Consider the following 115,343-nt stretch of genomic DNA (forward strand, 5'->3'; position numbering starts at 1 on the left):
ATGGGCATTCCTCGGTCGGTGTGCACAGCCTAAACGCGCAAATATCTGCGTAAGGTCAAGAGAGACGAAATTCCTGCCAAGGATCCGCCAAGGACCAGCAGCGCCGGTGCGAGGATCAGGGTCTGGCCGGAGGAGATGAAGGCCGTGTCAGGGTACTGGCGGGACATGTAGTCGCCCAGGAAGAACTGCGCCACTGCCCACAGGGTGCCCGAGGCCAGGGCTGCACCGATGACCGCCGCTATGACGCCCTCGAGGATGAACGGCAACTGGATGACGGTCTTGGATGCACCGACAAGCCTCATGATTCCGGTTTCCCTGCGCCTGCTGAATGCAGAGAGCCTGATGGTGGTGGCGATCAGCAGGATCGCGCAGACGATCATCACACCTGCGATGCCCACTGCCACCAGGGAAGCCCCGTTCATCACCGAGAAGAGACGCTCGAGCAGCTGGCGCTGGTCAATCACCGTTTCCACGCCAGGCTGGGAGGAGAAGGTCTCGCTGATGATCTGGTACTTCTCCGGGTCCTTCATATTGATCCGGAACGATGCCGGCAACTGGTCCGGCGTCACGGAATCAACGATGGGCGAGTTGGAGAACTGGTCCTTGAAGTGCTTGTAGGCCTCATCCTTGGACTCGAACTGGAAGTCATTGATGTACTGCGCCACGGCCGGTGACTCCAGGAGCGCGTTCAAGCCCTGTTGCTGCTCAGGGGTGACGGGCCCCGAGGCGCAACCCGGCGCCGTCGAACCTTCGCTGCAAAGGAAGATGGCCACCTGGACCTTGTCGTACCAATAGCCCTTCATCTGGTTGATCTGCATCTGCAGCATGCCGGCCGCGCCCACGAATGTGAGGGACACGAACGTGACCAGGATGACTGAGACCACCATGGAAAGGTTGCGGCGCAGGCCGCTGCCAATCTCGGAAAGAATGAATGCGAGCCTCACCGCTGGGCCTCGCCTTCGGCACCGTTGCCCGGAAGGCCGGCGTCGGGCGCTTCCCGGCCGCTGGCGTCCTTCAGGCGCCGGGACTGCCCGACGACGGGGATCATCGACGTGTACAAGGCCCTGGCTTCGTCGCGGATCACCACGCCGTTCTTGAGTTCCACCACCCGCTTGCGCATCTCGTTGACGATGTCGTCATCGTGGGTGGCCATCACCACCGTGGTTCCGTTCTGGTTGATCTTGTCCAGCACGCCCATGATTCCCATGGAGGTGGTGGGGTCAAGGTTTCCCGTCGGTTCGTCCGCGAGGAGGATTCCGGGCCGGTTGACCACGGCGCGCGCGATGGCAACGCGCTGCTGCTCGCCGCCGGACAGCTCGTGCGGCATGCGGTGTTCCTTGCCTTCGAGCCCTACTGTTTTGAGGACCTCGGGGACGGTGTCGCGGATCACGCTGCGGCTCTTGCCGATGACTTGCATGGCGAACGCCACATTGGCGAACACGTTCTTCTGCGGCAGGAGCCGGAAGTCCTGGAAGACGACGCCGATGCCGCGCCGGAGGCGGGGAACACGCCAGCTGGAAATCTTGGCGACATTCTGGCCGGCGACGTACACGGCACCGGAGGTGGCGCGGTCTTCCTTCAACACCAGCCGGAGGAAGGTGGACTTCCCGGAACCGGAAGCACCCACGAGGAAGGCGAATTCGCCGCGGTCGATCTCAAGATTGACGGAATCCAGCGCCGGTCGGGCTTTCTGGTCGTAAACCTTGGTGACATTTTCGAATCGGATCATGGCCCTAAGTACCCTGCAGGGCATGGCTGATCCGTCTGATGCAGCCCAGTTCTGCAGCCGGTGCACGGGTTTTCGTTTGGGGAAAGTAGGGCCCCGGCCCCTCGACTATACGCAGGATGGCCGGCGGTTGGGCGGGCTTTCGGTGGCGTGTCGCCGGATCAGCCGGCGGGCAGCCGGGAGGACCGCCTACTTTTCAGCGTTGCGGTTGTCAGTACGCCAGCGGATGCCCGCGTCGATGAAATCGTCAATCTCGCCGTCGAACACCGCGGACGTATTGCCCACCTCGTGTTCGGTGCGCAGGTCCTTCACCATTTGGTACGGGTTCAGGACATAGGAGCGCATCTGGTCGCCCCAGGAGGCCTTGACGTCGCCGGCCAGCGCCTTCTTTTCCGCGTCCTCCTGTTCCTTCTTCAGCAGCAGGAGCCGGGACTGCAGAACGCGCATGGCAGCTGCGCGGTTCTGCAGCTGCGATTTCTCGTTCTGCATGGAGACCACGGTGCCGGTGGGGATGTGGGTGAGGCGGACGGCGGAGTCGGTGGTGTTGACCGATTGGCCGCCCGGGCCGGAGGAACGGAATACGTCCACCCTGATTTCGTTGTCCGGGATTTCGATCGAGTCTGTCTGCTCGATCAGCGGAATGACTTCAACGGCTGCGAACGACGTCTGGCGGCGTCCCTGGTTGTCGAACGGGCTGATCCTGACAAGGCGGTGGGTGCCGGCTTCCACGCTGAGCGTGCCGTACGCATACGGCGCCTTCACCTCAAAAGTGGCTGACTTCAGTCCGGCTTCCTCCGCGTAGGAGGTATCCATGACCGTGGTGGGGTACCCGTGCCGCTCAGCCCAGCGGAGGTACATGCGCATGAGCATTTCGGCGAAGTCCGCCGCGTCCACGCCGCCCGCACCGGCCCTGATGGAGACCACAGCTTCGCGTTCGTCGTATTCGCCGGACAGCAGGGTGACCACTTCCAGGTCCTTGAGGGCCTTCTTGATGGACTCGAGTTCGGCAGCGGCCTCCCCCATCGAGTCGGCGTCGTCCTCGTCCTGCCCGAGTTCCACCAGGACCTCGAGGTCGTCGATCCGGGACTCCAGGTTAGTGAGGCGCTCCAGTTCAGACTGGCGGTGGGACAGCCTGGAAGTGACTTTCTGCGCGGCCGCGGGATCGTCCCAAAGGTTCGGCTCCCCCGCCCGCTCGCTGAGTTCGGCGATGTCTTCCTTGAGCGCCTCCACGTCGGTGACGCGTTCGATGGACTCGTAGGTGGCGCGGAGCGCGCGGATTTCAGCGGAAAAATCAATATTGGCCATGGTGGTTTAAGCCTACGCTATCGGGGAATACCGGCCGGCTCGGCGGCCTGCGTCCTACCGGGTCAACCGCGAGCGCGCGGTTGACGTCGCTTCAATGGGGATGCCGTCGGGTATCAGGAAATTCACCACAGGCGGGTGGACGGCCGCTGTGAGGACCACGACGGCGGTGGAACCGTCCGGCGTACCCGTTGCCCCCGCGACGGTAAGGCTGGAGAAACGTTGCGAGGCAGGGCTCCTGGCAACGAAGTCGGCTGCCACGTTCCGGACGCGGGAAGGGTTGAGGACTGCCGAGGGGCTGCCGCCCTGTGTTGAGACTTCCCCCAGCGTGTAGCTGTCCGCAGCAGCAAGCGAGGCCCCGTCCGCCAGGGACAGCAGGCGCTTGTGCTCCAGATAGACGGCGGATATTCCGATGACCACCGTCGCCACCAGGAGCGCCAGGACCACATAGCCGAGGATCATGACCATCAACTGGCCGTTCTCGTCCGGTTCCCTGCGCTTCATCGGTACCGCCCTACCAGCTGGGAGGATGACGCTTGAACCTCTGTGGCGGACAGCCCCTCGGCAAAGGGGATGAACGGCAGCGGCACACTCAGGCTCACCGTCACTGTTACCGTACTGCCCGCCGCCTGGCAGTCTGCGGGGCTGCAGGCGGTGGTCATGCTGGCCCGGTCCGCCTGGTGACCGAAATCGGAGAGGGCAAGTGCCACCGCCTGCTCGGCTGCAGCCTGGGCGGTTACAGCATCGGGCTGGGCCACGTAGACCTTCGCTGCCTGGTCCGCGGCGCCCACCACGGCGAAGGAGCCTCCCTGGATCTGCCCGACCGTGATGACGAAGTACACAAGCGGGACCATCAACAGGAGTGCAAGGAACGTAAACTCGACCACTGCGCTTCCCTGTTCATGTGTCAGGCGCGGCTGGTTCCCGCTTTTCCGGCAGGCAGGCGCGGACTCCTGGGATGTGTCCCCCGGGCCGGCGTCCCCGGACCGCTCCCGGCAGAGTGCTTCTGCCAGGCGGGTCCGGAAGCGCAGGTGCGCCTTGGAGCCCAGCACCGGATGGCAGCCGGGCATTCCTTGGGAGCAGGGCTTTGCTTTCCAGCCGGGCATTGTTTTCCAGGTGGCTGGGTCAGGGCTGAACGGCTGCATGTCCCTTCACCTCCAGCAGGTCCCGGGGTCCAATGAGGCCAATGACAGGCATGGGAGAGCGGACCGTGACTTCCAGAGAGCGCATGCCGTGGACGTCCACTTCCTGGGTACTGATGTGTTCCGCGAAGCCCGGGGTGAGGGCCACGCTTATGAGGCTGCGGGTCCGTTCTTCGGCGTCGGAGGCATTGCGGTCAGCGAGGGTTCCGTACCGCGCCCCGGAGGCGGCAGCATCGATGAGGGTGTTCCTGACGTGGAGGACCAGCGTTAACTGGACTATCGCCAGGAAGAACATCGTCAGCAGCCCGCCAATCAGGACGAAGTCCACCACGGCCGATCCCTGCTCGCCTGCCCGGGACAGCGCCGGCTGCTCAGCCGTGCGGGGAGCAGCCCTCCTCATGGTTCAGTTCCCCACCTTGTCCATTGCCTGGTTGAACATGGCCTCAAGTGCAGGGCCTGCGAGCGCCAGCAGGGCCGCCACCAGGACCGCTGACATCAACGTAATCATCACCCAGCCCGGTACGTCGCCGCGCTCGGGATGATCGCTTTCGGCTGCCGGCGCATCCAGGCGGTAATCGGAACCGGCGTCGTACTGTGCGGCCTGACGCGGGTGCAGGCGAACAGCCCGGATCATCTGGAGCTGCAGCAAGGCCGCCAGGGAAAGAAGCAGCGTCGCCCAGCGGATTCCCATGGTTTTCATCTTTGCGTCCTATTCCTGTTTCGTTGAGGGGACTTGAAGGGTGTTGCTGAAGTGCGGGCTTCGGGTTGTACTCATCGTCAGAAGCCCAGGTTGATGGCCGCGAGACCGGGGAACACCGCGAAGACCACGGTCAGGGGAAGCACTCCGAAAACCAGCGGGACCATCATCGCGATCTCCTTCTTCCCTGCGGCTTCCATGAGGTCGCGCTTCGCTGAATCGCGTACGTCCTGCGCCTGGGCGCGGAGCACGTCTGCGAGGGGTGTGCCCCGTTCCACCGCGACGATGATGCCGTCGACGAACCTGACCAGCGGTGCAAGGTCGGTTCGCGCGGAGAACTCCTGCAAGGCCAGAACCAGGGGCTTGCCTGCCCTTGTCTCCGCGAGGATCTTCGAGAATTCCTTGGACAGTTCGCCTTTCGCACTTCTGCAGACGCGGTCCAGGGCGCCTGTCGCGCTCTCCCCTGCGCCGACCGCCAGGGCCATTAGTTCGGCAAGGCTGGGGAACTCTGCCATCATCCGGGTTTCCCGTCGCCGGACCTGGACGCCGAGCCAGTAATCGCGCAGCACAAAGCCCGCTGCAGCACTGCCAATGATCACCCCGGCCGCGAGGAAAGGGCTGAACCTGCCCGCTGCGGCACCAATGAGGATGACGGTGAGCGAAAAAACGAAACCGGCCGCGGCCCACAGCAACTGCTCGGCTCGGAAGTCGATGGGTGACTTGTTGATTCCAGCCTGGGCAAGCCGCCGCGAGGTGGCCCCTGGCGAGGGGTTGAGTCTTCCCAGTGCGGACAGCCAGTCGCGGAAGACGGGACGGAGGATCCGTTCAAGGGGGCCGAATGGCGTGAGGTTCTGCTCGCCGGCGCGAAGGAGTCGCGACTCCAGGTTCTGCGACTTCAGTTGGGGCTCAATCCGCTCCGACAGTGTCAGGGGGCGCATCGGAGGGGACCGGAAAATCACGAGCCACAACCCCAGGCCGAGGCCGATTCCACAAGCCACCGCTGCAGGAGAAGAGAGAATCATCGGAGCACCCTTTCGTCCTGCGGCAGCGCCCCGATCTTCAACATGATCGTGTAGCAGACCAAAGAGACCACCAAGCCCCCGAGCAGTACTGCGGCACCCATGGGCGTGTTGTATGCCTGGATTGCCTCGGGCCTTGTCGCGAGGAGGATCATCACGATCCACGGCGCAGCGACGGCGAGCCGTGCGGCGTTGATGGTCCAGGACTGCCTCGCCTCGAGCTCGCTGCGGGTCCGTGCGTTTTCCCGCAGGAATTCAGCCAGTGTGCCCAAGAGCTTCCCGAGGTCGGAGCCGCCCACTTCGCGCGTCAACCGGAGTGCTTCGATGATGCGGTCGGCAACGGGGTCGGCCAGCCGCTGTTTCAGCTTGTTCAGAGAGCCATCGAACTGGCCACCGGCGCGGTAGTCGGCACCGAACTCGCGAAAGAGGGGCCGCAGTTCCTCGGGCCCCTTGTCCCCGAGCTGGATAAGGGCTTCAGGCAGGGGCAGGCCTGCCCGGATTGCAGACCGCAGGTGATCGACGACGTCGGGCCAGAGCTGGCGCAGCATTGCCGTCCGTTTCCTGGCCCGCCAGCGGAGGATGGTGATCGGCAGCCACGCGCCGAAGAGCCCGAAGCAGCCGGCGATAGGCCAGGAGCGGCTAAGCGCGTAAAAGAGCAGTGCCACAAAGATCCCCAGCCCAAGGCACGTCCCCACCAGGCCGCGCGCCGAGACTTTGTCGACCCCGGCGGCCGCGAGCAGGTCGCCCAGGCGGCCTGGCTTACGCTCGCGCTGACCGCGGCTTGGCGTTTCCCAGCAGGACCACCAAATGAGGAAGAAGCCAACCCCGGCGACCGTTCCCACCAGCGTGGCCGTCATCGCGGATCCAGCAGAGCGGCGACGTCGTACCCGGCCCTCGAGAATTTCTCCGCCGAAGGCATGGCGTTGGCGCGGGGGTGCAGGGCGCCGTTCTCCAGGCCAAAGACCAGGGATGATTCGATAATGCCGTTCTCCACGCGGCGGCCCAGCGACAGGATCTGCGTGACTTGCCGCCGTCCATCAGGATGCCTGCTGCAGTGCACGACGAGATCGATGCAGGATGCGACAGTGGGAACGACGAAGGCACTGGAAATGTTTTCGCCCGCCAATAGCGGGAGCGTGCATATCTTGGTGACTGCATCATGTGCCGAGTTCGCGTGGACAGTACACATTCCCGGCAGGCCCGAGTTCAGGGCAATGAGCATGTCCAGGCTCTCGGCTTCGCGCACCTCCCCCACCACCAGCCTGTCCGGACGCATCCTCAGCGCTTCCTTCACCAGGCGCCGGAGTGGAATTTCACCCTCGCCTTCGAGATTCGGTTGACGGCACTGCAGGCCCACCACGTCCCGGAGGGGAAATTGCAGTTCGAAAATTTCCTCGACGGTGATGACACGTTCCCGGCTGCCGATGCTCGCGGCCAGGCAGTTCAGCATGGTGGTTTTACCTGCCTGGGTTGCTCCGGACACGAGGATGTTGAGGCCGCTGGACACCGCCGCGCCGAGAAAGCGTGCTGCTTGCGGCGTCAGCGTGCCCAACTCCACCAGATGTTCCAGGCGGCTGGCCTTCACCACAAACTTGCGAATGTTCACTGCCCAGTGACGGCGGGTGACATCTGGAATCACGACGTGCAGCCTTGAGCCGTCCGGCAGTGCGGCATCGACGAAGGGTGATGACATATCCAGTCTTCGGCCGGAGCTTTTGAGCATGCGCTCTACGAGATCGCGCACCTGCTGTTCCGTGAGGCTCAGCGACGTCAGTTCAGACTCGCCATTGCGTGCCACGTAGATTTCGTTGGGTGCATTGAGCCAGATTTCCTCGATGGACGGGTCATCGAGGAGCGGTTGGAGTACACCGAAACCGGCGACGGCGTCGAAGAGGAACCGGCGGGCCGCATCAAGCGGGCCGAGGGGCGGCAGTGGCCCCATCAAAGCCCGTTCGTCATAGTCCGTGACGGCTGCTTCGACCAGCCGCCGGACCTCGCCTGCCTGCCTGAGCGGGTCCAGTCCGCGGCGGCGGATGAGCTCGCGGACTTCGTCCTCGACAATTCCCAGCGCGTCCATATGTTCCCCCATACAACTGCCGCCCCCGGCGGAGGCAGTGCGACTGGGCTACAGCCTAGGGAGCTTGCCCGGCGGCAACAAGTCATCCTCCGGCTGTGTGGATAACCGAGGAACCTCAAGATTGTCTCCAGTAGGCCTCAGGATTGGATCTGGATGACCACAGGATTCACATAAGTAACACCAGAATCACTGGTTTCGCTGGTAACACCGGTGCTATGGTGAGCGCGTTATTTATCGAAATAGCACTATCAGGTGCCTTCCTGGGGGAAATCACCTGAGCAGTATCCAAAGAGGCGCTTGGGGGAGCGCCTCATTGTCTCCGGAGCACACATGAAGCGGAACCTGTCTCAGTCCCGTCGCCCAGTCCTGAAGTCTTTTGGGCTCGTACTACTTGCCTGCTCCCTTTTAACAGGACCGGGCCTGAGCGGAGTCGCCTTCGCCGTTGATTCCAGCCCGACGCCCGCTCCGTCACCGACGTCCACCGCGGCGCAATCCCAGACCGCGCCTTCGCCGGCACCGGCTTTGCAGGGTGCACCCTCTACAACCCCTCCGGCCGTCCCGACCGCTTCACCTGCAGCTCCCGCCCCTGCGCCGTCTCCCACCGGCACTAACCCGGCAGCGCCCTCCACCACGAAGAAGTTGTCCAGGCAGGAGCTGCTCGCTGCCGGTGGGGCCCAAATGGGACAGCGTTCCTCGCGGGTGGCACGTGATACGGCAATCGCGGCAGGCTCAGGCTTGTCGACGCAGTCTTTGTCCACGGAAGGCACTTGGAACCCAACATTTGGCGTCCTTGGACTGGACGTCAGCAAGTGGCAGCCAAGCGTGGACTGGCAAGGCGAGTGGAACAAGGGCGCGCGGTTTGCCTACGTAAAGGCGTCCGAAGGCACCTACTACACGAACGAATTATTCAACTCCCAATACCAGGGTGCACGGAACGTGGGCATGATTCGCGGTGCCTACCACTTCGCCCACCCGTCATCGACATCTGGCGCTGACCAGGCGCGCTTCTTCGTCAACAACGGAGGGGGCTGGAGCGCGGACGGCTACACACTGCCCCCGGTCCTTGACATTGAATACAACCCTTACGACGGCAACATCTGCTATGACATGACGCCCGCCCAAATGACGGCATGGATTGCGGACTTCGGCTCCACCATGCGGGCGTTGACGGGCCGGCTGCCGGTGATCTACTCAACCACCGATTGGTGGGCAACCTGCACCAACAACTCCGCCGCATTCGGGGACTACCCGTTATGGGTCGCTGCCTATCCGATGACACCGGCGTCATCGCCCGGAATGCTGCCGGCAAGCTGGAGCACCTACAGCATCTGGCAGTACAGCAGCACCGGTCCCTTTGCCGGCGACTCAAATGTATGGAACGGCGACTTCGCAGCACTCCAGCGGTTCGCGGGAAGCAGCGCTCCCACTATCCAGGTCCCGTCGCAGGCCACTCAGCAAATTGCAGCGTATGCAGGGAGCCACCCCTCCCTCGGCAGCCAAACCACCGCTATCACCTGCGGTTTAACCAGTGGCGGTTGCTACCAAGGGTTCCAGGGCGGGACCGTCATGTGGTCCTCAGCCTCCGGGGCTTTCGCTGTTTCGGCCGGACCGGTCACCGGCGCGTGGCAGGCCCTAGGCGCTGAGCGCAGTCCGGCCGGCTATCCGACCAGTGACTTGATCTGCGGACTGAAGAACAACGGCTGTTTCCAGAACTTCCAGGGCGGCAGCATCATGTCTTCCCCTGCCACAGGTGCCGCTTTCGTTCCATTTGGCGCGATCCGGGATGCCTGGGCGGCGCAGGGCTACGAAAACGGGCCATGGGGCTACCCGACGAGCAATGCGACATGCGGGCTGCGGTCGGGCGGATGCTTCCAACTGTTCCAGGCAGGATCGGGGCTGTGGAGTCCTTCCAGCGGCGCCCACCTGGTCAAATCAGGACCGATTCTTGATGCCTGGGCAAAAGACGGGTTTGAGAACGGCCTCCTTGGCTTCCCCAGCACGGATGCGACCTGCACAGCTTCCGACTGCACCCAGCTGTTCACCGGCGGAGTTATTGGATGGACCTCCACAGCTGGAGCCTGGCCCATCTACATGGGCATCGGTGACACCTGGAAGGCAGCGCGCGCAAAGGGCGAACCGATCGGATTCCCCTTGGCCAAGGAAGTGTGCGGACTGCGTGGCGGCGGCTGCTACCAGCTGTTCCAGGGTGGAAGCATCCTGTTCTCCCCCACGTCCGGGGCGTACTCGATGACGGGCCGCATCCTTAACTACTGGGCGCAATCGGGCTTCGAAAACGGCCAGCTGGGCTACCCGACGGGTCCGGCCAGTTGCGGCGCCGTTCAGAGCGAATGCTGGCAGTCCTTTGAAAAGGGCACGGTCGCCTACTCCGCGGCCACACCGATCCAGACCGTCCCGGCCGGACCCATGGCCCAGGCGTGGAAGAACCTCGGCGCCTCAGGAGGGGCCCTCGGTTACCCCTCCTCAGCACAGATCTGCGGCCTCAAGGACGGCGGATGCTTCCAGATGTTCGCCAAGGGTGCCCTCATGTACTCCCCCGCAGCAGGCGCGCAGCCCAGCCTGCTCGGACCCATCCGTGACTTCTGGCAGAAGCAGGGGTTCGAAAACGGCGCCCTTGGCTACCCCGCCTCGAATGTTATTTGCGGGCTGGTCGGTGCCGGGTGCTTCCAGAACTACCTGGGCGGGACAGTGATGTGGTCCAATGCCAGCGCGGCGCACGCCATGTCGTTCGGCCCGGTCCGGGACGCCTGGATAGCTTCCGGTTTTGAGAACGGAATCCTTGGCTACCCAACGAGCGAACAGGTGTGCGGTCTGCGGAACGGCGGCTGCTTCCAGAACTTCGTCAACGGAACCGTGATGTACTCACCTGCCACCGGAGCCCAGACCATGTCATCGGCACCTATCCGCGACAAGTGGGCCACCACAGGCTTTGAGGGCGGATCGCTGGGGTACCCCACCAGCGGCGCTATCTGTGGCCTGCGGAACGGCGGCTGCTTCCAGAACTTCGAGAAGGGAACCATCATGTGGTCCGCCGCGAGCGGCGCCCAGGTGATGATACCGGGGCCCATCCAGCAGAGCTGGGCGGCGCAGGGCTTCGAAAACGGTGCGCTGGCATTCCCTACTAACGGCCAGACCTGTACCGCCGACAAGCTTTCCTGCAGCCAGACCTTCCAGGGAGGCACTGTCAGCTGGACCTCCACGGGCGGGGCGAAAACCCGCCTCAACTGACCCGGCCCGCAAACAGCAGGGGCGGGACCGCTTTCGCGGTCCCGCCCCTGCTGTTTCGTTTGTGGATCAACGGCCGTGTTCCAGCAGCTCGATGAGGTAGGAGCCGTAACCGCTCTTGACGAGAGGCTCCGCCCGCTCACGCAGTTCGTCATCCGTGAGGAATCCCAGACGCCAGGCAATTTCCTCGGGTGCCCCGATCTTGAGCCCCTGCCGGTTCTCAGTGGTCCGGACAAAGTTCGAGGCGTCGTTCAGGTCATTGAAAGTTCCCGTGTCCAGCCATGCGGTCCCCCGCGGAAGAATCTCGACCTGCAGCTTGCCGCGCTCCAGGTAAGTGCGGTTGACGTCAGTGATTTCAAGCTCTCCCCGGGCGGACGGCTTAAGGTTCTTTGCAATATCCACGACGTCGTTATCGTAGAAATAGAGCCCGGGCACCGCATAGTGGCTCTTGGGTTCCGCAGGCTTCTCTTCCAGCGAGACCGCCTTGCCGTTCTCGTCGAACTCCACAACGCCGTAGGCCTTCGGATCGGCCACCCAGTAACCGAACACTGCACCACCGTCAATGTTTTCGAAGCGCCGCAGCTGCGTGCCCATGCCGTGCCCGTAGAAGATGTTGTCGCCCAGGACAAGGGCCACGCTGTCATCACCAATGTGCTCGGCACCGAGCACAAACGCCTGAGCTAGGCCGTCGGGAGACGGCTGCTGCTTGTAGGTGATGGAGACACCAAACCGGGACCCGTCCCCCAGGAGCCGCTCGAACTGCTCGGCGTCGTGGGGGGTGGTGATAATGAGGATGTCCCGGATGCCCGCGAGGATCAAGGTGGAGAGCGGGTAGTAGATCATGGGCTTGTCGTAGACCGGGACCAACTGCTTACTGACGCCCAAGGTGATGGGGTGGAGCCTCGAGCCGGTACCGCCGGCGAGTATTATTCCGCGCATGCACCCATCTTTCCTTTAGCTAAGTGCAGCGGCAAATCCGGTAGTCTTGGGAATTATGCAGCGACTTCTTGTTACCGGCGGTGCCGGCTTCATTGGCTCGAACTTTGTCCACTACGTTATTGAGAACACCGAAGACCATGTCACTGTTCTGGACAAGTTGACCTACGCCGGCAACCTGGCGTCGCTGCAGGGCCTCCCAGCCGACCGCTTCTCATTCGTTCAAGGTGACATTGCCGACCCCGCACTCGTGGACGGGCTCGTTGCCGAAGCAGATGTAGTGGTCCACTACGCAGCAGAATCGCACAACGACAACTCCCTGCACGATCCCCGGCCCTTCCTTGACACCAACATCATCGGGACCTACACCCTCATCGAAGCAGCGCGGAAGCACAACAAGCGCTTCCACCACATTTCCACTGACGAGGTCTACGGCGATCTCGAGCTCGATGATCCCGAACGCTTCACGGAACAGACCCCCTATAACCCGTCCAGCCCGTACTCCTCCACGAAGGCCGGATCCGACCTTCTGGTCCGCGCCTGGGTCCGCTCATTTGGCCTCCAGGCAACCATCAGCAACTGCTCCAACAACTACGGTCCGTACCAGCACGTGGAAAAGTTCATCCCGCGGCAGATCACCAACGTGATTGACGGCATCCGGCCCAAGCTCTACGGCAAGGGGGAAAATGTCCGCGACTGGATCCACGCGAACGACCACTCCTCCGCCGTCCTGGCCATCATTGCCAAGGGGCGCATCGGCGAGACCTACCTGATTGGTGCCGACGGTGAGAAGAACAACAAGGACGTTGTTGAGCTGATCCTGAAGCACATGGGCCAGGCGCCGGACGCCTATGACCACGTCATCGACCGGGCCGGCCACGACCTGCGCTACGCGATCGATTCCACAAAGCTGCGGACCGAGCTCGGCTGGGAACCCCGGTTCTCCAACTTTGATACCGGCATCGAGGACACTATCGCCTGGTACCGGGACAACGAGGACTGGTGGCGCCCACAGAAGGCCGCCACCGAGGCCAAGTACAAGGAACAGGGCCAGTAGGGCATGTCCATCGAGTTCTCCAAAAAGCTCGCCGTCCACGAAACGCCCATTCCCGGCGTCGTTCTCTACGACCTTCCTGTCCACGGCGACAACCGCGGCTGGTTCAAGGAAAACTGGCAACGGGAAAAAATGGTTGCTCTCGGCCTGCCGGACTTCCGGCCCGTCCAGAACAACATCTCCTTCAACGAGAAGGCGGGTACTACCAGGGGGATCCACGCAGAGCCCTGGGACAAGTTCATCTCGGTCGCCACGGGACGGATCTTTGGAGCATGGGTGGATCTGCGCCAAGGGCCTACCTTTGGTGCCGTCTTCACCGCCGAACTCGACCCCAGCCAGGCGATTTTCATTCCGCGGGGCGTCGGCAATGCTTTCCAGACCCTTGAAGACACGACGGCTTACACCTACCTCGTGAATGACCACTGGTCCGCCGACGCCCAGGGCCAGTACACCTTCCTGAACCTGGCGGACGAAACCGTGGCCATCGAATGGCCCATCCCGCTCTCCGAAGCCGAACTGTCCGACAAGGACAAGGCGCACCCCCGCCTCGCGGACGTCGTGCCCATGCCACCGAAGAAGACCCTGGTCATCGGCGCCAACGGCCAGCTGGGTAAGGCACTGCGGAAAAAGTACGACGGCGACACTTCCGTTGAGTTCGCATCGCGCAGTGAGTTCGACCTCGGCAGTCCGGACGCGTTCAAAGACCGCAACTGGAAGAACTACTCCACCGTTATAAATGCGGCGGCCTACACGGCCGTTGACGCGGCGGAGACTTCGGAGGGGCGCGCAGCCGCCTGGGCCACCAACGTGACCGCGTTGACGCAGCTTGCGCGAATTGCCGTTGAGCATGACCTCACCCTGGTGCACGTCTCCTCCGACTACGTGTTCGACGGGGCCAAGGAAGTCCATGCGGAAACTGAAGCGCTCACACCGCTTGGTGTCTACGGTCAGACCAAAGCAGCAGGCGACGCTGTCGTCAGCGTGGTCCCCCGGCACTACATCGTCCGCACGAGTTGGGTCATTGGTGAAGGCAACAACTTTGTCCGTACCATGGCCTCGCTCGCTTCGCGCGGAGTGGAACCTTCCGTGGTGAACGACCAGTACGGCCGCCTCAGTTTCACTGATGACATCGCGGCAGGTATCCGGCATTTGCTGGACACCGGCGCTCCCTACGGCACCTACAACCTGAGCAACGACGGCGACCCGCAGTCGTGGGCGGACATCGCCGCGGACGTGTACGAATTGTCCGGCAAAAGCAGGGCCGCCGTGACGGGCGTGAGCACCAAGGAATACTTCGAGGGGAAGGATGCCGCCCCCCGGCCGCTCAACAGTGTCCTGGACCTCTCCAAGATCAAGGCAGCAGGCTTCGAGGCACCGCCGGCAGGGCTGCGCCTGACCGAGTACGTTAATTCGACCACGAGCGGATTCCCAGCATGACCGAAGCACGCCACGACACCCTCGTCATCATGCCGGCCTGGAACGAGTCGGAAGCAATCGGCAACACCATTGCGGAAGTCCTTGAGTTTGGACCCCCATGCGATGTGCTGGTGGTGGACGACGGCTCCCGTGACAACACCGCCCGGGTGGCACGCGCGGCCGGCGCCACCGTCGTGCAATTGCCGTTCAACATGGGCGTCGGCGGCGCGATGCGGACCGGCTTCAAATATGCCCAGATGCACGGCTACCGGCAAGTCATCCAGGTGGACGCCGATGGCCAGCATGACCCCCGGGACATCAAGGCAGTCCTTGACGGATTGCGCGACGCCGATATCGCCATTGGTGCCCGCTTCGCCGAGGCGGGGAACTACACCGTCCGCGGCCCCCGAAAGTGGGCAATGAACGTCCTGGCGTGGACAATTTCCCGGCTTGCACGGACAAAGCTCACCGACGTGACCTCCGGTTTCCGCGCAGCGAACACCAAAGCCATCCGCCAATACCTGGACCATTACCCCGCCGAGTACCTGGGCGACACGATTGATTCATTGGTCGTGGCGATCCGTTCAGGCTGCACTGTCCGCCAGGTTGGCGTTTCTATGAGGGAGCGTCAGGGAGGCACCCCCAGCCATGACCCGATAAAGGCCGCGATCTACCTCGGCCGCTCAGGGATGGCGCTCTTGTTCGCGCTGACGCGCAAGAAATCCACACCTTCCACCAACTAGGAATCCACATGTCCCTCCTTATGGGCTCCATCGTCGTCGTGGCGATTCTCTTCTTCGTCTTCGAAATGCTGCGACGGCAGAAGTTGCGCGAGAAATACGCTGTTCTCTGGATCGTCATCGGCATCGGCACTCTTCTGCTGGCGGCCTTTCCCGCCCTGCTTGAGCAAGCCAGTGGCCTGCTCGGAATCCAGGTCCCCGCGAACCTTCTCTTCATCACCACCCTCGTCCTCCTTGTCGGGGTATGCCTTCACCTGTCACGCGAGCAGTCGCAGGCCGAGGACGAGGTGCGCATTCTTTGCGAAGAGGTGGCCCTGTTGAAGGTAGAGCTTTCGGCACTGCAGCAGAGCGTCGGGTCACACCCGCGACAGGAAGGAACCACCGGCCCCGCTGCGTAGCAGGAGCATTTCCGCGGGCCTGGCCAGGCGGACCAAACAAAAAAGGGAGCGACCCCGCGGGGCGCTCCCTTTCCTATGCGGCCGGTCAGCCGAAGATGTGCTTTGCCAGCCGTGGGAGGGAGTCCACCTTGCCCATGGCCACAGACTTGACCACCAAGGATGCAGCATTCAGCCGCGAGGTCGTGTGGAAGGACGCAGCGCGGGCAGCGCGGTTCCAGCCAAGTTCCTTGAACCGGGCTGCCTGCCCCTCAAAGAAGCGCCGCTCTTCATCAAAGCGGCGTCCGTCCAGGGCACGCACGGAAGAATCTGACGCCGAGTGCCTCCGGTACAGAAAGGACAACGTGGGGTCCACCACAAGGGAGCCGCCTTCGGCCGCTATGTCCAGCAGCAGCGCGAGGTCCTGAACGACGTCCAGGCCGTCGGTGAAGCCGATCCGCACAATGGTCTCCGACCGCCAGGCCAACGACGGAAAGTATGCCCAGTCAGCACGTACCAGGCTCGTGGCCATCTGCTCGCCCTTGAGCTCGATCCGCTCACGGGTCTTCGGGGCGTAGGCCTTTTTGACGGCATCAGCCAGGGGGATGCAGGCAATGCCCTTTTCATCAATGACCTGGACACCCGGCTGGACAACGCTGGCATGCGGGTAGGTCTCGAACGCATCCACTACGACGTCCAGGTAGTTGGGCAGCATGACATCGTCTGCGCCCATGATGACCACATACGGTGCCTCGACCATGGTCAGCGCCTTGCGATAGTTGCCGTTGGCGCCCAGGTTTTTCTCGTTCTTGAGGTACGTAACGCGTGGGTCAGTAATCGTCGAGAACCAGCGTTCCGGCTCGGGGTCCGGGTAGCCGTCATCGATGACGATGAGCCGCCAGTCTTCGTTTTCCTGGTTCATCACGCTTCGGGCTGCGAGCTTCATCTGATCGACATCGCCGTAGTAGGGCAGCATTACGTCAACGGTCATGGACCTGGGATTCCTTCCGTGGGCTCCGCTCGAAGAACTCGGCGGCTTCCCCACGATTATAGTTGACCGGCCCCTGTCGGGCCTGTCAGGCACGGCTTGCTAGACTGCTTGGGGTCCTGCCCGCCCCGCTGGCACCGCCCGGAGTGAGGAGAATTACTTTTGGAGCCCACAACCACACGGCCGCGCATCAGTGTGTGCATGGCTGCCTACAACGGCGCCCGCCACATCAGCGAGCAAATCGATTCGATCCTTCCCGAACTTGGCCCCCACGACGAAGTCGTGGTCGTCAACGACTGTTCCACGGACAACACTGCTGCCATCGTCGCCGCCGTTCCGGATGGCCGGATCCGGCTGATCAATGCCGAACAAAACCGCGGCTACGTTTCAACATTTGAAAGAGCCCTTGGGGAGGCGCGGGGAGAGTTCGTTTTCCTTTCGGACCAGGACGACGTGTGGCTCCCGGGCCGGGTGGAACGCATGATCTCGGCCTTGGACGGCAAGGACATGGTGGTGAGCAACTGCCGGCACTTCGACGGAGCGCCCGGCTCATTCCATGAAATCCGTCTCAGGGCCAAGGATTCCACCCACCACCTGCGGAACCTCCTGGGCATCGTGGTCGGTTACCGGCTCCACTGGGGTTGCGCGATGGCCGTCCGGCGGAACCTTTTGGCGCAGGCACTGCCATTCCCCCACTACATGAACGAATCCCACGACCAGTGGCTTGCCACTGTGGGCAACGTCAACCGTTCCATCGTCTACATGGAAGAAGACACCATCCTGCACAGACTTCACGGCGAGAACCTGACGCCCCACGGTATCCGCTCAGCCTCAAAAATAATCCGTGCACGGATCGCCTTCCTGCGCAACGTCTACATTGCAGTACGGCGCTCCCGGCAGGCGAGGCAGGCGTGATGGTCCAGCCCGGCCCGAACCCGACCAGTCCCCACCCCGACGTGTGCGGAGTCGTATCGGCCTATAACCCCGGTGATGAAAATGTTGCCAACGTAAAGTGGCTGTTGCGCTTCGTCGCCCACGTCGTGGTTGTCGACGACGGCTCCCGCGACGATGTATCGCAGGCACTGGCAGAGATGGAGCAGGCAGGTGCCGTCGTTCTGCGCCTCGGCACCAACTCCGGCATCGCCAGGGCCCTGAACACGGGAATCAAGGAAGCACTCGAGCGCTGGAACCCGGAGTGGATTGTCACCATGGACCAGGACTCCAGGTTCACTGGAGACTACATCGGTGCCGCTCTCGCCACTGTTGCAGCATCCAGTGACCCGCACAGCGTAGGCATGGTGTGCGCGGAGTCGCACAACCACATCCCCCTGCCGGTATGGGGCAGTCGGGATGAGCCCCAGATCTTCGACCCCATGACCAGCGGTACCTTGGTGCGTGCGCGCACGTTCGATGCAGTTGGCCTCTTCGATGAAGGGTTCTTCATCGATTGCGTGGATTCCGAGTTCAATGCCCGGCTCCGGGAGCACGGACTTCGTGCACTGGCAGGACGGGGCTGCAATCTCGAGCACAGCCTGGGCAGTGCACGGCCAATGAAGATTCTCGGCTGGCATGCGCACATCGGTGCCAAAAAGCTCTACATCTACTACCACGCGCCGTTCCGGGTCTACTACATCACCCGGAACTCGCTGACACTCGCGCGCCGGTATGCGCTGAAACAACCGGCCTGGGTGCTGCGCAGAATCTACATGGAAATCCAAAGCAACATTGTGCGCTTCGGATTTGGTCCCAACCGGCGCAAACACGCGGTTGCCGCTGCAGCCGGCATCCGGGACGCCGTTCGGCAGCGGATGGGCAAAATAGACGACGACCTCGCAGCCCGCCTGCGCTAGGCGCCGGCTCCCCAGTCCCCTGCACTGCCCGGTCAACATCGAAAGAAAACTCATGACCACCACCTCAGGATCAATCTTCGTCCTCTATCACCGCGGCTTGCGCACCGGAGGGCCCGAAGCCCTCCACCAGCTCGTCGATATGCTGCGTGAGCTTGGGCAGGACGCCTATCTGGTCCCGCACCCGCACACCGCAGGCAACGACCGCGTGGAGCAGTACGGGATTTACGACGCCCCGGAAGCACCTGAAATCATCGATTCCGCCGAAAACGTGGTGGTCTATCCGGAGACCTACGTCCACGAGATGTCCCATATCAAGCAGGCCCGCCGCATGTGCTGGTGGCTCAGCATCGACAACTCGCTGACTTTCATGGCCGAGCGCATGTGGTACCGGAATACGGCCGGCCTGTTTGAAAAGGCAAAGGAAGCGGCCGTCCCCTTCGCCCGGATGTGGAAGAACGGCGTGACGCCGGCAAAACTGCGCACGGACAAGGACGTCATCCACCTCGTGCAGTCGTCTTATGCATGGGCCTTCGTTGCCACCAGGTTGGACGTCGTGCCATCCCTGGTCTCCGACTACACCCCCACCGGGGAGTTCCAGGCCACCGCCACCGCCAAGCGCAACCGCCAGCTGGTCACCTACAACCCCGCCAAAGGCGGACACATTATCGATGCGGTGAAGGCGGCGAGCCCATCCACCATTGAGTGGCAGCCAATCGTCGGGATGACCCGTGCCGAGGTTGTTGCGACCCTGCAGCAGTGCGGCGTTTATTTGGATCTGGGGCACCACCCCGGTAAAGACCGCATGCCTCGGGAGGCAACACTTTCCGGCGCCCTGACCATCGTGGCCCGGCGCGGATCCGGCGCCTTCTACGCTGACGTTCCCATTCCCTGGGAACACAAGATCACGCCGGGAGATACCGAGGTTGCCACTGCTGCAGCCATGCTTCCGCAGCTCATCGCCAACTTCGAGCAGGAAGTGGCGAAACAAGGCAGCTACCGCGAAACCATCCTCAACGAACGTTCCCGGTTCAAGCGGGAGGTTGAGGACGTCTTCGTCAACGGCCGCCTGGGCAAGGACGCCTATGACTATGTGTAGTCGACGCACCGCGGCCGGGACCACGGCATGATCAAAAGGATCGCGGCTTTCGCCGGATTGCCCCTGCTCGCCTCTCTTGCGTCATTCATCCTTTTGCCCATCATCGCCAGAGTGGGTGGGGCGCCGGCCTGGAATTCTCTCGCCGTAGGCCAGGCTGTAGGGGCAATCGCCGCGATCGTCATAGGTCTGGGGTGGCCGCTGACAGGTCCTGCCGCCGTCGCCTCAGAAAGCGATGCCGTAACCCGGCGCCGGCTTTACGCCACCAGTTTCGTCACCCGCGCATTTGTCTTCGTCTGCGCCCTCCCCCTTATGGCAGCCGCCCTCTCGATCACGGGAGCCAAAGAACAGTTCTGGGTTGCTTTCCTGATGGCCTGCGCCCAGGCGGCGGCAGGACTAACCCCGGCCTGGTACTGCATTGCCACCGGGCACGCTGGCAGGATCGCAAAATACGACGTCGTTCCCCGTATGGTGGCGACTCTGGGCGTCATCCCACTTCTGTTCGCGACAGGTCAGATCTTCCTCTACCCACTGGCGCTTCTGCTGCTGGGCCTCGCGGGAACCATGTGGTTCAACAAGGATCATTCCCAACGGACCGACTTCGAGGGGCTGACGCCCCGCGCAGTGGTCCGCGAGATCTGGGCACTGAGGGGCGGTGCCGGCGTGACGGTCGCCGCAGGAGCGTACGCGTCCACCCCCGTCCTTGTGGTGCAGTTCGCCGCTTCTGCCTCCGGCCTGGCTGCGTTTGTGTCAGCGGAGAAGCTGTACCGCATCGGACAGCTCGCGACGGCCGCGCTGGGAAACAGCCTCCAGGGGTGGGTCAACGAGTTCGGCTCAAACCATGCCGAGCGGAGAAAGTTCTCCCTTCTGGCATTGTCAGTCCTGGGAGCAGCCGGCTGGCTGATCCTTGCTGTTCTCGGCCCATGGGTCAGCACCCTCCTTTTCGGTTCAGAGTTGGCCGCCGACTTCTGGACCTGTTTCTGGTTCGGTCTGTCGTTCCTCCTCGTCTGTGTCACAACGTCCACCGGTGCCCACTGGCTGGTGCCCGCAAAACAGATGCGCACCGTCTTCTCCAGCACCATCGCAGGAGCCATCGTTGGGCTCCCGGCCATGGTCATCCTGGCGCACCTGATGGGCGGCCCGGGCGGCGCGCTGGGTCTGGTAGTAGGCGAAGTTGCGGTAACCGTCATACAGCTGCGCGCCATCATCCGTCTGCTGCGGGAACCGTCGCCGCAGGACAGGACTGAGGAAATTCCGTCGTGAACTGGTTGACCATTCTTCCGGCCTCGGCGGTCGCAATCCTGCTCCTGTACGTCCCCGGGGCCGCCATCGCGTCATGCCTCAAGTTCCGGTTGGGCGGGGTCCTCGGCATCGCGCCCCTGCTCTCAACTGCAGCCGCCGGACTTGCCGGAGTCATCGGCGGGTTCCTCCATGTGCCCTGGAGCGTCCTGCCGTATCTCCTCGTCAGCGCCCTCCTGGCTGCCGGAGCGTTGCTTCTCACGCGCCGTATTCCGTGGCGCCTGGCTGCCCCCGCCTGGAGGCAATCCCTGCCCCTCGCGGCCTTGGCACTCGCAACGCTGCCCATGACCTGGCGGTTCATCCAATTGGTGGGGTCACCGGACCACCCGTCGCAGGTCTTCGATAACGTCTTCCACCTCAATGCAATCCGCTTCATCATCGACAGCGGAAACGCCTCATCGCTGACGCTGGCGTCGATACAGGGAGTGCAGGGCCTGGACGCGGTCTATCCCGCGGCGTGGCATTCTTTTGCTGCCCTCCTGGTGCAGCTGGCTTCAGTGGATATCCCTACCGCCGAGAACGTCCTGAACCTGGTCATCGTCGTGCTCCTCTGGCCCGCGTCCTGCCTGTTCCTCGTCACGAAGACCATCTCGCGCAGGCCGGCGGCCCTCATCATCACCGCGGTGGTCGCCGGCACACAGGTCGCCTTCCCCTTCCTCATGATTGTCTGGGGCCCTTTGTTCCCGTACGCCATGGCCCTCAGCATGATGCCGGTAGTGATAGTCGAACTCGCAGCACTGGTCCGCATCGGGCGGACGCGGACGGAACCACTTCCCAGCTGGGCAGCGGCACTGGTGTTGTCGCTGGCAGGCCTCGCATTTGCCCACACGAGCTCCATCAACATCACGGTGGCGCTTGGCCTTCCGATCCTCGCCATGTTGTGGTGGCGGATCATGCCGCGCCGGGAGATGTGGCGGGTGAACCCCGCCGGCGCGTGGCTGTTCCTTGGCGGGACCGTGGGGATCCTCGCCGTCGCCGCGGTCCTGTGGTCGAAGCTGCGCCCTGCCCCGTATGACAACTGGGGACCAACCGTGAAGCCGGGCGCCGCCGTCGGGGAAATACTCACAGCCAGCACGATGCAATCAGCCATACCGGCAGTAGTGGTCTCCATCCTGTCGGTCTACGGTCTCCTCACCACCTTCAAAGTGGGGAAGTGGCGCTGGATGGCTGCGTGCTACGCCGTACTCGGCGGGCTCTATGTCGTTGCGGCGTCGTTTCCGAAAGGCAGCATCCGGGACCTCCTGATCGGCACCTGGTACCAGGACACTTACCGCCTCGCTGCACTCCTGCCCCTGCTGGTGACCCCGCTTGCCGTCATCGGAGGTCTGCGCCTGTGGGACTTAGCCCGCTGCTCCCGCCACGGTGCGCGGACGTGGCAGGTGTGGGAAGCTTCCATCGACCGGACAGGCGCGAATGGGAAAACTGTGCTGTCCACGGCCGCTGTGGTGGTCTTCGCCCTCCTCGCTTCGTTCGCAGGCCCGCTGAGCCACTACATCAATGGCGCCTCCTCCGTATACCGCTTCGACGCACAATCGGAGCTCCTCACACCCGATGAGCTGGCGTTGATACAGCGGCTCCCTGGTCACGTCCCTTCCGATGCAGTCATAGCTGACAATCCGTGGAACGGGAGTTCACTCGCTTATGCGTACACAGGCCGCCGCGTCCTGACCACTCACCTGTTTTCAACAGACGACCCTGATACGGAACTGATTAATCAAAAGCTCGGAGACGCCGCGGACAACCCCGCCGTCTGCGCCGCCCTGCGCAATAAAAACGTGCAGTACGTCCTGGACTTCGGGCCCCGTTACCTGATCGACCTGCCAGGGTCCGAAAAGTACCCGGCGTTGACCAACCTTGCGCCGGGAAACGGAGTGACCCTGGTGGATTCGCAAGGCCCGGACGCACGGCTATACCGGATTTCCAGTTGTGGATGAGCGTGGCCTGCACCGGTGCGGCGCCGCCCGTGTCCCATACTTGCAGTGCTGGACCACTAGGCTGGATAGGTGATTCCCGTTTCTCGACGAACTAAAATCGGCGCCGCTGTTGTGCTGTCCGCACTCCTGCCCCTGTCCGCATGCGCAACCATGCCGCCGGGGACAATCGAAGGTGCCCTGACCGGAATCGGAAGCAATGCCGGCCAGGGAGCTGTCAGCGCGTGGGGCCTCGCATGGGGCAGCTCCGTGAAGGGAACCTACGTCAGCTACTCCCCCGACGGGTCTGCGGCAGGCCTGAAAGCGTTCCAGGACGGGCAGTCACAGTTCGCTGTTGGTTCCGCCCCGCTCCCTGAAACCGAGGCTTCCGCGGTCCGGGGAATGTGCACATCGAAGGGTGCCATGTCCCTGGCTGCCGGTGTCCTGCCCGTGGGCGTAGCCGTCAAGCTCAAGGGCGTCAACGACCTCATCCTGGACGCCAAAACCCTGGCACAGATCCTGCAGGGGGGCATCACTCGCTGGAACGACCCCAAAATAGTGGCACTGAATCCGGAGACCACCCTTCCGGACGTAGCCATCACGGTTCTGGTACAGGAGGGGCCCTCGGATACTGTCCGCCCGGTCAATTCGTACCTCAAGGACGCGGGAATCGACTGGAACGCGCCCGCCGAAGACAGGTGGCCGGGCAGTGTCAAAGGTCAAGTCCAGTCTCCCCCGTTGGATCTCGCGAACAAGCTGGACGACACCAACGGAGGCCTTTCGATCCTTGATGGAAGCATCATCGGGAACAGGTTTGTCGCTGCCCAGCTCGTCTTCGACGGCAAGCCCCGGCGGCTCCAGGCATCCTCAGTGGTCGACGCCGTGTCCACGGGTAACGTAGCCGCGTCATCAAGTGCAGTCACCCAAGCACTCGATGGGCGCTCGGGTTATGGCCTGGGCACCGTTATCTACATGTACATGTGCAGGGAGTACACCGACGACCATATGGGCCGGCTGGCCCGCTCATTCGCTGAAAGCGCACTCAGCGAAGAAGCACAAAAGAACGCGAACGCATTCGCCTTCGTCATGTCGCCAAGCAAGAAGGCGGTGAACGAAGGGCGCGCCCTCGTCAATGCAATTGGAGACGGACAGTGAGTTTATTCCTAAGAAGTGTTCGCGCGCGTTCCCTTCCCCGGCCCCTTCCCACCTTCGCGCTCCTGACTGGGATCTTCTTCCTGCTGTTTGGCCTGTGGTCCCTGGCAACACCCTTGATGGGCGTCCCCGACGAACCGGCCCACACCATCAAAGCGGCAGCCGTGGTCCGGGGCCAGGTCCTGGTTGAGGACGGAACATCATTTGGCCATGGCGTCCACGTCCGCGTTCCCAACTACATCGCCAGTCTCCATGCCCAGAGCTGCTACAAGTTCAACAGGGCGCAGGCAGCCGACTGCGCAGCGCCCATCTACGTGGACGATACGTTCACGAACATCGGTGTCACATCCGCAGGCTCCTACAACCCGATGTACTACTGGATAGTAGGGCTTCCTACCCTGTTCATGTCCGGCGCCCCCGCAATCTACGGCATGCGCCTGGTCAGCGCGCTCCTGTGCGCCGTGTTCTTCGCCGCTGGGTTCACAGCCTTGACTGAGCTGAGGCGGCCAAAGTACGCCGTCCTTGTCGCAGCCCTTGCAATGACGCCCATGGTTCTGTTCCTCGGCGGAGGCATCAACCCCAACTCGTTGGAGATTGCCGCCACAATGGCTGCCTTCTCAGGTTTCGTCGTCGTCCTCGACAACCGACGGGGCACCAAGCGCGTGTTGCCCGCCCTGGCCACCGTCGCGGCCGCAACGGTGGTGCTGGCTAATGCGCGGCAAATATCGCTGGTGTGGCTGCTGTGCGCCCTCGTCGTAGGGGTTTGCTCCTTCCGGCTCCGCAGGGTCGTAACCGTCTTCAGCGACCGGCGGGTCCTTACGGCAGTAGCACTGGCAGTTCCGGGGGCCCTGCTGGGCCTGCTGTGGATGTACATCGCGGCGAACGGCCCCGCCAACGTCGGAGTTGCTCCTGAGGGTATTGCCAGCCCGCACCCAGACGCTCCCCTCTACCGGGGCTTCATGATCATGCTTGACCAGACCTACGACTTCTTCCCGCAATACATCGGAACCATGGGCTGGCTGGACACGCCGGTCCCCGAACTGGTTGCCCTTGTGTGGGGCGGCCTCATGATTTCAGGTCTCGTGGTCCCCTTTTGCGTCCGCCCGCTGCGGAACTGGACGGGTTACTGGGTGGCTCTGGCCATGCTGTACCTGGTCCCGGCGCTCCTGCAAACCGCGTTGTGGCGCGGGATGGGATTCATCTGGCAGGGCCGCTACACGCTTCCCCTGGTGGTAGTTCTGTTTATCAGTGTGGGCCTTGGCCTGCGGAAGCTGCGGTTTCCCTGCGGCCCCCTGGCATTGCGCATTTCGAGGGTCTTCTTTTGGCTCATCGTTGCGTGCCACACGCTCGCCTTTGTCTATGTTCTGCGCCGCTACGTCGTCGGCATCAGCGAAATAGCCAACTGGCAAACACTGTTTTCGTCACCGCACTGGCAGCCGCCCCTGGGCTGGCTGCCTCTGACCGTCCTGTACCTGCTCGTGACAGCGGTCGGAGCCCTGCTCCTCTTCCGGTACCTCCACCCGGGAAGTCCCCTGGTGAAGGGAACCTTGTCCCGGAAGGGCGGAGCCCAACACAACTCAGGCCGGGCGGCAGATTCAACGCAAGAAGTCGTTGGTCTGGAGCCTGCACCTGCTGCGGCTGAAGCGCCGATGAGCGCCGGCGAGAGACTGCGGCAGGGAAAATAGACTGACCCGGGGCCACCCCGCGGGTCCGAGGGACTCTACCTTCGGGGCACCCCTGGGCCGCCCGTTGTCAACGTATTACACTGCAGACTGCCTGCCCGGCATCGAACGGCGGGCAGGCAGTCTTGCGGGTGGACGGACTGGGGCGTGGACAGCCGTCCGGCCAGCCGGTCCTCTACAGAATGGTTACGCCGGGCGGAATAGTCGCGCCGGCGGGCGTGGGTGGAAGCCGGAAGCGCACCACCCGCGTCGCCTTATGAGCGTGTCTCTTCCGGTGTACGCCGGAAGATCCAGTGCCGGTACAGGAAGTAATTCCACGCCGTCGTAAGGATCGTGGCAGCTGTCTTGCCGATGACGTAGGTCCAGCCGACGGCGTCAAACCCAGTGACGATGAGATCGCTGATCACGATGTTGACGATGACCAACAGGATGTACTTCAGGGCGCTGATGCTGCCACTGTTGTTGGCGCGGAACGTGAACAGGCGCTGCAGGAGGAAGTTGAAGACCAGGCTCACGATAAACGCGATGGGAGTCGCTATCCACAGCGGGACATCGAAAATTTCGTGGAGGATGGCCAGCAGCCCGAGGTCCAGGGCAAACGAAACGCCGCCAACGAGCAGGAACCTGACCACCGGGTGCCGGTAGAGCCCCATGACCATCCCCGGAACAGCTGGAGCAGCTTCGACGGGGGTTTCCGGTGATGAAGACGTGCCTGACGGCGGTGTTGGCATGGGTGGGTGATCCTCTCATGGTTGCGGAGTGTTCAGCCTCTGCACAGCCCGCCTCCAAGTATCCTTAAAGCTATCATGCCGTATTCCACTCGCTCCTTGCCCATGCCCAAAATCAGGACTGCCGGCCCGCGCCGCATCCCGCCGTCGCCCCTCCGGGTCCTCATCGTTGCTTGGCTGATTTTCGGCTCCATTGGCAGCGTCTGGAGCTTCGCGTCCCCCCTGATGTCCGTCCCTGACGAACCCGCGCACGCCATCAAGGCCGCTGCGGTGGCCAGAGGGCAACTTATGGGTACGGGATCGGGAGTGCAGGGCGATCCGTTGGTTGTCCAGGTCCCGGGATACATTGCGAACCTGAATGTCCGCAGTTGCTTTGCCCAGCACTCGAACATCACCGCGGACTGCGCCAAGCCGGTTGACGCAACGGACCGCGGCTGGACCGCAGGAAAGACGTCCGCCGGAAACTACAATCCTGTCTATTACGCGATCGTCGGCATGGGAAGCCGGGGCCTCAGTGGTGAGCCGGCAATCTACGCCATGAGAATCATCAGCAGCTGGCTCGTCGGATTCTTCCTGGCAGCAATCTTCACGGCCGCCTTCTCGCTTCGCCACTTCAGGCGGCCCGTCATCGCCGCCGCTGTTGCCCTGACGCCGGCGGTGTTCTTCCTCTCCGGTTCCATTAACCCCAATGCTCTGGAAATAGCAACCACCGGCGCCGTTTTCCTCAGCCTGTGCGCCGTCTTTGAACAGGTGGCTGGCAGGACATCACTGCAACGGCTCCCGCTGGTTCTCCTTACCCTGTCCGCATCGCTCCTGGCGCACACCCGTCCGCTTTCTCTGCTGTGGCTGGCGCTTGCTGCGATCGCAGCCGTGCTGTGCTACGGCTTCGGGACGCTTATGAAGACCCTGGCCCAGCGCGGCTTCCAGATCGCCATGGGCATCATTGCGTTGTCGTGCGTGTTCGCTCTGTGGTGGGTCTTCGCCGCCAGGAGCTTTGACAGCCTTCTTGCGGGCGCACCGATGCGGGCAGAAGATGCGGCCGTCGCCATGCTGGATAAGACGGTGTTCTTCATGGTCGAGTACGTCGGTGTCCTCGGCTGGATCGACACCATGCCCCCGCCGGGCACCCTTTACACCTGGGTACTCGGATTCGGCGCCCTGCTGTTTCTCGCCTACACAGCCCGCCCCGTGCGCGGCCGCTGGGTCATGGCCCTGCTCACGGTCACAGTCATCGCCGTGCCCACCGCGCTCCAGGCAAGTTCGAGTGAGAAGCTCGGCTGGATCTGGCAGGGCCGCTACGCACTCGCCATGGTGGTGACCTTGATTCTGGCAGCCGGGGTAACCACGCGGTTCCGCCAGTTCCGGATCACACCGTGGACCAAGTCCATGATCCGCTGGGGCCTGGTCCTGGGCGTCCTCGCCCACACGTACATCTTCCTGGAGGGACTGCGGCGCTACACCATCGGCATTCAGGATCACGTCAACTGGACTGAAATGTTTGATCCCCGCTGGCAGCCGCCGCTGACCTGGCAGGGCCTCGCCGTCATTTACATCGCACTTCTGGCAGCCGGTGCCGTGTGCCTGTACCGCCTGCTCACGGTGAAACCTGCAGGGGCCAGCCTGCCGAGTGCACATGCAGTATCCGCCGGGGACCGGGCCTAAGCCCCACCTGGAACGTGAAACGGCTGCCGGATGTGAATCCGGCAGCCGTTTCGTTGTCTAAGTGCAGCTACCCGTCCCCGTGGAAGGTTTTCCGCCACGCCTCCATGGATACCAGGTCCGCAAGCGCTGCGCGGTAGTCCGCCGCCAAGGCGTCCCAGTTTTTATAGAGCGCCGCGTGCTGAAGAGCGGACTGGCCCAGCATGGCTTTCAGCTTTTTTGGGTCGCGTTTATACCAGGAGGCGGCTGTTCCCTCGGCGTTGGATACTACGACGGAATCAAACTGCGCCGTACGGAACCACCTGTTGTCGACGTGGGCAAGGTAACCCTGCGGGCGTTCGAGCGAAGCCGGGGATGGCTGCTTAAGCAACTGCCGGGCCACTGTCGTCAGGCCCCACTTGACCATGTCCTTCTTCGCGGGCATCTGGCTGTCGGCCTGCCCCGAAAGTCCTGTCCCGAGGGAAGGTGCAGGAAAATCGTCAATGTCTTCACGCAGCTGTGCATCGGGGAAGGAGTCCCGCATCTTGTTGATGCTGGCCAGCTTGGTGGCGAGGGACGGATGCAGGTGGGAGGGACCGGTCATCAGGTCCGACCTCGCCGTCAGCCGGTTCTGCACCGTGAAGTACTGCAGCGAGACGAGGTGCTTTACGTCTTCCTGGAAAGATTCCCGCAATACGGAGCCGCCCTTCGGTTGGGGGCTGTGGAGGAGGGCGGTTATCAGGCGGTTCCGGTTATGGAAATATGCCTGCCAGCCAACCAGGTCGTCTTTGTCAATCCATGAGATATGCCAGAGCGCTGCGCCGGGCAACGATACGGTCCGGTAGCCGGCGGCCCGGGCGCGCAGCCCGTACTCCGAGTCGTCCCATTTGATGAACAAAGGCAGCGGAAGGCCGATGTCGCGTATGACGGAAGTGGGTATCAGGCACATCCACCAGCCGTTGTAGTCGACGTCGACGCGCCTGTGCAGCCACGGCGTCTGCCGGAGGTTCGACACACTGAAGTCGTGCCGCATCTGCATGTCCTGGTGTGGCTGGCTGGGTGAAAACCGCCGGGAATCAATCGTTTCGCCCATTGAATACAGCGTGCTGCGGCTGTACAGGTCGAACATGTGGCCGCCGACGATGGTGGGCTTACGGCAGCGGCCGGAGAACGCCATCATGCGCAGGATGCTTTCCGGCTCCATCACAACGTCGTCGTCAAGGAGCAGAACGTAATCGCTGCCGTTTTCAACAGCTTCATACATTCCGCGGGCGAACCCTCCGGAACCACCCAGGTTCGCCTGGTCGATCACTCGAAGCTTAGGGCCGATGCTGGCTGCGACTTCAGCGAAGCCGGGTTGGTCAGCCACCTTTACGGTGCCCTGGTCAACGATCAGTACTTCCCGGGCCACCTCGAGCGCTTCCGGGTGTTCTGCCAGTGCACGGACGTTAGCAAGGCAGAAGTCCGGCTTGTTCATTGTGGTGATCTGAATGGTCGCTGTTTCAAGGGGGCGCTCTGCGGGAGCCCCTTCCCAGCGGGCCTCACCGAGGATAAGGTCACCCCGGCTTGAGGCCAGGTCGAACCAATACCACCCGCCGTCGCCAAAGGGTTTGATGGAAAGATTGAACTCTGTTCGTGAGTCGCCCTCGACCCTCGTGCCATCCACGCGTTGAATGGTGCCGCGCGCGTTTGATTTGTAGACGGTGATGGATCCGTGGCCGGACGTCTCGACAACAAGGCGAACCTCGCGCAGGTGTGTCCACCTCCGCCAGTAGCTGGCGGGAAACGCGTTGAAATACGTTCCCAGCGAGATTTGCTCCCCTGAACGCACGCGAAGGGAGAACCGGGACAGCAGGTCGTCGAAGTGCACCTCCCGCTGGCTGGATCCCACAAGTTGCAGCTTGTCCTCTGCCCGTTTGGGATTCCGGGCCGACTCATCGCTTTCCCGGAAACGTATCCCTGTCGCCGGGCCGGGGTCCGCATAGAGCGACATCGTGTCGACTCCGGATTCCGGCGGGAATATCACCCGCTGGAGTGTCGCCCAGCCCGGCGAACCGCTCATGCGTCCACGCCTCCGCTTTCCAGCTTCACGCCGCTTTCGAAGTGCGGCCTGATCTTGTTGTCGAACATGCTCAGCGCGGACCCGATGGCCATGTGCATGTCCAGATACTTGTAGGTGCCGAGGCGGCCGCCAAACAGGACATCCTTCTCCGCGTTGGCGAGGTCGCGGTACTTGAGCAGCCGGTCCCTGTCCGCCGAGGTGTTGACCGGGTAGTAGGGCTCATCGCCCTTCTCCGCAAAGCGTGAGAACTCGCGCATGATGACAGTCTTCTCACTCTGGTAGTTGCGCTCAGGGTGGAAGTGGCGGGGTTCGATGATGCGGGTGTAGGGGACGTCGTCGTCGTTGTAGTTCACAACGGACGTGCCCTGGAAGTCGCCCACCTCAAGGACTTCTTCTTCGAAGTCGATGGTGCGCCAGGACAAGTCGCCCTCGGCGTAGTCGAAGTAGCGGTCAACCGGGCCGGTGTAAACAACGGGGATGTTGCCCACCACTTTGTTCTTGCTGTACTCGTGGGACTCATCGAAGAAGTCGGTGTTGAGCCGCACCTCGATGTTGGGGTGCTCCGCCATCTTCTCGATCCAGGCGGTGTAGCCGTTGGTGGGCAGCCCCTCGTACTTGTCGTTGAAGTACCGGTTGTCGTAGTTGTAGCGCACGGGCAGCCGGGAGATGATGCCGGCCGGCAGGTCCTTGGGATCCGTCTGCCACTGCTTGCCGGTGTAGTGCTTGATGAAAGCCTCGTACAGTGGGCGGCCGATCAGCTGGATGCCCTTGTCGTTCAGGTTCTGGGGGTCGGTTCCCGCCAGCTCGCCGGCCTGCTCCTGGATGAGGTCCCGTGCCTGGCCGGGTGTGAGGTTGGCCCGGAAGAACTGGTTGATCGTGGCCAGGTTGATCGGCAGCGAATAAACCTCGCCTTTATGGACGCCGTAGACCTTGTGCACGTAGTCGGTGAAGGTGGTGAACCTGTTGACGTATTCCCACACGCGTTCGTTGGAGGTGTGGAAAAGGTGGGCACCATACCGGTGGATCTCGATCCCGGTCTGCTCTTCCTTTTCGCTGTATGCGTTGCCTCCGATGTGGTGACGGCGGTCGATGACGACGACCTTCAGGCCGAGCTCGGTGGCGGCCTGTTCTGCGATTGTCAGGCCAAAAAAGCCGGACCCTACGATGACGAGGTCAGCGGTCACAAAATCTCCTGGTTCGAATGCGGGCAGCGCAAAGGCGTGCATTGTCTGCTGCTCCAGCCTACCCGAGGGAGCGCAGGGGTCGTCGAATCAGGCTGACCGCTGTGAGCTGGCACACGGCGGCTACAACGCTGGGCGCAGCACTCCCCCGTCCTCGAAGTAGACCTCCCCCGTTTCCGGGCAGATCCACTGCCCGCCCTCTTGATTGAGCGGCTTGCCCGCCTTCCCGACCCACCCGATTCGTCGCGCGGGGACGCCCGCCATGAGGGCAAAGTCCGGCACGTCCTTGGTAACGACGGCGCCTGCCGCCACCATGGCCCACGCACCGATCGTCACGGGTGCTATGCAGACGGCCCGGGCGCCGATGGCGGCTCCCTGCCGGATGATGACGCCCACTTTGTCCCAGTCATCCTCCGTCTTCAGGCTGCCCTCCGGTGTCACCGCACGGGGAAAGACGTCGTTGGTCAGGACCACCGCCGGGCCGATGAACACTCCCGCCTCCAAAACTGCCGGCTCGTACACCAGTGCGTAGTTCTGGACCTTGCAGTTCTCCCCCAGGACCACGCCAGGGCCAATGTAGGCGCCGCGGCCGACAACGCAGTTCTCCCCCAGGCGCGCTGCCTCCCTTATCTGGGCAAGGTGCCACACCTTGCTGCCTGCGCCTATGCGGGCTCCGGCGTCGACGTCAGCACTGTCAGCGATCGTGTTCAAAGGAGACTCCTTCGCTGCTATCGGACCGCCTGGCCCGGTCCAGGGTGTAGTGATCCTAACCGGGCTGCCGCCTTCCGGGGAGGCCGGAAACCACACGTTTATCCACATAGGCCGTGAAACGCCTGCCGGGCGCGGCGTGCCGTGGCTAGCGTGTGGCTACATGCACGAAGGATCCCAAGCGATGACACTCAACTGCACACTGGTTGGCGGCCCAGGATCATCACAGGACCAGCCGCCCGTGGAACTGTCCATTAGCGCCCCGGCCGGCACGCCAGGCGAGATGATCCACGAGCAGCTGGTCCGGAAGCTCCGTACGGGCACCGTCACCGTAGATGGCGAGGACCTGCGATGTGTGGCCTTCGGAGTACCCCCGCTTATAGAGGCCGCGATCCTTGTCGACGGCGGCCCCGTCCCGTCAACCCGGCGGCCGCGGCGCCGGCCGTCCCCTGAAGCCGCGCCTCCCCTGGCTCTTGCCGTCGACAGCGGCGCCGCCGCGGGGACGGTCGTTCCGTTGCGGCGCGGCAGTTACAGCATTGGCCGAAGCGGAACGCGGATAGTCATCCCGGACCCGGAGTTGTCGCGTGAACACGCGCGGGTTGTGGTCACGGACACCGACATCCTGTTGATTGACCTGGACAGTGCCAACGGCACCTATGTTGACGGTGAAAGGATCCGGACCAAGGTCATCTCCACCAATTCCAGCATCAGATGTGGGCAATCGACCCTGTCGCTGATCTTTGCAGACCCGCCAGGACGGTCACTTGCTGACGCCGGCCAGTCCGTGACGGAGCCCATTGTCGTACCCGCCCGCGTTGACGCCGGAAACCGGGCAGCACTCGTTCTCACCGCGGTTCTCCCACTGGCAGCCGGGGTGCTGCTGGCCGTACTCACGGGGATGTGGATGTTCCTTGCCTTCTCCGCCGCTTCCGCATGTGCCGTCCTCGTTCCTGCTGCCAGCGGACGGCGGCAGAGACGGAACCTGTCCGCTGCCCTGCAGTCCGCGGTGAAGGAAGACAGGGAACGACGACGGCGGAGTGCACCGCCCCTGTCCCTCGTCGCCTTGACAGCACCACGGGGCAAGAAGACGTCCGGTCCCGGCTCCGGCGAAGGCGTCTGGTTGCGGCTGGGCCAGGCAGAGCAGGCGGCCAACGTCCGGATTGAACCGGCAGGCGCCGGTCCCGCGGTTCCACCGGCAGGGGCGGTCCCCCTGGTCCTGGACCCGGACCGCGGACTCACCACCATTGGCGGTCCGCGGTCCGCCACTGACGGCGCCATCCGGTCCATACTCATGCAACTGGGCGGGTATCCGCGCGCAGGCACAACTCACGTGCTGGTTCATGGAAAGCCGGGAAGCCTGCCACTCACCGCCCGGTATCTGCCCAGGGTGACTCTCACTGCCACATCACACGCAGCCCTCAGTGTGGTGACCAGCGGTCATCCGCACGGCTGCGAGCGCGCCGTCCTGCTGATTCGAGGGGAAAGCGCTGAAGGGGCAGCTGATAACTCAATACGGGACACAGCGATTCGACACGGATGGCAGGTGCTCCACTTCCGGCCGGAAGAGGGGGAATGGCCCACACCGGACGTCTTTCTTTCCGAGCGCAGGTCTGTCCTCCTCGAGGATTCTTGCGAGACCTTCTTTGTTCCCGATCTGGTGCCGGAGGATGTCTTCAGCGGTTTCTGCCGGAGCATGGCAGGCGCTCCGCGGCAAGGCACGATGGAAGCGGGATCCGTTCCCGCCACCTGCAGCCTCGGCGAGGTCCTGCCGTTGACGCCTGCAGCCACAGCCGACCGTTGGGGCTCCAGCGGGCAAAAGGACGGGCTGGCCGTACCGTTGGGCCTCGGTGCGGCAGGAACCAAGACCGTGGATCTGCACCACGACGGGCCCCACCTGCTGGTGGCGGGCACCACAGGCTCCGGGAAATCGGAACTGCTCCGCAGCCTTACGCTCGCACTCGCCCTCAGCTATCCGCCCGAGCGGGTCAACTTCTTCCTGATCGATTTCAAGGGCGGTTCGGGGCTTGGTCCGCTGAGTGACCTCGTCCACTGTGTGGGACTGCAGACCGACCTTTCCAGCTCCGAAATGGAACGGACACTGACCTCGCTCCGCGCCGAACTGCAACTCCGGGAGCAATGCCTTGCTGCGGCCCGGGTCCCGGACCTTTCCGCGTACCGCTCCACCAGGGCGGCGGAGGACTTTGTGCTCCCCCATTTGGTCATTGTCATCGACGAGTTCAGGATGCTGGTGGAGGATGCGCCGGAGGTGCTTCGTGAGCTGCTGCGCATAGCGTCCATCGGGCGTTCCTTGGGGATCCACCTGATCATGGCAACGCAGAGGCCGCAGGGAGCGCTGACAGCGGACATCCGCGCGAACGTTACGTCCAGCATCGCCCTTCGTGTGCAATCCGACATGGAGTCGGTTGATGTGGTCAATTGCAGGAGCGCTGCGGCCATCAGTGTGGACGCACCTGGCCGGGCGTTCCTGGCCCGTGGGACGGAGGCCGCCGAAGAGTTCCAGGGTGCGTCACTGGCCGTGGCGGCGGGAGGTGACTCATGTCCCGTGGTTGTCCACCGGACGATCGACTTTCTGGCGGGCCAGGTTACCGGGCCCGGTAAGGCGCCAGCCTCTGTGCCAACTCCGGCGGAGGCTGTGGAACCCTTGGCGGCCATGGTGCGGAAGCTCTGCACCCAGCAGGAGAAGCAGGTCCCGAGGAGGCCCGTCGCCCCTCCGCTGCCGGCGGATCTGGAAGTACCCGCCTCCGGTGGTCAGTCCCCCTGCTCTGCCGTTCCCGGTTCGCGGCCGCTGGAACCCGTCAACTTGTCGGGTGAAGTCCGCCTCGGCCTCATGGACGTGCCCGAACAGCAACGGGTGGAAGCCCTGGCGTGGAGTCCTGCCCGCCACAGCCACGCAGCATTTATCGGCAACCCTGCGTCCGGTGCCGGGGCGGCCTTGGAGCTGGCTGTCCACACATTGATGACCCGTGGCAGTGAATCCCACTTTTACATACTGGACGCCACGGGAGCTCTCCTCCTACTGGCCAGTGCCGGCCGGGTGGGAGCACTGGCCGGACTGGATGATCTGCGGCGTGGAGTTCGGATTCTGGAGCGGCTTGTCCGGGAGCTGGGTCAGCGGCGGAGCCATCCAGCCTCCGGGAAGGTGCCTCTTGTTGTCGTCGTCTCCGGCTGGGGGTCCTGGGTGTCGGCTTTGCGTGCGGGACCGCTCGCATGGGCTGAGGACCTGGTCCACGACCTGGTCCGTGACGGCGCCCAGGCAGGGATAACGCTGCTGCTCTCCGGGGAGCGGGAGCTTGTCACTGCCAGGTTCTTCGGCGCCGTTCCCAACCGATTCTATTTTCCGGCCGGTTCCACCGAGGAGGGCCGTGCCATGTGGCCGCGAATGCCCTCGGTACCCGCCATTGAAGGGAGGGCTGTTGCCTTCGGCCCGGTTTCCAACGGCGGTCCGGCTGTCTGCCAGTTCTACCGGAGCCCGGCGCCGAGTGTCCTGGGCAAAAGCGGCGCGGGATATCCGGGTGCCTCGCTGCGGCCATTCCGGCTGGAACCCCTCCCCGAGCACATCACCGTGATGGAGGTGGCAGCAGTGGCGGCACCGGCACTCCGGCTGGGTCCATCAGCCGACGCCCAGCCAGGCCGGGAACCAGCCACCGTCGGTCATCAGCCGGGGCGGCCCACAACCCCCGTGAGGCAACGGGATGTCCTCCTCGGAGTGGCCGGGGATGAGCTCGCCGCAGCGTCCTTCCGCATTCCGGCCAGCGGGGTAGTTGCGGTGCTTGGCAACCCCGGAAGCGGCAAGAGCAATACCCTCCGCGCGTTGGAGGAACTCAACCCCGGCCAACTGTGGTGCGCACATGAAGGGCCGCCCCAGGACGCGGAGCGTTTTTGGGCAGATATGCTCCTGCAGGCGGGGAGTGGTTCTTTGCCGCGGGAGGCACTGCTGCTGGTTGACGACATCGACCAGCTCGCCCCTTCGGCACTGAGGGACGTGGGCCAACTACATGCCCTGGGCCATTCCCTGGTGGTAACCGCTGGTTACAGTCCTGCGCTTCTCCATCGTGTCCCGCTCCTCATGAATGCAAGGTCATCCGGCGTCGGGATACTGCTAGGCCCGCGTTCGATCGCTGACGGCGACCTTTTCGGGATACGGTTCGACGTCGAGTCCAATCCCCCGCCGGGACGTGCTGCCCTCATCACCGGCGGCCGCGCCGTCCCCCTCCAGGTGGCGTGGGCTGGAGCAGGTGGGTGACCGGCCCGCGGCCCGGGAAGCGCACAGGGTCAGCCACGAATCGGGGACGGTCCAGCCTCAGAGGGCTGGGGGTGCACTCCCTGTGCGCGACGCATGGCTGACAACCTTGTTGGTAAACAGGAGAACAATGGCGGTGACGGCGGGGATCAGCATCGCCAGGCCGGCCAGGACCAGGCCGCTGGTCATCGTGGGCACCCCGATCGTGAGGACGAATAGCTGGGCGACCAGCGCGGCCGCCCTGGTCCACCGGTAGCCCCGGTAGAGGAAGACTGCCACTGCGCACAGCCACGCCGAAAAAGCCAGCAGGAGTCCCAAAGTGAAGACCGCACCCCAGAAGGACAGGACCGGGCTGCCGCTGAACAACTCGTAGGCATACCAGCCTGCCGCCGCCAGGAGGGCAGTGGCCTCGGCAGCCGCAACGACGGCAACGACTTTAGCGGCTGCGGGCACCGGGTCCGGCCGCCCGTTGGTCCGGCGGTCGGGGACGCCGCCGGGTTGGTCGGAAAAGGATGGGGTACCTGCTGGGTCTACCGGGGGTCTTGACACACTGGCACCCTACCGGACATAGTCGGACACTGGTGAGGGCCGGAGCCCCCACTGTGATGCATCGCTCAGGTTTCATGGGATATCAGGCGTTATTACCCCTTGTTTACACAGCGTTAACATGACAGGCTTGATGCAGATGACCAAGGGGGCCCAGAGGGCCCTTTTCCTTTGTAGCCACTAGTGAATAATTTCACAAAGGCACTTCCCAGAAATGGAGCAACTGATCAGCATGGATTGGCGTAACCGCGCAGCGTGCCTCGACAAGGACCCGGAACTGTTCTTCCCCGTCGGGAATACAGGACCGGCCCTCCTGCAGATCGAGGAAGCAAAGAGCGTCTGCCGCCGGTGCCCCGTTGTCGACACCTGCCTGCAGTGGGCCCTTGAGTCCGGCCAGGACGCCGGAGTCTGGGGTGGCATGAGCGAAGACGAGCGCCGCGCCCTGAAGCGGCGCGCCGCCCGCGCACGCCGCGCCTCCTAGGAGCCCGGCGCCGGCAAGCCGGCACAGGACGACGCAACCGGCATACAGAGGCCCCGTGACACATCCATTCCGGATTGTCACGGGGCCTCTGTCAGTTCAACCCCGCGGCCAGGTAAACCACTGGCCGGAGCACACCTCCTACTTCCCGGCCAGGCTGAGCCGGATCTTGACCTCGGTCCCGCCGCCCTCGCGCCGCTCCCACGTGATGGTGCCGCCGAGCTCGCTCGTGACGAGCGTCCGCACAATCTGCAGGCCAAGGCCCTCCACATGCGGGGTCTGCGGAAGGCCCACGCCGTCATCGGCAATGGTTACGGTCAGCTCTTCGCCGTCCTCCGCTTCGGAACGGTCAGCAACCAGCCACACGGTGCCGGCCCTCCCCTCAAGGCCGTGCTCCACAGCATTGGTCACCAGTTCGTTGATCACCAGGGCAAGCGGGGTGGCGAGATCGCTGGGGAGCTCCCCGAAGCTGCCGGAGCGTTCGGTCCTGACCTGCTGTGAAGGGGAAGCCACTTCCGCGGACAGCCGGAACTGGCGGCCGATCAGTTCGTCGAAATCGACGCTCTGCGTCAGCCCCTGCGACAACGTCTCATGGACCAGTGCAATGGTGGCCACGCGGCGCATGGCCTGCTCCAGGCCCTGCTTTGCTTCATCGCTCACCATGCGCCGGGACTGCATCCGCAGCAGGGCAGCCACCGTCTGCAGATTGTTCTTGACCCGGTGGTGGATTTCGCGGATGGTGGCGTCCTTGGTCACCAGCTCCATTTCACGGCGGCGCAGCTCTGAGACATCGCGGCAGAGGACCAGCGCGCCGAACCGCTGCTGCTCATCCCGGAGCGGGATGGCACGCAGCGACAGGCTTACTCCCCTGGACTCAATCTCGCTGCGCCAGGGCATGCGGCCGGTGACTACAAGCGGCAGGGTCTCATCGACCAGCCGGCGGTCCTTGAGCAGGCCGGCGGTGACTTCAGCGAGCGAACGCCCCTCCAGGGACTCCCCGTCGCCCAGCCGGCGGAAGGCTGAAACTCCGTTCGGGCTCGCGTACTGCACCACCCCGTCGGCATCCAGCCTGATCAGCCCGTCGCCCACACGGGGAGCGCCCCGCCGGGAGCCCGTGGGCGAGGCAAAGTCCGGCCACAAGCCCAGGGTGCCCATCCTCAGGAGATCGTAAGCGCACTGCCGGTACGTCAACTCAAGCCGGGACGGCATCCGTGAACTGGAAAGGTCCATGTGGGTGGTAACAACCGCAAGTGTCCGCCCGTTGCGCACCATGGGGACAGCCTCCACCCGCAGGGCCATCTCACTGTTCCAGTTCGTCTCGCTGGAGCGCTCGATGGACCTGCTGTTCCATGCCTTGTCCACGAGCGGCTGCAGGTCGGAGCGGATGCCCTCACCCACGAAGTCACTGTGGAATGCCGTGTGCGTGGTGGAAGGACGCACGTGGGCCAGGGCAATGTAGCCAAGCTCCGGGTGGGGGAACCACAGCGCCAGGTCGGCGAACGCAAGGTCCGCAACCATCTGCCAGTCCCCCACCAGGAGGTGCAGCCATTCGGCATCGCCCGGCCCGAAATCAGCGTGCTCCCTGATGGGGTCCGTAAAGATTGCCACTGCACCTCCAGTTACGGCGCCTGCTTCCTAGCGCCGGACGATTGACCTCAAGAGCCTCAATGCTACCGACAGTGAGGCCATGTCGTCGGCCTCCAGTGCGTTCACCTCATCGAACATGCTCTTTGCCCGGCCCAGCTGCTCGGCATTCTGAGCCTCCCAGTCCTTGAGCCGCGCGTCCGGCGACCCGGTGGCGGACGTTGCGTCCAGCACCGCCGTCGTCATGTCCGACACCGTTGAGTACAGGTCATCGCGCAACGCTGCCCGTGCCAGCGCCTGCCACCGGTCCTGCCGGGGAAGGCTGCTGATCCGTTCAAGCAGCGAGTCCGCGTGGAACCGGTTGAACACGGTGTAGTAAACGGCCGCAATCTCCTCTACCCGGTCCTTCCGGGAGCGGGCGATCTTGGCGATGTCCAGCAGCACGAAGCTCTCGAACAGCTCGGCCCAGCGCAGCGCAAGGCCTTCCGGGAGTTCCCACTCGCGGCCCTTCGCCAGCCATGCCGCCACACGATCGCGGTCGTCGCCGCGGAGGTAGTCCAGCAGCCGGGCCCGCATGGGATCCATCAGCGGCTTGAACTCTGCCACCACCTCGGCAATGGGGCGGGAAACACTTTCCTGGCTGAGCAGCCAGCGGACTGCCCGGTCCAGGAGCCGACGGATGTCCAGGTGCACTGTGCTCCAGTGCTCCGTGGGGAACGAGGCAGGCAGGCTGTTCAGCTCCCCCACCATCGCGTCCAGTTCATACACCTCGCGCAGCGCCACAAACGCCTTGGCCACGGCAACTTCGCTGGCGGACGTTTCCTCCATCACCCGGAAGGCAAACGTGATGCCGCCAAGGTTGATCATGTCGTTGGCCACCACCGTGGCGATGATTTCGCGGCGCAGCGGATGCGTGTCCAGTTCGGCGTCGAAACGTTCACGCAGCTGGTGCGGGAAGTAGGACCGCAGGGTGTCACGGAACCAGAGGTCATCAGCGAGGTCGCTGTCCCGCAGGGCCGAGGCCAGCTCGATCTTCGCATAGGCGGCCAGTACTGAGAGCTCCGGAGACGTCAGTCCCTGACCCTGCTGCAGCCGTTCCCGCAGCGTTTCCGTCGTGGGCAGCGCCTCAAGGTCGCGCTTAAGGTCGGCGCTCTTCTCCAGCCAGTCCATGAGCCGCTCGTAACTTGGGCTCCACTCCGCCACGCGCGTCCGGTCGTTCAGGAGCAGGATGTTCTGGTCGATGTTGTCTTCGAGAACCAGGCGGCCCACTTCATCGGTCATGGAGGCCAGGAAGTCTGCGCGCTCCCCCGCCGGCAGCTTGCCGGCGGCAACCATCCGGTCAACGAAGATCTTGATGTTGACCTCATGGTCGGAGCAGTCCACACCGGCGGAGTTGTCGATGGCGTCCGTGTTGAGGATGACCCCCTGCAGCGCTGCTTCAATACGGCCGCGCTGGGTCATTCCCAGGTTGCCGCCTTCACCCACTACCTTGACCCGCAGGTCCCGGCCGTTGACCCGGATGGCATCGTTTGCTTTATCGCCAACGGAGGCGTTCGACTCGGAAGACGCCTTGACGTAGGTTCCGATTCCGCCGTTGTAGAGCAGGTCAGCCGGCGCCAGCAGGATGGCGCGCAGGAGCTCCGGCGGGCTGAGCTCAGCGGTTTCCGCCGGAAGCCCCAGCGCGGCCCGGACCTGCGGCGACACGGGAATGGACTTGGCCTGGCGGGCAAAGACACCGCCGCCTTCGCTGATCAGCGACTTGTCGTAGTCGTCCCAGGACGACCGGGGCAGGTCGAACAGCCTCTGGCGCTCCGCGAACGAGGCTGCCTCATCCGGGTTGGGGTCCAGGAAGATGTGCCGGTGGTCAAATGCCGCCAGCAGGCGGATGTGCCGGGACAGCAGCATCCCGTTGCCGAATACGTCGCCGGACATGTCCCCCACGCCAACCACGGTGAAAGGTTCGGTCTGGGTATCCAGGTCCAGCTCGCTGAAGTGGCGCTTCACCGATTCCCAGGCGCCCCGCGCCGTGATGCCCATGGCCTTGTGGTCGTAGCCCACGGAACCGCCGGAGGCGAATGCGTCCCCCAGCCAGAAGCCGTACTCCGCGGACAGTCCGTTGGCTATGTCCGAGAAAGTAGCCGTACCCTTGTCCGCCGCGACCACAAGGTAGGAGTCGTCGTCGTCATGCCGGACAACGTTCGACGGCGGCACGAGCCGTTCGCCGTCGCCTTCGGTAAGGAGGTTGTCAGTAAGGTCCAGCAACCCGCGGATGAACGTCTTGTAGCTTTCGACGCCTTCGGCCATCCAGGCCGCGCGGTCGGTTGCAGGATCCGGAAGCTGCTTCGCGAAGAAGCCTCCCTTGGCTCCCGTGGGCACGATGACGGCGTTCTTGACCGTCTGCGCCTTGACCAGGCCCAGGACTTCCGTGCGGAAATCCTCCCGCCTGTCGGACCAGCGGAGGCCGCCGCGGGCAACCTTGCCGAACCGCAGGTGCACACCCTCGACGCGCGGGGAGTAAACCCAGATTTCGAACATGGGCCGCGGGAACGGCAGCCCCTCAATGTGGGCGGGATCCAGCTTGAAGCTCAGGTGCGGCTTGTTCTGGTAAAAGTTGGTGCGGAGGGTGGCCTCGATCAGGTTGACGAAGGTGCGCAGCACGCGGTCAGCATCGAGAGTGGCGACTTTTTCGATGGACGCTGCCAGTTCCTGCCGCACCGAAGCCTGGGCCTCAGCGCGTTCACCATCGCTGATGGAGGGATCGAAGCGGGCCGCGAAGAGGGCGCTCAGCCCCCGGGTCACATCCGCGTTGGCCAGAAGCGTGTCCGCCATAAAGCCGAAGGAACTGCTGTTGCCCATCTGGCGCATGTACCGGGCGTAGGCGCGCAGCACGGTGATTTGCCGCCATTGCAGGCCTTCCCGCAACACCAGGCGGTCAAAGTTGTCCGATTCCGCAGCACCGGTGACGGCCGCGCCAAAGGAGTCGGCAAGGAGCCCGCCCGTGGACAGGGGGTCCACTCCCGCCGGGTACTTCAGCCCCAGGTCGTACAGGAAGAAGTCCCGGTGGTCTGCTGTTTCGATTTCAAAGGGCCGCTCGTCCAGGACCTCGAGGCCGAGATTGTGAAAGTATGGCAGGATCTGGCTCAGGCTCTTGGGCTCCAGCATGTAGAGCTTTACCCGCGCGTCTTCCTCCAGTGTTGCACCGGCGCCTTCGGGAAGATACACGTGGACTCCGGGACGGTCCTGCCGTGCCCCGGCACTCCGCTCGGCGGCGGCCCCGTACTTTTCGAACCGCGCGATGTCTTCGAGGGCGTCCTCTACTTCGTAGTCCACCCGGTAGCTGGCAGGGAACGCCTCGGCCCAGGTGGCAGCCAGTTCCTTGGCTTCGGCTGGGTCCCGGCCCTCGCGCAGGACCTCCGCGATGCCTTCGCTCCAGGACCTTGCCGCCCGGACCAGCCGCTTTTCCAGCTCGTCGCTGTTGACATGGCTGACGTCGGCGTCCTTGGGCAGCCGGATGCGGAAGAACAGGCGCGCGAGTGCCGATTCGGTCATGCGGGCTTCGTAGTCGATCGAGACTGCCTGGAAGGTCTCCCGAAGTTCCTGTTCGATGCGAAGCCGGACGTTGGTGGTGTACCGGTCCCGGGGCAGGTACACGACGGCGGACATGAAACGCCCGTAGATGTCGGGCCTCAGGAACAGCCGGGTACGGCGCCGTTCCTGCAACTTCTGGATACCAAGCGCAGTTGCGGCCAAATCGGGGATTTCGATCTGGAACAGCTCATCGCGTGGGTAGGTTTCCAGGATTCCCAGCAGGTCCTTGCCCGAGTGCGAGTCCGGCGGGAAGCCGGCGTTCTGAAGGACAGCATCCACCTTTTCCCGGACGATGGGGATGTCGCGGACGGAGCCGGCGTAGGCGCTGGTGGCAAAAAGGCCAATGAAGCGGCGCTCGCCGTTGACGTTGCCCGCAGCGTCGAAGCTTTTGATGCCGATGTAGTCCAGGTAGGCCGAGCGGTGCACGGTGGACCGCGAGTTGGCCTTGGTGATGACGAGGGCGCGCTTTTCCCGCGCCTTTTTACGGCCGGTATCGGTGAGGTGCTGGATGTGCGGGGAGTCCGCGGCTGCCCGCAGCAGTCCGAGGCCGCTGTCCTCGCGCAGTTCCAGGACGTCTTCGCCGTCGACGTTGAGCAGATCGTATTCGCGGTAGCCCAGGAACGTGAAGTTTCCGTCGTCCAGCCAGCGCAGCAGGTCCTTGGCCTGCCGCAATTCGGCAATCTGCGCAGAGTTGGCCACCTTGTCCAGGCTTTCGGCGATCTCCAGCGCCTTTTGGCGCATCCTTGGCCAGTCCTCGACGGCGGCCCTGACATCGTTCAGGACGCGGGTCAGGCCCGCGAGCAGGGAAGTCTTCGCTTCGTCGGAAACCCGGTGGACTTCGACGGCAATCCAGGACTCCATGTGCGAGGCATTTTCACCTTGCGCAATGAGGTGGGAAAGGTTGGGCATTGCCGCTGTGTCCCCGCTGGAAATGCCCAGATGTGCCGGAACCCTGTTGACCTTGACCAGTTCGCCCGTTTCCCGGTTCCTGGTGGCTACGAAAAGCGGGTGCACCACGAGCCGGATGGCCGCATGCTGCCGGACAAGTTCGGCGTTGACGGAGTCGACCAGGAACGGCATGTCGTCAGTGACCACAAAGATGACGCTGCTGTCCTCTTCATCAATGATCGATATCTTCGCCTGCCCGGGCTGCCGCACGGACGCTGCCCGGCGGTGTTCCTCGGCACGGGCTTCCAGAACGTCCCGGGGGTAGCTTCGGGCATCCTCCTCAGCCAGGTGCTGGTAGTAGTCCCCCATGAAGCCTTCAAGGCCTTCAATGGAGAGGGGCTGGTCCTCCACACTGGATCCAGACGACATCGACAACGCCTCCATCAGAGATATTCGCCGCACCTTTGCAGCTCTTATGGCGAGCCTAGTCCTTTGCCCTTCGCCGTGGTGTGGAAGAAAATACAGAGGATTTGGCATTTCGCTGGGCTGGTGCACAAACCAAGTCACGGATGGCACGCCGAAGCGCGGAGTCGGGGCAAGCTTCAAGCAGCAGTGACCCCGCAAGGAGTGCTGCGTCGGCGGCGCCGGCGTCGTAGGGCAGGAACGCTTTGATTTCCGACGCGGGACCGTACCGTTCCCAGGCATCCCGCAACTGGCGTTCCGGGGCTCTGCCCACGGAGGAGGAACGCACCTTGTTCATGACGATAGTGGGTGAGGCCTGCGGTACAGCGCCTTCGAGTTCGGAAAGCGCACGGACCATCCGTGGTACGCCCACGGGATCAGCCGCACCAACGGCGTAGACCTCGTCCGCCAGTTCCAGGGGACGCAGCGTCGCGGCGTTCCGCCGCGGCGCCATGGTGTCGAAGCTCAGCTCTTCATCGGCTTCGAGGCAAAAGCCGGTATCCACCACCACAACGTCCGCGATCTGCCGCGCCCGTTCAAGAACAAGTGCCAGGGCAGTGGCGCGCAGCTCGGTCCAGCGGTCCGCGCGGGTTATTCCCGTAAGCACCCGGAACGTCCCGGATGCAGTGGCGACGGTGGCGGCCACCTTCCTGAGGGCGTCCGGGTCCAGCAAACCCTGGTCGGCAAGCCTGCACGCCTGGGCAAGCCCGGCCGACTCATCCAGGAGACCCAGCACCGCCGCGACGCTTGCACCGTAGGTGTCCGCGTCGACCAGCAGGACATCCCGGCCATCGGCAGCCATCTCGCCGGCGATGTTCACCGCCACAGTGGTCCTGCCGGGCGCCCCGGCCGGACCCCAGACAACGATGAGCCTGCCCGCCGGTTCGCCCTCCGGATCAGGTCCAGGCTGCACGGGGTCCATGGCCAGCGCAGCTCCGGTGTCCGCTCCCGCGCTCAGGATGGCGGGACGGGCCGCACCTGTCAGCTGGGCAACGGCATCGGCGATCCTGACCGAAAGCTCCGCTGACTCCACTCCCGTCAGCGCCGAGGCGACACCAATTTTGCGGAGCCTGGCCGCCTCCTCGGCATTGTCCGTCAGCGCGATGACCGCCACCCCAACCGCTCCAAGCCGGTCGACAAGGGAAGCAGTTAATCCGTCGGACCCCTCGGCCACTACGGCCGCCCTTGCCAGACCGCTTTGACAGGCAGCGAGAAGCTCGGGAAGTTCGGTGCATCGTCGAACCACTGTCACCGGACCGTGCAGCCTTTCGAGGCCGCCCACCAAGTCCTCCCGGCTTTGGCCAACGGTGACAACCGGGATGCTCATCGGGCCCCGCCCGGATTCCACACAACGGATATCTTCGCGTCGTTGGCTTGGGCACCCAGCAACGCAGGCATTTGTTTGTCCTCCACCAGGACCATCAGCACGGTGGTCTTTGACGATCCGAGGGCAGTGGACCCGGTGGTGACCTCAGCGATTTCAGCTCCGGGAAGGACGAGTTTCGGCTCGCTGAATCCGTTCTTTGCATCCGGCTGCGCCACCCAGACGTCCACCCTCGCACCAGCAACCGCCTGGGACGGCAAAGTCTGCGCGATGTTGAGCGCCACCGGTTTACGGTCCAACCGGTCCACCTCCCCAAGACTTGACCTGGGAACCAGCTGGTCCTTGGCGATCCGCTGCACGGCGACGACGTCCTGGGGCAGGCCGTCCTCCACGGTGATGTAGTGCTGCTCCGTGTCGCCCAGGCGGACCTTCGCGCGAACCACGTTCTCCGCTGTCAGGCGCTCACCCACGGCAATGCCGTCCCGCGCCGCGAAGACCTCGGTGGTGCGGTCTGCGCTGCCGACCAGGAAAGTAACCCCCGCGACGGACACCAGGACCAGGAGAATGCCCACCAGCAACCGCGGGTCCTTCCACGACGGGCGTTTCAGCCGTGGCGCCGTGGCGCTCGAATCAGGAACCATGCCGTTCTCCCCCTAGGTACACCGGACCTGCCCACTCTGGCCGGACTCCTCATTGTTACCGCCAGGGACCGGGAACAAAAGTCATTTGCCTAAATACCGGCTATCTGTGGAAAACGGGCACAAACAACGTCATGTGATGGCAAAATGGGCATATGCCAAGGTTCCTCACGCTTGCAGACGTCGCCGAGCAACTCCAGATCAACTCCCCCGCCGCGTACGCCTTGGTCCGCAGCGGGGAGCTGAAGGCCATCCAGGTTGGCGGCCGCGGGCAGTGGCGCGTCGAGGAGAAGATGCTGGAGCAGTACATCGAGGAACGCTATGCCGAGGCCAGCCGCATGATCCAGGAGTCCCGCTCCAAGTCAGTGTGACGCCTCTAAGCTCCGCCGGCCTTATGGGACCTGATCATCGCCAGCGCCGTAAAAGGTATCGCTGACACCTGGCCAACGCTTTGGGCCCTCCTTGCCTCGCCCGGAATCACCGCGGCAAGGTCGATGTAGTCCCGGCCAACCCGGTCAATGACGCCCTCCACCCGCGCGGCTCCGATTCCCCCGCCAATCGTCACGGTCACCTCCGTCCGATCCCGGGCAAGGGCACGCAGGGAATGGGCAAGTCCGATTGAACGGCGGACCGGGGAGTCCTCCGTCCGCACATGCCTGCCCAGGCCCACGTACCGGGCAGCGGCCGCATAGGGAATGAGCACCTGGCGCCGTTCTTCATCCAGGACCAGCGCATCAGCTCCAACATGGGTCAGCTCCCCTTGCGCCGATTCGCCGCACAGGAGGTGGACCGTGATCCTGTAACCAACGGCCGCCCGCAGCCTGTCATCGAGCCGCAGGCCAACCATCTCGGCCCGCGTCCGCTCACTGATCTCGCTCTCGAGCGCCAGCCGGTCAGCCTCCGCTAGCTGGCTTTCCATGTCGTTGAAGAGTGCATCCCAGCGCATCCCGCCAGCGTAGGTTCCCCTGCCCCGCTCGTCAACGCGCCCCTCATTACACTCCAACGTCTGGACAAAACGCGCTTAGGCGGTTCAGACTGTGTCAATCGACATCAAACAGCATCAAACGACGTCAAGGCGGTTGAAATGGGTCACTCCGGTAGGACGGGAAGGTCGGATGCCGCAACAGCGCTGGCCCTGCTCGTGCTTGGAATCGTGCTCTGCATCCTGGGAGCGGGCCAGCTGGCGCAGTGGCAGGACGCCGCTACCCATCAGCAGGGGTGGACCGTGGAGGTCCTCCTGGCAGCGGCCGCAACAGCAGCCGGCCTCGGACTTTTGCTGTGGTGGGCATTTTCGATGCTGGCTGCTGGAGCCTCCGTCCTGCTGGAGCGGCTGGGCCGGAACCGGGCTGCTGCGACCGCCCGCCGGCTCTCACCTGCATTCATGCAGCGGGCTGTGATTGCCGCTCTTTCGATGCAGCTGATGGCCGGTGCCGCGGCACATGCGGCCATCACCGCGCCGGGGCCGGAGTGGACACCCACGCACGAACAGTCCTCGGCGGCTTCCGCCAGCCCTGCAGCTGCGCACGTTGTTCCGACACCCCGCCAGGGCACTGGCCCGGCCATGCATTTCTCTGTCCAACCAGGCCCAGCTGAGGTGCCACCACCCGGCCGGGAAGCCGCGTCGCCCGCATGGCAATCCACGGCGGACAAGCCCACCCCCGCCACGCCCAACCCGGGATGGCAACCGGCTTCCCCGGTGGTGGAGCCGGGCCTGCTCGCAGCACCGGAAACCAGGACCGCCGCCGGCACGGAGCCGGATCCGCGGGCAACGGGCGGCGGGGCGGGCCCGGTAACCGTGCTTGCCGGCGACACACTATGGGACATCGTGGCGGCCCAGCTGGGGCCGGAGGCATCGGATGTGGACATAGCCCTTGAATGGCCGCGGTGGTACGCAGCGAACCGCGGACTGATCGGCGGGAGCCCGGATGTCCTGCTTCCGGGACAGATACTCCAGGCGCCGCAGGCGCCATAGCCACTGACGCTTTCGGTGCTGCGCCGGCACCGGGGCAGGCAATAGACCATCAGCTATTCCGCTATTCGAACCAAGGGGAACACCATGACCGCAGTGACACCTGTCCAGACCGCCCAGCGGCTGGCTGCCAACACCGTAAACGGCGGGAGGGTACTCGGGAAAACCGCGTCAGCGTCAACAACGGCGGTGACCGCAGGCCGTTCCCGCGCCGCGGACCCATCGTCCCTGAGGCCCGTCAGTGAAGCTGCGGAAGTAAGGTCCATCACCCGCGGAACGGTTCAGGCCGCCATGGAGGTCCTGGCAGGGATCCGTCCCATACACCAGCTGGCGCGCCGTCTGGATCCGCGGTGCCTGGCATCGCTGCAGCACCGGGCCGCGCTGATCAGGCGCGAGCTAACCAGGACGGGCAACCCCGCCCTGGCCCGGCTCCACCGAAACTCCACAGTCCGCTCGGTGCGGGTGTGCGAGGTGGCCGAGGGAATTTATGAGGCAAGTGCAGTCGTGGTGGATGACGTACGGGCACGTGCCGTTGCCGTCCGGCTTGAGCGCAGCAAGCAGGTCTGGCGCATCGTTGAACTCGTCATCGGCTAAGCCGTTGGGTAATTTGGTGCGCACCCGAGAGCACATGGTGCACCATGCAAACAGGGCAGGGACCCATCGGCCCCTGCCCTGTCCATCAACGCCTGTGCACGTTTACGGCTGTGTTCTAGCGCTTTTTCTTCTTCGCCGGGCGCTTGGCGGCGTCCTGGGCAGCTGCCTTGGCAGGGTTGCCGGAGCGTCCACTTCCTGCCCGGGTTTCCACCCGGGTTTGTGTTCCGCCGGTCTCGCTGGGAGCCGTGTACTGCAACTGCGCGGGCTTTTCGGGGGCCTCAAGTCCGGCAGCATGCACCTGCGGGTCCACGTGCTCAGTGTGTCCGCCGGCGGCGTCCTGGACGACGACGTCCTGGGCCGGCGTCACCTCGACCTCAAGGTTGTACAGGAAGCCGACGCTTTCCTCCCGGATGGCTTCCATCATGCTTTGGAACATCGCGAAACCTTCGCGCTGGTACTCCACCAGCGGATCACGCTGCGCCATGGCGCGCAGGCCGATGCCCTCCTTGAGGTAATCCATCTCGTAGAGGTGTTCCTGCCACTTGCGGCCAATGACGGAGAGGACCACGCGGCGCTCGAGCTCGCGCATGCTTTCGGAGCCGATGACCTCCTCGCGGGCCTGGTACACCAGGCGGGCGTCGGAAAGGATCTCCTCCTTCAACAGCTCCACGGTGACCCTGGACTTGCCACCGGCCTCCTCGATGATGTCTTCGGGAGTAACGCTGACGGGATAGAGCGTCTTCAGGTTCGTCCACAGCTGGTGGAAGTCCCAGTCGTCGCCGTTCCCTTCCGCGGTGGCGGCGTCGATCAAGGCAGTGATGGTGTCCTCAATGAAGTACTGCACCTTCTCGTGCAGGTCATCACCTTCCAGGATCCGACGGCGGTCGCTGTAGATGGCTTCGCGCTGGCGGTTGAGGACGTCGTCGTACTTCAGCACGTTCTTGCGCTGCTCGGCGTTGCGGCCTTCGACCTGTCCCTGGGCAGAGGCGATGGCCCTGGATACCAGCTTTGATTCCAGCGCAACGTCGTCCGGCACGGAGCTGTTCATCAGCCGTTCCGCCGCCCCGGAGTTGAAGAGCCGCATGAGGTCGTCGGTCAGCGACAGGTAGAACCGGGATTCCCCCGGGTCGCCCTGGCGGCCGGAACGGCCGCGGAGCTGGTTGTCGATGCGTCGCGACTCGTGGCGTTCGGTGCCCAGGACGTACAGGCCGCCGAGGTCCAGGACTTCCTCGTGTTCGTCCTTGACGGACTGCTTGGCGGCTTCGAGCGCTGCGGGCCATGCGGCTTCGTATTGTTCGGAGTTCTCCTCCGGATCCAGCCCGCGCTTGGCGAGTTCGGCGACGGCCGTGAATTCGGCGTTTCCGCCCAGCATGATGTCAGTACCGCGGCCTGCCATGTTCGTGGCCACAGTGACGGCACCCTTCCGGCCTGCCTGGGCGACGATGGCAGCTTCGCGGGCGTGGTTCTTGGCGTTCAGGACCTCGTGGCGGATGCCCTCCTTGGCGAGCAGCTTGGACAGGTACTCGCTCTTCTCCACGCTGGTGGTGCCCACCAGGACGGGCTGGCCTTTTTCGTGACGCTCGGCGATATCGCGGACCACGGCGTCGAACTTTACAACCTCATTCTTGAACACGAGGTCCGGCTGGTCGATCCGCTGCATGTCCCTGTTGGTGGGGATGGCCACGACGCCCAGCTTATAAGTGCTCATGAACTCGGCCGCCTCAGTCTCGGCGGTACCGGTCATGCCGGAAAGCTTGCCGTACATACGGAAGTAGTTCTGCAGCGTCACGGTGGCCAGGGTCTGGTTTTCGGCTTTGATCTCGACGCCTTCCTTGGCCTCGATCGCCTGGTGCATGCCTTCGTTGTAGCGGCGGCCGGCCAGGATGCGGCCGGTGTGCTCGTCCACGATCAGCACTTCGCCGTCCAGGATGACGTAGTCCTTGTCACGCTTGAAGAGTTCCTTGGCCTTGATGGCATTGTTCAGGAACCCGATCAGCGGGGTGTTGGCGGACTCGTACAGGTTGGAGATGCCGAGGTAGTCCTCCACCTTTTCGATCCCGCTCTCCAGGACGCCCACCGTGCGCTTCTTTTCGTCGACCTCGTAGTCCTTTTCGGGCTGCAGCCGGAGCACCACTTTGGCGAATTCGCTGTACCAGCGGTTGGTGTCCCCCTGGGCAGGTCCGGAGATGATCAACGGGGTGCGTGCCTCATCGATGAGGATTGAGTCCACTTCATCGACGATGGCGAAGTTGTGGCCGCGCTGGACAAGTTCGGTCCGGTCCCATGCCATGTTGTCGCGCAGGTAGTCGAAACCAAACTCGTTGTTGGTCCCGTAGGTGATATCGGCGGCGTACTGCTGGCGGCGGACGGCGGGGTCCTGGTTGGCGAGGATGACACCGCTGGTCAGGCCCAGGAAGCGGTAGACACGGCCCATGAGCTCGGACTGGTATTCGGCGAGGTAGTCGTTGACCGTGACCACGTGGACGCCCTTGCCGGTAAGGGCATTCAGGTAGGCGGGAGCGGTCGCCACCAGGGTCTTGCCTTCACCGGTCTTCATTTCAGCGATGTTGCCCAGGTGCAGGGCGGCGCCGCCCATCAGCTGGACGTCGAAGTGGCGCATGCCCAGGGTGCGGGAGGACGCTTCACGCACTGCTGCGAAGGCCTCCGGGAGCAGGTCGTCGAGCTTCTCGCCGTCCTGGTGGCGGGCGCGGAGGCGGTCCGTCTCCTCGCGCAGTTCGGCGTCGGTAAAGGTCTTGAATGAGTCTTCGAGGGCGTTGATGGAATCGGCATAGTTCCGCAGCTGCCGGAGTGTTTTCTTGTCACCCGTGCGGAGAATTTTTTCGATAAGTGATGCCACGTGAAGATGCTCCCAGTCTGATGCCGCCGAATTCTGGCGTGTTCAGTCTACGGGAGAGACACGCCGCTGGTGCCCCTTTTCCCTGAGAGCGGATACTCCCTACGGACGTGCCAGCTCCTGCGCCAGCCGGGCGGCGAGGTCCCCTGCCGGCCCCACTTCCACATCCGGCAGGCCAAGCCACTGGCCCATAAGCTTCAGCTCGGCGGCAAGTTCGACGGCGGTATCCGCCGGTGCGTCGGGCTCGGCGAACGCGGCCCTCGCCAGCAACCGGCCGGCGGCCCGGTCCGCTTTCAAATCCACCCGTGCCACGATCCTGTCACGCAGCAGGAACGGCAGCACGTAATAGCCGAAGCGCCGGTTGGGTTCCGGGGTGTAGATCTCGATCCGGTAATGGAAGCCGAACAGCTCGGAAAGGCGCCGCCGCTCAAAGACCAGGGAGTCGAACGGGCTCAAGAGCGCGCGGCCGGTGGCACGCCGCGGCAGCAGCGAATCGACATGCCGGAAAATCTTCCGGTTCCAGCCCGCCACAGTGACGGGTTCCAGCCTGCCTTGCTCCACCAGGTGCTCCACAGCCAGGGCTGTGGCCTTTACCGGAGTCCGGAAGTAGTCGGCGAAGCAGCGGATGGTGCCGATTCCGTGGGCCTGGGCGGCCGCGTCGGTCAGGCGCCGGAGTGCAGCCTCGGGATCCTTCTCCCCTGCCGCGGCGGCCGCATCCGGGAGGACCTTGGAGGTCAGCGTGTACCTGCGTTCGAACTGCCCGGTCCGGGAGGCCGCCGACACCAGACCCGCTTCGAAGAGGTGTTCAAGGACCCGTTTCACCGCGTTCCAGTTCCATCCCCAGTTGTCCGCCTGTTTCTCTTCGACATGCCCAATCCGTGCCGTCAGTTCAGATGCCGTCATGGGCCGGGAGCGGGCGAGGACCGCCAGGATCCTGGCAGCAACATCGTCCCGGAGCACGGGGTCCATCCGGGACGCGCCCACCCAGGGCCGCTTTTGCCAGAGAAGGAGGTCCTGGTAATGCTCCGGCCGGATGTAGCTGGCTTCGTGAGCCCAGTATTCGAACATCCGTCGCGGGTGGCTGGCGGACATGCGCTGCAGGATGTCCCGGTCATAGTTGCCAAGGCGGGAATAGAAGGGCAGGAAGTGGCTGCGGACCAGGACGTTTACGGAGTCGATCTGGACCAGCTGGAGACGGGCAAAGGTACGGCCCACCGTCCGTGCTGTCACGGGGCCGGTGGGCCGTCCTTTGTGGAGTCCCTGCGCTGCCAGCGCGATCCGCCGGGCCTGGTCAAGGCTCAGCGTTGCCGACAATTCAGACCTCTCTGGTGGTTGGTACCACCTTGGACGTTGGCAGGTACGTCAGACAGTGGCGGCTGCGTCGTCGGAGCGGTAGGCAAGGACCTTTTCCTCCACGACAGTGTCGCCTGGCTCGCATTCGTGGTCCAGGGTGATGACGCCGTAGGTCCAGCCGCGGCGGCGGTAGACCACGGACGGCGTGTTGGTGGCCTTGTCCACGAAAAGATAGAAGTCGTGGCCGACGAGCTCCATGTTGTCCACGGCGTCGTCGAGGGTCATGGACGCAGCGGGGAAGACCTTGCGCCGGATCAGTACCGGCGAGCTCCCGGCCGGGATGTCATTCTCGACATCGTAGGGGGACTTTTCCTCCGGCGCCTGCGCTGTTTCGCTCCTGCGGTTGGCCTCGAGGTAGAGCGGTTCGTGCGCGCTGGCTGGTTCCAGGGAGGCGGTAGCTTCACGGACGGCCTTGGGCGTGTGGCGGCCATGGTGGACCTTTTTGCGGTCCTTCGCGCGCCGGAGGCGCTCAAGCAGTTTGTTGTAGGCGAGGTCAAAGGCGGCAAATTTGTCTGCGGCGCTCGCTTCGGCACGGATAACGGGGCCCCTGCCCAGGACTGTCACTTCAACGGTCAACTGGTCGCCGGTTTGCCGGGCGTTGGTCTCCTTGGAGACTTTCGTATCCACCCGCTGGATCTTGTCGCCAAGCGATTCGATCTTTGCGATCTTTTCCCCGGCGTATTCGCGGAACCGGTCTGAAACGGTCAGATTTCGTCCGCTGATCATAAACTCCATGGTGCCCTCCAAATGACTTCGGTGACACGACGGCGGCACTTCCCTGGGCCGGGCTGTTTGACAGTCGAGCCCCTCTCCGAGCCGCCATCGAAAGGTACATTCTGTTCTTGGTACCCACCACCGACGTTAGTTCATAGCCACCTGTTATTCATCCTTTCCCGGTTTATTTTTTTCTAAGTCATGGCTCCTTCCGTGCGGGCCGGCGGCGGGCGTGCCGGGGTCCCCCGCAGCGGGCGGGCGTGTCGCGGCAAGCACGACGGCGCCCCTCACCTGGGCTCCGGCCAGGTGCAGGGCACGGGCTGCTTCTCCGATGGTGGCGCCGGTTGTCAGGACGTCGTCGACAATGATGCAGGGACGGCCCACGACCTTGGTTCGGGCGCGGGATGTGACCTGCATGGAACCCCTGACGCGCTGCGAGCGGGCGCCCCTGCCCAAACCTTTTTGGCCGCCCAGACCTTTCTGGCCGCCCAGAGCCTTTGGCCCTTCCAGACGGACCCGGGGCTTCTTGCCCAGGACATCCGCGACGTCGAGACCTGGCAGTTGCCGTGCGGCCTCCTTCAGGAGCAGATGGACGGGGCTGAACCCCCGGTTGACGTACGCCGCGGTGCCGGTGGGCACCGGAACCAGCAGGAACCCGCTGCTGCCCCGGGCGGCTGCCCTGACTGCTACGGCCAGCGCCCGGCCAAGGTTTCTCCCAAGCTGGTGCTGGCCGTGCCTTTTGAATGACAGCAGGCCTTGGGCCAACTCGTCCCGGTACACCCCCGCGGCCACCACCGGCAGCATGATGGTCCCGTCGACATCCATCAGCGCGGGGGCTCCGCTTTCCGCACGGAAAGGCTCCCTGGTCAGCTGGCGGATGCGGCTGCCGCACGGGGCGCAAAGGGTGCGGTCTTCGGCCCCGCAGCAGACGCAGTCCACCGGCACCGCCAGGGCGAGGAGATCTGCCGCCGCGCCGGACACCCAGTCGGCAAGGCGCAGGAGCGCTGCGGCGTGCTCAGCCCTGTGCAGTGCCGGCCAGGGCGGCGGCGGTTCAAGGTCGGGGTCCATCCGTCGGGTCCCCTGCCGGCCAGGTCCAGCTGTTCCGCTTCCGCCGGATATTCCGTTCACTGCCCCAGCATGCATCAGATGCCCGGGCATCAGGAGGGCCTGGGGCGCCTATGTGGACAAGTCGGAGGACAGGGGTCAGCCCGGAAACGCGGGGTCGATGGGACCCTTGATCTGCGGCGACCAGCCGTTGCCGAGGCGCTGGAAGATACCCTCTCCGGACTGGACATAGATGTCGTCTGCACCGTTTCCGGCGCTGATGGCAACCAGGCCGGGCCAGGGAGCCAGCTGCTGCGGCTGTCCGGAGGTGAGGGACAGCAGCTCCGGCGTGACGTTCGCACCGGCTGCCTCCTTCATGACGGCAACGGTGGTTCCGTTCACCCACACGCCTTGGTCAGGATCGCCGGCGCTGACCAGAGTGATGGGCGCGGTCAGTTCGCGCGGTGTGCCGTCGCCGGCGCGGATCACGCCGGTCACCTGCACCTTGGACTTCCCGTTCTGCTCGGAGATGACCAGGGCGCGCACGCCGTCGCGTGAGATGCGGAACTCCTTCACCGTCCGGCCGGCAAGCCATGATGGCGCCAGCGTCACGGACGGGACAGGTGCCCCTTCCGCAACTCCCGCTGGATGGAACGCCACGACTTCGGTGGTACCCGTTGCACCCGGTCCGGCGGTCCATACCCAGTCGTTGATACTGAAGGACGGCCGGCTGAGGGTGCTCCGGGTGGTCAGGGAACGCGCCGGCTGGCCCGGACTGATGCTGTACAGGGTGGTGCGTCCGTCATTGAGGAAGGCGGCGGTCTGCGACACCGGCGATTCCGCAGGGTAGCGCGGGTTGAGCGCAGAGACGGGCTGCATGTCGGGCAATGGGGAAACGCGGTTATTTTCGTAGCGCACCAGATCGTTGCCACTGATGGCGATCTGGCGCGAAGGCACTGTTTTATCCAGCACCGGGGGAAGGACGGACCCGTTGTCCTCCACCCGGACCAGGTCCTGGTTGGCGCGCAGCTCAACGTTGACCACATCCGGCTGGCTGCGGAACGTCAAGGTCAGCTGCATCTGCATGCGCAGCCGGTCCTCCGCCGAGGTTTCCGTCAGCTCCTTTGCCGTCAGGTCCACCTGGGCGGCCCCGGAGACTACCGGGACTGACTCACGGGCCAGTTTGATTCCCGAGGGGAATGCGCTGGCGACGGCGCCGCGGAGGTAGGGGGCGGGGCCGGCCAGCAGCGCGCTGGTCATGGCCTTGACGGTCTTGTTCTTAAGGAACCAGCGGACATCCGGGATGGCGTAGGTGAACGTGGGGTCGTAAAAGTAGATGGGGTAGGCGCCGTAGATCACCTTGAATGTTTCCTCGGCAATGGCGGTCCCGTCCGGAATCGCGGAGATCCGCCACTCGCCGTCCACCTGGGTCACCGTCACCGGAATGCGTTCCACTGTTCCCGGCGGCGACTGGGTGGCGATGCCGTCCGCGTCCACTGTGTAGGAGACATCCAGCTCGTAGTTGAAGACGTTTTCCGTTGCTGTGGGGACGACGCGCGCCTCCCGGTAAACCAGGGCGCGTTTGTCCGGCTTCCAGGACACCGCCGACGCCTGCGTGAGGTACTGGCGGGCAACGGCGTAGTCGTCCTCGTAGCCGCTGCCGGCCCGGTAGAAGTAGTCGATGATTGTCTCCGGGGACGCACCGGCCTGGGGTGCTGCGGGAAGGAAGACGGGCGCGTTGACGTTGCCGGCGCTGCTTTCGCTGCTCTTCCCCACCGGGCCCGAGGTGGGGATCCGCGCGCAGCCCGACAGGAGGACAATGAGCAGCGCGAGCAGTGCCGCTGAGTACCTGGCGTGGCGCATCGAGGCCCTCATGGTGTCTCCTCGGGAGGCCGGACTGGAGCGGCACCGGCCGCACCAGTCTGCAGCAGCAGCATGTTCTTGTAGTCCTGTTCCGCGGGGATGGTTCCCGGCGCTCCGGGTATGGTGGCGTCCCTGGGTTCCAGCTGAACGGGTGACTCGGTGATTTCCCCATCCTGGCGCAACGGAAGGGTCAGCCGGAAGTTGGCGCCATCGCCCTTCCTGCCCCACGCCTGGAGCCAGCCATGGTGCAGTTTGGTGTCCTCCATGGCGATGGACAGTCCCAGGCCGCTGCCTCCCGTGGTGCGGGCGCGGGCGGGATCCGCACGCCAGAACCTGTCGAAGACCCTGGCCGCCTGCGATGGGTCCATTCCGATCCCGTGGTCCCGGACGGAAACGCCCACTGCCGTCTCGTTTGCCGCGACCGTGACGGTCACCGGCTTGCCCTCACCGTGCTCCACGGCGTTCAGGATCAGGTTCCGCAGGATCCTGTCGATCCGCCGGGCGTCCATTTCCACGATCACGGCATCGTCCGGGGCCGCGTAGAGGATTTCCGAGCCATACTCGGCCGCGACCGGCGCCGCGCCCTCAATGACGTGGGCGATCACCTGGAGCAGGTCCTCGGGTTCAGCATCGAGGACCGCTACGCCTGCATCGAAGCGGCTGATTTCCAGCAGGTCGGAGAGCAGCGACTGGAACCGCTCCACCTGGTTGTACAGCAGTTCGGCGGACCGTTTGTTGATGGGGTCGAAGTCGTCCCGGGCGTCGTAGAGAACCTCCGCGGCCATCCGGACGGTGGTCAGCGGAGTCCTGAGCTCGTGCGAAACGTCGGACACAAAGCGCTGCTGCATCTGCGACAACGTGGCCAGCTGCGTGATCTGCTCCTGCAGGCTGGCTGCCATGTGGTTGAAGGAGGCACCAAGGCGGGCCACTTCGTCCTCGCCTTTGACCACCATGCGCTCCTGCAGCTGGCCGGCCGCGAGCTTCTCGGAAACCATGGCCGCGTGACTCACCGGGCTGACCACGTTGCGCGTGACATACCAGGCGACGGCGCCGATCAGCAGGACCAGGACCGCACCGCCGGCCCAGAGGACGCTTTGGATCTCGTTCAGCGTTTGCTGCGCGGTGTTGAGGTCGTAGATCAGGTACAGCTCGTAGACGGTGCCGTTGAAGGTCACCTTGTTGCCCACGGCGATTCCCGGCCGGTCCTCGGTCCCCACGGGAATGACCGTGGATGCCCAGTACTGGTCCTTCCCGGACTCCTGCACTGCTTTGCGCAGCTCAGGGGGGATGACGCTGACCGTCAGCTGGTCCGACGCGCGGGATTCAACCCAGCGGTTGCGGGGTTTGGTCTGGTTGGGCATCGCCTCGAAGACGTAGCGCCGTTGGATGACCGAACCGCGCCCTTCCACGGCGCTGAGCGTATCCGAGACCAGGGTGATGACGCTCGACTGGTCGGTGACCTGGGCGCCGTCGAACGTCTCCTGAACCTGCTTCACGTTGTAGCGTGTCTCGGATTCGGCCTGCGTCAGCCGCTCCTGGAACAGGTTGTTGGCGATCTGGTTGGACAGGTAGGCACCCACCACGGCGAACGACGTCACGGCCAGCATCAGGGTGGTGAGAACGGTCCGGAACTGCAGGGACCGGCGCCAGCGCTGCTGCAGCGCCCGGCCAAGGTACCTCAGCCCCGGGAGGAAACGGCGGACTCCGGTCCGCACCAGCCGTGCCACGCGCAGCGCCACGATCACGGCGCGGCGCTGCCAGATCCGTGCGCGGAAGGCAACATGCCGAAGAACGGGAGTCACGGAAGGTCCGGGCACGTTGGCCTCGTCGCCACCCTGGGATGGGCTGTCCTGCCCGGCGCCGCTGCTCAAACCTTCATCACCGGCGTGCGGCGTTGCGCGCCGGCCGGGTTGCCCGTCCTGCGCAGCGGGGTCAGACCCCTGCTTTGTAGCCGACACCACGCACCGTCAATACAACTTCCGGAGCTTCCGGGTCCTGCTCGATCTTGGACCGCAGGCGCTGGACATGGACGTTGACCAGGCGGGTATCAGCGGCGTGGCGGTAGCCCCAGACCTGCTCCAGGAGCAGTTCGCGGGTGAAGACCTGCCACGGCTTGCGGGCCAGTGCCACCAGCAGATCGAATTCCAGCGGCGTCAGGGAGATCCGCTCGCTGCCCCTGCTGACGGTGTGCCCGGCGACGTCGATAGTGATGTCCGCGATCTTAAGCGTTTCGGGCGCCTTCTGGTCGCCGGGGCGCAGGCGGGCGCGCACGCGTGCCACCAGTTCGGCCGGTTTGAACGGCTTGGGCACGTAGTCGTCAGCACCGGATTCCAGTCCGCGGACCACGTCTGAGGTATCGGACTTGGCGGTCAGCATGACGATGGGAACATCGGATTCGCCGCGGACTTGGCGGCAGACCTCGATGCCATCCATGCCGGGAAGCATCAGGTCGAGCAGGACAAGGTCCGGCCGCGATGACCGGAAAACGTCGAGGGCCTGGGCGCCGTCGGCGCAGAAGACCGGCTCGAAGCCGTCATTACGGAGGACAATTCCAATCATCTCGGCCAGCGCTTCGTCATCATCTACCACCAGAATGCGTGCCTTCATAGCTATATATTCCCTTATCGGGATGGGTTTGTCCTGTTGAGCGGCTTCCCGGCATGGCGGGACACTAGGCCGGCCGACGGCGGAACTATAGTCTTGGGGTCATGCCCTGCATTGCCGGTGCGCGCCTTCCGGCGGGCGGCCCGCGGGGCGGGCGGACTGATATGGGGGAGGAAATCAGTGTCAGCACAGGAGCCGGAGCGCGGGGAGCCAACGCCGGGGTGGCCCGGCGGCGGGCATGACGGTGGCGGACATGACGACGGCGGGTCCGCCGGCACCGGAGGACACAGCCCGGCAGCACCTGCCTGGGAGCAGCCGTGGGAGCAGCCGTGGGAGCAGCCGTGGGCGCCACCGGCAGGGCAGCAACCCGACGCAGGCCGGCAACCCGGCCCAGGACAACAATCCGCTGTCGGACAGCAGGGGGCGCCAAGGCATCCGGCGCAGCAGGCACCCGGGTGGGAGGAGCGGCGGCCCTGGCAACAGCAGCCGCCGCAACCGCCCCAGTGGCAACAGCGTGGACAGTACCCCTACCCTGAAGCGCCGCACTCCGGCCCGCAGTACCCCGGTCCGCCATACCCCGGTGCGCCATACCCCGGCGCGCCTTACGGAGCCTCCCCCTACGGACAACCCCGCTATGTCGCCCCTCCAAAGCCCGGCATCATCCCCCTGCGTCCACTGATGTTCGGGGAAATCCTGGATGGCTCGTTCCAGGGCATCCGGCGCAACGCCAAAGCGATGCTGGGAGCCGGCATCCTGGTGCAGTCCCTGTCGGCCATCCTCGCCGCAGTCCTTACTGGGGTCGTTGCAACGTCGTCCGGGTCGATTGAATCCTGGGCGCGGACGGCCAGCAGAGCCGACGTCGCGTCCCTCGGGATTGGGCTGATGGTTACCTTTGCCTTTCTGTCCATCCTGTCCGTCTTCATGTCCGTGGTTCTCCAGGGCGCCGTGGTGGTCATCGTGGCAAGGTCCGTCCTGAACCGGCCCACCGGCTTCCGGCGCATGCTGTCACTGGTGCGTCCACGGATCGGGGCGCTGATCAGGCTGGCCGCGGTGCTGGTGGCTGCCGGGGTGGCCACGATGGCGCTTTTCTTCGCTGTCATCGTGCTCCTGTTCTCCAATGTCCGCGGCGCGGGAGCGCTGCTGGTCATCCCGCTGATGATGGGCTTCGCCGTCCTGTTCCTCTGGGTGGCGATCAAGCTCATGGTGGCGCCTGCCGCCGTCGTCATCGAAGAATTGGGCGCCCTGGCCGGACTGCGCCGCTCGTGGACCCTCACGCGGGCAAACTGGTGGCGCATCCTTGGCATCACCCTGGTGGTGGGAATCCTGGTCACCGTGATCACCCAAGTGGTCCTGATCCCCGCAAGCATGCTGCCGACGGTCCTGTCGGGAGTCGTCTCGCCGCACGGCGGCAGCGGGCAGGACGCGGCGCTTACCGTGACCATCAGCATCATCACCGCGGTGGTCGGCGCCCTGGTGGGTGCGGTGGGCTACGCCTTCCAAACGTCTGTCATGGCCTTGCTCTACATGGACCTGCGGATGCGCAAAGACGGCCTGGACATCGTGCTGCTGCGCGATCTGGAGACCGGAGCGGATCCCGACGGGATCCCGGGCCGGAACGCCGGGACCGGGAGCACCCCGTACCCCGGGTACGGCACAGCGCCGGGGGCATGGCCGTATGGCCGCTGAGCCGCCGGTGCTGCCTGGAGCCGACGAGGCCCGGCGATGGGCGGCAGAAGAGTTGGCCAAACCTGAATACCGGGACGCCGCCCCCTCCTGGCTGGACAGTCTGTGGCGGAACTTCCTCGACTGGCTCCAGTCCCTGGACGGCTCGCCCGGGGACGCCGCACCGGTGCCCAGCCCCGTCATCGCCCTCGTCATTGCCGTCATCATCGCCGCCGCCATCCTCCTTGCCCGCCCCCGGCTGAACGCGCGGGCACGGAAGGCCAGCGACGTGTTCAAAAGGGAAACCGCGCTGACCGCCGGGGACTACCGGAACCGCGCGGAAGCCGCAGCCGCGGCCGCACAATGGGGGGACGCCGTCGTCGACCGTTTCCGTGCGGTGGTCCGCAGCGCCGAGGACCGGACCATCCTTGATCCGCAGCCAGGCAGGACGGCGGACGAGGCCGCGCAGGCGCTGTCCGTGCCGTTCGCCGGTGAATCCCGGCGCCTGGCCCGGGCGGCGGCCACATTTGACGGCATCCGCTACGGAAACAGGGCAGCGGGCAGCGGCGATTACCAGGAAATGGTGGCCCTGGACGCGGCATTGGGTGCCATGAAACCCGCCGCCGGCAGCACGGTGACGCCGATATGAGCGGACCCGCCATTGCCGGCACGGACCCGTCCCAAGGAACCCGGCAGTTCCAAGAACCTGGGCCGACAGGCCGGAACGTCCCCGTCCGCACGTTGAAGAAGTGGCTGCGGCAGCACCGTGCCGCCACCGCAGCAGCAGCGGTGGTGGCAGCTGCACTGGCCCTGCTCATCGGTACGCAGCTGGCGCCCAAGGGTGACAGGGTGCCCCTTTCAGTCCACAATGCCGGACCGGAAGGGGCCAGGGCGCTGGGCGAAATCCTGGGGCGGCACGGAGTTTCGGTCCATACGCCCGGCCGGTTCGACGCTGCGCTGGACGACCTGCACTCAAGCTCCTCCCCCACCCTCCTGCTCTATGACAGGAACGGTGTGCTGGACAGGCAGCAGGTGGCCGGCCTGATGGCTGCTGCTGGCCGCGTGGTGGTGGTCACCCCCAGGCTGGACACACTCGCCGCCCTTGACAGCGGCATCCACCAGGCCGGCGTCGTCCCCGACGCCTCTCCGGTCCTTGACCCCGGCTGCACCCAACCTGACGCGGAAGCGGCAGGACAGGTCACGGGCCACAAGGGATTCGTGTACGACGGCGGCACCACCTGCTACCGTGCGGCAGGAACCGCCGGGATGCTTGCCGTCAGCGGTGACGGCCGGCTGGCCGTACTGGGCAGTACGGCGGTCCTGGGCAACGACAAACTGGACGAGCTGGGAAACGCCGCGCTGGCGGTCCGGCTGCTCGGCGCGGCACCGGACCTCGTCTGGTACCTGCCCTCGATCGAAGATGCAGCGGACAACGGGTCCGGGAAAACCCTCGACGACCTTGCACCGGGCTGGGCCCGCTTCCTGGGCCCCTGGCTGCTGCTGGTGGCGGTGGTCGCCATCATATGGCGTGGCCGCCGGCACGGGCCGCTGGTGTTCGAACCGTTGCCCGTGGTGGTCAAGGCCGTTGAAACGGCGGAAGGCCGCGCCCGGCTCTACCAGGATTCACGTGCCGTCGACCAGGCCCGGGACAACCTGCGCGCCGGCTTGCTGGTGCGGCTCTCCGGAAAACTGCGTCCGGGCCCCGGCGCCACCGCGGAGGACACGATTGCCGCGGCAGCCCGGCTCCTCGGCAGGGACGCCGCCGGCGTCCGCGCCCTGGTCAATGAACGCCCCACAACCGAAGCCCGGCTGGTGGCCTGGTCCCAGGCCCTGGAGAAACTGGAGAAAGAGGTCATGACCCGATGAGTGAACAGAGCAGTGGCCCGGGGGTCCTGAACCCCACCGACCCCAACAGCCCAATGAACGACGACGGCCCACGGCAGGCGCTGCTTGCCGTCCGCCGGGAGGTGGCCAAGGCAGTGGTGGGACAGGACGCCACGGTCACGGGCATGCTGATTGCCCTGCTTTCGCAGGGGCATGTGCTGCTGGAAGGCGTACCGGGGGTCGCCAAGACCCTGCTGGTCCGGGCGTTGTCCTCCGCCCTGAGCCTGGACACCAAGCGGGTGCAGTTCACCCCCGACCTCATGCCGGGCGATGTCACGGGATCGCTGGTTTACGACTCCCATACGTCCGAGTTCAGCTTCCGGGAAGGACCGGTCTTCACCAACCTCCTGTTGGCCGATGAGATCAACCGGACCCCACCAAAAACCCAGGCTTCCCTCCTCGAAGCCATGGAAGAGCGGCAGGTGTCCGTGGACGGAGCCGCCAGGCGGCTCCCGACCCCGTTCCTGGTGGCGGCAACCCAGAACCCGGTGGAATACGAGGGGACCTATCCGCTGCCCGAGGCGCAACTGGACCGGTTCCTGCTCAAGCTCACCATGCCCTTGCCCGGACGCGGTGAGGAGATTGAGGTCATCCGCCGGCATGCCGCCGGATTCGATCCCCGGGACCTGGCAGCAGCCGGAGTCCGTGCCGTGGCGGGCGCCGAGGACCTGGAACGTGCGCGGGAAGCTGTGAACCGGGTAGCGGTGGAACCGGAAATCATCGGCTACATCGTTGACCTGGTGCGCGCCACCAGGGCCGCGCCCTCCTTCCAGCTTGGTGTCTCACCGCGCGGTGCCACTGCCCTGCTCAATACATCCAGGTCCTGGGCCTGGCTCTCGGGGCGTCCTTTCGTCACCCCGGACGACGTCAAGGCCCTGGCCCTGCCCTGCCTGCGGCACCGGGTGGCGTTGCAGCCCGAAGCCCAAATGGACGGGGTCCGGGTGGACGACGTCCTGGGCAGCATCCTGGCCTCCGTCCCCGTTCCCCGCTGATGGCCGTCTCGGGGCGCTTCGTGGCGGTGGTGCTGCTGGGCCTGGTGCCGGTGCTGCTGTTCCCGGGATGGTTGACCGTGTTCACCACGGCCGCCGTGCTCGTTGCCCTGCTGGGCGTCGACCTGTTGTTGGCAGGATCCCCCAGGCGGGTGGGTGCGGTACGCGCGGAGCCGGAGAACGTCACGCTCAACAACGCGGTGGAGGCGGTCCTCACGCTCCGCAACGGGGGTACCCGCAGGCTCCGGGGATCGTTCAGGGACGGGTGGCAACCTTCCGCGGGCGCCCAAAATCCTATTCAGGCCATCGACGTCCCGGCGGGCGAAAGCAGGCGCTTCGCGGTCAGGCTCCGGCCGGTCCGGCGGGGGGACCTCGCCGCGCCGCACGTGACCATCCGTTCCTATGGGCCGCTCCGCCTGGCAGCCCGGCAGCGGACCATCGATTGCCCCGGCTCGGTGCGCGTACTGCCGCCATTCCATTCCCGCAGGCACCTGCCCTCGAAGCTGCGGAAGCTGCGCGAACTGGATGGCAAGGCCGCCGTCCAGATCCGCGGTGCCGGCACGGAGTTCGACTCCCTGCGTGACTACGTCCGTGGCGATGATGTGCGGTCCATTGACTGGCGGGCTACGGCCAGGCGCTCCTCGGTGGTGGTCAGGACCTGGCGACCGGAACGGGACCGGCGGGTGGTCATGGTCCTGGATACCTCCCGCACCTCGGCGGCGAGGATTGCCGACGAAACCCGGCTGGACACCGGGATCGAGGCTGCGCTCCTCCTGGGCGTGCTGGCCGAACGGGGCGGTGACCGGGTGGACTTCGTGGCCTTCGACCGCAGGACCCGGGCGCGCGCCGGTTCCGCGGGCCAGGGCAACATCCTGGGCCGGCTGGTCCAGGCGATGGCTCCCCTTGAGGCAGAGCTGATCGAGATGGACTGGCCGGCTGTCCCGGCGCAGGTCCGCGCCGTCTCCGCGCACCGGTCCCTCGTGGTGCTGCTGACATCGCTGGACAGCGGAGCGCCCGAGGAAGGCCTGCTGCCCGTGGCGGAGCGGCTGGCCAGCCAGCACGTGGTGGTGGTGGCGGCGGTCCGCGACCCCCAGCTGGGCACCATGCTCCGGGAACGCACCGACGCCACCGGCGTGTTCCGTGCGGCTGCCGCCGAACGCGCCCTCCTGCAGCGCGCGGCGGTCACCGCTGAACTGCGCCGCTACGGCGCAGAGGTAGTGGACGCGGAACCCCACGACCTGCCACCCCGGCTTGCGGACATGTACATCCGGCTCAAGGCTGCCGGTAGATTGTGAAGCCGGAGGCAGACAGCGCCGCCGCAGGCAACAGGAGGTCCACGTCATGAACGTCCCCATCTACCGGCAGGCCCTGGGCACCGGGTTCTCCCGGCTGCAGCCCGAGCTCCAGGAGTACTTCTCGCTGGCACCGGGTTCCGGACAGTACGGGGTAGGGGAAGGAACGTTCGACGTCGTGGGGTGCCGCCAGCGGTGGCTGCGCCCTTTGCTGCGGCTGGCGGGCGGCGAAGAGGCCTTTTTCCCGGAATATGGTGAGAACATCCCGTTCCGGATCGAGAACCACGCCCACCAGGATCCGTTCGGCCGCTCCAGCCTTACCGCCCGCCGTGAAATCCGCTTCCCGGACCGCACCCGGCTCTTCCAGGACACCACCAGTGCCACCCATACGGGTGGCAACACCCAACTGGTGGACTACGTGGGACGCTATCGGCGGCTGGTGACGGACCTGAACCTGAGTGTCACGGCTGAAGGCAGGCTGCGTGGCGTTTCGGAGGCGTCGAGGCTCTTCATGGGTCCTCTGCGGGTGCCGCTTCCGGCCGCCCTCGACGCCAAGGCCTACGCCGAGCAGTGGTGGGACCCGGCCGAAGGCAGCAACGGACGGCACCGCATCCAGGTGAAGGTCATCCAGCCGCAGATCGGCCTGGTCCTGGTATACGCCGGGGCCTTCGACTACCGCTTGCGCCCGTACACCGGCGGCAGTTCCGCCCAAAGCTACCTGCCCCGCTACGCCCAGCCGGACCGCTGGGAAAACAGGGTGTAGCTAACCCAGCGCCTGCTGGTTCAGGCCGTCGGCTACCTGGGTGAGCCGGTGCAGGACGGCCGTGGCCTGGGCAGGTGTGTGGCCGGCCAGGCCTTCCGAGGGCGTCACCCGGATGGCGCCCAGCAGCGACGGCGGCAGGCCCAGCTGGCGCCAGGGGCGCCAGACGGATTCCACGCACTGGGCCACTTTGGGCAGCGGACCACCGGCACGCACGTCCAGGGCACCAGCCCAGAACTGTTTCCCAGCCTCCACCGCTTCGGCCACCTGCTCCCACTGGCGGTTGGTCAATGCCTTCAGCGGCAACGCGACGCCGTCAGCCCCTGCCGAGAGGGCCAGGTCGATGGGGGCTTCGATTTCGGGGAAGGACACGACAACCTCGGCTGCACCGGCTGCACGCAGGGAGTCCAGGACCAGGCGCCATGACTCGCGTGCTTCCGATCCCGCAATCGCGCGGAGGGTGCGGTACCCGCTGGCGGTGGGTATGGTTCCGGCCAGGACGGCGGCAATGGCGGGCTCGTCCACCTGCACCACGAGCCGGGCGCCGGGCACGGCCGCGGCCACCCTGCTGAGGTAACCGGCCACGCCCGCCGCGAGGGAGGCGGCCAGGTCCCTTCGGGCGCCGTAGTCCAGCAGGGCGCGTTCACCGTTGTGCAGGTACAAGCCGGCGGCAAGGCTCAGCGGTCCCACCAACTGCACTTTGAGTTCACCCGCCGATACGTCTTCCGCGCCGACAACATCGGCCAGGACGTTCAGGTCGGTGGACAGCGCCGACGCTGCCCGCCGCATGTCCTTGCCCGGGCGGTCCACGAGCCGCCAACCGTGCGGCTGTACATCCACCGCGAGTTCCTCCAGGAGGGAGGCAGTACGGCCCAGGGGGTCGGAGCCTACCCCACGGTCCGGCAGTTCAGCCAGGAAGGGAAGGTGGGGGCTGCCAAGCTCACCGCGGATGATCCGGGCAGCTTCCAGCGGATCTTCGCCCGGCCACGGGCCCAGGCCGGTGGCCGTGACTTCCGTGGCCCTGGCCTGGGTGGCAGAGGCCGCGTTTGATGAGGCAGCGTTTGATGGATCACCGGTGAAAGGGGCACCCGCCGGACGCGGGCCGGAGCCCGCATGGCGCTGTTCCCGGTTCACGCCAGCGCGGAGGTCTGCGGTTGCTGGCCCGAGGAGGCCTGGTGGTCCTCGGCAATGGCCTCGTGGTGGCGGATCACTTCACCGATGATGAAGTTGAGGAACTTCTCCGCGAAGGCCGGGTCGAGGTGGGCATCCTCGGCAAGGCGGCGCAGCCGGGCGATCTGCGCGGCTTCACGCCCCGGGTCACCGGCGGGGAGTCGGTGGTTTGCCTTCAGGAAGCCCACTTTTTGCGTCGCCTTGAAGCGCTCGGCCAGGAGGTACACCAAGGTGGCGTCGATGTTGTCAATGCTGGAGCGGATGGACAGCAGTTCAGCCATCACCGAATCGTCCACATGGCCTGCAAGCGAGCTGGCGGATGGATCAAATTCGTCGGCGCCAGGAGAGCTGGGGTTGTGCTGCGTCATGGCTCCAGTCTAGGGGAGCCGGAGGAACCACCGCGGGTGTGAAGCGCCGGTGCCGCCCATCTGACGGCACCGGCGCTGTCCGCGGCAGGACTGCCCGCAGGACTTCCTGCGGGTCAGGTTCCCAGGAGCGCGCGGTGCTCCTCCCGGCGTTTGGCCTGTTCGGCCGGGTCCGGCACCGGCAGGGAGGCGATCAGCCGGCGGGTGTAGTCGTGCTGGGGGTTGCCCATGACCTGGCTGCCGATCCCCTGCTCCACCAGTTTGCCCTTGTACAGCACTCCCACCCAGGAGGACAGGATGTCCACCACGGCAAGGTCGTGGCTGATGAACAGGCAGCCGAACCCGAACTCCTCCTGGATGTCCCGGAACAGCTCCAGGACTTTTGCCTGCACCGAAACGTCCAGGGCCGACGTCGGCTCATCAGCGATCAGCAGGCGCGGGTTCAGGCTCAGGGCACGCGCCAGTGATGCCCGCTGCCGCTGGCCGCCGGACAGTTCGTGCGGGTACCGTCCCGCGTACGACGCCGGCAGCTGGACCGATTCAAGCAACTCGCCAACGCGCTTGCGGGCCTGGGCGTCGCTCGGCCGGGTGTGGATGAGCATGGGCTCGGCGATGCATTCGCCAATGGTCAGCTGCGGGTTGAAGGAGGCGGCAGGGTCCTGGAACACGAAGCCGATGTCCTTGCGCAGGGGCTTGAACGTGCGTTCCCGGAGGTTCAGCATCTCGTAGCCCAGCACTTTGAGGCTACCGCCGGTGGTCCGGTTGAGCCCGGCGATGGCGCGGCCGATTGTTGTCTTGCCGGACCCCGACTCCCCCACCAGGCCGAAGACCTCACCCCTGGACAGGGTGAAGCTGACACCGTCAACGGCTTTGAAGGCCGGTGTCCCCAAGCGCCCCGGGTACTCGATCACCAGGTTGTCGGCGGCCACCAGCACTTCCTCATCCTGGTGGCGCCGCTCGGTGAGGCCTTCCGACGCCGAATTGCGGCCCAGGTGCGGCACCGCGGCAAGGAGGTTGCGGGTGTAGTCCTGCTTTGGTTCAGCGAAGAGCTTCTTCGCTGAAGCTTCCTCCACGACGTCGCCCTGGTACATCACCACCACCCGGTCCGCCAGGTCGGCCACGACCCCCATGTTGTGGGTGATCAGCACGATCGAGGTGCCATATTTGTCCCGAAGGTCCCGGAGGAGTTCCAGGATTTCCGCCTGGACGGTGACATCCAGGGCGGTTGTGGGCTCGTCGGCAACAATGAGGCCGGGGTTCAGCGCCAGGGCGGCCGCGATCACCACGCGCTGCTTCTGGCCGCCGGAAAACTGGTGCGGATAGTAGTTGACCCGGTGCTCGGGATCGGGGATACCCACCTTGCCCAGCGCCTCGATGGCCCGGGCTTTGGCCTCCTTGGCAGAGACCCGCCTACCGCCGTTGGCACCCGCGTGGGCACGGATGCCTTCGGCAATCTGCCAACCGACGGTGAACACGGGGTTCAGGGCGGTTGAGGGCTCCTGGAAGACCATGGCCACGTCCCGGCCGCGGATCTGGCGCAACCGGCCGGGGCTGAGGCTGATGACGTTGGCACCATTGATCAGCACCGCGCCGGAGCTCACAGCCGTTTCCGGGAGCAGGCCAAGGATGGTCTTGGCGGTGACCGTCTTGCCGGAGCCGGATTCCCCCACAATGGCCAGGACCTCACCCGCCTTGACGTCCAGGCTGACATCCTTGACGGCGTATACGTCGCCACCGTCCGTGGCGAAGGTGACCTTCAGGTGGTCGATATCCAGTACTGTCTTCCGGTCCTGGTCCTGACGGCCGGACACTGAACCGGGAGTTTCGTAACCGGGCTTCTCACTCACGGGTTGCTCAATTCTGTTTCGGTGCCGGATCCATGGGGAACGGCAGGAGTGGCCGGTACGGCAGCGGCTGCCGCCTTGCGGCTGCTGCGCTTGCGGCCGCGGAGCCGCGGATCGTTGAGGTCGTTGATGCTTTCGCCCACGAGCGTCAGCCCGAGGACTGTCCACACGATGGCGAGGCCCGGGAACAGCCCGGTCCACCAGATGCCCGAGGTCGTGTCGGCCAGCGCCTTGTTGAGGTCAAATCCCCACTCGGCCGCCGAGCTCGGCTCAATGCCGAAGCCCAGGAAGCCCAGCCCTGCCAGGGTAAGGATGGATTCAGACGCGTTGAGCGTGAAAATCAGCGGCAGGGTGCGGGTGGCGTTGCGGTAGATGTGCCGGGTCATGATGCGGATGTTTGACGCGCCCACCACCTTGGCGGACTCGACGAAGGGCTCCGCCTTGAGCCGGATGGTTTCGGCACGGATCACCCTGAAGTACTGCGGGATGAACACCACCGTGATGGAAATGGCCGCCGCCAGGATGCCGCCGAACAGGCTGGACTGTCCACCACTGATGACGATCGCCATGACGATGGCAACCAGCAGTGACGGGAAGGCATAGATGGCGTCAGCCACGACGACCAGGACGCGGTCCAGCCACCCGCCGATGTAGCCGCTCACCAGGCCGAGGATGACCCCGGCGAAGATAGAGAGGACCACGGCCACGATGATGACCAGGAGTGCCGTCTGGGTACCCCAGATCACGCGGGACAGGACGTCGTAACCGCCCACCGTGGTGCCCAGGAGGTGTTTCCCGCCGGGGGCCTGCTGGGTGGGGAAGCTGCCGTCGGCATCGGAAAGCTGCGCGAAGCCGTAGGGCGCCAGCAGCGGTGCGGCCAGCGCGGTGAGCAGGAAGATGCCGGTGAGGACGAGCCCCACCACCAGCATGAACCGTTGCAGGCCGACGCTTTTGTTGAAGTGCGAAACGACCGGCAGCCGCCGGAACAGGGAAGCCCGCGGGTTGGCGACGGGTTCGAGAGTTGTATTGGCAGACATTTCAGTACCTCACGCGGGGGTCGATCAGCGCGGCGATGATGTCCACGATGAAGTTGGTGACGGCGACGATGACGGCCAGCAGCACCACGATGCCCTGCACGGCGACGAAGTCGCGCGCCGTGAGGTAGTTGGCCAGCTGGAAACCGAGGCCTTTCCATTCAAACGTCGTCTCAGTCAGCACGGCGCCCCCGAGAAGGACGGCGATCTGCAGGCCCATGACCGTGATGATCGGAATCAACGCCGGTTTGTAGGCGTGCTTAGTCACCAGGCGGAACTCGCTGACACCGCGTGAGCGCCCGGCCTCCACGTAGTCCTTGCCGAGGGTACCGATGACGTTGGTCCGGACCAGGCGCAGGAAAACGCCGGCCGTGAGCAGACCCAGTGCCAGCGCCGGGAGGACCGCGTGGGACATGACGTCGCTGAAGGCGGCCATGTTTCCGCTGCGCAGGGCGTCCAGCCAGTAGATGCCCGTGGGCGCCTCCAGCGCGGTGAGGGACAGTTCGGTCCTGGTCCCTGCGCGGCCGGCGACCGGAAGCCAGCCCAGCCATACGGAGAACACCAGCTTGAGCAGCATGCCGGCGAAGAACACCGGGGTGGCGTAGAACAGGATGGCGAGGATCCGGAGCACTGCATCCGGCAGGTGGTCACGCCGGTGGGCGGCGACCATGCCCAGCGGGATGCCGACCAGCAGCGCCACGATGATGGCGTTGATGGAAAGCTCCAGCGTGGCGGACCCGTAGGTGGTGAGCATCTCGGTGACCTTTCGGTTGTCCGAAAGCGTGGTGCCGAAGTTCCCTGTGACCAGTTGGCCCAGGTATTCGAAGTACTGCACGAGCAGTGGCCGGTCGTATCCGGCGGCGTGGATCCTTTCCTGCAGCTGTTCCGGGGGCAGCCGTCCGCCCATGGCGGCGGTGATGGGGTCACCGGTGATCCGCATCAGGAAGAACACCATGGTGACGAGGATGAGAATGGTGGGGAAGATCAGCAGGAAGCGGACCAGGATGTACTGGCCCAGCCCGCCTCCTGTTTGCTTTTTCTTGGGCGGAAGGAGTGCGTCGGCGTCACTGGGTGGCGCGTCAATCAAAGTTGTCATCGGTACCTGGATTCGTGGTGACCGGGAGCCAGCAGTCCCCTCGTTGCTGGCTGATGACCGGCAAAAGGCGGGACACCGTTGCGGCGTCCCGCCTCTGGCCCGTCAGAGCCCGATGGGGGTGGAGTGCTTACTTGGACAGGACGCCAAGGCGGGTCTTGAAGGAGGGATCCAGGGTCTTCTCGACACCCTTGACGTCCTTCCCGGCCACCAGCAGCTGCGAGCCCTGCAGGAGCGGCAGCGTGGACAGGTCCTTGGCAACGGCCGTCTGGACGTCCCCGATCAGCTTCTGGCGCTCGGTCTTGTCCGGCGTGGTGAGCTGCTTCTGCACGAGGTCCGTGACGGTGGGGTTCTCGTAGTGGTTCTTCAGGAAGTTGCCGGGGATGAAGAACGGCGTGAGGTAGTTGTCCGCGTCCGAGTAGTCCGGGAACCAGCCCAGCTGGTAGACGGGGTAGGCGTCGGCGGTACGTGCCTTGGAGTAGGTCACCCATTCGGTGGACTGCAGGTCCACGGTGAACAGGCCCGACTTCTCCAGCTGCTCCTTGACCATGGCGTACTCGTCACCGGAGGACTTGCCGTAGTGGTCGGGGTTGTACTGCAGCTTCACGTTGACCGGGCCGGTGACTCCGGCGTCCGCCAGGGTCTTCTTGGCCTTGTCCAGGCTGGGCTTGCCGCTGCCGTCGCCATACAGGTCCTTCATCGGCTGGGTTGCACCAGGCAGACCATCGGGGACAACGGAGTACGCCGGGACATAGGTGCCCTTGTAGACCTGGTCGGAGATGGCCTGGCGGTCCACAATGTCAGCCATGGCCTGGCGGACGGCGAGTGCCTTCGCCGGGTTGGCTTCGGGAGTCTTGGCTCCGAAAGGCATGGTGTCGAAGTTGAAAACGATGTAGCGCAATTCGCCGCCCGGGCCCTTGTAGACCTTGACCTTGGAATCCTTATCCAGGTCCGCGGCGTCGGTTGCGGTCAGGCTGCGGCCGGCAACGTCAATGTTGCCGCCCTGGACATCCAGCTTGAGGTTGTTGGAGTCGGCATAGTACTTGATGACGGCACTGTCGTTGGCCGGCTTGCCCAGCAGTCCGTTGTAGTCAGCGTTGGCCTTGAGGCTGACAAGTTCGTTCTTTTTGTAGGAATCGATGGTGTAGGGGCCGGCAAAGGGCTTTCCGGCGACGATGTCCTCATCGCTCATCACCTTGTCCGCCGGGAAGACTTCCTCGTCGATGATGGGTCCGGTGTTGGTGCCCAGGACGCTGGGGAACACCTGGTCATTCCCTGCTTTGAGGTTGAACACCACGGTGGTGTCGTCCTTGACGTCAACGGACTTGAGGTTCGAGAGCAGGGACGCCGGCCCGTTGGGGTCGTCGATCTTCACCACGCGGTCGTAGGAGAACTTCACGTCCGAAGCGGTAAGCGCGTGACCGTTGGCGAACTTCAGGTTGGGCTTGAGCTTCACCGTGAACTCTGTGGGCGAGGTAAAAGACGCGGACTCAGCGATGTCCGGGCTGACTTCAGCCGAGCCGGGCTTGGAGTTCATCAGGAAGGGGTAGACCTGGTTCATCACCAGGAAGGATCCTGCGTCGTAGGAGCCGGCGGGGTCGAGGGTAACGACTTTGTCCGTCGTTCCGAAAGTGATGGCACCGCCACCGGCATTGCCGGTAGACGTTCCCCCGCCGCCGCCCGAGGGCCCTGTGCAGGCTGTCAGGGCCAGGGCGGAGATGCCTGCCAGCGCGATGGCGCGGTGCAGGGCCGTTGTGCTCTTGATCATCTGTGAACTTCTTTCCGATGAGTACGCGCACGCCCGCGGTCATAGGTTGATAGCCCCAGACGCCGGCGTGCAGTGCTGATCCCTAGATTGAATCAGAGAGTCAGCCCTCAGGACGGCCGTTTTTGTGAGTTCAAACACAAAATTTTCCTAAAAGTTACCCGGCGGAGCCCGGCAGCACCGTCAAGGGACGCCGCCCGGACACAGCAAAGCACCGCCACGGCAGAACCGTGGCGGTGCTGAAGGCGGATTGGTTACAGCGCGGCGCGCTGGAGCGAGCGGGCAGCGTCGATGGTGGCCTGCCCCAGCACGCGGCTGCCCTGGTAGAGCACTACCGTCTGGCCCGGCGCGACACCGCGCAGCGGCGCCACCAGACGGACCACCAACTGGGTTGCCGGGGCGCCGTCAGTGGAGGGCTCCATCCGCGCGGTGGCCGGAACCGGGTCCCCGTGCGCCCGGACCTGTGCGTAGCATTCGAACTCGGCGCCTGTCTCCACCTCGGCGATGGGCAGGCCCGCCCAGGAGACCTTGATGCCGCGGATCTCATCGATGGCCAGCAGCGCCTCGGGACCGACCACCACTTTGTTTTCCTTGGGCCGGATTTCCAGCACGAAGCGGGGCTTGCCGTCGGCGGCGGGGGTTCCGAGCTTGAGGCCGCGCCGCTGGCCGACGGTGAAGGCGTTGGCGCCGGGGTGCTCCCCTACCTTCGCGCCGGTTTCATCCACGATGTCACCCTGGGCCATGTCGATCTTCTCTGCCAGCCAGCCGGCGGTGTCGCCGTCGGGAATGAAGCAGATGTCGTGGCTGTCGGGCTTGTTGGCCACGGAGAGGCCCCGCCGTTCCGCTTCGGCGCGTACCTCGGCCTTGGACGGGGTGTCCGCCAGCGGGAACATGGAATGCTTGAGCTGCTCGTGGGTGAGGACGCCCAGGACGTAGCTCTGGTCCTTGGCCCAGTCCGCCGCGCGGTGCAGTTCCCGGTTGCCGTCAGCGTCCTCGATGACCTTGGCGTAGTGGCCCGTGCAGACGGCGTCGAAGCCCAGCGCGATGGCCTTTTCCAGCAGGGCTGCAAATTTGATGCGCTCGTTGCAGCGCATGCAGGGGTTCGGCGTCCGGCCGGCGGCGTATTCGTCAATGAAGTCCTGGACGACGTCTTCCTTGAAGCGCTCGGAGAAATCCCACACGTAATAGGGAATGCCCAGCACGTCGCAGGCCCGCCACGCATCCCGGGAGTCCTCGATGGTGCAGCAGCCGCGGCTGCCCGTGCGCAGGGTGCCCGGCATGCGCGAAAGGGCCAGGTGGACGCCGACGACGTCGTGCCCGGCTTCCACCGCGCGGGCGGCGGCAACGGCAGAATCAACTCCACCGCTCATGGCTGCTAGTACTCGCATGCTGGCTTTCTGTTGGGGGATGCCCGCTGCCCGGGGCCGTGCTGGACGTACCGGGGGCGGAAACGATCTTCGCCTATCCATTCTACGGCGGCAGGCAAATCAACCCGCTCCACACCCGGCGGAGCGGGCGCCGGGACGCGCCCGCCGGCGCTCAAGCGCCCGGGAAACCCTGCCGCGCCGCGGTGCCCGCGGTCTGGATGGAGGACTCGTGTCCGGCCATGCCGGCCTGGCGCGCCCGCGAATAAGCTTCGGGCAGCGCTGCAAGGAGGGCGTCGACGTCGGCCTCCGTGGAGGCGTGCCCCAGGCTGAACCGCTGGGCTCCGCGCGCCGTTTCCTCGTCCAGGCCCATGGCCAGCAGCACGTGGGAGGGGCGGGGCACCCCTGCCGTGCAGGCAGAACCCGTGGATGACTCGATGCCGGCAAGGTCGAGGAGGAACAGCAATGAGTCCCCTTCACAGCCCGGGAACGTGAAGTGCGCATTGCCCGGGAGCCGGCGGTCGCCGGGCGCCCCGCGGAGGACCGCCTCCGGAACACGTTCGCGGACGCCGTCGACCAACCGGTCGCGCAGGGCTGCGATCCGGGCCGCCTCGGCGGGCAGCCCGGCAGCGACAGACTCCGCGGCGGCGGCGAAGGCAGCGATGGAGGCGGTGTCCAGCGTCCCGGAACGGACGTCGCGCTCCTGGCCGCCGCCATGCTGTACCGGGGTGAGTTTGACGGCCCGCCCCAACAGGAGTGCGCCAACACCCACCGGGCCGCCGATCTTGTGCCCGGAGATGGACATGGCATCCAGGCCGGAATCCTTGAAGTGCACCGGCACCGAGCCGAATGCCTGGACGGCGTCGGAGTGCACCGGAACGCCGGCGGCGTGCGCAAGTTCCACGATCTGCCGGATGGGCTGGATGGTGCCCACCTCGTTGTTTGCCCACATGACAGTCACCAGCGCCACGGCGCCGGGGTTACGCGAGAGCTCCTCTTCGAGGGCCTGGAGGTCAACAACGCCGTCACCGTCAACCGGCAGCCACGCCACGTCGGCGCCTTCGTGGCGTTCGAGCCATTCCACGGTGTCCAGGACTGCGTGATGTTCGACGGCGGAGCAGAGGATGCGCCGCCGCCTTGGGTCTTCTGCCACCCGGGACCAGTACATGCCCTTCACGGCGAGGTTGTCCGCCTCGGTGCCTCCGGAGGTGAAGATGACCTCCGAGGGATGGGCGCCGGCCGCGGCCGCGATGGCCTCCCTGGCGTCCTCGACGGCACGGCGCGCCCTGCGGCCGGAGCCGTGCAGCGATGAGGGGTTGCCGGTCCGTGCCAGTTCACGCGTCAAGGCAGCGAGCGCGGCACCGGAAAGCGGCGTGGTGGCGGCGTGGTCGAGGTAGGCGGGCATCCTCCAATTCTATCGCGGCCGGTCCCGGTGGCCGCCGCGTGGAGCGGTCAGCTCCCGCCGGTAATCCGTGCGCAGCAGTGGCCTGCAACGGGGACAACCCGGTCCTCGGCGCCGCCACAGCCAACCGCAGCCCCCCGCAGGAAGGCGCCGTTCATGTCGCACACCACTGCCGCATGGGACCGCGACAGCCGGTGGAACGGGCAGTTGGGCAGCAGGTATCCCCCGTCGCCGTCGGGCTCCGGCTGATAGCCCGTTTCTGCCAGGAACTCTTCCAGGCCCGCAGAACCTTTCGCCAGTTCCCGGCCTTTCCGGAAGGCGACGGCGCGCAATGACTCCCCCACCGCCAATCCTTCGGCCCCGGTGGCCTCGATGGCCTCGGCCATCAGCTCCCCGGCGAGGTCGTAGTTCCGGTCCGGAACGGACGCTCCCACTTCACTTCCAACCGGCCGGTACATCTTGGCGGGACGACCTGACCCCGGTCCGGTCCTGCCGGCGGGTTTGTGGAATTCCACGGCCAGCAGGCCGTCCTGGACCAGCCTGTCCAGATGGAAGGAGACGGTGCTGCGCGCCATGCCGGCAGTTTCGGCCACCTCATCGCGTCCCAGCGGGCGGGGTGAGGCCGCGACCAGTTCAAAAAGCTGCAGCCTCTTGGCGTCGGTCAGCGACGCAACGGCAGCAATCCTGTCTGCCCAGGGAAGTCGGTACACGGCGCCTCCAATTCCAAAGTCAAGATGTCTTGATTATAGACCGTCAACTTTCTAAAATTGGCATACCTACTTTTAGAAGGAGAGCACCATGAAATCAGCATCGGCAATGCGGGCCCAGCATGCACCAGCCACCGTGCCGCCGGCGCGGCAGGCGTTCCTGCTGCTGCGTACCGTGTTCACCGTCGCACCGATCCTCTTCGGCCTGGACAAATTCACCAACATCCTCACGCACTGGACCATGTACCTGGCACCCCAGGCCACGGCCATCGTGCCGCTGCCGGCCCAGACCTTCATGTACATCGTGGGGGTCGTGGAAATCATCGCCGGCGTGGCCGTGGCGGTGCGTCCCAAATACGGCTCGTTGATCGTGGCCGCGTGGCTGGCCGGAATCATCATCAACCTGCTCCTGCTGGGCAGCTTCTACGACGTCGCGCTGCGTGACTTCGGGCTGCTGGTTGGCGCCTTGGCCCTCAACCGGCTGTCAGTGGGGACCAGCCGCACCACTGCGTGACGCCGCAGGCGTTTGCCGGGCGCCGGACATTGCAGCCACACGGACCCGCCGGCGGCTGAGCCCTCCAGCCGCCGGCGGTTTTGCGCCTGCGAACGGCAGGGACCTACGCGGCCGGCGGCACCAGCGGCAGGTACCGGGCCACGTCCTGGCGGGCCGCGCCAAGTGTTGCCGCATCCGGACAGGACACCGACACGTAGGCCGATGACCCGGCAGTGCCAAAAACCCTTGCCAGTACCGCAATGGCACGCCCGCCGGGGGCTGCCTGCTCCAGGGCCAGCACCTCCACATTCCGGCCGGGAGCCTCCGGGGTACCACCCCACTGCAGGGTTGCCGTCTTCAAGTACGCGGGCTGGATGGTTTCATCCAGGTACTGGAACAAGGCAACAGTGGACTCCCGGTCGTCACCGCGGACCAGCGCTGCCTGGCCGGTGGTGGCCCGTGCGGAAACGATGCAGCCATCGGCCTTGGCATATTGGCTGGCACCGGCCACGTTTTCCTTCGCCAGCTTCCAGCCCGGCGCACCTTTGAGGTCATCGGAGATTCCCACGGGCACGCCGGGAGCCAGGTCGCCGCCGGCAGCGAAGGGCATATCACGCGCTGCCACCGCCGCGGCATCATGGCCGGGGGTGATGGTGGGAGTGGCCAGCGCCGGAGTGCCGGAGGGGGCTGCGGTGACGGAGGGATCCCGGACGTCAACGCTGCATCCGCTCAAAAGCACGGCCCCCAGGCAGCCGATCACCAGGGCCGCTCCCCCGTGCCATGCCCTGCCGGCCCGCTCCGCCGTCGTCGGCATCTCCATCTCCACTCCGTCACATCCCCTTCAACCGGTGTTCGCACCGCGCACGCACGAGTCTAGACTCCGGCTTTCCGGGAACCCACCAGCCCGGGATGTTCGTTGTCACCGCAGACGCACCATCCATGCTGGCTAGACTGGGCGGGCGCTCCGCTTTCCCGCCGGGACTGAGGAAGCCGCGCACCAAGAGAAGGAAGATTGCTTGACCGAGAGCAGCAGCTCCCATTACCAGGTCCTTCGGGTGGCCGTCACCGCCACCGAGAAAGAAATCAAGGTGGCCTACCGCCGCGCGGCCAGGATGGCCCATCCGGACCACGGGGGCGACGCCGCAACGTTCCGCCGCGTAACCGCTGCCTATGAGACGCTGATCGATCCGCAGCGCAGGAAGGCGTACGACCGCTCCTACGGCGCGGGCACCGTCCGGGACGCTTCGTCCGACGACGGCGCCCACTTTGATGCCCCCGCCGCTGGAAGCCGGGCGTCCGCCACAGTCCGCCGGCCGGGCAGCGTCAGGAATACAGCGGGGGACCCGCCCGTCTACGTTCCCCCCTACGAGGGAAACGACGCTCCGCTCATCCCGCTGGCACAGGCGCGGCAGCAGGTTCACGGAATGCCTCGGAAACGGGGAATTTTCGGCGCCGAGGCCCGCATCCAGCGGGAAATGCGCACCGTGCAGCTGCTGACCCGGCAGGTGCTGCCGGCCATCCCCGCCGCCCGGCTGATCAACGGCCTGCAGTCGCCGGCGGACAACAGCCACATCGACCACGCTGTCCTTTCCGGCTACCGGTTGGCCCTGGTCAACTCGATGCTCCTGCCCAAGGGCGCCTATGCCTGGGACGGACGGACCCTCAACCACGGGGGCCGCGCGGTGGCACCCCCGCAGCTCGCCCGGGTGGTGTGGGCCATGCAGGACATCTTTCCCGAGCTCAACGTCACGGGATGGACCGTGGTGCACAGCCCCGACGGCAACCTCCACGAGCCGGTGATCGATCACCACCGCCGCCCCGCAGGAGACCTGGAAACCGTCCAGATCGTCAACGCAGCGGGCATGGTGCGGGGCCTGAAGGAATTCCTGGCGTCCGGCCCGGCTCCCAACACGGTGAACATCCCGGTCCTGGCCAGGCTCCTGCGCGGCATGCACTGACCGCGGGTAGCTAGGATGGGGAGGTGTTCCGCATCCTTTTCCATGAACCTGAAATCCCCGGCAATACCGGCAACGCCATCCGCCTTGCCGCGATCACCGGCGCCGAACTGCACCTTGTGGAACCCCTGGGCTTCGACTTCTCCGACGCGAAACTGCGCCGCGCTGGGCTCGACTACCATGACCTCGCCGTCGTCACCGTGCACAAGACCATCGAAGACGCCTGGGAGCACCTGCAGCCCGAACGCGTCTACGCGTTCACTTCGGACGGCACCACCAGCTATACGGACATCGCCTACCGTCCGGGAGATGTGCTGCTCTTCGGCCGTGAATCAGTGGGCCTGCCGCCGGAGATGAAATCCGATCCCCACGTGACCGCCACGGTGCGCCTGCCCATGTTGCCGGCCCTCCGTTCCCTGAACCTGGCCAACGCCGCCTCCATCGCGGTGTACGAGGCCTGGCGCCAGCAGGGCTTCGCCGGCGCCAGGATCTAGCCCCGCCGGACACCGGTTCACGCCGGCACGGAAAAACTTGCCGGCCGCCCCATCCACCCTCCACGCGGCACCGAATGACTCTTGAAGACATTCGAGCGGACCAAGGAGCGGCAGGTGACCTTACTGGAGGCACGTTCCAGGCCAGACAACCGCAGTCGGCACGGCACTGCTGAGGATCCGTCGCCCGGAGACTTATGCTTGGACGTAATGGAAACTCCCAACGCGCCGAACTCCGAAGGCTCCGCCGCGGTGACCGACCCACCTGCAGACCTCAGCCAACGCCTCTCGGCCCTTTTGGCGGGGATTGCCCGCGAGGACCAGGCGGCTTTCGCCGAGTTCTACCAGCTCACGTCCCGCAGGGTCTTCGGCATGGCGCGCCGCGTCCTGATCGACCCCGAGCTCAGTGAGGACACCACCCAGGAAGTCTTCCTGCAGGTCTGGCAAAACGCTGCGAAGTTCGATCCGCAGGCAGGCAGCCCGTTGTCCTGGCTGATGACCATCTCGCACCGCCGCGCGGTGGACAAGGTCCGCTCGTCGCAGTCCTCCACGGACAGGGAAGCCAAGTACGGTGCCAGTACGCAGGAGATCGATCACGACAGCGTGTCCGATGAGGTGGGCAGCAGGCTGGAGGCCGAGGCGGTGGTCCGCTGCCTGGGGACGCTGACCGAAACCCAGCAGGAGTCCGTGCGCCTGGCTTACTACGGCGGCCTCACCTACCGGGAAGTCGCAGAACGGCTGAACGCAGCAGTGCCCACTATCAAGTCCCGCATCCGCGATGGACTGATCCGATTGAAGACCTGTTTGGGGGTGAGTTGAGATGAGTGGAATGGATGAAAGCCGCGACGGCATGTCACGTGCCTTCGGGGACACCGTGGCCATGGACATTGCTGCCGGCCGCGCCGTCGACCTTGCTGAGCTCTACGCCCTGGATGCGGTCACGGAGCAGGAACGCGAAGCCATCGACCGTTACATCTCGACTGCCCCGGAAACGGAACGCCGGGCCTTCCTTGAGCGTGTCCGCCAGTCCCGGGAGGCCTTGGTCCGCACGTTCCGTGCAGAGGAGGAACCGCCGTCGGACCTGTTCCAGCGGATTGTCGCCCAGCTTCCCGCCCAGTTCCCCGGGCAGGACGGCCTGACTGGCGGAGGCGCACAGGCACCGGCCGGCAGTACGGCACTGCCTCCCCGGCAGGGGCCACAGGACGAACTGGCGGAGGCCCGGAAGCGCCGGGAGCAACGCCGGGGCGGATCCGGCACGCGCCGGTGGCTGGTGGGCGTGGCAGCGGCAGCAGCCATCGCCCTGGGTGGAGTAGGCGTGGGCGCGTACATGGCTGACCAGAACGATCCCGTCAACCAGGTGGCCAGGGCCAACGACCTGCGTGAGGCCTCCGTGAACGTCGTGGGCGGCGGCAAGGCAACCCTCCTGATCTCCGCGTCCGAGGACGCAGCCGTGGTGAAGATGAGCGGTGTGCCCGCTCCCCCGGCCGGCAAGGTCTACCAGATGTGGCTGATACCCAAGGACGGCTCCGCTCCGGTGTCGCAGGGCCTGATGGACGAGCAGGCGCTGTCCAAGCCTGCCGTGGTCCAGGGCATCCACTCGGCGGCATCGCTGGGCATCACTGTCGAGCCTGCAGGCGGATCCAAGGCACCGACGCTGCCGACGGTGGCGGCGGCCCCGCTGGGCGCGTAGCACCCGCAGTAACCGGAAACGCCTCAACCCAAAACGCCCCGTTCCTGCCACCGGAAGGAACGGGGCGTTTGGTTTAACTCAGAATCCCGCGATGGTGCCGGGCCCATTGATTGCCACCACATGGAACGCCTCCGCGCTGCGCCCCTCAGGGAAGCCGGCCCTGCCGGCGTTCAGGTGCATGCCCTGGCGGACGGTGGCCTCCATGGCCTCCACGTCCGGGTGCTGGCTCACATGGACGTGGATGGCGGCGAGCTTGGCTTCCACCTGGCCGGTGACGTCGACGAAGTGGTTTTCCCGTTCCCCGGGGCCGGCGTAGAGCCACAGCCACGGCAGCTTGTACGCTTCCAGGCCTGCTTCCGCCAGTTCCGGGTAGGCAAACGGGTTTTCGAGGGCCGGGTACACCGCCCGGGTCACCGCCTCCCCCACGGCCAGGTGGTCAGGATGGCTCTTTTGGATCCTTTCCCAGTTCCGTTCCGGGTGCATGGCAAGGACGACGTCGGGACGGATCTCGCGGATCAGCCGCACCACCCCTTTCATCACCTCGTGCGAGGCCTCGAGGTACCCGTCACGCTGGTGGAGGTAGTGGATGTCGGTGACGCCCACCAGTTCCGCCGCCCGGCGCTGCTCGGCGTCGCGCATCGCGATGATGTCGGCGCGGTGGGCGGGGTCGAAGCCGCCCGCGTCGCCGTCGGTCATGATGCAGTAACTCACCTGCACGCCCGCTGCCGTCCACGCGGCGATGGTACCGGCAGCGCCGAAGTCGATGTCGTCAGGATGTGCCGCAAAACAGAGCACCCGCCCAACCCGGTGGATATCCGGGTTGAACGGGCTCTGTGCCTGCTCGTGGGAGGCAGTCAAAGAATCAGCCTTTTCGTTTCTTGATCTCGGCGGTGGCCTGCGGCAGCACGTCGAACACGTCGCCGATGATCCCGAAGTCGGCGATCTCGAACACCGGCGACTCCGCGTCCTTGTTGACCGCAACAATGACCTTGGACGTCTGCATGCCGGCTTTCTGCTGGATGGCGCCGGAAATGCCTGCCGAAATGTAAAGCTGCGGGGAGACGGTCTTACCGGTCTGCCCAACCTGCGCGTCATGGCTGATCCATCCGGCATCCGTGGCGGCACGCGATGCACCTACGGCGGCGCCGAGGGCATCGGCCAGTTCCTCGACGGGGCCGAAGTTTCCGTCCATGCCGCGTCCACCGGCCACCACGATGCGGGCATCGGTGAGGTCGGGACGGCCGCTGGCCACCTTCTGCTCCCGCGCGGTGATCCTGGCCGCGGCCGCTACTGCCGGTACCTCCACGGTGGCGGTCTCCGGGCTGGTGGCGGCGGGAGCCGGTTCCGGAGTGACGTTGTTGGCTTTGAGGGTCAGCACGGACACAGGAGTGGTGGCCTTGCAGGCGGTGTTGTAGGAGCCGGCAAGGACGGACTTGTGCGCGGTGCCGTCCGGATCCACGGCGACGACGTCGGTGATGACGCCGGCATTCAGGCGGATACCCAGCCGTGCCGCTATTTCCTTGCCTTCCGGCGAGTTGTCCAGGAGCACGATGCCGGCGCCGCTGCTTTCAGCCGCGGCGGCCAGGTAGGCCGCTTTGGGCGCCACCAGGAAGTCGTCCAGGTCATCCGTTGCCGGACGCAGGATGGTTCCCACGCCGTACTCGGCAAAGGTGGCGGCGGCGGCGTCGGACAGGTCTCCGTTGAGCGCCACGGTGCTCTCGCCGAGGGAACGCGCCAGGGTCAGCAGCTCGAGGCTGCTCTTCTTGAGCGAGGCGCCGGGGTTATCGATGAATACAAGTACTTTTGCCATGTCGGTGTCCCTCTTAGAGCAGCTTCTGGGCGGCCAGGAAGTCAACCAGCTTGATGCCGGCGTCGCCTTCGTCGGTGATGATGGTGCCTGCAGTCCTGGGCGGCCGCTCTTCCGCACTGGTCACGGTGGTCCAGGAACCGGCGAAGCCCACCTGGGCGGGGTCCACCCCGATATCGGCCAGCGACAGCGTGCTGATGCTCTTGCGCTTGGCGGCGATGATGCCCTTGAAATTGGGGTACCGCGGCTCGTTGATCTGGTCCGTCACGGACACAACGGCGGGCAGCGGCGCCTCCACCGTTTCGGAGGAGGTATCGGCATCGCGGCGGGCCGTCAGCCGGCCGCCGTCGACCTCCAGCGTGGAAGCGAACGTCACCTGCGGCAGCCCAAGCCGCTCGGCCAGCTGCGCCGGAACAAGGGAGGTCTCGCCGTCGGTGGATGCCATGCCGGTGATGACCAGGTCCACGTCACCCAGGTGGCGGACCGCGGCTGCAAGCGCAAGCGAGGTTGCCGCGGCGTCGGAACCGGCCAAGGCGTCGTCCGTGAGGTGGACCCCCTCGGTGGCGCCCATCTGCAGCGATTTCTTGACCGCGTTGACGGCTCCTGCGGGCCCCATGCTCAGGGCGATGACCTGGTTGCCCGCCTTGCTTCCGCCGCGTGCCTCCACCAGTTGCAGTGCTGCCTCGAGCGCGTATTCGTCAAGCTCGGACAGGATGCTTTCGTCGCGGTCCGCGGTATTGCCCTCCCCGTTGAGGTGACGGTCGAACTGGGCGTCCGGTACATGTTTGACCAGGACTACGATCTTCAATGTCTCTTCCACTGTTTCTACAGCAGCCTTCCATGCTTGTGGACAGCCAGCCGGGTGGGACATGGCCGCGAAATGCCCGGCAGGCGGGTAAACCCTAGCTAACCATATCGGCGCGTCCCGGCGCCCTCTTCCGTTAACCCCTGTGTCAGGCATTTTCCGGGACATGGCGACGGCGGCGCCCCCTCAGGTGGGGACGCCGCCGTCGTCATGTGCCTGGCGTTGATGCTGCCCTGCGTCAGCTGGCTGCAGCACCCAGCGTGACGTCGAACGTCTGCTCGCTGCCGCCGCGCTGGACGGTGATCTTCACCTTGGAGCCCGCAGGCTGTTCACGCACGGCCGCGGTCAGCTGGTTCGGTTCGCCGATGGTGAGGTCGTTGAACTTGGTGATGACGTCGCCAACCTTGATGCCGGCCTTGCCTGCCGCTGAATTGGGGTCAACGGTGGCCACGTCGGCTCCCACCGAGAATTCGGAGGATCCGCCCGCAGAGGCCTTGGCCTTGACGCTGACGCCGAGCTGCCCGTGGGATGCCTTGCCGCTGTCGATGATTTCCTGTGCCACCCGCTTGGCGTTGTTGATGGGGATGCTGAACCCAACGCCGATGTTGCCGCTTTGGGACGTTGAGGTGCCGGACCCGGCGGATGCGATGGCCACGTTCACGCCGATGATCTCGCCCTTGCTGTTCACCAGGGCGCCGCCGGAGTTACCGGGGTTGATGGCGGCATCGGTCTGGATCACGTTGATGGCGATGGAGCCCTCGCTGGAGCTTTGCTGGCTCTGGCCGCCGCCGGGAGGGGCGAACTGGAATCCCTGGTCACCGCCCTGGCTGTTGTCACCGCCCTTGGGCGCTGCGGACGATGCCACGCTGATGGTGCGGTTGAGGGTGGACACGATGCCGTCCGTGACCGTTCCGGTCAGGCCGAGCGGGGAACCGATGGCAATGGCGGTGTCGCCAACGTTGAGCTTGGAGGAATCACCGAGTGTGGCAGGGGTGAGTCCTGACGTGTCGTCAACCTTGATGACGGCGAGGTCGGACAGCGGGTCGGTGCCCACCAGCTTTGCCGGCAGGACCTTTCCGTCGCTGGTGCGGATTTCCAGGGTGGCATTGGCGGTCTGGCCATCGAGGGTCACCACGTGCGTGTTGGTCAGGATATGCCCCTGGTCGTCCAGGACGATGCCGGAACCGGTGCCCCCGGAGCTGCCGCTGGTGGCGCTGATGGTGACGACGCTCGGCGAGGCCTTCACGGCGGCAGCGGTGATGGCGTTGACATCGTCCTTGTTGTTGACGATGACAGTGCCGGGCTGGTTGCTGCTGCCGACGGTCGAGGTGCTGGACCCGGTGTTGCCAAACAATTCACCGGCACCAACCGTTGCCACTCCGCCGCCCACGAGCCCTGCTGCGAGGATGCTTGCCACGAGGGTGCCAACGCCGAAGCTTGCCTTCCGGCGCGGGGCATCCTTGGGGTTTGGCGCGAGACCGACACCTCCGTTGGGCGCTCCCTGGCCTCCGCCAGGCATAGCGTGGCCGTGCTGGTCCTGCTGCTGGCCATAATGTCCGGACTGGCCGTAGAAAGGCTGCCGCTGGGGGTAGACGGGGCGGGGTGCGCCCGGCAATTCCTGGGTTTCATGGGGCCCTGCGGGGCTGTGCTGCCGGTCCCCTGCGTTGTAGCCACGCTCCTGTCCCCCGGTGGCTCCGCCATTCCCATACTGAGCAGGTGCCGGGCGGTCTCCGGGCTGCTGCGGGCCCTGCTGCTGCCACGGGCTCCGGCTGTCCCCCTGGTTGTCCTCCGGGACCGGCCCTGGGGTTTGATTCTCAGTCATGGGACTTCCTTTCATGCTCGTCTGCCATTAACTATGACCCGTCCCGCTGGAACAAGCTCGGATGTTTGCTGAAAGCTTCCTGAATGCCGGGCCGATGGCTGTTGCGCCGCCGGAGCGTTTCGCTGGCGGCATATTCGGCCGCATGGACTGGCTGTGGGGTGCACCATAGAATCAAGATGAATTGCCACAGCGACCTGCGGCTTCACACCAAGCGTGGGGGCGCTGCTGGATTCGACGACTGATTCGTCCCGAATCGGTGTCAGGCGTGCTGAAGGGTTGCACATGCGGTCAAAGTTCAAACGTATCCTCGCCGTGATCGGCCTTGCCGGGCTGCTGGCGGTACCCGCCGGCGCCGCCTGGGCCGAAGACCCGGTAACCATTCCCTCCGGGACCAACATTGTTGATAACGCCAACGTGCTGGGCAGCCGGAAGGGTGAGGTCCAGGATGCGATCCAGAAGCTGCTGAAGGACCACAAGTACAACCTCTACGTGGTCACGGTAAAGTCCTTCGACAACCCATCCGACCCCACGGCCTGGAGCCAGGCTGTGGCCAAGACCAAGGGTATGGGCAAGGCGGACGTCATCCTTGCCATCGCCACCGACCAGGGCAAGTACTACTTCTCCCCCAATTCGGCCAGCGCCATCTACTCCAAGCGCTCCAACATCACCCAGAATGCGGTGGTGGCCAACCTCGCAGGTGGCAAGAAGGACTACGCGCAGGCAGCCATTGACACCGCCTCCGCCGTGGGCGACGCCGCCGGCGGCGGCAGCGGCAACGTCTCTTCCGGTAATGGCGCCGGAGCCGGCCTCCTGGTGGGTGCAGGCGTGGTGGTCGCCGGAGGCGGCGCCTACCTGTACTTCCGCAACCGCCGGAAGAAGGCCGCCGGCCAGGTGGCCTCCAGCGGAAGCTACGGCCCCCAAGGCGCCGAACTCGATCCGCTGGCATCCCTCAGCGTGGAGGAACTTCGCCGGAAGAGCGGTTCCCTGCTGATCGAAGCGGATGACGCCATCAAGTCCAGCGAGCAGGAGCTCGGTTTCGCCCAGGCGCAGTACGGTGATTCCGCGGTCGGAAACTTCACCAAAGCCTTGGCGGAAGCGAAGGCCCACATGACGGAGTCCTTCAAGCTGCAGCAGCAGCTCGATGACCACATCCCGGATACCGAAGAGCAGCAGCGGACCTGGCTGGGTGAGATCATCCGCCGCTCGGAGGCCGCGCTCGAGTCCCTCCAGGAGCAGAAGGCGGACTTTGACTCCCTGCGCGAGCTGGAGAAGAACGCCCCGCAGGCCCTGGCAGCCGTCAACGCCGGAGCCCGCGAGGCCGACGGCAAGATCTCCAGCGCCGAACAGTCCCTGCAGGAAATGCGGTCCAAATACGCGGACAGCGCGCTGGCACAGGTTTCGGACAACATCGTGCAGGCCAAGGAACGGCTCGCCTTTGTACAGAATGCGTCCGAAACCGCCCAGCAGAAGCTCGGTTCGGGCGAAGGCAGCCTGGCTGCCGTGGCCGTCCGTGCGGCCGAGGAAAGCCTGCACCAGACCAACGTCCTCCTGGATGCCATTTCCAAGGTCGCCACCAACCTCGACGAGGCCCGCAACGGCCTGGAAGCCGCCGTCGTGGACACGTCCCAGGACCTTGCCCAGGCGAAGGCAATGATCCAGTCCGGCACCCACGCGGAGCTGGCCGGCCCCGTAGCCGCGGTAGAGGCTGCACTGGCACAGGTAAAGACCGAAATCCAGGGCGGCAGGATCGACCCCATCGCCACCCTGCAGCGGGTGGAAACCGCACACCAGTCCCTGGACCAGGCCCTGACCGGCATCCGCGACCAGCAGGAGCAGGCCCGCCGCGCGCAGGCATCCCTGCAGCAGACCATCATGTCAGCCCAGGCCCAGATCAGCGCCACCTCCGACTACATCACCGCCCGCCGCGGCGGCGTGGGCACCGAGGCACGCACCCGGCTTGCCGAGTCCCAGCGGAACCTCGACTACGCCCTGTCCATCGCCCGCACCGATCCCGTCACCGCCCTCACCTATGCGCAGCAGGCCCACGCCCTGGCCGCGCAGGCCGCCCAGCTGGCCCAGGCCGACGTGGACCACTTTGACGGCTACGCGAACCAGGGCTTCGGCCGCGGCGGCATGTTCGGCGGCGGAGGCGGCGGCGGCCTCGGCGGTGCCATCCTGGGCGGCATCCTGATCAACTCCATCCTCAACGGGGGCCACGGAGGCTGGGGCGGCGGTGGCGGCTGGGGTGACGGCGGCGGCGGGGGCGGCTGGGGTGGTGACTCCGGCGGCTTCGGCGGCGGCGGGGACTTTGGCGGCGGCGACTCCGGCAGTTTCTAGAGACTTCCGCCGGATACGCCGGAAGATCCCGGCGGGCGGACAGACGCAGTACACCACTGTGCACCGGTTCCAGTGGTCAACACAGAGCAGGACGAAAGGCAAACACCATGGTTAAGCAGTCCATTTTCGGCCGGATCGCGCAGCTGGCGAAGGCGAACATCAACTCCTTGCTGGACAACGCCGAAGATCCGCAGAAGATGCTGGACCAGATGGTCCGCGACTACACCAACAACATCGCCGAAGCCGAGTCCGCCGTGGCGCAGACCATCGGCAACCTCCGGATGCTGGAAGACGACTACAACGAGGACATCAACAACGCCCGCGACTGGGGCAACAAGGCACTTGCCGCCTCCCGCAAGGCTGACGAGTTCCGCGCGGCCGGCGACGTAGCCGACGCCGAGAAGTTCGACAACCTGGCAAAGGTGGCCCTGCAGCGTCAGATGGCGGCCGAAAGCGAAGCCAAGGGCGCAGAGCCGAGCATCGCCTCCCAGCGCGAGGTAGTGGACAAGCTGAAGACTGGCCTGGACCAGATGAAGAACAAGCTCAACCAGCTGACCAGCAAGCGCAACGAGCTTGTTGCCCGGTCCAAGACGGCAGCGGCACAGTCACAGGTCCACGACGCCATCAAGAGCATCGACATCATGGACCCCACCAGCGAGGTGGGCCGCTTCGAGGAAAAGATCCGGCGCGAAGAGGCCAAGGTCCGCGGGCAGCAGGAGCTTGCAGCCTCCAGCCTGGACGCCCAGTTCAACCAGCTGGAGGACCTGGGCGAGCAGACGGAGATCGAAGCCCGGCTGGCGGCCCTCAAGGCTGGAAACTCCAAGCCTGCCCTGGGCGCCGCAAGCCCCGCATCGTCCGAATCGACCGTCGACGAGGCCGACTTCGACAAGCTCTAAAGTTCGGGGCACCGCCTCCAGCTGAAGACGCAATGGCCGGGACCGTGGTCCCGGCCATTGCTGCGTCCGCGGTGTGTAGCGTGGTGCCATGACTTCTTCTGATGGCACGTCCCTGGTTTGGCTGCGCGATGACCTGAGGTTGGACGACAACCCTGCCCTCGCAGAGGCCGCCGGCCGGGATGCGCCGCTGACAGTGGTTTACATCCTGGACGAGGAGTCCGACGGCGTGCGTCCCCTCGGTGGGGCAGCGCGCTGGTGGCTGCACCACTCCCTGGCAGCACTGTCCGCCGACCTCGAAAGCAAGGGATCCCGCCTGGTACTCCGGCGTGGTCCCGCTGGCGATATCATCAGTGACCTTGCCATCCGGACGAAGGCAAGCCACCTTTTCTGGAACCGCCGTTACGGGCAACCCGAACGGACAATCGACGCCGGGCTTAAGGACTGGGCGGCCGGGAACGGGATCGAGGCCGCCAGCTACCAGGCGGGCCTCCTCTTCGAGCCCTGGACAGTGAAGACCGGGGCGGGCGGACCCTACAAGGTGTATTCGCCCTTCTGGCGTGCGTGCCTGGCATCCCAGGACATCCGTGACCCCTACGAGGCGCCGGATGCGCTGCCCGGTCCCGCGCCTGCCGGGAAGGGCCTGCCCGGCAGTGACACGCTCAGCAGCTGGCAGCTCCTGCCCTCCAAACCCGACTGGAGCGGCGGGCTGGCCGCCACGTGGGTGCCCGGCGAAAAAGGGGCCCAGGAGCGGCTTGAGGACTTCCTTGACGGTCCCATCGAGGAATACGGCACTGGCCGGAACCTGCCCGGAACCGAGGGCACCAGCCGGCTCTCACCACATTTGCGCTTCGGTGAGGTGAGCCCGTTCCGCGTGTGGCGCGAGATTCGCCGCCGGCATCCCCGCAAGGTTCCTTCCGACGTCGGCACCTACCGGGCCGAACTGGGCTGGCGGGAATTCAACTGGCACCTGCTGTACCACAACCCCGACCTGGCGACCCGGAACTTCCGCCCCGCCTTCGACAACTTCCAGTGGGCCTCCCCCAGCCGGCAGGAGCTCGCCGCGTGGCAGCAGGGAAACACCGGCTACCCGCTGGTGGACGCCGGAATGCGGCAGCTGTGGCAGACAGGCTGGATGCACAACCGGGTGCGCATGGCCGCCGCGTCATTCCTGGTCAAGAACCTCCTGACCGACTGGAGGGTCGGGGAGGAATGGTTCTGGGACACCCTGGTGGATGCCGATGCCGCGAACAACCCCGCCAACTGGCAGTGGGTGGCCGGCTCGGGGGCGGATGCCTCGCCCTACTACCGGATCTTCAACCCGGTGACCCAAAGTAAGAAGTTCGACGCCGACGGCCGCTACCTGAGGGCGTTCATCCCCGAACTCCGGGAGCTCAAAGGCAAGGAGATCCACGAACCGTGGGCGGCGGACACCGATGGATACCCCCATCCGCTCGTGGACCTGCCCGAGTCGCGGGAACGGGCCCTGGACGCCTACCAGAAGCTCAAGGACGCCTGACGCCGCCCCTGCGGCGCCGCCCCGTCAGCGGCTGACCTTGCCCATCAGGGACGCGATGGGCCTCAGGAAGACCGGCCGGGCCAGGAACCAGGCCGCCACCATGACCGCCACGGAGGCGAGGAATACCCAGAAGCCAAACCAGCCGTCGTCGTCGCGGACCCCGTACATGTGGTTCAGGTTCCGCAGTGCGCCCGTGGTGAGCACCAGGAAGACGTGGACCACGATGAAGGCAACAAAGTAGATCATTACCGGGAAGTGGACGGCACGGGCCCATTCAATGGGGAACGCCTTGTTGAGGCCGGCTGCCTTCTTGGGCCAGGCTCCGGACATCCGCAGGCCCGTGATGAACGACAGCGGCGCTGCGATGAAGACGGTCACGAAGTATGCCAGCAACTGCAGGGCGTTGTAGTTGATCCAGCCGTCCTCGGTGGGCCAGTCCAGCGACGCGTACTGCAGCGCGGCTGACAGCGCGTTGGGGAAGACGTCCCAGCTGGTGGGGACGATGCGCATCCACTGCCCGGTGGCGAACAACAGGACCGCGAAGATGAGCCCGTTGAGGATCCAGAGGGCATCCAGGGTCAGGTGGAACCACAGCTCGAGGCTGATCTTGGTGGGCGCGTTCCTGGTGCGGATCAGGCCCTTGTTGTTCCTGGTCCAGTACCCGCTGGGCCGGGTGGTGGTCCGGACCTGCCACCCCGTGCGGATGATCAGGAGCAGGAAGAACGCATTGAGGAAGTGCTGCCAGGCCAGCCAGGCGGGGAATCCTACGGGCGCCTTGTCCGGAAGTTCGGACCGGCCCGGGTAGTCGGCGACAAAGGACGCCACGGCCGGCAGCCCAATGAGCAGCCTGGCCACCAGCACAACCAGGACCAGTGCCACGAGGACGGCGGGAACCATCCAGTAAAGCCGGGACCGCTTACCCGTCGCGGAGCCGGGCTTCTTCGTGGGTGTGGCCATCGAACAACATACCTCTCAGGAATGACGGGGGGCTGCCCGCAGATCGCGGGACCCTTCGAAAGAGAATACTAGGAACTGGGCGCATCCAAGGAAAAGAAAGGCCCCGACCGGCGTAACTGCCGGTCGGGGCCTTCATAAGTTGCGGGGACAGGATTTGAACCTGTGACCTCTGGGTTATGAGCCCAGCGAGCTACCGAACTGCTCCACCCCGCGTCGCTTGATCAACACTACCCTACTTTCGCGGCCGCCCTGACCACTTCTCCGCGAACCCGCCGTCACCGGTGGATCCGCCAGTCACACCACAGCACCCGGGAAAGGCAAAAGACCCGGACAAAGCAAAAGACCCGGACAAAGCAAAAGACCCGGACATTGTTTCCAATGTCCGGGTCTTTCCTCAGTTGCGGGGACAGGATTTGAACCTGTGACCTCTGGGTTATGAGCCCAGCGAGCTACCGAACTGCTCCACCCCGCGTCGCAAGAACTACTTTACCGGGAGGTGAACCGCAGGCCAAATCGTGGCGGCGTGACGTCCGTTACGCCGGCCCGGCACCCGGCCCTGCGGGGACCGGGTGCCGGGTGCCGCCGTCGTCCTACTGCCCTGCGGACGGGGACGGGGACGGTGACGGCGAGGACGACGGCGACCCGGAGGCAGCGGGGGCGGGGCTGGCCTCCGGAGCCGTGACCGGAATCTTGGCCTCGGCGTCCATCGCCTTCTTCAGCGCGGCCGCAACCTTCTTCTGTGCGTCGCCATAGGCAGCGAAGTCGCCGGCTGCGAGCGCCGTCTGGCCTGCCTGGATGGCGGAGTTCGCCTCGTCCAGGGCGGCCTTGAGCTGGGCCTTGGCGTCCGCCTCTGCGGGAGTGGCAGGCGCTGAAGGTCCGGCCGGCGTCTGGCCATTGTTGGCCGAATCCCCCGCGGCTGCGCCGGAATCCCCACCGAAGAGCTGCTTGAGGGCTGCATCAAGGGTGGGCGCGAAGCCCACCTTGTCGCCGAAGGCCACCAGCACGCGCTGCAGCGTGGGGTATGACGTCTCACCAGTCGACTTGAGGTAGACCGGCTGGACGTACAGGATGCCGCCGCCTACCGGCAGGGTGAGCAGGTTGCCGTTCAGCACGTCGGACGCGCCCTGCCGCAGCAGGTTAAGTGCCTGCGACACGGTGGGGTCCGAGTTGAACTTGTTTTGAGCCTGCCCCGGACCGGGCACCTGGGTTTCCGGCGGGATCTGCAGCAGCCGCAGCTTTCCATACCCGTCAGCCTTCACGCCGGCCTGGTTGCCTGCATCCGAATCAGCGGCGAGGAAGCCGTACAGGACGTTGCGCGCATTACCGTTTACGATCTGCGGGATGAAGGACGACGTCAGCTGGAACGCCGGCTTCTGCTGGTCCGGCATCTGCAGCGACATGTAGAACGGCGGCTGCTTTACGTCGGTGTCCACGGTGGGGTCCGCCGGCGTGCTCCAGGCGTCGTTGTTCTTGTAGAAGCTGGTGGGATCGGTGACGTGGTACTGCCCCAGCAGCTCGCGCTGGACCTTGAACAGGTCCTCCGGGTAGCGCACGTGGCTCATCAGTGCACCGGACATCTCCGAATACGGCTTCAGCGTTGAAGGGAAGACCTTCTGCCAGGCCTTGAGGACGGGGTCGGTGTCGTCCCAGGCATACAGGGTGACCGAGCCGTCATACGCATCCACCGTCGCCTTGACGGAGTTGCGGATGTAATTCACTGTGCTGTTCGGCAGGGCCACGGCGCGGCCGGAACTGGTCTGCGAATCAGCGGTGGCATCGGACAGCTGCTTCTGCTGCGAGTAGGGGAAGTATTGGCTGGTGGTGTAGCCGTCCACGATCCACTTGACGCGGCCGTCCACCACAGCCGGATAGGCGCCGCCGTCAACAGTCAGGTACGGGGCCACCTTCTGGACACGCTCGCGGGGGTTGCGGTCGTAGAGGATCTGGGACTCGGGGTTCACGCCATCGGAGAGCAGCAGGTCCGAGGACTGGAACTTGATGGCGTAGAGGATCTTGTTGAAGAACGAGCCAACGTTCGGCCCGCCGTTGCCCTTGAAGGTGTACTGGGTTTCCCCTTCCCCTTCCTTGCCGGAGGGGCGGTCCTGCTCGCGCGGCGTGGCGCCGTCCGGCGCACCCACGATCGAGTATTCAGGCGAGGATTCACCGAAGTAGATCCGCGGTTCGTAGGTGGTGTCATTACCCAGGACGCCGGTGGACGGAATGCCGGACTGCAGGAACTCAGGCTTGCCGTCGACGGTGAACTTGTTGCCCTTGGCCGCCACAACCCCGTAGCCGTGCGTGTATACGACGTGCTGGTTCAGCCAGCCCTGCTGGTTGGTGGCCACGTTCGTGGGGTTCAGCTCCCGCACCGCGATCACGGTGTCCTGGATCTTGCCGTTCACCTCATAACGGTCCACGTTGAGGGCCTTGGGGAACTGGTAGTACGGGCGGTACTGTTCCAGCTGCGCAAAGGCGTCGGAGATCAGGTTCGGGTCCAGGAGGCGGATGTTCGCCGTGGTCTGCGCGTCGGGTGCAAGCGCCCCGGTGTTGGCAGTGTTGGTGGCGTCGTAGCGGGTTTCCTGGATGCCGTCCAGGCCGTAGGCCTTGCGCGTGTTTTCGATGTTGCGCTGGATGTACTTGCTTTCCAGGGTCTGCTCCGACGGGCGGACCTGGAACTGCTGGATGACCCACGGGTAGACGCCGCCGGCCAGGATGGAGGTGATGATCAGCATGGCTGTGCCGATCACGGGCAGGCGCCAGCGGCCGATGACGGCAGCAACGATGAAGAGGATGGCCACCAGGACGGCAGCAACGGCGAGGATGGCCTTGGTGGGGATGACGGCGTTGACATCGGTGTAGAGCGCACCGGCCCAGCGGCCGCCGTTGCTCTGCACGGACGAATAGCGGTCCAGCCAGAAGTTGACGCCCAGGAGCACCAGGAACGCGGCGCCGGTGACGGCGATGTGGATCTGCGCTGCCCGGCTGGTGAACACGCCGCGCTCCATGAGCCGGATGCTGCCGTACAGGTAGTGGGTGAGGATGCCGGCGATGCCTGCGATCACCACCACGCTGATCAGGAACCCGGTGACGAACCCGAGGAACGGCAGGGTCATCAGGTAGAAGCTGATGTCCATGTTGAACTGCGGATCGGGTTGGCCGAAGCCCACCTGGTTGAAGAACAGCAGGACTTTCTGCCACTGGCTCGCGGCTGCGCTGCCCGCGAAGAGGCCGAAGAGGACCGGCAGGCCGATCATGACAATCCGGCGCACCGGCTCAAGCTGGGCCTGGTACCGGTTGAGGTTGTCCCGGACCTCAGAGTCCGGGGCGTAGACGGGCCGGGCGTTGTAGGCAATGCGGATGGAGAAGAAAACCGCCGCGAACATGATGGCGAAGCCGGCCGCGAAAGTGGCGATCTTGGCAAGGTTTTCGGTGATGAAGACCTCGAGGAAGCCCAGCTGCCGGTACCAAAGGACGTCGGTCCAGACGTTGGCGAAGAAAATGAAGCCCACTACCACCAGGGCAACGACGATGAGGGTGGGCGTCAGGGCTCCCCGTCGCGATGGGGGCCTTCCTGTGGACGTGGTGCTGGCGGGACGGGACAAACTGGGTACCTCATAGCTGGTCGTCGAGACATTCGAAGCGTGCGAGCGACGTACGGTACCGGTCAAACGGCTGGTTTCGTCCGTCATCAGTGCCACGAGTGGCGGTAAAGCTTAGTTCCTGTCGAAACTGTTTGGGCCCAGTCTATGCATGGCGCAGGCGGCCTATTTGCCCGTGCACGCCGGAAGTGCGGATGTGTCCTGCCCGCTCCCGGCCAGTTCCACCGCGTGCCGTGCTTCCGCGAGGTTCTCAACGCGGACTACCTGGAGGCCGTCCGGGATGTGTCCGGCAACCTCGTCGCAGTTGGCGGCGGGCGCCAGGAAGAGGGACGCGCCGGACGAGCGCGCACCCCGCATCTTCTGGCCGATGCCGCCGATGGGTCCCACCGCACCGTCCGGCGAAATGGTGCCGGTTCCCGCGATGTGCTTGCCGCCGGTGAGGTCGCCCGGCGTCACCGTGTCGATGATGCCCAGCGAAAACATGAGTCCGGCGCTGGGGCCACCCACCTTGTCCAGGGAGATCTGCACCTGGAAGGGGAAAGTGAACAGGTACTTCAGCATGACGCCGAGAATGAAGCGGCCCTGCCCGTTGTCCTTGGGTGTCACCTCGAGGGCAACAGGCTGGCCGGCCCGTTCCACCGTCACCGCGGCCGGGGCCCCCTTGCCCGCAGCCAGTTCATCCTGGATGACGGAAAGTGAGCTGATTTCCTTGCCGTTGATGGACTTGAGGATGTCCCCCTGCTGGATCTTGCCCGCAGATGCCGAGTCCTTGGACAGCCCCGCGGCCTGGAGCTGCTGGCCGAAAGGAATCTTGAGTTCGTTCAGGGCGGACGCCACCGCGTTCTCTTGGGACGTGGCCATGGCCACCGCGCTCTGTTCCTGGGCCTCCTCCTTGGTGGTTCCCGTGGGATAGATCAGTTCCACCGGGTAGACGGCCTTGGAGTTGTCCAGCCACGCGGAGAAGGCGTTCAGGATGCTGACGGAGCCGGTGGGGCCGCCGTCGACGTACACCGTGGTCAGGTCCAGGCTCCCGGCAGCGGGATAGGTCTCGTGCCCGCTGACGTTGATCACCGGATGCCCCTGGCTCTCCCCCAGCGTGTTGTAGGTGGGCCCGGGCGACTCGATCACGTAAGGCACCGGAAGGGTGCCCACGGCAATCCCCAGCCCCAACGCCGCCAGCCCGGCAACCATCATGGTGGAAAGCCGCCTGCCCGGGCGTCCGCCGTCGGCCGCCCTGGCGCTGCTGCCCGCGCCTGCCGCGCCGCTTCCGCCCGGGCCTTCCGGCGGACTGCCGGCCCCAAAGGGTCCGGGGCTGGAGAAGGGGGAAACATCGGGAACGTGGTCCTCGGAGGGGTGTCCGCCACGGGTTGTAGTCACCCCACCAACAGTACGCGGTGGCGGCGCGCCGGGGCGCTTTGCCTAGAGCGAACGACGGCGGCGGGCGGCAGACAGCCGACCCCCACCGGGGTACCGTGAAGGTTGATCAACAGTCACACCATCGATCGGCGGGACCATGACCTCCAACCCACTCAATCCGTCCAACGGCGACGACACCCCCAAGGATCCGTTGACCGAAATGCTGCAGAACCTGATGGGCGGCAAGGGGATGGAAAACTTCGACCCCTCCGAACTCGCCAAGGCTGCCGGCCTCCCGGACGACCCCAACCTGCTGGCCCAGATGTTCTCCCAGGTGCAGGCCATGATGAGTGCACCGTCCGAGGGCCCGGTCAACTGGACGCTGGCCCATGACAACGCCCGGCGCGTTGCCGCCGGCAGCTCCGACCCGTCGGTTTCGGCCCAGCAGTCGCGCGAGGTGGACGAGGCCCTCCGCCTCGCCGAGCTGTGGCTGGACCCGGTCACTGACCTGCCCGCCACCGGCCTCATCGGCAAAGCCTGGTCGCGCGCCGAATGGGTGGAGGCCACCCTGGGCACCTGGAAGCGGCTGACCGAACCCGTGGCCAACAGCATCGCCAATGCGCTGTCCTCCGCCATGACGGAGCAGATGCCGGAGGAGATGAAGTCCATGATGGGCGGCGCCTCCTCCATGCTGCAGAACATGGGCGGCGCGATCTTCGGCATGCAGCTGGGCCAGGCCATCGGCGCCCTGTCCAAGGACGTGGTGAGCTCAACCGATATCGGCGTCCCGCTGGCCGACCTTGAAATGGCACTGCTGCCGGCAAACGTTGCCGCCTTCGGCGAGGGCCTGTCCCTGCCGGAGAACGATATCCGGCTGTTCCTTGCCGTGCGGGAAGCCGCCCACGCCCGGCTCTTCGTGCAGGTGCCCTGGTTGCGCGGACACCTCCTGGGTGCGATCGAGGCCTATGCCCGCGGCATCCACATCGACACCTCGCGCATCGAGGAACTGGCCCGCGACCTGGACCCGAGCAACCCGGAGGGCATCCAGGAGGCGTTGTCCCAGGGGGTGTTCATGCCGCAGCGGACCCCCGCCCAGGAACAGGCCCTGGAGAAGCTCGAGACGGCGCTCGCCCTGGTGGAGGGCTGGGTTGACGAACTGACTGCGGCGGCCACCGAGAAGGTGCTGCCGTCGGCCGGGGCGCTCCGGGAAACCGTGCGGCGGCGCCGGGCAACGGGCGGTCCCGCTGAGCATGCCTTCGCCTCCTTGGTGGGGCTGGAGCTGCGGCCGCGCAGGCTTCGAGATGCCGCAACCCTCTGGGCCACGCTGAAGGACGAACGCGGGATCGAGGGCCGGGACGCCATCTGGCACCACCCCGACCTGCTGCCCACGGCCGAAGACCTGGACGATCCGAAGGGTTTCAGCTCACGCCGCAAGCTCGCCGAGGCCAGCGACAGCGAAGTTGATGACGCCCTGCAGAAACTGCTGAGTGGCGGGTTTGACGATGCCTCCGCTGAAGACGGCGGAGCCGCGGACACCAAAGATGCCGGGGACAAGGACGACGATGACGGAACCGGCCAGCCCAAAGGCTGACATATAGAGACCCAAAGAAAGACCCCGGTGGGCCAGGATTTCCTGGCCAACCGGGGTTTTTAGCATCCGATCGGTGTTCCGGACATGGGCTGGCCGGCGACGCCGCTGCCGGCCGCGCCGTCCTTCTCCAGCCCCTCCAGCCCCCGGGACGTCGCGAACGAAACGCCCTCCAGGAATGCTTTGGCCCGCTGGGTTTCCGGATACGCCTCCAGCAGCTTCCAGAACGCGGCGTTGTGTGAGGCCACCAGGAGGTGGGCCAGTTCGTGCAACAGGACGTAGTCGATGACCCATTGGGGCATCGGCCGCAGTTTGTCCGACAGCCGGATGGTTCCGTCGGCCGGCGTGGCGGAGCCCCACCGGGAGTTCTGGTTGCTGACCCATCGGACGGACGTGGGCGCCGGCCTGCCGCCGAGGTACTGTGCCGACAGCTGTGCGGCGTGGGCTGCAAGGGCATCATCGGTGGCGGGGCGCCGCCGCCCGGCTGCAGCCCGCCGCTCCCCCTGCTTGTGCAGCTTCGCCAGCATGCGCTGCACCCACTCCCGTTCCTGGGCAGCAGTGAAACGCGCCGGAATGGCGACCACCGCCGTTCCGTCCTCCCAGAATGCGGCTACCGTCCGCGTCCGCCTGGCAGAACGCCGCACCTCAACCGGAGAACCGTGGGATGTGGTCAGTGATGCTGCCTGCGGCGTGCCGCTGCTTGCCGGGCTGCCCCGCCTCACAGGACGGAACTTTCGACCAGGACCCGGAGGACGTCTTCACCGTACTTTTCGAGCTTTGACGGGCCGACGCCCGCGAGGCCGGCGAGCTCCTCCAGGGACGCCGGCCTGGCTTCGGCAATGGCGGTGAGGGTGGCATCGGTGAAGACGACGAACGCAGGGACGTCCGCCGACTGGGCCACCTCGCGGCGCCAGTTTCGCAGGGCGTCAAAGGTCTGTTCCTCGTACGTGGGGGGACAGGCGTTGCAGCGGCCCACCTTGCGTTCGGCCCCGGTGGCGAGCATGGTCCCGCAGACCCGGCACACAGCGGGCGCGGCAGCCTTCCGCCGGGGCGGGGTTCCCTTTCCGCGGGCACTTGAACTTGCCACCGAGTCAGGCCGCAGCCCGTCCAGGAACCGGGACGGCTTCCGGTTGGCGCGGCCGCCGGGAGTCCGGGCGGTGCTCCACGAGAGGGACAGGTGCTCACGGGCCCGGGTGATGCCGACATACAGCAGCCGGCGTTCCTCATCCACCGATTCGGGAGAATCCGCGAAGGAAATGGGCATCAGGCCCTCACTGAGCCCCACCAGGAAGACCGCGTCCCATTCCAGGCCCTTGGCTGCGTGGAGGGAAGCGAGGGTCACGCCTTGGACGGTGGGCGCGTGCTGGGCCAGGGAGCGTTCCTGGAGTTCGTTGACGAAATCGGCCAGGCCAAACCCGGCACCACGGTTTTGGACGAGTTCATCGGCGAGCGCCACCAGCGCCGCGAGCGACTCCCACCGCTCACGCAGGGCTCCCCCGCTGTGCGGGGCAGAATCCGTGTACCCGAGGGACGAGACGATGTCCCGGACCAGCTGGCCCAGGGGTTCCGGTGTATCGGTTTCGGAAACGGCGCGGGTGGCTGCGCGCAGCTGGAGGATGGCGTCCCGGACCTCCTTGCGGGCGAAGAAGCGTTCGCCGCCCCGGAGCTGGTAGCCGATTCCTGCCGCCGCGAGCGCCTGTTCGTAGGCTTCGGACTGGCCGTTGGTGCGGAAAAGGACGGCTACCTCGCTGGCGGGAGTCCCGGCGTCGAGCAGTGCCTTGATCTTCTGCGCCACGGTGGCGGCTTCGGCCTCGTCATCCGAGCATTCGGTGAACTGGGGCGCCGGGCCGGCGGGGCGCTGCGCCACAAGCTGAAGGGGAGCTGCCCAGGCGGCGTCAGCGGCAGGGCCACCACTCCGTCGGCCGGCCAGCAGGTCATTGGCCAGTTTCACCACCTGCGGGGTGGAACGGTAGTCCCGGACGAGCTTGACCACATTGGCCTGCGGATAGCGGGTCTTGAAGTCCAGCAGGTGCCTGGGCGATGCGCCGGTGAAGGAGTAGATGGTCTGGCTGGCGTCGCCCACCACGCACAGTTCGTCACGGCCGCCGAGCCACAGCTCCAGGAGCCGCTGCTGCAGCGGGGAAACGTCCTGGTACTCGTCCACGACGAAGTGCCGGTACTGTTCCCGGACCGTGGCAGCAACCTTCTCGTCCTCCTGCAGGATGCCCACCGTGATCAGCAGGACGTCCTCGAAGTCGATCACGTTGCGGTCCGTCTTGACGTCCTCATAGGACTGGAAAACACGGGCCACCGCAGTAAGGTCGAACCCGCCGGGAGCGCCCCTCCCCTGCGCGTTTTCCAGGTAATTGGCGGGGGTAAGCATGGACACTTTGGCCCACTCGATCTCAGAGGCAAGGTCGCGGATGGAGGCCCGGTCCGTGCTGAGCCGGAGCCGGCGGGCGGCCTCGGCAAGCATCTGGGCCTTGTGGTCCAGCAGGTTGGGCAGCGTGCCGCCCACGGCCTGCGGCCAAAAGAACTGCAGCTGGCGCAAGGCCGCGGCGTGGAACGTCCGGGCCTGCACATTTCCGGCACCGAGGTCGCGCAGCCGGCTCCGCATTTCTGCCGCCGCCCGGGCAGTGAAGGTCACGGCGAGCAGGCGCTGAGGGCTGTAAACGCCCGAGTGGACGCCATAGGCAATGCGGTGGGTGATGGCACGGGTCTTGCCGGTTCCCGCGCCGGCCAGCACGCACAACGGGCCGTTCAGCGTACTGGCCACCTCACGCTGTTCTGCGTCCAGCCCCCCAAGGATCCGGTCCTCAAGGGAGGCTGCTCCGTCAAAATTTTCTGTAGTCACTTCTGCTGCTTTGTTTCTCGACTACCGCGTGCTGGAGTCTGGTGGATGGAATAACTTAGTCGCCGGTCCGGTCCTGTATCCGGCCGCCGTACCAGTGCTCAATGAGGGAGCGGGCAATGGAGAGCCTGCTGGAAATGGTGATCTCACCACTGAGCACCGCTTCCTGGAGTTCCTCGCGACTGAACCAGCGGGCCCTGGTGACCTCCACGCCGTCGGGCGTTGCCTGGGCGTCCTCGGTGACGGCGGTAAATCCAAGCATAAGGGAGGCCGGGAACGGCCATGACTGCGAGCCGAGATACTGGCAGGCAGTGACCCGGACGCCGACCTCTTCCTGGATCTCCCGGACCACAGCTTCCTCCAAAGACTCCCCCGGCTCAACAAACCCGGCCAGGGTGGAGTAATTCCGGGCGTCCACGGGGCCACCCCCGCCAAGGAGCAGACGGCCGTCCGGGCCGACGACCGTGACGATGATGGCGGGATCGGTCCGTGGATAGTGCTCAGAATTGTCGGCCGGGCACCGGCGTACCCAGCCGCCGGCTTCAACGTCCGTCGGTGTGCCGCAGCGGGGGCAGTGTGTGTGGGCCGCATGCCAGTTGGCGATGGCGCTGGCTTCCACGAACAGGGCTGTGGAGGTGGCGGTCAAGCCTGCTGCGACGTCCCGGAAGCCGGCCCAGGACGCATCCGCGGGAATACCGGCGGTGCCGGGTTCCGGAGGTGCAGGCAGGACGAACAGCAGCAGCTCGGTCCCCGCCGGAACGTCCGAAGCAGGCAGGGCGGATCCGAGGTACACCACGAGCTCCGGCGCTGATCCCGCCGCTTTGAGGTGTGCCAGGAGTTCCCTGGCCCCGGTCAGGACCAGGTTGCTGCCGCGCACCAGGCCTTGCCGGCCTGACAGTACTGCGGCCACCGCGTCCGGCCCGGCCAGCAGGTCATCAATCATTCCGGCCCTGATGCGGGCGGCTGATCCGCGGTCCACCAGTGCCGGCCTGACCGGCAGCAGGGTGTCCACCAGATGGTTCGCCGGCAACGGCGCCGGTACAGCCTGGTGGACGGTTACAGCGGACTCCGTGTGGCTCATGCTTCCACCGTACTGACTGCTACAGACATTTCACATTTCGGCCGGGCCCCATCGGCCCCGGGGTGCCCCCTAATTCCAGCTATCTGGAGACTCGCCGCGGCCAGACCGCCGTCTGGGACGGCGCGCAATCTACCGTGGAACGGTGAGAAGAAAACCGATTGAACTGGCGGCGATTGCAACCGCGGCAGTCCCCGGACTGACCCCGACAGCTGTTAGCTCTGCGCCGGACGACCCCGCGGACTTCGACTCGGCCCTGCTCCTCGATTCCGAAGGCAAGCGTTGGCGGGTCCGGTCGCCGCGGCACGCCGAAGCCAGCGCACGGCTGGAAACGGAGTTCCTGGTGCTGCGCGCCTTCGCTCCCGCTGTCCGGGCGGAACTGCCGTTCCTGATGCCAACGGTCGCCGGCAGTGTCCGGCTTGGAAGCCTGACCACCTTCGTCTACTCACACCTGTCCGGGAGCACGCGCAGCGTTGAAGAGCTGACCTCGGGACCGTCAGGGCTTGCCCGCGAAATCGGTTCCGCGCTGGCCGCGGTCCATGACCTCCCCCGGTCGCTGGTCAGCAATGCCGACCTCCCCAGCTACACGCCCAATGAGTTCCGCCAACGGAGGCTGAACGAACTGGACCAGGCGGCAACGACGGGCAAGATCCCCGCCGCACTGCTGCGCCGCTGGGAACATGCCATGGAGGACGTATCCCTGTGGAGGTTCAACCCCTGCGTTGTCCACGGCGACCTGCACGAGGACAACCTGCTGGTGGAGTCCGGCCGGGTGACTGCGGTAACCGGCTGGACGGACCTGCGCATCGGCGACCCCGCAGACGATTTCGCCTGGCTGGTGGCCTCCAACGAACAGGACTTCATTGATGCCGTACTGAAGTCCTACACGTCCAGCCGCCGCGACGTGCCGGACCAGCACCTGCTGCGCAGGGCCGCCCTGTCAGCCGAGTTTGCCTTGGCGCAGTACCTGGTCAAGGGCCTCGCGGCCGGCGACCAGGACATGGTCAGCGAGGCCGAGGGAATGCTCGAGAGCCTTGCCAGCGACATCGCCGAATTCGGCGGCCAGCCGATCAGTGTGGAGCCGCTGCCGGCGAAGGGCACTCCCGCCGGACCGGCAGCAGCCGTACCGGCGGCGGCCGGAACGTCCGCTGCCGTCCCGGCCCCCTTGCATGGCAGTTCCGCGGTCAGTCCCGCTGTGACGGTCATCCCGGTCCCCGCCGAACCGGCAGCAGACACCACGCCGGATGTCCCGGCGCTGGCGGCAGTTCACGCACAGCCCGCCGTCCACGTGGCCCCCATCCCGGCGGAGCCTGCCCCCACGGGTGCTGAGGCCGCGGAGGTGCGGGCCGGTGACACCAAGGCGGCGGACGACACGTCCACGGCAGCTATCTCGGTCATCAACGCGAACCGGAGCTGATCCGGACAGGCCGCCGTGGCGTCCCTCAGGTGCGGGCCCAGCCTCACGACCGGGTAATCGCAGCGGCAACGATTCCTTCCAGGTCGGCTGCCGTCCCAAGGTCGTGCGGCCGCACTACCGCGTTGTCAGCAACGTAGAAGAATGCCGCCCGCACTTCCTCCAGCGGAACATCCTTGAGCCGCGCCCATGCCAGCCGGTAGACCGCCAGCTGCACCGCCCGGGTCTTCAGCTGCTGTGCGGACGGCCGCCGGCCGGTCTTCCAGTCCACCAGGTCCCAGCGCCCGTCGGCGTCCTGGAATACTGCGTCCACCCGGCCGCGGACCACCACTTCGCCCACCCTGGTTTCCACGGGAACCTCGACGAAGGCCGGTGACCTGTCAGCCCATGGGGAAGCCTTGAAGGTGGCCACCATCTCATTAAGGTCGTAGGCAGCATCGATGTGGTCGTCCGAACCCGGTGCTTCGCCGAGGTCCAGCATGCCGGCCTTTCCGAAATACTCCTCCACCCAGGCATGGAACGCCGTTCCCTTCCGCGCCGACATGCCCGGTTCGCGCGGCACAGGGCGGCGCAGGCGGCCCAGCACTGCCGTGGGGTCGTCTCCAAGGTCAACAAGGGTGGAAGCCGATATATGGGTGGGCAGGTGCACGTCCTGGCCACCTGACCTCCTTGCCCTGCGATCCAGCAGCAACGCAGCTTCGCGTGCCCAGCCTGCAGCGGCCCCCGTGAGGCCTGGCAGTGGACGGCCTTCCTCTCCGGGCTTGCCCGCCTGCCCTGTCCCCCCAGTCCGAGGCGGCCGGGCGGAACCGGCGGCCAGTAGTCCGAGCACCTGCTGCGCCGCCGTTTCCATGGCCGTCCTGCGCCCGCCGGCCAGGCGCAGGCGTTCACCCGTGCGTAGGTCGACGGGTCCTTCAAGGGGATCGTAGGGCCAGCGGGCTTCTTCCGTTTCCTGCGTCAGCGGGCTCTGTTGGGGCAACGCTGCCTCTTCCAGCGAGAACGGATGGACCACAGCCGGCACCCGGGATCCGCCATCAGCCGGTTGCGTGAGGGCTTCCAGTTCCGCGAGGAACGGGGACATTTCCGCGCGGCCGGCCCGCGATCCCACCCAAGCGGCACTGGACACCCACAGGACATGCTTGGCCCTGGTGTAGGCGACGTAAGCCAACCGCCGTTCCTCCGACTCCCCGTGGGCCTGCACGCCGGCTTTGTACTCTTTCTCGGCATCCAGCCAGCCTTTCTGGTCCGGCTGGTCGAGGTCCCACTGCGGCAGGTCTGCCCGGTCCCCACGCAGCGGCCAAGGCAGCGCAGCAGAGCCGCTGCTCCAGCGTGAATCCCGGTCGCTGGGAAAGGCGCCCGCGTTCATCCCCGGGACAAACACGACATCCCACTCCAGGCCCTTGGAAGCGTGCACCGTCAGCAGCTGCACGGCTTCCCGGTTGACGTCGCTGGCCGGCGCCTCCAATCCGTTTTCCTCCGCCGACGCAGCCTCAAGCCAGGACAGGAAAGCGAGGATGTCCACCCGTTGGGAGGTGCGGAGGAACCCTGCCGCCGCATCCTGGAAGGCGTCGAGGTTGCGGCGGGCCTGGTGGATGCTGATTCCGGGGCGGGCGGCCACCTCGATGTCCAGCAGCATGGCCCTTTCGACCTCCCCCAGGAGCGTGGTGAGGTCGTCCCCGAGGTAGCCACGAAGTTGCCGCAGCTCGGCTGACAGCCTGGCCAGCCTGCTGCGCGCCTCCGTGCTGAGGGTGCGGCCATTGGACGAGGTCCATTCGTCCCGGGGCAGGAAGTCCAGGGCCTCCACCAGGCTGGCTCCGTCGGTCAGGTCACCCTCGAGGATGGGGGCATCTGCTTCGTCGTTGTCCTGGACGTCGTCATCGAACCCCTGCGCGGCCTTCCCCCGGCTGCGTGCCAGCTGGCTGGACCAGTCGCGCAGGGCCATGAGGTCGGCAGGTCCTATCCGCCACCGGGCACCTGCGATAAGCCGCATGAGGGCATCAGACCGGCCTGGGTCTGCAAGGACGCGCAGCGTGGCCACCAGGTCCACGATTTCCGGGGTGTCCAGGAGGCCGCCGAGGCCCACGATTTCATAGGGGATGCCCCGGGCCTCGAACTGGCGCCGGACGGGCTCCATCTGCGCGCGTCGGCGGCACAGCACGGCGAGCGCAGGGGGCTCCGGTGTACCGTCCGGCTTCAGCTCGAAGTCCGTCACCCGGTACCGCAGGACATCGTCAGCCAGGGCAGCAGCTTCCTCTACGTCGCTGGCGAAGCGCCCCAGCACCACGGTTCCGTCCACGGCGTGCGGGCTCGGTTGCAGCGGCGGTACTTCAGCAGCGGCCGGCCTGCTTCCGGCAGGTCCATGCTGCGCAGCTGTCCGGCCAAGGGATTGGGACATGACGTTGGCAGCTGCGAGGATCGACCGGCCGTTCCGCCATGCAGTGGTCAGGAAGGAGGTGGGCGCGGGCGCCCAGCCGGTTCCGTCCTCCGCTTCCCCGGTGCGCACGGGAAACTCGCGAACGAAGTGGAACAGCTGCCCCGCCGAAGCGCCGCGAAAACCATAGATCGACTGGTTGGGGTCGCCGACCGCCGTCACGGCATGGCCGCCGCCAAAAAGGCGGGAAAAGAGCACCAGCTGGGCATACGACGTGTCCTGGAATTCGTCGAGCAGAACCACTTTGTATCTTTGGCGTTCCATCTGGGCCGCCAAAGGAACATCCTGCGCCACCTTGGCAGCGAGGGCCACAAGGTCGCCGAAGTCGAGCGCCCCGCGGGCCCGTTTGGCGGCGGCGTAGCGGCCCACCATGTCGGCGACGCTTGCCCGGGTCCGCAGCATACCGCCGAGGTCCAGCGCCGCCTTTGGTGTGTTCCTCTTCTTGTCGGCCAGGTACGGCAGGGATTCAAACTCCGAAAGACGCGCCATCAGCCACGCTTCCACGTCTTCGGGTTCCTGAAGGTGTTCGGCGCATTCACCAGCCAGCTGTATGACGGCCTTGACCAGGGTGGACTTTGCGGCGCGGAAGTGCTGGTATTCGCCGTCGTAGGCTTCAACCACCTCGCTGGCCAGCTGCCAGGCCTGCGCACCCCCCAACAGAACCACGTCCCGCTCCACCCCGAGCCGCAGGCCGTAGTCGGAAACGATGCCGCTGGCGAATGAGTGGTAGGTGGACACTTTGGGCTCCAGGGCGTCACTGCTGAGCAGCCCCGCCGGGAAAAGCTCCCGGTGGTCGTCCTTCGCGGCAAGGCGCTGCAGCGCCAGGAGTTTTGACCGGATCCGGCTGGCGAGTTCACCCGCAGCTTTGCGGGTGAAGGTCACGCCCAGGACTTCCTCAGGGGTAACCCATCCGTTGGCCACCAGCCATACCACCCGGTCCGCCATGGTGGCGGTCTTGCCCGATCCGGCGCCCGCGATGACCAGCCGGGGCGCCAAGGGCGACGAGATGATGGCGGATTGCTCGGGCGTGGGAGTGTTCTTCTCGCCGAGCAGCAAGGACAGTTCTTCGGGGCTGAAACGCACCGCCGGGGTGGCTTCCACAGCAGGCAAGGCCCCACTCATTCGGTCACCTGCCGTCCACGCACGCACAGCGGGCACACCTCGGGAAGACGGCAACCATGACCGCCGTGGCTGCCCTTGGCAGGATCGTGCCGGGCAATGAATTCACGTCCACCCATGACGGCTGCGGCCTCCTTGACCATGTCCAATGCCCAGTTCTCCTGTGGGTCGAGTGGTTCCTGCTGTTGGATCGCTGGACTTTTTGCCCCGGTCCCGAGCTGCGCCAGCACGGCCCCGCCGGACAGGCCCTGGCCACCGCCGGAAGCGTCAAACCCGCCCGCGAGCACTGCTGCCTGGTACGCGCCCAGCTGCGGATGGCGGGACAGTTCGTCCTTGCCCGGCTGCCTCTTGCCGGTCTTGAGGTCCACCACTACCAGCCGGCCTTCCCCATCGATCTCCAGCCGGTCCACCTGGCCGCGGAGCACGGCGTCCCGCGGCGGAGCTTCATCCACCGCCACCCCTCCGAGGGCCACTTCGAAGTCCTGTTCAACACCCAGCAGGCTGCGGCCCTCGTCCCTCATGGACAGCACATACTGCGCCAGCTTCCGCACCATGGACTCGGCACGCTGGAAGTCCAGCCGGCCCTCCCAATTGTCCTTCATGCCCAACGCAGGCCACCGGCGCACGAGTTCGGCAACGTACTCGGATCCGGATGCGTCCGGCATGTCCTGCGCGATGGCATGCACCAGGGTGCCCAGGCTTCGGGCGAAGTCCGTGGCAGGCTCCCCTCCCGCTGCCTGGACGAACCAATCCAACGGCGACTTCTGCACCGTCTCCACCTTCGACGGGGACACGGACACAGTTCCCCCGGGCGGGACCACAGCCTCGGATGTGGTCAGGGGGGCGAGTCCCCACCAGCTGCCAGGGTGGGCTCCTGCCACAGCTGGTTCGGCCGCTGCGAGCTGCGCCAGGACCCTGGCGGCTTCCGCCGCCTGTGGCGCCGCGGCATCGAGCTGGGCATGCTGCCTGAGCTCCGCCACCAGGGCGCGGAGTGTCATGGGCCGTTCCACCTGGGTGAAAGCCCGGCCCCCGGCTTCCGGCCCCAGGGGTGAAACAAAATCCAGGAACGACGACGGTTGGTGGTCCTCCGACGAAACCGCCGTGCAGACCAGCAGTTCGCGTGCCCTGGACACCGCCGTGGAGAAGCTGCGGAGTTCGTCATAGCGGATATCCCGCAGGCGGCTGAGGGGATCGCGCTGCAGGGCATATTGCGGGCCGTGTTCCACGGCGTCCGCGTACAGGGTGCTGCCGAGCAGTTCACCGCGGAGCCTCGTATTGGGCCACACCCCCTCCTGCAGCCCGGCAATGATCACCACGGGCCACTCCCGCCCTGCCGCGCTGGCCGGCGTCATCAACTCCACAGCGTCATCGAGCTGGGCCCGGGCGGCGAGGGTGTCCATGGGGAGCTCCTGGTTCAGGAGATACTCCAGGAACTGTTCCGGCCCGGCGCCGGGCATCTGGTCCACGTAGCGTTCCGCGGTGTGGAAAAGCGCCATCATCGCATCAAGGTCGCGGTCAGCCCGCGCCCCATGCGGTCCGCCCGACAAAGCTGTCGCTGTCCAGGCCGACGACAGGCCTGTTGAGTCCCAGAGCGCCCACAGTACCGACTCGGCGTTGGCCCCCGGGAGTCCGGCTGCTTCCCGCCCCGCACGGATCATCCGCGCGGTGCGCCGTGCTGCGCGCCCTTCGATCCCCAATGCGCCCAGCGCCCCCGACTCAAGCAGGGCCTGGACCAGCAGCGCATCACTGGCGCGGCCCCCGCCGCCCAGGAGTTCCTCGCGCCGCAACGATTGCCGGAGCCTGCGCAGCTCAATGGAGGTAGCGCCGCCGATGCGGGAGGTGAGGAGGGACACCGCGGCTTCGGGCGTCAAAAGCTCCGGATCCAGCGCAATGGCGAACGCATCGAGGAGCGGACGTACGGCTACCTCATCGCGCACCGCGGATTCAGCCACGGGCACCCGTACGGGAATGCCCTGCCCGGACAAATAGCGCTGCAACTCGCTGACCTGGCCGCCGTTGCGCACGATCACTGCCATGTCCGCAAGATCACGGTTGTGGTTGATGTGCTGGTCCAAAATCCGCTGCGCAACGTACCGCAGCTCATGCACCGGAGTAGGGACAAGGTGGGCCTCGACGCTGCCGGGTTCGCCGGCATCTCCGGGCCGGCTGAGGCGGCGGGCCAGTTGGCCGCCTGCCCGCTGCGAGATTCGGCCTGCGACGTTCAACCACGCCTCTGCCACTGCAGGCGCCAGACCGTGGGCATGCCACAGCGGACGCTCGAGGACAGCCGATTGTGCTGACAACAGCCGGGGCAGTTCAGCCACCAAGTCCGGCCGGGCGCCCCGGAACCCCTGGACCACAGTGTCCGGGGACGACGTCACGTAGCAGTCTTTACCGGCGGCGATATCCGCCAGCAACTCGAAGATGGCCGGGTTTGCTTCCTGGATATCGTCCACCAGGACAACCTGCAGCCTGGCACGTTCCGCGGCAAGGAATTCCGGCGCGTCCTGGAAGATCTGCCGGGCGGCCGTGATGATGCCGGCGGGGTCAAAGGCTTCGGGCATCCGCAGGTCAAGGACGTCCCGGTACTCGGCGTAGAGGCGCGCCGCCGCCTTCCAGTCCGGCCGGCCACAGGCGTCCGCCAGTTGCGCAAGGTCTTCAGCTGTGCGGCCCGATTCAATGATGCGGTCAAAGAGTTGCCGCACCTCCTGGCGGAACCCCCTGGTTTCCAGGGCGCCATCAAGATCGGACGGCCACGGCAGTTCCAGGCCGGGCAGCCTGTGGCCCTCAAGGAGTTCCTTGATGATGAGGTCCTGTTCGGGGCCCGACAACAGGCGCGGCGGCCTGGACAACGGTATAACGCCTTCAGCCTTGGCGCGGCGGATCAGGTCGAATGCGTACGAGGCCCATGTCCTGGCAGGAGTGGTGCTGAGGCTCCTGTCCAGCCGGGCAGTGAAACGGTCCCGCAGGAAGTCGGCAGCAAGCCGGGTGGGCGCAAGGATCAGCGTGCGTTCCGGATCCACGCCGTCGCGGAAGACCCGCTGAACCGCGGCCTCGACGAGGACGGTGGTCTTTCCCGTGCCTGGTGCACCCGGAACCAGGACCGGTCCGGAGCCTTGGGTGACGTCAACCGCTGCCTGCTGGTCGGGTGTCAGCAGGAGTGACTCGGCGTGCACCCGGCGGGGCGGCAGCAACCGGAGGGCACTGCCGCCGTCCGGGCTTCCGGGCATGGGGAAAGCCGGCTCCCTGCCTGCTTCCGGCTCCTGCCGGTGCGGGTCCCAGGGTCCGGTCAAAGGAATCGTTACGGTCACAAAATCATTCCATCATCAGGCACCGACAACCTGTGGAGCCGACGCTCCAGTTCCTCGGCAACTGCGTCGATACTGTCAAAATCACTGTCTGTTGGTGCCCAGCGTGCCGCGCCCAAATCCACCCGCCACCGCCCCTCCCCCGTGCGGAGGTAGGAACTGTAGTCGCCAACCAGCGGAGTGCCTTCTTCAAGGTAAAGCAGCAGGGCCTCGGCCTCGTGCCCGGGGGGTGCGTGGCCGCTGGCCTTCAGGACGCGCCACCAAGGGACGGCGCCACCGTGATGGCTCATGACGGAACCGACCTGGCGCGGGCCGCCCGCACCCAGGAGCTCGGCAACGTCCCCATAGGATACGGCCGCCCCAGGCGGTACCAGGCCCACGACGGCCAGGACCGCCTGGACGTACTCATTCCGCATTGATCCAATCTAGCCGCAGTGGCGTTCCCCGGAATTGTCGGTGGGTCCCCTTAGCGTTGAAGCATGAGTTCCTGGAACACCCTCCCCCGCGCAGCCTTCGATCTGGAAACCACCGGCCGCAACTCGCGGGCGGCAAGAATCGTCACGGCATCAATCACCGTAGTGGACCACCAGGGTGAGGTCATCAAGGAGCATGAGTGGCTGGCCGATCCGGGGGTGGAGATCCCCGTGGAGGCCAGTGACGTCCACGGCATCACCACCGAACAGGCCAGGCGTGAGGGCCGCCCTGCCCACGAGGTCACGCGTGAGGTGGCCACAGTCCTGCAGGAACTGTTTGATTCCGGCACCCCGGTGATCGCCTTCAACGCAAGCTATGATTTCACGGTCCTCGCCGCCGAGTCGGCCCGGTACGGGATTCCGCAGCTGAGCCGGTTCCCCGTCCTGGATCCCTACATCATGAACAAGCAGGTTGACCGCTACCGCAAGGGGAAGCGGACACTCACCGCGCTGTGTGAGGAGTACGGGGTGGTCCTGGACAATGCGCATACCTCCGCGGCGGACGCCCTGGCCACCCTCAGGGTGCTGGATGCCATGGCGGGCAAGTTCCCCAAGCTGATGATGCCGGCCAGCCAGCTGCACCAGCTTCAGGTGGACTGGGCGGTCAGCCAGGCATCGGACTTCCAGGAGTACCTCCGGAAGACGAAACCGGCCGCCGTGATCGAGGGAGACTGGCCCGTGCTGCCGCCGCAGGATGCTACGGCAGGTGGCTTCTAGTTGCGCCCGTGCTTCTTCAGTGGGAGGCATGTCACAGTCACGCCGCTTAATAAAGTGCGGGCTTGAAGCAAGGGCATCGTTCGCCCCAAAAGCGTAATAGCGCTGCAACTGCGGGCACTATTAGCCGTGGGGCGGAATGATATTCGGCCTTACAGCGGATGGACTTCCCTTTGTTCGCCTAACCTCCGGTATTCGCCCAGGTGAGACAATAAAGTTTTGCGGTCACCCCTGCCGCGGACAGCTGGACCAGCGCCGGGCAGGTGCCAGGCGCCACAGCGCTGCCTTGCGGCCCGGTCGACTTATGCCTCATATGAAAGTGACAACCTGATGAAAATCAAAGCGATGAAATGGCTCACTACCGCTCCTGTTGCAGTGGCCCTCGCGGTTTCCCTTGCAGCCTGCGGTGGCGGGTCTTCCCAGCCCAGCGGCACCCCCACCGATGCCCTCGCCGGCAGCGACCAGCAGACGCTGGACAAGTACACCACCGCCAGCGTCACCCCGATCGACAAGATCGACAAGTCCAAGCTCGGCCTCATCACCGAAGGCACCCTGCGTGTAGGAACCCTCTCGGACGCCCCGCCCAACATCTTCATCGATCCCTCCGGCAAGTTCACCGGCTACGACAACGAACTGCTGCGCGCCATCGGTGACAAGCTGGGCCTGAAGGTTGAATTCGCCTCCACCGATTTCTCCGCCCTGCTTTCCCAGGTGGCCAACAAGCAGTTCGACGTCGGGTCCTCCTCGATCTCCACCACCGACGCCCGCCGGAAGACCGTTGGCTTCACCAACGGTTACGACTTCGGCTACATGGCTGTCGTCACCAAGAACGGCTCCAAGGTCAACGGCTTTGCCGACCTCAAGGAAGGCGTCCGCATCGGCGTCGTCCAGGGCACTGTTCAGGATGACTACGTCACCAACACCCTCAAGCTGGAGCCTGTCCGCTTCCCGGACTACAACACCGTTTACGGCAACGTGAAGAACGGCCAGATCGACGCCTGGGTGGCCCCATCCCAGCAGGCGACCGGCCAGGTCAAGGACGGCGACAACACCAAGATCGCCGAAAAGGTTGTGAACACCCAGAACTTCACCGCGTACGCAGTGAACAAGGACAACCAGCCCCTGATCGACGCCCTCAACTCCGGCCTGGACGCAGTCATCGCCGATGGGACCTGGACCAAGCTGACGTCCGAATGGTACAAGGACCGCCCGACCGTTGCTGAGCAGACCCCGCAGGGCTGGAAGCCGGGCAGCAAGGCCGTCCAGATCCCGGCCGCCAAGTAACCAGGGCGTTCCATGGATATCCTCAAGCAACTCGCTGACACTTTCCTTGACTGGAAGGCGATGGGCGAAGTCATCCCCAAGATGTTCGCCGTCGGTTTGCCGAACACCCTCGTGCTCGCCATCATCTCCGGCATCATCGGGACAGCCCTCGGGATGCTGCTCGCCCTGATGGGGATCTCCCGGAACGCAGCAGCGCGCTGGGTCGCACGGGTCTACACCGACATCCTCCGCGGCCTTCCGCCTGTCCTGACCATCCTGGTCATCGGATTCGGATTCGGTCCGATCGTCCGTGAATTTACGGGTTCGACGAGCCCGTATCCGATGGCGGTCGCAGCACTGTCCCTGATGTCCGGCGCCTACATCGGGGAGATCTTCCGCTCCGGCATCCAGAGCGTTGACAAAGGGCAGCTGGAGGCATCCCGCGCCCTGGGGTTCGGCTACGGTGCATCCATGCGCCTGGTAGTGGTTCCCCAGGGCATCCGCCGGGTGCTTCCTGCCCTGGTCAACCAGTTCATTGCGCTGATCAAGGAGTCATCCCTGGTCTTCCTCCTCGGCCTGTTGGCCAGTGAGCGGGAAATCTTCCAGATCGGCAAGGACGCGGCAGCCACGACCGGCAACCTTTCGCCCTACGTGGCGGCCGCCGTCTTCTACCTGGTACTCACCATCCCGTTGACCCACTTCGTCAACTACATCGACGCCCGGTTGCGCAGCGGCCGGCCCGAAAAGAAAGAACCGGACGACGCCGCAGCCGTCGTTGGAAAGGGAGCCCAGGCATGAGCGAGTTCGCATCAGGAACGCTGAGCGCCAAGAACATCCACCTTTCCTTCGGCAGCAACCACGTGCTGCGGGGCATCGACCTGCATGTGCCCCAGGGCACCACGGCGTCTGTCATCGGCCCGTCGGGATCCGGTAAGTCCACCCTGCTGCGGGTCATGAACCGGCTGATCGAACCCGACCAGGGGGACATCCTGCTGGACGGCCGCTCGGTCCTGAAGGACAATCCCGACGAGCTCCGCCGCCGGATCGGCATGGTGTTCCAGCAGTTCAACCTGTTCCCCCACAAGACGGTGGAGGAAAACGTCTCGCTGGCCCTGCGCAAGCTGCGCAAGCTCTCGAAGGAGGAGGCGCGCAGCGAGGCGCTGGAACAGCTGGACCTGGTGGGCCTGAAGCACAAGGCCGAGTCCCGCCCCGCCAACCTTTCCGGCGGCCAGCAGCAGCGCGTGGCAATCGCCCGTGCACTGGCCATGAAGCCCGAGGTGATGTTCTTCGACGAGGCCACTTCTGCCCTGGACCCCGAGCTGGTCAAGGGTGTCCTGGCCTTGATGACGGACCTCGCCAAGGGCGGCATGACCATGGTGGTGGTGACCCACGAAATGGGCTTCTCCCGCAACGTCTCCGACGCCGTGACGTTCATGGATGCCGGGGTCGTGGTGGAGTCCGGGCCGCCTGAGCAGCTCTTCACCGAGCCAAGGACAAACCGGCTCAAGGGCTTCCTGTCGGACGTCCTCTAACGCCCCGCACGCAAAGAAAATCCCCGGCTGCAGCCTGCAGCCGGGGATTTTTCTTAGGGGACGACGGCGGGGCTAGCCCTGGGCGGCTGCGGCCGCCTTTGCCGCGGCAGGCAGTGCGTCGTAGATCCGGTTCATGGCGGCGTCGTCGTGGGCGGCGGAGAGGAACCACGCCTCGAAGACCGACGGCGGCAGGTAGACCCCGGACTCCAGCATGGAGTGGAAGAACGGCGCGTAGCGGAACGCCTCCTGCGCCTGTGCATCGGCGTAGTTGTGGACCCCGTTGGAGGAGGTTCCAAAGGCCACCGAGAACAGGTTTCCCGCGAACTGGATCGAGTGGTCCACCCCTGCGGAGTCCAGCGCGTTGGAGACGGCGGAGGAGAGCTCCAGGGAACGGACGTCGATGAAGGAGTAGACATCGCGGGTGGCGTGGGTCAGGGTGGCAACGCCGGCCGCCATCGCCACCGGGTTCCCGGACAGCGTACCGGCCTGGTACACGGGGCCGGTGGGCGCGAGGTAGTCCATGACGTCGGCACGGCCGCCGAGGGCCGCCGTCGGCATTCCACCGCCGATGACCTTGCCAAAGGTGAGCAGGTCAGGGGTCCATGGGTTTTCCGCATCCGGCGCACCGCCGGTGAGGCCCCAGTAGCCCGAGTAACCGGTGCGGAACCCGGTCAGGACTTCATCGACGATGAGGAGCGCGCCGTGCTCCCGGGTGATCTGCGACAACCCAAGGTTGAATCCCTCGGCAGGGGTGACTACGCCCATGTTCGCCGGCGCGGCCTCGGTGATCACGGCAGCGATGTTCGGCCCGTGCACGGCGAAGGCTTCCTTGACGGCGGTGAGGTCGTTATACGGCAGCACCAGCGTTTCCGCGGCGGTTGCTTCGGTGACACCGGCGGAGCCGGGCAGGGCGAGGGTTGCCAGGCCGGAGCCCGCGGCAGCCAGGAGTCCGTCCAGGTGGCCGTGGTAGCAGCCGGCGAACTTGATGATCAGGTTGCGGCCGGTGAATCCGCGGGCCAGCCGGACGGCGGTCATGGTGGCCTCGGTGCCGGTGGACACCATCCGGAGGCGTTCGACGGCGGGAACGCGCTCCTGGACGATAGCTGCCAGGTTGGCCTCGTCCGGGGTGGACGCGCCAAAGGAGAGCCCCCGGTCGACGGCGGCGTGGACCGCCTCCAGCACGGCCGGGTGGGCGTGGCCCAGCAAGGCCGGGCCCCAGGAGCAGACCAGGTCCACGTATTCCTTGCCGTCGGCATCTGTCAGGTACGGTCCCTTCGCGGAGACCATGAAACGCGGGGTCCCGCCGACGGAGCCAAAGGCCCGCACCGGCGAGTTGACGCCGCCGGGCATCAGCCGGCGGGCGCGGTCGAAGAGTGCCTCGTTGCGAGGATTGCTGGAAGTCATGGTTTCTATTCTCTCAGTTAGCCGGGAAGCTCAGTCAGCCGGCGAGCAGTTCCGCCACCCGGGGCGCCACCGCCGTGCCCATCAGTTCGATGGAGCGCATCATGGCGCTGTGCGGCAGCGGACCATTGCTGTATTTCAGGTCGAAGCGGTCAACACCCAGGTTCCGCTTCAGCCGGACGATTTTTTGGGCCACCGTTTCCGGTGATCCGACGTAGAGGGCCCCTTCTGCGGAACAGAGGGCATCGAACTCTCCGCGTCCGGCCGGACCCCACCCGCGCTCGGCCCCGAGCCTGTTCCGGAGTGCCAGCCAGTGGGGATAGAGCTCTTCCCGGGCC

93 protein-coding genes and 2 tRNA genes (2 of these 95 cut by a window edge) are annotated in these 115,343 nt (G+C 65.5%); 38 read left to right on the forward strand and 57 right to left on the reverse strand.

The window, feature by feature from the left end:
- The 11 genes from LDO22_RS06425 to LDO22_RS06475 form a co-directional block, all read right to left on the reverse strand.
- On the reverse strand, nucleotides 1-2 hold a 2-nt sliver of the coding sequence (locus LDO22_RS06425) for a M23 family metallopeptidase (protein ID WP_159631595.1). The gene continues 1,429 nt to the left of window position 1, outside the view; only 2 of the gene's 1,431 nt are visible here; its start codon straddles the left edge of the window (only 2 of its three bases are visible, at nucleotides 1-2); the stop codon falls past the left edge of the window.
- Between the two features lie 27 nt (nucleotides 3-29).
- Complete coding sequence (ftsX, locus tag LDO22_RS06430; RefSeq protein ID WP_224026502.1) at nucleotides 30-944, reverse strand: permease-like cell division protein FtsX; 915 nt, start codon at nucleotides 942-944, stop codon at nucleotides 30-32.
- Nucleotides 941-1,729 carry a cell division ATP-binding protein FtsE gene (ftsE, locus tag LDO22_RS06435; RefSeq protein ID WP_159631593.1) on the reverse strand — a complete coding sequence of 263 codons (789 nt, stop codon included), beginning with the start codon at nucleotides 1,727-1,729 and terminating at the stop codon, nucleotides 941-943. Before ftsE ends, ftsX begins: the two co-directional genes overlap by 4 nt.
- 186 nt (nucleotides 1,730-1,915) lie before the next feature.
- A complete protein-coding gene (gene prfB, locus LDO22_RS06440; protein ID WP_159631592.1) occupies nucleotides 1,916-3,031 on the reverse strand; it encodes a peptide chain release factor 2 in 1,116 nt (371 codons plus the stop codon).
- Between the two features lie 54 nt (nucleotides 3,032-3,085).
- Nucleotides 3,086-3,532: a pilus assembly protein TadG-related protein gene (locus LDO22_RS06445; protein WP_159631591.1), complete on the reverse strand. Its 447-nt coding sequence runs from the start codon at nucleotides 3,530-3,532 to the stop codon at nucleotides 3,086-3,088.
- On the reverse strand, nucleotides 3,529-3,915 hold the full coding sequence (locus LDO22_RS06450; protein WP_308209011.1) for a hypothetical protein: 387 nt from the start codon (nucleotides 3,913-3,915) through the stop codon (nucleotides 3,529-3,531). Before LDO22_RS06450 ends, LDO22_RS06445 begins: the two co-directional genes overlap by 4 nt.
- Before the next feature lie 238 nt (nucleotides 3,916-4,153).
- The gene (locus tag LDO22_RS06455; RefSeq protein ID WP_224026503.1) at nucleotides 4,154-4,570 is read right to left on the reverse strand and encodes a TadE family protein; all 417 of its coding nucleotides are present in this window, start codon (nucleotides 4,568-4,570) and stop codon (nucleotides 4,154-4,156) included.
- 3 nt (nucleotides 4,571-4,573) lie between these two features.
- On the reverse strand, nucleotides 4,574-4,870 hold the full coding sequence (locus LDO22_RS06460; protein ID WP_224027308.1) for a hypothetical protein: 297 nt from the start codon (nucleotides 4,868-4,870) through the stop codon (nucleotides 4,574-4,576).
- 77 nt (nucleotides 4,871-4,947) lie between these two features.
- Complete coding sequence (locus LDO22_RS06465) at nucleotides 4,948-5,889, reverse strand: type II secretion system F family protein (protein ID WP_224026504.1); 942 nt, start codon at nucleotides 5,887-5,889, stop codon at nucleotides 4,948-4,950.
- Nucleotides 5,886-6,743 carry a type II secretion system F family protein gene (locus tag LDO22_RS06470; protein WP_224026505.1) on the reverse strand — a complete coding sequence of 286 codons (858 nt, stop codon included), beginning with the start codon at nucleotides 6,741-6,743 and terminating at the stop codon, nucleotides 5,886-5,888. Before LDO22_RS06470 ends, LDO22_RS06465 begins: the two co-directional genes overlap by 4 nt.
- On the reverse strand, nucleotides 6,740-7,963 hold the full coding sequence (locus LDO22_RS06475) for an ATPase, T2SS/T4P/T4SS family (protein WP_159631585.1): 1,224 nt from the start codon (nucleotides 7,961-7,963) through the stop codon (nucleotides 6,740-6,742). The genes LDO22_RS06470 and LDO22_RS06475 overlap by 4 nt, the downstream gene beginning before the upstream one ends.
- A 735-nt stretch (nucleotides 7,964-8,698) precedes the next feature.
- Between LDO22_RS06475 and LDO22_RS06480 the strand changes: the two genes are divergently transcribed.
- Nucleotides 8,699-11,209, forward strand: a complete 2,511-nt coding sequence (locus LDO22_RS06480; RefSeq protein ID WP_308209012.1) for a GH25 family lysozyme — start codon at nucleotides 8,699-8,701, stop codon at nucleotides 11,207-11,209.
- Nucleotides 11,210-11,275: 66 nt separating this feature from the next.
- Here LDO22_RS06480 and rfbA read toward each other — a convergent pair whose 3' ends face one another.
- Complete coding sequence (rfbA, locus tag LDO22_RS06485; protein ID WP_159631583.1) at nucleotides 11,276-12,145, reverse strand: glucose-1-phosphate thymidylyltransferase RfbA; 870 nt, start codon at nucleotides 12,143-12,145, stop codon at nucleotides 11,276-11,278.
- Between the two features lie 55 nt (nucleotides 12,146-12,200).
- Between rfbA and rfbB the strand changes: the two genes are divergently transcribed.
- From rfbB to LDO22_RS06505, 4 genes are read left to right on the forward strand one after another with little or no spacing between them, the layout of a single operon-like run.
- Nucleotides 12,201-13,199, forward strand: coding sequence for a dTDP-glucose 4,6-dehydratase (gene rfbB, locus LDO22_RS06490; protein ID WP_159631582.1), 999 nt, complete (start codon nucleotides 12,201-12,203; stop codon nucleotides 13,197-13,199).
- Nucleotides 13,200-13,202: 3 nt separating this feature from the next.
- The gene (locus tag LDO22_RS06495) at nucleotides 13,203-14,633 is read left to right on the forward strand and encodes a bifunctional dTDP-4-dehydrorhamnose 3,5-epimerase family protein/NAD(P)-dependent oxidoreductase (protein WP_224026507.1); all 1,431 of its coding nucleotides are present in this window, start codon (nucleotides 13,203-13,205) and stop codon (nucleotides 14,631-14,633) included.
- Nucleotides 14,630-15,355, forward strand: a complete 726-nt coding sequence (locus tag LDO22_RS06500) for a glycosyltransferase family 2 protein (protein ID WP_159631580.1) — start codon at nucleotides 14,630-14,632, stop codon at nucleotides 15,353-15,355. The genes LDO22_RS06495 and LDO22_RS06500 overlap by 4 nt, the downstream gene beginning before the upstream one ends.
- An 8-nt stretch (nucleotides 15,356-15,363) precedes the next feature.
- A complete protein-coding gene (locus LDO22_RS06505; protein WP_159631579.1) occupies nucleotides 15,364-15,750 on the forward strand; it encodes a DUF2304 domain-containing protein in 387 nt (128 codons plus the stop codon).
- A gap of 85 nt (nucleotides 15,751-15,835) precedes the next feature.
- On the opposite strand, the gene LDO22_RS06510 is transcribed toward LDO22_RS06505, so the two are convergent.
- Nucleotides 15,836-16,717, reverse strand: coding sequence for a glycosyltransferase family 2 protein (locus LDO22_RS06510; protein WP_159631578.1), 882 nt, complete (start codon nucleotides 16,715-16,717; stop codon nucleotides 15,836-15,838).
- Nucleotides 16,718-16,909: 192 nt separating this feature from the next.
- Between LDO22_RS06510 and LDO22_RS06515 the strand changes: the two genes are divergently transcribed.
- The 7 genes from LDO22_RS06515 to LDO22_RS06545 all read left to right on the forward strand — a co-directional run bounded on the left by LDO22_RS06515 (nucleotide 16,910) and on the right by LDO22_RS06545 (nucleotide 25,703).
- On the forward strand, nucleotides 16,910-17,629 hold the full coding sequence (locus tag LDO22_RS06515; RefSeq protein WP_224027177.1) for a glycosyltransferase: 720 nt from the start codon (nucleotides 16,910-16,912) through the stop codon (nucleotides 17,627-17,629).
- Nucleotides 17,630-17,733: 104 nt separating this feature from the next.
- The gene (locus LDO22_RS06520) at nucleotides 17,734-18,564 is read left to right on the forward strand and encodes a glycosyltransferase (protein ID WP_224026508.1); all 831 of its coding nucleotides are present in this window, start codon (nucleotides 17,734-17,736) and stop codon (nucleotides 18,562-18,564) included.
- A 52-nt stretch (nucleotides 18,565-18,616) separates the two neighbouring features.
- Complete coding sequence (locus tag LDO22_RS06525) at nucleotides 18,617-19,660, forward strand: hypothetical protein (protein ID WP_159631575.1); 1,044 nt, start codon at nucleotides 18,617-18,619, stop codon at nucleotides 19,658-19,660.
- Between the two features lie 27 nt (nucleotides 19,661-19,687).
- Entirely contained in the window at nucleotides 19,688-20,920 is a 1,233-nt protein-coding gene (locus LDO22_RS06530; RefSeq protein WP_224026509.1) for a polysaccharide biosynthesis C-terminal domain-containing protein, read from the forward strand.
- A complete protein-coding gene (locus LDO22_RS06535; protein WP_224026510.1) occupies nucleotides 20,917-22,890 on the forward strand; it encodes a DUF6541 family protein in 1,974 nt (657 codons plus the stop codon). Before LDO22_RS06530 ends, LDO22_RS06535 begins: the two co-directional genes overlap by 4 nt.
- A 150-nt stretch (nucleotides 22,891-23,040) precedes the next feature.
- Nucleotides 23,041-24,021 (forward strand): substrate-binding domain-containing protein, encoded by a 981-nt coding sequence (locus tag LDO22_RS06540; protein ID WP_224026511.1) that lies wholly within the window; start codon nucleotides 23,041-23,043, stop codon nucleotides 24,019-24,021.
- A complete protein-coding gene (locus LDO22_RS06545) occupies nucleotides 24,018-25,703 on the forward strand; it encodes a DUF2142 domain-containing protein (RefSeq protein ID WP_224026512.1) in 1,686 nt (561 codons plus the stop codon). Before LDO22_RS06540 ends, LDO22_RS06545 begins: the two co-directional genes overlap by 4 nt.
- A 251-nt stretch (nucleotides 25,704-25,954) precedes the next feature.
- On the opposite strand, the gene LDO22_RS06550 is transcribed toward LDO22_RS06545, so the two are convergent.
- On the reverse strand, nucleotides 25,955-26,431 hold the full coding sequence (locus tag LDO22_RS06550; protein WP_224026513.1) for a GtrA family protein: 477 nt from the start codon (nucleotides 26,429-26,431) through the stop codon (nucleotides 25,955-25,957).
- Between the two features lie 75 nt (nucleotides 26,432-26,506).
- Between LDO22_RS06550 and LDO22_RS06555 the strand changes: the two genes are divergently transcribed.
- The gene (locus LDO22_RS06555) at nucleotides 26,507-28,090 is read left to right on the forward strand and encodes a DUF2142 domain-containing protein (RefSeq protein WP_224026514.1); all 1,584 of its coding nucleotides are present in this window, start codon (nucleotides 26,507-26,509) and stop codon (nucleotides 28,088-28,090) included.
- 67 nt (nucleotides 28,091-28,157) lie between these two features.
- On the opposite strand, the gene LDO22_RS06560 is transcribed toward LDO22_RS06555, so the two are convergent.
- The 3 genes from LDO22_RS06560 to LDO22_RS06570 form a co-directional block, all read right to left on the reverse strand.
- Nucleotides 28,158-30,128 (reverse strand): glycosyltransferase, encoded by a 1,971-nt coding sequence (locus LDO22_RS06560; protein WP_224026515.1) that lies wholly within the window; start codon nucleotides 30,126-30,128, stop codon nucleotides 28,158-28,160.
- Complete coding sequence (glf, locus tag LDO22_RS06565) at nucleotides 30,125-31,312, reverse strand: UDP-galactopyranose mutase (protein ID WP_224026516.1); 1,188 nt, start codon at nucleotides 31,310-31,312, stop codon at nucleotides 30,125-30,127. Before glf ends, LDO22_RS06560 begins: the two co-directional genes overlap by 4 nt.
- A 120-nt stretch (nucleotides 31,313-31,432) precedes the next feature.
- Nucleotides 31,433-32,020 (reverse strand): acyltransferase, encoded by a 588-nt coding sequence (locus LDO22_RS06570; protein WP_224026517.1) that lies wholly within the window; start codon nucleotides 32,018-32,020, stop codon nucleotides 31,433-31,435.
- Between the two features lie 238 nt (nucleotides 32,021-32,258).
- Between LDO22_RS06570 and LDO22_RS06575 the strand changes: the two genes are divergently transcribed.
- Nucleotides 32,259-36,281, forward strand: coding sequence for an FtsK/SpoIIIE domain-containing protein (locus tag LDO22_RS06575; RefSeq protein ID WP_224026518.1), 4,023 nt, complete (start codon nucleotides 32,259-32,261; stop codon nucleotides 36,279-36,281).
- A gap of 57 nt (nucleotides 36,282-36,338) precedes the next feature.
- Here the strand turns inward: LDO22_RS06575 and LDO22_RS06580 are convergent, their stop codons facing one another.
- A complete protein-coding gene (locus LDO22_RS06580; RefSeq protein WP_224027178.1) occupies nucleotides 36,339-36,731 on the reverse strand; it encodes a hypothetical protein in 393 nt (130 codons plus the stop codon).
- Between the two features lie 325 nt (nucleotides 36,732-37,056).
- Between LDO22_RS06580 and LDO22_RS06585 the strand changes: the two genes are divergently transcribed.
- On the forward strand, nucleotides 37,057-37,305 hold the full coding sequence (locus LDO22_RS06585; RefSeq protein WP_003804966.1) for a WhiB family transcriptional regulator: 249 nt from the start codon (nucleotides 37,057-37,059) through the stop codon (nucleotides 37,303-37,305).
- 138 nt (nucleotides 37,306-37,443) lie between these two features.
- Here the strand turns inward: LDO22_RS06585 and LDO22_RS06590 are convergent, their stop codons facing one another.
- Genes LDO22_RS06590 through LDO22_RS06605 form a run of 4 tightly spaced genes read right to left on the reverse strand, consistent with a single transcriptional unit; the run spans nucleotide 37,444 to nucleotide 45,789 of the window.
- Nucleotides 37,444-38,910 carry a PAS domain-containing sensor histidine kinase gene (locus LDO22_RS06590; RefSeq protein ID WP_159631565.1) on the reverse strand — a complete coding sequence of 489 codons (1,467 nt, stop codon included), beginning with the start codon at nucleotides 38,908-38,910 and terminating at the stop codon, nucleotides 37,444-37,446.
- Nucleotides 38,911-38,937: 27 nt separating this feature from the next.
- Complete coding sequence (locus tag LDO22_RS06595; protein WP_224026519.1) at nucleotides 38,938-43,791, reverse strand: NAD-glutamate dehydrogenase; 4,854 nt, start codon at nucleotides 43,789-43,791, stop codon at nucleotides 38,938-38,940.
- A gap of 55 nt (nucleotides 43,792-43,846) precedes the next feature.
- Nucleotides 43,847-45,151: a P-loop NTPase gene (locus LDO22_RS06600; RefSeq protein WP_224026520.1), complete on the reverse strand. Its 1,305-nt coding sequence runs from the start codon at nucleotides 45,149-45,151 to the stop codon at nucleotides 43,847-43,849.
- A complete protein-coding gene (locus LDO22_RS06605; protein ID WP_224026521.1) occupies nucleotides 45,148-45,789 on the reverse strand; it encodes a hypothetical protein in 642 nt (213 codons plus the stop codon). Before LDO22_RS06605 ends, LDO22_RS06600 begins: the two co-directional genes overlap by 4 nt.
- A 152-nt stretch (nucleotides 45,790-45,941) precedes the next feature.
- Between LDO22_RS06605 and LDO22_RS06610 the strand changes: the two genes are divergently transcribed.
- Nucleotides 45,942-46,157: a helix-turn-helix domain-containing protein gene (locus LDO22_RS06610; RefSeq protein ID WP_018768505.1), complete on the forward strand. Its 216-nt coding sequence runs from the start codon at nucleotides 45,942-45,944 to the stop codon at nucleotides 46,155-46,157.
- 5 nt (nucleotides 46,158-46,162) lie between these two features.
- Here the strand turns inward: LDO22_RS06610 and LDO22_RS06615 are convergent, their stop codons facing one another.
- Entirely contained in the window at nucleotides 46,163-46,732 is a 570-nt protein-coding gene (locus tag LDO22_RS06615) for a hypothetical protein (RefSeq protein ID WP_224026522.1), read from the reverse strand.
- A 138-nt stretch (nucleotides 46,733-46,870) separates the two neighbouring features.
- Here LDO22_RS06615 and LDO22_RS06620 point away from each other — a divergent pair, with 138 nt between their 5' ends.
- Complete coding sequence (locus LDO22_RS06620; RefSeq protein ID WP_224026523.1) at nucleotides 46,871-47,758, forward strand: hypothetical protein; 888 nt, start codon at nucleotides 46,871-46,873, stop codon at nucleotides 47,756-47,758.
- 84 nt (nucleotides 47,759-47,842) lie between these two features.
- The gene (locus LDO22_RS06625) at nucleotides 47,843-48,349 is read left to right on the forward strand and encodes an Rv3235 family protein (RefSeq protein ID WP_201302405.1); all 507 of its coding nucleotides are present in this window, start codon (nucleotides 47,843-47,845) and stop codon (nucleotides 48,347-48,349) included.
- A gap of 115 nt (nucleotides 48,350-48,464) precedes the next feature.
- On the opposite strand, the gene secA is transcribed toward LDO22_RS06625, so the two are convergent.
- The 7 genes from secA to mtrA all read right to left on the reverse strand — a co-directional run bounded on the left by secA (nucleotide 48,465) and on the right by mtrA (nucleotide 58,784).
- On the reverse strand, nucleotides 48,465-51,206 hold the full coding sequence (gene secA, locus LDO22_RS06630; RefSeq protein WP_159631559.1) for a preprotein translocase subunit SecA: 2,742 nt from the start codon (nucleotides 51,204-51,206) through the stop codon (nucleotides 48,465-48,467).
- A gap of 99 nt (nucleotides 51,207-51,305) precedes the next feature.
- Nucleotides 51,306-52,517: a crosslink repair DNA glycosylase YcaQ family protein gene (locus LDO22_RS06635; protein WP_224026524.1), complete on the reverse strand. Its 1,212-nt coding sequence runs from the start codon at nucleotides 52,515-52,517 to the stop codon at nucleotides 51,306-51,308.
- Between the two features lie 48 nt (nucleotides 52,518-52,565).
- Entirely contained in the window at nucleotides 52,566-53,291 is a 726-nt protein-coding gene (gene raiA, locus LDO22_RS06640; protein WP_159631557.1) for a ribosome-associated translation inhibitor RaiA, read from the reverse strand.
- 144 nt (nucleotides 53,292-53,435) lie between these two features.
- Nucleotides 53,436-54,338, reverse strand: a complete 903-nt coding sequence (locus tag LDO22_RS06645; RefSeq protein WP_224026525.1) for a phosphoribosyltransferase family protein — start codon at nucleotides 54,336-54,338, stop codon at nucleotides 53,436-53,438.
- Between the two features lie 135 nt (nucleotides 54,339-54,473).
- The gene (locus LDO22_RS06650; RefSeq protein ID WP_224026526.1) at nucleotides 54,474-56,189 is read right to left on the reverse strand and encodes an LpqB family beta-propeller domain-containing protein; all 1,716 of its coding nucleotides are present in this window, start codon (nucleotides 56,187-56,189) and stop codon (nucleotides 54,474-54,476) included.
- Nucleotides 56,186-57,979, reverse strand: coding sequence for an MtrAB system histidine kinase MtrB (mtrB, locus tag LDO22_RS06655; protein ID WP_224026527.1), 1,794 nt, complete (start codon nucleotides 57,977-57,979; stop codon nucleotides 56,186-56,188). The genes LDO22_RS06650 and mtrB overlap by 4 nt, the downstream gene beginning before the upstream one ends.
- Before the next feature lie 130 nt (nucleotides 57,980-58,109).
- Complete coding sequence (gene mtrA / locus LDO22_RS06660; RefSeq protein ID WP_159631554.1) at nucleotides 58,110-58,784, reverse strand: MtrAB system response regulator MtrA; 675 nt, start codon at nucleotides 58,782-58,784, stop codon at nucleotides 58,110-58,112.
- 675 nt (nucleotides 58,785-59,459) lie between these two features.
- Between mtrA and LDO22_RS06665 the strand changes: the two genes are divergently transcribed.
- From LDO22_RS06665 to LDO22_RS06690, 6 genes are read left to right on the forward strand one after another with little or no spacing between them, the layout of a single operon-like run.
- Nucleotides 59,460-60,467: a hypothetical protein gene (locus LDO22_RS06665; protein WP_224026528.1), complete on the forward strand. Its 1,008-nt coding sequence runs from the start codon at nucleotides 59,460-59,462 to the stop codon at nucleotides 60,465-60,467.
- Nucleotides 60,457-61,092 (forward strand): DUF4129 domain-containing protein, encoded by a 636-nt coding sequence (locus LDO22_RS06670; protein WP_224026529.1) that lies wholly within the window; start codon nucleotides 60,457-60,459, stop codon nucleotides 61,090-61,092. The genes LDO22_RS06665 and LDO22_RS06670 overlap by 11 nt, the downstream gene beginning before the upstream one ends.
- On the forward strand, nucleotides 61,089-62,309 hold the full coding sequence (locus tag LDO22_RS06675) for a DUF4350 domain-containing protein (RefSeq protein ID WP_224026530.1): 1,221 nt from the start codon (nucleotides 61,089-61,091) through the stop codon (nucleotides 62,307-62,309). The genes LDO22_RS06670 and LDO22_RS06675 overlap by 4 nt, the downstream gene beginning before the upstream one ends.
- Entirely contained in the window at nucleotides 62,306-63,319 is a 1,014-nt protein-coding gene (locus LDO22_RS06680; protein WP_224026531.1) for a MoxR family ATPase, read from the forward strand. The genes LDO22_RS06675 and LDO22_RS06680 overlap by 4 nt, the downstream gene beginning before the upstream one ends.
- On the forward strand, nucleotides 63,319-64,611 hold the full coding sequence (locus LDO22_RS06685) for a DUF58 domain-containing protein (RefSeq protein WP_224026532.1): 1,293 nt from the start codon (nucleotides 63,319-63,321) through the stop codon (nucleotides 64,609-64,611). Before LDO22_RS06680 ends, LDO22_RS06685 begins: the two co-directional genes overlap by 1 nt.
- Before the next feature lie 46 nt (nucleotides 64,612-64,657).
- Entirely contained in the window at nucleotides 64,658-65,371 is a 714-nt protein-coding gene (locus tag LDO22_RS06690) for a DUF4166 domain-containing protein (protein WP_224026533.1), read from the forward strand.
- On the opposite strand, the gene LDO22_RS06695 is transcribed toward LDO22_RS06690, so the two are convergent.
- The 9 genes from LDO22_RS06695 to LDO22_RS06735 form a co-directional block, all read right to left on the reverse strand.
- A complete protein-coding gene (locus LDO22_RS06695) occupies nucleotides 65,372-66,364 on the reverse strand; it encodes a hypothetical protein (RefSeq protein ID WP_224027179.1) in 993 nt (330 codons plus the stop codon).
- 134 nt (nucleotides 66,365-66,498) lie between these two features.
- Nucleotides 66,499-66,906 carry a chorismate mutase gene (locus LDO22_RS06700; protein ID WP_159631548.1) on the reverse strand — a complete coding sequence of 136 codons (408 nt, stop codon included), beginning with the start codon at nucleotides 66,904-66,906 and terminating at the stop codon, nucleotides 66,499-66,501.
- A 113-nt stretch (nucleotides 66,907-67,019) separates the two neighbouring features.
- Entirely contained in the window at nucleotides 67,020-68,714 is a 1,695-nt protein-coding gene (locus LDO22_RS06705; RefSeq protein WP_224027180.1) for an ABC transporter ATP-binding protein, read from the reverse strand.
- Between the two features lie 32 nt (nucleotides 68,715-68,746).
- Nucleotides 68,747-69,784 carry an ABC transporter permease gene (locus LDO22_RS06710; protein WP_159631547.1) on the reverse strand — a complete coding sequence of 346 codons (1,038 nt, stop codon included), beginning with the start codon at nucleotides 69,782-69,784 and terminating at the stop codon, nucleotides 68,747-68,749.
- 1 nt (nucleotide 69,785) lies between these two features.
- Nucleotides 69,786-70,877 carry an ABC transporter permease gene (locus tag LDO22_RS06715; protein WP_159631546.1) on the reverse strand — a complete coding sequence of 364 codons (1,092 nt, stop codon included), beginning with the start codon at nucleotides 70,875-70,877 and terminating at the stop codon, nucleotides 69,786-69,788.
- A gap of 127 nt (nucleotides 70,878-71,004) precedes the next feature.
- Complete coding sequence (locus LDO22_RS06720) at nucleotides 71,005-72,642, reverse strand: ABC transporter substrate-binding protein (protein WP_224026534.1); 1,638 nt, start codon at nucleotides 72,640-72,642, stop codon at nucleotides 71,005-71,007.
- 251 nt (nucleotides 72,643-72,893) lie between these two features.
- Nucleotides 72,894-74,027, reverse strand: a complete 1,134-nt coding sequence (mnmA, locus tag LDO22_RS06725) for a tRNA 2-thiouridine(34) synthase MnmA (RefSeq protein WP_159631544.1) — start codon at nucleotides 74,025-74,027, stop codon at nucleotides 72,894-72,896.
- A 151-nt stretch (nucleotides 74,028-74,178) separates the two neighbouring features.
- A complete protein-coding gene (locus LDO22_RS06730; RefSeq protein WP_224026535.1) occupies nucleotides 74,179-75,408 on the reverse strand; it encodes a cysteine desulfurase family protein in 1,230 nt (409 codons plus the stop codon).
- A 47-nt stretch (nucleotides 75,409-75,455) separates the two neighbouring features.
- Nucleotides 75,456-76,115, reverse strand: a complete 660-nt coding sequence (locus LDO22_RS06735; protein WP_224026536.1) for a helix-turn-helix domain-containing protein — start codon at nucleotides 76,113-76,115, stop codon at nucleotides 75,456-75,458.
- A gap of 88 nt (nucleotides 76,116-76,203) precedes the next feature.
- On the opposite strand from LDO22_RS06735, the gene LDO22_RS06740 reads away from it, so the two are divergent.
- Nucleotides 76,204-76,626 carry a hypothetical protein gene (locus LDO22_RS06740; RefSeq protein ID WP_159631541.1) on the forward strand — a complete coding sequence of 141 codons (423 nt, stop codon included), beginning with the start codon at nucleotides 76,204-76,206 and terminating at the stop codon, nucleotides 76,624-76,626.
- Between the two features lie 103 nt (nucleotides 76,627-76,729).
- Here LDO22_RS06740 and LDO22_RS06745 read toward each other — a convergent pair whose 3' ends face one another.
- A complete protein-coding gene (locus LDO22_RS06745) occupies nucleotides 76,730-77,425 on the reverse strand; it encodes a hypothetical protein (RefSeq protein ID WP_224026537.1) in 696 nt (231 codons plus the stop codon).
- 196 nt (nucleotides 77,426-77,621) lie between these two features.
- Between LDO22_RS06745 and LDO22_RS06750 the strand changes: the two genes are divergently transcribed.
- From LDO22_RS06750 to LDO22_RS06765, 4 genes are all read left to right on the forward strand, one after another.
- Nucleotides 77,622-78,563 (forward strand): J domain-containing protein, encoded by a 942-nt coding sequence (locus LDO22_RS06750; RefSeq protein WP_224026538.1) that lies wholly within the window; start codon nucleotides 77,622-77,624, stop codon nucleotides 78,561-78,563.
- Nucleotides 78,564-78,586: 23 nt separating this feature from the next.
- Nucleotides 78,587-79,054: a tRNA (cytidine(34)-2'-O)-methyltransferase gene (locus tag LDO22_RS06755; protein ID WP_159631539.1), complete on the forward strand. Its 468-nt coding sequence runs from the start codon at nucleotides 78,587-78,589 to the stop codon at nucleotides 79,052-79,054.
- A gap of 207 nt (nucleotides 79,055-79,261) precedes the next feature.
- Entirely contained in the window at nucleotides 79,262-79,870 is a 609-nt protein-coding gene (locus LDO22_RS06760; protein WP_224026539.1) for a sigma-70 family RNA polymerase sigma factor, read from the forward strand.
- A gap of 10 nt (nucleotides 79,871-79,880) precedes the next feature.
- Complete coding sequence (locus LDO22_RS06765; RefSeq protein WP_224026540.1) at nucleotides 79,881-80,741, forward strand: anti-sigma factor; 861 nt, start codon at nucleotides 79,881-79,883, stop codon at nucleotides 80,739-80,741.
- Nucleotides 80,742-80,819: 78 nt separating this feature from the next.
- On the opposite strand, the gene LDO22_RS06770 is transcribed toward LDO22_RS06765, so the two are convergent.
- The 4 genes from LDO22_RS06770 to LDO22_RS06785 all read right to left on the reverse strand — a co-directional run bounded on the left by LDO22_RS06770 (nucleotide 80,820) and on the right by LDO22_RS06785 (nucleotide 85,175).
- Nucleotides 80,820-81,599, reverse strand: a complete 780-nt coding sequence (locus LDO22_RS06770) for a PIG-L deacetylase family protein (RefSeq protein WP_159631536.1) — start codon at nucleotides 81,597-81,599, stop codon at nucleotides 80,820-80,822.
- Nucleotides 81,600-81,603: 4 nt separating this feature from the next.
- Entirely contained in the window at nucleotides 81,604-82,551 is a 948-nt protein-coding gene (locus LDO22_RS06775; protein WP_224026541.1) for an electron transfer flavoprotein subunit alpha/FixB family protein, read from the reverse strand.
- A 13-nt stretch (nucleotides 82,552-82,564) separates the two neighbouring features.
- On the reverse strand, nucleotides 82,565-83,356 hold the full coding sequence (locus LDO22_RS06780; RefSeq protein WP_159631534.1) for an electron transfer flavoprotein subunit beta/FixA family protein: 792 nt from the start codon (nucleotides 83,354-83,356) through the stop codon (nucleotides 82,565-82,567).
- Between the two features lie 235 nt (nucleotides 83,357-83,591).
- Nucleotides 83,592-85,175, reverse strand: coding sequence for a trypsin-like peptidase domain-containing protein (locus tag LDO22_RS06785; protein ID WP_224026542.1), 1,584 nt, complete (start codon nucleotides 85,173-85,175; stop codon nucleotides 83,592-83,594).
- Between the two features lie 282 nt (nucleotides 85,176-85,457).
- Here LDO22_RS06785 and LDO22_RS06790 point away from each other — a divergent pair, with 282 nt between their 5' ends.
- The 3 genes from LDO22_RS06790 (at nucleotide 85,458) to LDO22_RS06800 (ending at nucleotide 89,924) form a co-directional block, all read left to right on the forward strand.
- Nucleotides 85,458-87,512, forward strand: a complete 2,055-nt coding sequence (locus LDO22_RS06790; RefSeq protein ID WP_224026543.1) for a TPM domain-containing protein — start codon at nucleotides 85,458-85,460, stop codon at nucleotides 87,510-87,512.
- 107 nt (nucleotides 87,513-87,619) lie between these two features.
- Nucleotides 87,620-88,408: a PspA/IM30 family protein gene (locus LDO22_RS06795; RefSeq protein ID WP_159631531.1), complete on the forward strand. Its 789-nt coding sequence runs from the start codon at nucleotides 87,620-87,622 to the stop codon at nucleotides 88,406-88,408.
- Nucleotides 88,409-88,496: 88 nt separating this feature from the next.
- Nucleotides 88,497-89,924 (forward strand): deoxyribodipyrimidine photo-lyase, encoded by a 1,428-nt coding sequence (locus LDO22_RS06800; protein ID WP_224026544.1) that lies wholly within the window; start codon nucleotides 88,497-88,499, stop codon nucleotides 89,922-89,924.
- 24 nt (nucleotides 89,925-89,948) lie between these two features.
- Here the strand turns inward: LDO22_RS06800 and LDO22_RS06805 are convergent, their stop codons facing one another.
- From LDO22_RS06805 to LDO22_RS06825, 5 genes are all read right to left on the reverse strand, one after another.
- Nucleotides 89,949-90,881 carry a cytochrome b/b6 domain-containing protein gene (locus LDO22_RS06805; protein ID WP_224026545.1) on the reverse strand — a complete coding sequence of 311 codons (933 nt, stop codon included), beginning with the start codon at nucleotides 90,879-90,881 and terminating at the stop codon, nucleotides 89,949-89,951.
- A gap of 139 nt (nucleotides 90,882-91,020) precedes the next feature.
- Nucleotides 91,021-91,094 (reverse strand) — tRNA-Met (locus LDO22_RS06810).
- Between the two features lie 185 nt (nucleotides 91,095-91,279).
- Nucleotides 91,280-91,353 (reverse strand) — tRNA-Met (locus tag LDO22_RS06815).
- Nucleotides 91,354-91,471: 118 nt separating this feature from the next.
- Nucleotides 91,472-94,483 (reverse strand): UPF0182 family protein, encoded by a 3,012-nt coding sequence (locus LDO22_RS06820; protein ID WP_201302403.1) that lies wholly within the window; start codon nucleotides 94,481-94,483, stop codon nucleotides 91,472-91,474.
- Nucleotides 94,484-94,645: 162 nt separating this feature from the next.
- Nucleotides 94,646-95,674: a S16 family serine protease gene (locus LDO22_RS06825; protein ID WP_224027181.1), complete on the reverse strand. Its 1,029-nt coding sequence runs from the start codon at nucleotides 95,672-95,674 to the stop codon at nucleotides 94,646-94,648.
- 319 nt (nucleotides 95,675-95,993) lie between these two features.
- Between LDO22_RS06825 and LDO22_RS06830 the strand changes: the two genes are divergently transcribed.
- The gene (locus LDO22_RS06830; RefSeq protein WP_224026546.1) at nucleotides 95,994-97,427 is read left to right on the forward strand and encodes a zinc-dependent metalloprotease; all 1,434 of its coding nucleotides are present in this window, start codon (nucleotides 95,994-95,996) and stop codon (nucleotides 97,425-97,427) included.
- A 59-nt stretch (nucleotides 97,428-97,486) separates the two neighbouring features.
- Here LDO22_RS06830 and LDO22_RS06835 read toward each other — a convergent pair whose 3' ends face one another.
- Genes LDO22_RS06835 through nudC form a run of 3 tightly spaced genes read right to left on the reverse strand, consistent with a single transcriptional unit; the run spans nucleotide 97,487 to nucleotide 101,356 of the window.
- Entirely contained in the window at nucleotides 97,487-98,098 is a 612-nt protein-coding gene (locus LDO22_RS06835) for a M48 family metallopeptidase (protein ID WP_224027182.1), read from the reverse strand.
- A gap of 44 nt (nucleotides 98,099-98,142) precedes the next feature.
- Nucleotides 98,143-100,278, reverse strand: a complete 2,136-nt coding sequence (locus LDO22_RS06840) for an ATP-dependent DNA helicase UvrD2 (protein WP_159631526.1) — start codon at nucleotides 100,276-100,278, stop codon at nucleotides 98,143-98,145.
- Between the two features lie 55 nt (nucleotides 100,279-100,333).
- Nucleotides 100,334-101,356: an NAD(+) diphosphatase gene (gene nudC / locus LDO22_RS06845; protein WP_224026547.1), complete on the reverse strand. Its 1,023-nt coding sequence runs from the start codon at nucleotides 101,354-101,356 to the stop codon at nucleotides 100,334-100,336.
- A 142-nt stretch (nucleotides 101,357-101,498) separates the two neighbouring features.
- Between nudC and LDO22_RS06850 the strand changes: the two genes are divergently transcribed.
- The gene (locus LDO22_RS06850) at nucleotides 101,499-102,770 is read left to right on the forward strand and encodes a phosphotransferase (protein WP_224026548.1); all 1,272 of its coding nucleotides are present in this window, start codon (nucleotides 101,499-101,501) and stop codon (nucleotides 102,768-102,770) included.
- A 43-nt stretch (nucleotides 102,771-102,813) separates the two neighbouring features.
- Here LDO22_RS06850 and LDO22_RS06855 read toward each other — a convergent pair whose 3' ends face one another.
- From LDO22_RS06855 to LDO22_RS06865, 3 genes are all read right to left on the reverse strand, one after another.
- Nucleotides 102,814-106,317 carry a UvrD-helicase domain-containing protein gene (locus LDO22_RS06855; protein WP_224026549.1) on the reverse strand — a complete coding sequence of 1,168 codons (3,504 nt, stop codon included), beginning with the start codon at nucleotides 106,315-106,317 and terminating at the stop codon, nucleotides 102,814-102,816.
- Entirely contained in the window at nucleotides 106,314-109,544 is a 3,231-nt protein-coding gene (locus tag LDO22_RS06860; RefSeq protein WP_224027183.1) for an ATP-dependent DNA helicase, read from the reverse strand. The genes LDO22_RS06855 and LDO22_RS06860 overlap by 4 nt, the downstream gene beginning before the upstream one ends.
- Before the next feature lie 77 nt (nucleotides 109,545-109,621).
- Nucleotides 109,622-110,038 (reverse strand): MGMT family protein, encoded by a 417-nt coding sequence (locus LDO22_RS06865; protein WP_159631522.1) that lies wholly within the window; start codon nucleotides 110,036-110,038, stop codon nucleotides 109,622-109,624.
- Between the two features lie 63 nt (nucleotides 110,039-110,101).
- Between LDO22_RS06865 and LDO22_RS06870 the strand changes: the two genes are divergently transcribed.
- From LDO22_RS06870 to LDO22_RS06885, 4 genes are all read left to right on the forward strand, one after another.
- A complete protein-coding gene (locus LDO22_RS06870; protein ID WP_159631521.1) occupies nucleotides 110,102-110,812 on the forward strand; it encodes a 3'-5' exonuclease in 711 nt (236 codons plus the stop codon).
- Between the two features lie 327 nt (nucleotides 110,813-111,139).
- On the forward strand, nucleotides 111,140-112,093 hold the full coding sequence (locus LDO22_RS06875) for an ABC transporter substrate-binding protein (protein WP_159631520.1): 954 nt from the start codon (nucleotides 111,140-111,142) through the stop codon (nucleotides 112,091-112,093).
- Between the two features lie 12 nt (nucleotides 112,094-112,105).
- Nucleotides 112,106-112,870, forward strand: a complete 765-nt coding sequence (locus LDO22_RS06880; RefSeq protein ID WP_224026550.1) for an amino acid ABC transporter permease — start codon at nucleotides 112,106-112,108, stop codon at nucleotides 112,868-112,870.
- Nucleotides 112,867-113,604, forward strand: coding sequence for an amino acid ABC transporter ATP-binding protein (locus LDO22_RS06885; protein ID WP_224026551.1), 738 nt, complete (start codon nucleotides 112,867-112,869; stop codon nucleotides 113,602-113,604). Before LDO22_RS06880 ends, LDO22_RS06885 begins: the two co-directional genes overlap by 4 nt.
- 72 nt (nucleotides 113,605-113,676) lie before the next feature.
- Here the strand turns inward: LDO22_RS06885 and hemL are convergent, their stop codons facing one another.
- Nucleotides 113,677-115,008 (reverse strand): glutamate-1-semialdehyde 2,1-aminomutase, encoded by a 1,332-nt coding sequence (gene hemL / locus LDO22_RS06890; protein ID WP_224026552.1) that lies wholly within the window; start codon nucleotides 115,006-115,008, stop codon nucleotides 113,677-113,679.
- A gap of 34 nt (nucleotides 115,009-115,042) precedes the next feature.
- Nucleotides 115,043-115,343 carry the 3' end of an LLM class flavin-dependent oxidoreductase gene (locus LDO22_RS06895; RefSeq protein ID WP_224026553.1) on the reverse strand. The gene runs 773 nt beyond the window's last position, so only the last 301 of its 1,074 coding nucleotides appear in the window; its start codon lies off the right edge, out of view; its stop codon occupies nucleotides 115,043-115,045.

The organism is Arthrobacter sp. NicSoilC5 (assembly GCF_019977395.1).
Lineage (GTDB): Bacteria > Actinomycetota > Actinomycetes > Actinomycetales > Micrococcaceae > Arthrobacter.

Coding starts and splice junctions, on each gene's coding strand:
- ftsE (WP_159631593.1), bottom strand. CDS start 1,729: ATGATCCGATTCGAAAATGTCACCAAGGTTTACGACCAGAAAGCCCGA.
- prfB (WP_159631592.1), bottom strand. CDS start 3,031: ATGGCCAATATTGATTTTTCCGCTGAAATCCGCGCGCTCCGCGCCACC.
- LDO22_RS06445 (WP_159631591.1), bottom strand. CDS start 3,532: ATGAAGCGCAGGGAACCGGACGAGAACGGCCAGTTGATGGTCATGATC.
- LDO22_RS06455 (WP_224026503.1), bottom strand. CDS start 4,570: ATGAGGAGGGCTGCTCCCCGCACGGCTGAGCAGCCGGCGCTGTCCCGG.
- LDO22_RS06460 (WP_224027308.1), bottom strand. CDS start 4,870: ATGAAAACCATGGGAATCCGCTGGGCGACGCTGCTTCTTTCCCTGGCG.
- LDO22_RS06465 (WP_224026504.1), bottom strand. CDS start 5,889: ATGATTCTCTCTTCTCCTGCAGCGGTGGCTTGTGGAATCGGCCTCGGC.
- LDO22_RS06470 (WP_224026505.1), bottom strand. CDS start 6,743: ATGACGGCCACGCTGGTGGGAACGGTCGCCGGGGTTGGCTTCTTCCTC.
- LDO22_RS06475 (WP_159631585.1), bottom strand. CDS start 7,963: ATGGACGCGCTGGGAATTGTCGAGGACGAAGTCCGCGAGCTCATCCGC.
- rfbA (WP_159631583.1), bottom strand. CDS start 12,145: ATGCGCGGAATAATACTCGCCGGCGGTACCGGCTCGAGGCTCCACCCC.
- rfbB (WP_159631582.1), top strand. CDS start 12,201: ATGCAGCGACTTCTTGTTACCGGCGGTGCCGGCTTCATTGGCTCGAAC.
- LDO22_RS06495 (WP_224026507.1), top strand. CDS start 13,203: ATGTCCATCGAGTTCTCCAAAAAGCTCGCCGTCCACGAAACGCCCATT.
- LDO22_RS06500 (WP_159631580.1), top strand. CDS start 14,630: ATGACCGAAGCACGCCACGACACCCTCGTCATCATGCCGGCCTGGAAC.
- LDO22_RS06505 (WP_159631579.1), top strand. CDS start 15,364: ATGTCCCTCCTTATGGGCTCCATCGTCGTCGTGGCGATTCTCTTCTTC.
- LDO22_RS06510 (WP_159631578.1), bottom strand. CDS start 16,717: ATGACCGTTGACGTAATGCTGCCCTACTACGGCGATGTCGATCAGATG.
- LDO22_RS06525 (WP_159631575.1), top strand. CDS start 18,617: ATGACCACCACCTCAGGATCAATCTTCGTCCTCTATCACCGCGGCTTG.
- LDO22_RS06530 (WP_224026509.1), top strand. CDS start 19,688: ATGATCAAAAGGATCGCGGCTTTCGCCGGATTGCCCCTGCTCGCCTCT.
- LDO22_RS06540 (WP_224026511.1), top strand. CDS start 23,041: ATGCCGCCGGGGACAATCGAAGGTGCCCTGACCGGAATCGGAAGCAAT.
- LDO22_RS06550 (WP_224026513.1), bottom strand. CDS start 26,431: ATGCCAACACCGCCGTCAGGCACGTCTTCATCACCGGAAACCCCCGTC.
- LDO22_RS06555 (WP_224026514.1), top strand. CDS start 26,507: ATGCCGTATTCCACTCGCTCCTTGCCCATGCCCAAAATCAGGACTGCC.
- LDO22_RS06560 (WP_224026515.1), bottom strand. CDS start 30,128: ATGAGCGGTTCGCCGGGCTGGGCGACACTCCAGCGGGTGATATTCCCG.
- LDO22_RS06585 (WP_003804966.1), top strand. CDS start 37,057: ATGGATTGGCGTAACCGCGCAGCGTGCCTCGACAAGGACCCGGAACTG.
- LDO22_RS06595 (WP_224026519.1), bottom strand. CDS start 43,791: ATGTCGTCTGGATCCAGTGTGGAGGACCAGCCCCTCTCCATTGAAGGC.
- LDO22_RS06600 (WP_224026520.1), bottom strand. CDS start 45,151: ATGAGCATCCCGGTTGTCACCGTTGGCCAAAGCCGGGAGGACTTGGTG.
- LDO22_RS06605 (WP_224026521.1), bottom strand. CDS start 45,789: ATGGTTCCTGATTCGAGCGCCACGGCGCCACGGCTGAAACGCCCGTCG.
- LDO22_RS06610 (WP_018768505.1), top strand. CDS start 45,942: ATGCCAAGGTTCCTCACGCTTGCAGACGTCGCCGAGCAACTCCAGATC.
- LDO22_RS06615 (WP_224026522.1), bottom strand. CDS start 46,732: ATGCGCTGGGATGCACTCTTCAACGACATGGAAAGCCAGCTAGCGGAG.
- LDO22_RS06620 (WP_224026523.1), top strand. CDS start 46,871: ATGGGTCACTCCGGTAGGACGGGAAGGTCGGATGCCGCAACAGCGCTG.
- LDO22_RS06625 (WP_201302405.1), top strand. CDS start 47,843: ATGACCGCAGTGACACCTGTCCAGACCGCCCAGCGGCTGGCTGCCAAC.
- raiA (WP_159631557.1), bottom strand. CDS start 53,291: ATGGAGTTTATGATCAGCGGACGAAATCTGACCGTTTCAGACCGGTTC.
- LDO22_RS06645 (WP_224026525.1), bottom strand. CDS start 54,338: ATGGACCCCGACCTTGAACCGCCGCCGCCCTGGCCGGCACTGCACAGG.
- LDO22_RS06650 (WP_224026526.1), bottom strand. CDS start 56,189: ATGAGGGCCTCGATGCGCCACGCCAGGTACTCAGCGGCACTGCTCGCG.
- mtrA (WP_159631554.1), bottom strand. CDS start 58,784: ATGAAGGCACGCATTCTGGTGGTAGATGATGACGAAGCGCTGGCCGAG.
- LDO22_RS06665 (WP_224026528.1), top strand. CDS start 59,460: ATGTTCGGGGAAATCCTGGATGGCTCGTTCCAGGGCATCCGGCGCAAC.
- LDO22_RS06670 (WP_224026529.1), top strand. CDS start 60,457: ATGGCCGCTGAGCCGCCGGTGCTGCCTGGAGCCGACGAGGCCCGGCGA.
- LDO22_RS06675 (WP_224026530.1), top strand. CDS start 61,089: ATGAGCGGACCCGCCATTGCCGGCACGGACCCGTCCCAAGGAACCCGG.
- LDO22_RS06680 (WP_224026531.1), top strand. CDS start 62,306: ATGAGTGAACAGAGCAGTGGCCCGGGGGTCCTGAACCCCACCGACCCC.
- LDO22_RS06685 (WP_224026532.1), top strand. CDS start 63,319: ATGGCCGTCTCGGGGCGCTTCGTGGCGGTGGTGCTGCTGGGCCTGGTG.
- LDO22_RS06690 (WP_224026533.1), top strand. CDS start 64,658: ATGAACGTCCCCATCTACCGGCAGGCCCTGGGCACCGGGTTCTCCCGG.
- LDO22_RS06700 (WP_159631548.1), bottom strand. CDS start 66,906: ATGACGCAGCACAACCCCAGCTCTCCTGGCGCCGACGAATTTGATCCA.
- LDO22_RS06710 (WP_159631547.1), bottom strand. CDS start 69,784: ATGTCTGCCAATACAACTCTCGAACCCGTCGCCAACCCGCGGGCTTCC.
- LDO22_RS06715 (WP_159631546.1), bottom strand. CDS start 70,877: ATGACAACTTTGATTGACGCGCCACCCAGTGACGCCGACGCACTCCTT.
- LDO22_RS06720 (WP_224026534.1), bottom strand. CDS start 72,642: ATGATCAAGAGCACAACGGCCCTGCACCGCGCCATCGCGCTGGCAGGC.
- mnmA (WP_159631544.1), bottom strand. CDS start 74,027: ATGCGAGTACTAGCAGCCATGAGCGGTGGAGTTGATTCTGCCGTTGCC.
- LDO22_RS06730 (WP_224026535.1), bottom strand. CDS start 75,408: ATGCCCGCCTACCTCGACCACGCCGCCACCACGCCGCTTTCCGGTGCC.
- LDO22_RS06740 (WP_159631541.1), top strand. CDS start 76,204: ATGAAATCAGCATCGGCAATGCGGGCCCAGCATGCACCAGCCACCGTG.
- LDO22_RS06745 (WP_224026537.1), bottom strand. CDS start 77,425: ATGGAGATGCCGACGACGGCGGAGCGGGCCGGCAGGGCATGGCACGGG.
- LDO22_RS06760 (WP_224026539.1), top strand. CDS start 79,262: ATGGAAACTCCCAACGCGCCGAACTCCGAAGGCTCCGCCGCGGTGACC.
- LDO22_RS06765 (WP_224026540.1), top strand. CDS start 79,881: ATGGATGAAAGCCGCGACGGCATGTCACGTGCCTTCGGGGACACCGTG.
- LDO22_RS06775 (WP_224026541.1), bottom strand. CDS start 82,551: ATGGCAAAAGTACTTGTATTCATCGATAACCCCGGCGCCTCGCTCAAG.
- LDO22_RS06785 (WP_224026542.1), bottom strand. CDS start 85,175: ATGACTGAGAATCAAACCCCAGGGCCGGTCCCGGAGGACAACCAGGGG.
- LDO22_RS06790 (WP_224026543.1), top strand. CDS start 85,458: ATGCGGTCAAAGTTCAAACGTATCCTCGCCGTGATCGGCCTTGCCGGG.
- LDO22_RS06795 (WP_159631531.1), top strand. CDS start 87,620: ATGGTTAAGCAGTCCATTTTCGGCCGGATCGCGCAGCTGGCGAAGGCG.
- LDO22_RS06800 (WP_224026544.1), top strand. CDS start 88,497: ATGACTTCTTCTGATGGCACGTCCCTGGTTTGGCTGCGCGATGACCTG.
- LDO22_RS06805 (WP_224026545.1), bottom strand. CDS start 90,881: ATGGCCACACCCACGAAGAAGCCCGGCTCCGCGACGGGTAAGCGGTCC.
- LDO22_RS06825 (WP_224027181.1), bottom strand. CDS start 95,674: ATGATGGTTGCCGGGCTGGCGGCGTTGGGGCTGGGGATTGCCGTGGGC.
- LDO22_RS06830 (WP_224026546.1), top strand. CDS start 95,994: ATGACCTCCAACCCACTCAATCCGTCCAACGGCGACGACACCCCCAAG.
- nudC (WP_224026547.1), bottom strand. CDS start 101,356: ATGAGCCACACGGAGTCCGCTGTAACCGTCCACCAGGCTGTACCGGCG.
- LDO22_RS06855 (WP_224026549.1), bottom strand. CDS start 106,317: ATGAGTGGGGCCTTGCCTGCTGTGGAAGCCACCCCGGCGGTGCGTTTC.
- LDO22_RS06860 (WP_224027183.1), bottom strand. CDS start 109,544: ATGCCCGGAAGCCCGGACGGCGGCAGTGCCCTCCGGTTGCTGCCGCCC.
- LDO22_RS06865 (WP_159631522.1), bottom strand. CDS start 110,038: ATGCGGAATGAGTACGTCCAGGCGGTCCTGGCCGTCGTGGGCCTGGTA.
- LDO22_RS06870 (WP_159631521.1), top strand. CDS start 110,102: ATGAGTTCCTGGAACACCCTCCCCCGCGCAGCCTTCGATCTGGAAACC.
- LDO22_RS06875 (WP_159631520.1), top strand. CDS start 111,140: ATGAAAATCAAAGCGATGAAATGGCTCACTACCGCTCCTGTTGCAGTG.
- LDO22_RS06880 (WP_224026550.1), top strand. CDS start 112,106: ATGGATATCCTCAAGCAACTCGCTGACACTTTCCTTGACTGGAAGGCG.
- LDO22_RS06885 (WP_224026551.1), top strand. CDS start 112,867: ATGAGCGAGTTCGCATCAGGAACGCTGAGCGCCAAGAACATCCACCTT.
- hemL (WP_224026552.1), bottom strand. CDS start 115,008: ATGACTTCCAGCAATCCTCGCAACGAGGCACTCTTCGACCGCGCCCGC.